Origin of the sequence: Blastococcus litoris (assembly GCF_003075095.1) — a bacterium.
Taxonomy (GTDB): Bacteria; Actinomycetota; Actinomycetes; order Mycobacteriales; family Geodermatophilaceae; genus Blastococcus_B; species Blastococcus_B litoris.
This window is the reverse complement of record NZ_QCZF01000006.1, coordinates 1-97,592: the sequence shown is the minus strand read 5'-3', so window position 1 is coordinate 97,592 and position 97,592 is coordinate 1. Positions and strand designations below refer to the sequence as shown.

The 97,592-nt window shown below is 74.3% G+C and carries 95 protein-coding genes and 1 pseudogene; 56 read left to right on the top strand and 40 right to left on the bottom strand.

The window, feature by feature from the left end; genetic code table 11:
* The 10 genes and pseudogenes from DCS98_RS24125 to DCS98_RS14035 all read left to right on the top strand — a co-directional run.
* Positions 1–164 (top strand): annotated as a pseudogene (locus DCS98_RS24125) (methyl-accepting chemotaxis protein); the annotation flags it as partial.
* 149 nt (positions 165–313) lie between these two features.
* Positions 314–2,782 (top strand): chemotaxis protein CheA, encoded by a 2,469-nt coding sequence (locus DCS98_RS14075; RefSeq protein WP_116452013.1) that lies wholly within the window; start codon positions 314–316, stop codon positions 2,780–2,782.
* Between the two features lie 2 nt (positions 2,783–2,784).
* Complete coding sequence (locus DCS98_RS14070) at positions 2,785–3,231, top strand: chemotaxis protein CheW (protein WP_241037988.1); 447 nt, start codon at positions 2,785–2,787, stop codon at positions 3,229–3,231.
* Positions 3,232–3,376: 145 nt separating this feature from the next.
* On the top strand, positions 3,377–4,270 hold the full coding sequence (locus DCS98_RS14065; RefSeq protein WP_116452012.1) for a hypothetical protein: 894 nt from the start codon (positions 3,377–3,379) through the stop codon (positions 4,268–4,270).
* A gap of 430 nt (positions 4,271–4,700) precedes the next feature.
* Entirely contained in the window at positions 4,701–5,804 is a 1,104-nt protein-coding gene (locus DCS98_RS14060) for a protein-glutamate methylesterase/protein-glutamine glutaminase (RefSeq protein WP_116452011.1), read from the top strand.
* On the top strand, positions 5,801–6,625 hold the full coding sequence (locus DCS98_RS14055; protein WP_116452010.1) for a CheR family methyltransferase: 825 nt from the start codon (positions 5,801–5,803) through the stop codon (positions 6,623–6,625). The genes DCS98_RS14060 and DCS98_RS14055 overlap by 4 nt, the downstream gene beginning before the upstream one ends.
* 14 nt (positions 6,626–6,639) lie before the next feature.
* Positions 6,640–7,011 (top strand): response regulator, encoded by a 372-nt coding sequence (locus DCS98_RS14050; protein WP_241037985.1) that lies wholly within the window; start codon positions 6,640–6,642, stop codon positions 7,009–7,011.
* On the top strand, positions 7,008–7,562 hold the full coding sequence (locus tag DCS98_RS14045; RefSeq protein WP_116452008.1) for a chemotaxis protein CheX: 555 nt from the start codon (positions 7,008–7,010) through the stop codon (positions 7,560–7,562). The genes DCS98_RS14050 and DCS98_RS14045 overlap by 4 nt, the downstream gene beginning before the upstream one ends.
* Positions 7,559–7,921, top strand: coding sequence for a response regulator (locus DCS98_RS14040; RefSeq protein WP_116452007.1), 363 nt, complete (start codon positions 7,559–7,561; stop codon positions 7,919–7,921). Before DCS98_RS14045 ends, DCS98_RS14040 begins: the two co-directional genes overlap by 4 nt.
* Positions 7,918–8,409 carry a hypothetical protein gene (locus DCS98_RS14035; protein ID WP_164704571.1) on the top strand — a complete coding sequence of 164 codons (492 nt, stop codon included), beginning with the start codon at positions 7,918–7,920 and terminating at the stop codon, positions 8,407–8,409. The genes DCS98_RS14040 and DCS98_RS14035 overlap by 4 nt, the downstream gene beginning before the upstream one ends.
* Positions 8,410–8,475: 66 nt before the next feature.
* Here DCS98_RS14035 and DCS98_RS14030 read toward each other — a convergent pair whose 3' ends face one another.
* Both DCS98_RS14030 and DCS98_RS14025 read right to left on the bottom strand, forming a co-directional pair.
* Positions 8,476–8,937, bottom strand: coding sequence for an ATP-binding protein (locus DCS98_RS14030; RefSeq protein WP_116452006.1), 462 nt, complete (start codon positions 8,935–8,937; stop codon positions 8,476–8,478).
* Between the two features lie 57 nt (positions 8,938–8,994).
* Positions 8,995–10,677: a SpoIIE family protein phosphatase gene (locus tag DCS98_RS14025; protein WP_116452005.1), complete on the bottom strand. Its 1,683-nt coding sequence runs from the start codon at positions 10,675–10,677 to the stop codon at positions 8,995–8,997.
* A 213-nt stretch (positions 10,678–10,890) separates the two neighbouring features.
* Between DCS98_RS14025 and DCS98_RS14020 the strand changes: the two genes are divergently transcribed.
* Positions 10,891–12,663 carry a SpoIIE family protein phosphatase gene (locus DCS98_RS14020; RefSeq protein ID WP_164704570.1) on the top strand — a complete coding sequence of 591 codons (1,773 nt, stop codon included), beginning with the start codon at positions 10,891–10,893 and terminating at the stop codon, positions 12,661–12,663.
* Here the strand turns inward: DCS98_RS14020 and DCS98_RS14015 are convergent, their stop codons facing one another.
* The 4 genes from DCS98_RS14015 to DCS98_RS14000 all read right to left on the bottom strand — a co-directional run bounded on the left by DCS98_RS14015 (position 12,664) and on the right by DCS98_RS14000 (position 15,612).
* Complete coding sequence (locus DCS98_RS14015; protein ID WP_241037983.1) at positions 12,664–13,407, bottom strand: ZIP family metal transporter; 744 nt, start codon at positions 13,405–13,407, stop codon at positions 12,664–12,666.
* A 53-nt stretch (positions 13,408–13,460) separates the two neighbouring features.
* The gene (locus DCS98_RS14010) at positions 13,461–14,654 is read right to left on the bottom strand and encodes an ATP-binding protein (protein ID WP_116452250.1); all 1,194 of its coding nucleotides are present in this window, start codon (positions 14,652–14,654) and stop codon (positions 13,461–13,463) included.
* Between the two features lie 74 nt (positions 14,655–14,728).
* Entirely contained in the window at positions 14,729–15,178 is a 450-nt protein-coding gene (locus DCS98_RS14005) for a hypothetical protein (protein WP_116452002.1), read from the bottom strand.
* A 14-nt stretch (positions 15,179–15,192) separates the two neighbouring features.
* Entirely contained in the window at positions 15,193–15,612 is a 420-nt protein-coding gene (locus DCS98_RS14000; protein WP_116452001.1) for a hypothetical protein, read from the bottom strand.
* A gap of 136 nt (positions 15,613–15,748) precedes the next feature.
* On the opposite strand from DCS98_RS14000, the gene DCS98_RS13995 reads away from it, so the two are divergent.
* From DCS98_RS13995 to DCS98_RS13980, 4 genes are all read left to right on the top strand, one after another.
* Complete coding sequence (locus DCS98_RS13995; RefSeq protein WP_116452000.1) at positions 15,749–16,120, top strand: phage holin family protein; 372 nt, start codon at positions 15,749–15,751, stop codon at positions 16,118–16,120.
* Positions 16,121–16,199: 79 nt separating this feature from the next.
* Positions 16,200–21,164, top strand: a complete 4,965-nt coding sequence (locus DCS98_RS13990) for an NAD-glutamate dehydrogenase (protein ID WP_116451999.1) — start codon at positions 16,200–16,202, stop codon at positions 21,162–21,164.
* An 88-nt stretch (positions 21,165–21,252) separates the two neighbouring features.
* Entirely contained in the window at positions 21,253–23,100 is a 1,848-nt protein-coding gene (locus DCS98_RS13985; protein WP_116451998.1) for a glycoside hydrolase family 15 protein, read from the top strand.
* Entirely contained in the window at positions 23,097–24,461 is a 1,365-nt protein-coding gene (locus DCS98_RS13980) for a glucose-6-phosphate dehydrogenase (protein WP_116451997.1), read from the top strand. The genes DCS98_RS13985 and DCS98_RS13980 overlap by 4 nt, the downstream gene beginning before the upstream one ends.
* Positions 24,462–24,519: 58 nt before the next feature.
* Here DCS98_RS13980 and DCS98_RS13975 read toward each other — a convergent pair whose 3' ends face one another.
* Positions 24,520–25,932, bottom strand: coding sequence for an amidase (locus DCS98_RS13975; RefSeq protein WP_116451996.1), 1,413 nt, complete (start codon positions 25,930–25,932; stop codon positions 24,520–24,522).
* 64 nt (positions 25,933–25,996) lie between these two features.
* Here DCS98_RS13975 and DCS98_RS13970 point away from each other — a divergent pair, with 64 nt between their 5' ends.
* A complete protein-coding gene (locus DCS98_RS13970; RefSeq protein WP_116452249.1) occupies positions 25,997–27,673 on the top strand; it encodes a DEAD/DEAH box helicase in 1,677 nt (558 codons plus the stop codon).
* Between the two features lie 13 nt (positions 27,674–27,686).
* On the opposite strand, the gene DCS98_RS13965 is transcribed toward DCS98_RS13970, so the two are convergent.
* From DCS98_RS13965 to DCS98_RS13950, 4 genes are all read right to left on the bottom strand, one after another.
* A complete protein-coding gene (locus tag DCS98_RS13965) occupies positions 27,687–30,236 on the bottom strand; it encodes a SpoIIE family protein phosphatase (protein ID WP_241037981.1) in 2,550 nt (849 codons plus the stop codon).
* 187 nt (positions 30,237–30,423) lie between these two features.
* Positions 30,424–31,173 carry a peroxide stress protein YaaA gene (yaaA, locus tag DCS98_RS13960; RefSeq protein WP_116451994.1) on the bottom strand — a complete coding sequence of 250 codons (750 nt, stop codon included), beginning with the start codon at positions 31,171–31,173 and terminating at the stop codon, positions 30,424–30,426.
* Between the two features lie 2 nt (positions 31,174–31,175).
* The gene (locus DCS98_RS13955) at positions 31,176–31,979 is read right to left on the bottom strand and encodes an exodeoxyribonuclease III (protein WP_116451993.1); all 804 of its coding nucleotides are present in this window, start codon (positions 31,977–31,979) and stop codon (positions 31,176–31,178) included.
* A 28-nt stretch (positions 31,980–32,007) separates the two neighbouring features.
* Positions 32,008–32,958, bottom strand: coding sequence for an acyl-ACP desaturase (locus DCS98_RS13950; protein ID WP_116451992.1), 951 nt, complete (start codon positions 32,956–32,958; stop codon positions 32,008–32,010).
* Positions 32,959–33,164: 206 nt separating this feature from the next.
* On the opposite strand from DCS98_RS13950, the gene DCS98_RS13945 reads away from it, so the two are divergent.
* On the top strand, positions 33,165–34,730 hold the full coding sequence (locus DCS98_RS13945) for an LCP family protein (RefSeq protein WP_116451991.1): 1,566 nt from the start codon (positions 33,165–33,167) through the stop codon (positions 34,728–34,730).
* A gap of 68 nt (positions 34,731–34,798) precedes the next feature.
* Here DCS98_RS13945 and DCS98_RS13940 read toward each other — a convergent pair whose 3' ends face one another.
* From DCS98_RS13940 to DCS98_RS13930, 3 genes are read right to left on the bottom strand one after another with little or no spacing between them, the layout of a single operon-like run.
* Positions 34,799–35,197 (bottom strand): VOC family protein, encoded by a 399-nt coding sequence (locus DCS98_RS13940; RefSeq protein ID WP_116451990.1) that lies wholly within the window; start codon positions 35,195–35,197, stop codon positions 34,799–34,801.
* Position 35,198: 1 nt separating this feature from the next.
* Positions 35,199–35,486 (bottom strand): ArsR/SmtB family transcription factor, encoded by a 288-nt coding sequence (locus tag DCS98_RS13935; protein WP_116451989.1) that lies wholly within the window; start codon positions 35,484–35,486, stop codon positions 35,199–35,201.
* Positions 35,487–35,526: 40 nt separating this feature from the next.
* Positions 35,527–36,420: a DNA/RNA non-specific endonuclease gene (locus tag DCS98_RS13930; protein WP_116451988.1), complete on the bottom strand. Its 894-nt coding sequence runs from the start codon at positions 36,418–36,420 to the stop codon at positions 35,527–35,529.
* Positions 36,421–36,492: 72 nt separating this feature from the next.
* Between DCS98_RS13930 and DCS98_RS13925 the strand changes: the two genes are divergently transcribed.
* Positions 36,493–37,035: a GNAT family N-acetyltransferase gene (locus DCS98_RS13925; RefSeq protein ID WP_206340267.1), complete on the top strand. Its 543-nt coding sequence runs from the start codon at positions 36,493–36,495 to the stop codon at positions 37,033–37,035.
* A 29-nt stretch (positions 37,036–37,064) separates the two neighbouring features.
* A complete protein-coding gene (locus tag DCS98_RS13920; protein WP_116452247.1) occupies positions 37,065–37,274 on the top strand; it encodes a hypothetical protein in 210 nt (69 codons plus the stop codon).
* A gap of 4 nt (positions 37,275–37,278) precedes the next feature.
* Here the strand turns inward: DCS98_RS13920 and DCS98_RS23050 are convergent, their stop codons facing one another.
* The gene (locus tag DCS98_RS23050; protein WP_164704569.1) at positions 37,279–38,673 is read right to left on the bottom strand and encodes a hypothetical protein; all 1,395 of its coding nucleotides are present in this window, start codon (positions 38,671–38,673) and stop codon (positions 37,279–37,281) included.
* Complete coding sequence (locus tag DCS98_RS13910) at positions 38,670–39,182, bottom strand: SigE family RNA polymerase sigma factor (protein ID WP_116451987.1); 513 nt, start codon at positions 39,180–39,182, stop codon at positions 38,670–38,672. The genes DCS98_RS23050 and DCS98_RS13910 overlap by 4 nt, the downstream gene beginning before the upstream one ends.
* Before the next feature lie 165 nt (positions 39,183–39,347).
* On the opposite strand from DCS98_RS13910, the gene DCS98_RS13905 reads away from it, so the two are divergent.
* Positions 39,348–39,548, top strand: a complete 201-nt coding sequence (locus tag DCS98_RS13905) for a hypothetical protein (protein WP_116451986.1) — start codon at positions 39,348–39,350, stop codon at positions 39,546–39,548.
* A gap of 10 nt (positions 39,549–39,558) precedes the next feature.
* Here DCS98_RS13905 and DCS98_RS13900 read toward each other — a convergent pair whose 3' ends face one another.
* The 8 genes from DCS98_RS13900 to DCS98_RS13865 form a co-directional block, all read right to left on the bottom strand.
* On the bottom strand, positions 39,559–39,933 hold the full coding sequence (locus tag DCS98_RS13900; protein ID WP_164704568.1) for a DUF1801 domain-containing protein: 375 nt from the start codon (positions 39,931–39,933) through the stop codon (positions 39,559–39,561).
* 40 nt (positions 39,934–39,973) lie between these two features.
* Positions 39,974–41,185, bottom strand: coding sequence for an acyl-CoA dehydrogenase family protein (locus tag DCS98_RS13895; RefSeq protein ID WP_116451984.1), 1,212 nt, complete (start codon positions 41,183–41,185; stop codon positions 39,974–39,976).
* A gap of 43 nt (positions 41,186–41,228) precedes the next feature.
* A complete protein-coding gene (locus DCS98_RS13890; protein WP_116451983.1) occupies positions 41,229–41,537 on the bottom strand; it encodes a DUF3040 domain-containing protein in 309 nt (102 codons plus the stop codon).
* A 136-nt stretch (positions 41,538–41,673) separates the two neighbouring features.
* Positions 41,674–42,105, bottom strand: a complete 432-nt coding sequence (locus DCS98_RS13885) for a DUF4383 domain-containing protein (protein WP_116451982.1) — start codon at positions 42,103–42,105, stop codon at positions 41,674–41,676.
* Positions 42,106–42,275: 170 nt separating this feature from the next.
* Positions 42,276–43,919, bottom strand: a complete 1,644-nt coding sequence (locus DCS98_RS13880; RefSeq protein WP_116451981.1) for a carbamoyltransferase family protein — start codon at positions 43,917–43,919, stop codon at positions 42,276–42,278.
* An 82-nt stretch (positions 43,920–44,001) separates the two neighbouring features.
* Positions 44,002–45,723, bottom strand: coding sequence for a RecQ family ATP-dependent DNA helicase (locus tag DCS98_RS13875; protein ID WP_116451980.1), 1,722 nt, complete (start codon positions 45,721–45,723; stop codon positions 44,002–44,004).
* Between the two features lie 75 nt (positions 45,724–45,798).
* Positions 45,799–47,415, bottom strand: a complete 1,617-nt coding sequence (locus tag DCS98_RS13870) for an HNH endonuclease signature motif containing protein (RefSeq protein ID WP_116451979.1) — start codon at positions 47,413–47,415, stop codon at positions 45,799–45,801.
* A gap of 80 nt (positions 47,416–47,495) precedes the next feature.
* Complete coding sequence (locus tag DCS98_RS13865; RefSeq protein ID WP_164704567.1) at positions 47,496–48,710, bottom strand: DUF2786 domain-containing protein; 1,215 nt, start codon at positions 48,708–48,710, stop codon at positions 47,496–47,498.
* Positions 48,711–48,798: 88 nt separating this feature from the next.
* Here DCS98_RS13865 and DCS98_RS13860 point away from each other — a divergent pair, with 88 nt between their 5' ends.
* The 6 genes from DCS98_RS13860 to DCS98_RS13835 all read left to right on the top strand — a co-directional run bounded on the left by DCS98_RS13860 (position 48,799) and on the right by DCS98_RS13835 (position 52,915).
* Positions 48,799–49,191, top strand: coding sequence for a TOBE domain-containing protein (locus DCS98_RS13860; protein WP_116451977.1), 393 nt, complete (start codon positions 48,799–48,801; stop codon positions 49,189–49,191).
* Positions 49,192–49,255: 64 nt separating this feature from the next.
* Positions 49,256–50,056, top strand: coding sequence for a molybdate ABC transporter substrate-binding protein (gene modA, locus DCS98_RS13855; protein ID WP_116452246.1), 801 nt, complete (start codon positions 49,256–49,258; stop codon positions 50,054–50,056).
* Positions 50,053–50,859 carry an ABC transporter permease gene (locus tag DCS98_RS13850; protein ID WP_164704566.1) on the top strand — a complete coding sequence of 269 codons (807 nt, stop codon included), beginning with the start codon at positions 50,053–50,055 and terminating at the stop codon, positions 50,857–50,859. Before modA ends, DCS98_RS13850 begins: the two co-directional genes overlap by 4 nt.
* Complete coding sequence (locus DCS98_RS13845) at positions 50,856–51,902, top strand: ABC transporter ATP-binding protein (RefSeq protein ID WP_116451975.1); 1,047 nt, start codon at positions 50,856–50,858, stop codon at positions 51,900–51,902. Before DCS98_RS13850 ends, DCS98_RS13845 begins: the two co-directional genes overlap by 4 nt.
* A gap of 12 nt (positions 51,903–51,914) precedes the next feature.
* Positions 51,915–52,493 carry a nucleotidyltransferase family protein gene (locus tag DCS98_RS13840; RefSeq protein ID WP_116451974.1) on the top strand — a complete coding sequence of 193 codons (579 nt, stop codon included), beginning with the start codon at positions 51,915–51,917 and terminating at the stop codon, positions 52,491–52,493.
* Positions 52,490–52,915: a molybdenum cofactor biosynthesis protein MoaE gene (locus DCS98_RS13835; RefSeq protein ID WP_241037977.1), complete on the top strand. Its 426-nt coding sequence runs from the start codon at positions 52,490–52,492 to the stop codon at positions 52,913–52,915. The genes DCS98_RS13840 and DCS98_RS13835 overlap by 4 nt, the downstream gene beginning before the upstream one ends.
* Positions 52,916–52,921: 6 nt before the next feature.
* Here the strand turns inward: DCS98_RS13835 and DCS98_RS13830 are convergent, their stop codons facing one another.
* From DCS98_RS13830 to moaA, 5 genes are read right to left on the bottom strand one after another with little or no spacing between them, the layout of a single operon-like run.
* Complete coding sequence (locus DCS98_RS13830) at positions 52,922–53,767, bottom strand: SMP-30/gluconolactonase/LRE family protein (RefSeq protein ID WP_116451973.1); 846 nt, start codon at positions 53,765–53,767, stop codon at positions 52,922–52,924.
* A 42-nt stretch (positions 53,768–53,809) separates the two neighbouring features.
* On the bottom strand, positions 53,810–54,298 hold the full coding sequence (locus DCS98_RS13825) for a GAF domain-containing protein (RefSeq protein ID WP_116451972.1): 489 nt from the start codon (positions 54,296–54,298) through the stop codon (positions 53,810–53,812).
* A gap of 41 nt (positions 54,299–54,339) precedes the next feature.
* Positions 54,340–54,549, bottom strand: a complete 210-nt coding sequence (locus tag DCS98_RS13820) for a hypothetical protein (RefSeq protein WP_116451971.1) — start codon at positions 54,547–54,549, stop codon at positions 54,340–54,342.
* 18 nt (positions 54,550–54,567) lie between these two features.
* Complete coding sequence (locus DCS98_RS13815; protein ID WP_116451970.1) at positions 54,568–54,807, bottom strand: MoaD/ThiS family protein; 240 nt, start codon at positions 54,805–54,807, stop codon at positions 54,568–54,570.
* Between the two features lie 2 nt (positions 54,808–54,809).
* Positions 54,810–55,862, bottom strand: coding sequence for a GTP 3',8-cyclase MoaA (gene moaA, locus DCS98_RS13810; protein WP_206340265.1), 1,053 nt, complete (start codon positions 55,860–55,862; stop codon positions 54,810–54,812).
* A gap of 137 nt (positions 55,863–55,999) precedes the next feature.
* Between moaA and DCS98_RS13805 the strand changes: the two genes are divergently transcribed.
* Together DCS98_RS13805 and DCS98_RS13800 are read left to right on the top strand one after the other, a co-directional pair.
* A complete protein-coding gene (locus DCS98_RS13805; RefSeq protein ID WP_116451969.1) occupies positions 56,000–57,256 on the top strand; it encodes an MFS transporter in 1,257 nt (418 codons plus the stop codon).
* A gap of 66 nt (positions 57,257–57,322) precedes the next feature.
* Entirely contained in the window at positions 57,323–58,162 is an 840-nt protein-coding gene (locus DCS98_RS13800) for an aldo/keto reductase (protein WP_116451968.1), read from the top strand.
* On the opposite strand, the gene DCS98_RS13795 is transcribed toward DCS98_RS13800, so the two are convergent.
* The 4 genes from DCS98_RS13795 to DCS98_RS13785 form a co-directional block, all read right to left on the bottom strand.
* Complete coding sequence (locus DCS98_RS13795) at positions 58,163–58,540, bottom strand: GntR family transcriptional regulator (protein WP_116451967.1); 378 nt, start codon at positions 58,538–58,540, stop codon at positions 58,163–58,165.
* A gap of 4 nt (positions 58,541–58,544) precedes the next feature.
* Positions 58,545–59,426: a hypothetical protein gene (locus tag DCS98_RS13790; protein ID WP_164704565.1), complete on the bottom strand. Its 882-nt coding sequence runs from the start codon at positions 59,424–59,426 to the stop codon at positions 58,545–58,547.
* Positions 59,427–59,498: 72 nt separating this feature from the next.
* Positions 59,499–59,663: a hypothetical protein gene (locus DCS98_RS23045; protein WP_164704564.1), complete on the bottom strand. Its 165-nt coding sequence runs from the start codon at positions 59,661–59,663 to the stop codon at positions 59,499–59,501.
* 68 nt (positions 59,664–59,731) lie between these two features.
* Positions 59,732–60,541: a DUF3097 domain-containing protein gene (locus DCS98_RS13785; RefSeq protein ID WP_116451965.1), complete on the bottom strand. Its 810-nt coding sequence runs from the start codon at positions 60,539–60,541 to the stop codon at positions 59,732–59,734.
* Between the two features lie 343 nt (positions 60,542–60,884).
* Between DCS98_RS13785 and DCS98_RS13780 the strand changes: the two genes are divergently transcribed.
* From DCS98_RS13780 to DCS98_RS13755, 6 genes are all read left to right on the top strand, one after another.
* Complete coding sequence (locus DCS98_RS13780; protein WP_116451964.1) at positions 60,885–61,733, top strand: DUF2382 domain-containing protein; 849 nt, start codon at positions 60,885–60,887, stop codon at positions 61,731–61,733.
* A gap of 100 nt (positions 61,734–61,833) precedes the next feature.
* Positions 61,834–62,748 (top strand): AAA family ATPase, encoded by a 915-nt coding sequence (locus DCS98_RS13775; RefSeq protein ID WP_241037975.1) that lies wholly within the window; start codon positions 61,834–61,836, stop codon positions 62,746–62,748.
* The gene (locus tag DCS98_RS13770; protein ID WP_116451963.1) at positions 62,741–63,862 is read left to right on the top strand and encodes a vWA domain-containing protein; all 1,122 of its coding nucleotides are present in this window, start codon (positions 62,741–62,743) and stop codon (positions 63,860–63,862) included. The genes DCS98_RS13775 and DCS98_RS13770 overlap by 8 nt, the downstream gene beginning before the upstream one ends.
* The gene (locus DCS98_RS13765; RefSeq protein ID WP_116451962.1) at positions 63,855–64,976 is read left to right on the top strand and encodes an XdhC family protein; all 1,122 of its coding nucleotides are present in this window, start codon (positions 63,855–63,857) and stop codon (positions 64,974–64,976) included. The genes DCS98_RS13770 and DCS98_RS13765 overlap by 8 nt, the downstream gene beginning before the upstream one ends.
* Before the next feature lie 206 nt (positions 64,977–65,182).
* Positions 65,183–65,572, top strand: a complete 390-nt coding sequence (locus DCS98_RS13760) for an MOSC domain-containing protein (RefSeq protein WP_241037973.1) — start codon at positions 65,183–65,185, stop codon at positions 65,570–65,572.
* Positions 65,569–67,419, top strand: coding sequence for an AAA family ATPase (locus DCS98_RS13755; RefSeq protein ID WP_116451960.1), 1,851 nt, complete (start codon positions 65,569–65,571; stop codon positions 67,417–67,419). The genes DCS98_RS13760 and DCS98_RS13755 overlap by 4 nt, the downstream gene beginning before the upstream one ends.
* Positions 67,420–67,434: 15 nt before the next feature.
* Here DCS98_RS13755 and DCS98_RS13750 read toward each other — a convergent pair whose 3' ends face one another.
* Positions 67,435–68,565: an NDMA-dependent alcohol dehydrogenase gene (locus DCS98_RS13750; protein WP_116451959.1), complete on the bottom strand. Its 1,131-nt coding sequence runs from the start codon at positions 68,563–68,565 to the stop codon at positions 67,435–67,437.
* A gap of 172 nt (positions 68,566–68,737) precedes the next feature.
* Between DCS98_RS13750 and DCS98_RS13745 the strand changes: the two genes are divergently transcribed.
* Positions 68,738–70,150 (top strand): bifunctional 3-(3-hydroxy-phenyl)propionate/3-hydroxycinnamic acid hydroxylase, encoded by a 1,413-nt coding sequence (locus tag DCS98_RS13745; protein WP_116451958.1) that lies wholly within the window; start codon positions 68,738–68,740, stop codon positions 70,148–70,150.
* Positions 70,151–70,343: 193 nt separating this feature from the next.
* On the opposite strand, the gene mftD is transcribed toward DCS98_RS13745, so the two are convergent.
* A complete protein-coding gene (gene mftD / locus DCS98_RS13740; protein ID WP_116451957.1) occupies positions 70,344–71,576 on the bottom strand; it encodes a pre-mycofactocin synthase MftD in 1,233 nt (410 codons plus the stop codon).
* 120 nt (positions 71,577–71,696) lie between these two features.
* On the opposite strand from mftD, the gene DCS98_RS13735 reads away from it, so the two are divergent.
* Positions 71,697–72,515: a mycofactocin-coupled SDR family oxidoreductase gene (locus DCS98_RS13735; RefSeq protein WP_116451956.1), complete on the top strand. Its 819-nt coding sequence runs from the start codon at positions 71,697–71,699 to the stop codon at positions 72,513–72,515.
* A 22-nt stretch (positions 72,516–72,537) separates the two neighbouring features.
* On the opposite strand, the gene mftR is transcribed toward DCS98_RS13735, so the two are convergent.
* On the bottom strand, positions 72,538–73,122 hold the full coding sequence (gene mftR / locus DCS98_RS13730) for a mycofactocin system transcriptional regulator (RefSeq protein ID WP_116451955.1): 585 nt from the start codon (positions 73,120–73,122) through the stop codon (positions 72,538–72,540).
* A gap of 129 nt (positions 73,123–73,251) precedes the next feature.
* Between mftR and mftA the strand changes: the two genes are divergently transcribed.
* The 4 genes from mftA (at position 73,252) to DCS98_RS13710 (ending at position 76,828) form a co-directional block, all read left to right on the top strand.
* Positions 73,252–73,371, top strand: coding sequence for a mycofactocin precursor MftA (mftA, locus tag DCS98_RS13725; protein ID WP_116451954.1), 120 nt, complete (start codon positions 73,252–73,254; stop codon positions 73,369–73,371).
* Positions 73,372–73,376: 5 nt separating this feature from the next.
* Positions 73,377–73,661, top strand: a complete 285-nt coding sequence (gene mftB, locus DCS98_RS13720) for a mycofactocin biosynthesis chaperone MftB (protein WP_241037971.1) — start codon at positions 73,377–73,379, stop codon at positions 73,659–73,661.
* The gene (mftC, locus tag DCS98_RS13715; RefSeq protein ID WP_116451953.1) at positions 73,658–74,872 is read left to right on the top strand and encodes a mycofactocin radical SAM maturase; all 1,215 of its coding nucleotides are present in this window, start codon (positions 73,658–73,660) and stop codon (positions 74,870–74,872) included. Before mftB ends, mftC begins: the two co-directional genes overlap by 4 nt.
* A 69-nt stretch (positions 74,873–74,941) precedes the next feature.
* Positions 74,942–76,828: a putative bifunctional diguanylate cyclase/phosphodiesterase gene (locus DCS98_RS13710; RefSeq protein WP_241037969.1), complete on the top strand. Its 1,887-nt coding sequence runs from the start codon at positions 74,942–74,944 to the stop codon at positions 76,826–76,828.
* Here the strand turns inward: DCS98_RS13710 and DCS98_RS13705 are convergent.
* Positions 76,825–77,304 carry a pyridoxamine 5'-phosphate oxidase family protein gene (locus DCS98_RS13705; protein WP_116451952.1) on the bottom strand — a complete coding sequence of 160 codons (480 nt, stop codon included), beginning with the start codon at positions 77,302–77,304 and terminating at the stop codon, positions 76,825–76,827. The two genes, DCS98_RS13710 and DCS98_RS13705, sit on opposite strands and share 4 nt — an antisense overlap.
* Before the next feature lie 41 nt (positions 77,305–77,345).
* Complete coding sequence (locus DCS98_RS13700) at positions 77,346–78,020, bottom strand: TetR/AcrR family transcriptional regulator C-terminal domain-containing protein (protein WP_116451951.1); 675 nt, start codon at positions 78,018–78,020, stop codon at positions 77,346–77,348.
* Positions 78,021–78,058: 38 nt separating this feature from the next.
* Here DCS98_RS13700 and DCS98_RS13695 point away from each other — a divergent pair, with 38 nt between their 5' ends.
* The 4 genes from DCS98_RS13695 (at position 78,059) to mftE (ending at position 81,512) form a co-directional block, all read left to right on the top strand.
* A complete protein-coding gene (locus DCS98_RS13695; RefSeq protein ID WP_116451950.1) occupies positions 78,059–79,051 on the top strand; it encodes an ATP-binding cassette domain-containing protein in 993 nt (330 codons plus the stop codon).
* 2 nt (positions 79,052–79,053) lie between these two features.
* Positions 79,054–79,938 (top strand): ABC transporter permease, encoded by an 885-nt coding sequence (locus tag DCS98_RS13690; protein ID WP_206340264.1) that lies wholly within the window; start codon positions 79,054–79,056, stop codon positions 79,936–79,938.
* 79 nt (positions 79,939–80,017) lie between these two features.
* Positions 80,018–80,788, top strand: coding sequence for a response regulator (locus DCS98_RS13685; protein ID WP_116451949.1), 771 nt, complete (start codon positions 80,018–80,020; stop codon positions 80,786–80,788).
* A 31-nt stretch (positions 80,789–80,819) separates the two neighbouring features.
* The gene (mftE, locus tag DCS98_RS13680) at positions 80,820–81,512 is read left to right on the top strand and encodes a mycofactocin biosynthesis peptidyl-dipeptidase MftE (RefSeq protein ID WP_116451948.1); all 693 of its coding nucleotides are present in this window, start codon (positions 80,820–80,822) and stop codon (positions 81,510–81,512) included.
* 7 nt (positions 81,513–81,519) lie between these two features.
* Here the strand turns inward: mftE and DCS98_RS13675 are convergent, their stop codons facing one another.
* Positions 81,520–82,530 (bottom strand): iron-siderophore ABC transporter substrate-binding protein, encoded by a 1,011-nt coding sequence (locus DCS98_RS13675; RefSeq protein WP_116451947.1) that lies wholly within the window; start codon positions 82,528–82,530, stop codon positions 81,520–81,522.
* A gap of 59 nt (positions 82,531–82,589) precedes the next feature.
* Entirely contained in the window at positions 82,590–83,330 is a 741-nt protein-coding gene (locus DCS98_RS13670; protein ID WP_206340263.1) for a TetR/AcrR family transcriptional regulator C-terminal domain-containing protein, read from the bottom strand.
* A 110-nt stretch (positions 83,331–83,440) separates the two neighbouring features.
* Between DCS98_RS13670 and DCS98_RS13665 the strand changes: the two genes are divergently transcribed.
* The 12 genes from DCS98_RS13665 to DCS98_RS13610 all read left to right on the top strand — a co-directional run.
* Positions 83,441–84,121, top strand: a complete 681-nt coding sequence (locus tag DCS98_RS13665; RefSeq protein WP_206340262.1) for a DUF4386 domain-containing protein — start codon at positions 83,441–83,443, stop codon at positions 84,119–84,121.
* 111 nt (positions 84,122–84,232) lie between these two features.
* Positions 84,233–85,711 (top strand): purine-cytosine permease family protein, encoded by a 1,479-nt coding sequence (locus DCS98_RS13660; protein WP_116451945.1) that lies wholly within the window; start codon positions 84,233–84,235, stop codon positions 85,709–85,711.
* Positions 85,708–86,256 (top strand): cysteine hydrolase family protein, encoded by a 549-nt coding sequence (locus tag DCS98_RS13655; protein ID WP_116451944.1) that lies wholly within the window; start codon positions 85,708–85,710, stop codon positions 86,254–86,256. The genes DCS98_RS13660 and DCS98_RS13655 overlap by 4 nt, the downstream gene beginning before the upstream one ends.
* Positions 86,253–87,626: a mycofactocin biosynthesis glycosyltransferase MftF gene (gene mftF, locus DCS98_RS13650; protein ID WP_206340261.1), complete on the top strand. Its 1,374-nt coding sequence runs from the start codon at positions 86,253–86,255 to the stop codon at positions 87,624–87,626. The genes DCS98_RS13655 and mftF overlap by 4 nt, the downstream gene beginning before the upstream one ends.
* 86 nt (positions 87,627–87,712) lie before the next feature.
* The gene (locus DCS98_RS13645; RefSeq protein WP_116451943.1) at positions 87,713–88,987 is read left to right on the top strand and encodes a multidrug effflux MFS transporter; all 1,275 of its coding nucleotides are present in this window, start codon (positions 87,713–87,715) and stop codon (positions 88,985–88,987) included.
* A gap of 83 nt (positions 88,988–89,070) precedes the next feature.
* Positions 89,071–90,387 carry a sigma-54-dependent transcriptional regulator family protein gene (locus DCS98_RS13640; RefSeq protein ID WP_241037966.1) on the top strand — a complete coding sequence of 439 codons (1,317 nt, stop codon included), beginning with the start codon at positions 89,071–89,073 and terminating at the stop codon, positions 90,385–90,387.
* Between the two features lie 42 nt (positions 90,388–90,429).
* Entirely contained in the window at positions 90,430–91,671 is a 1,242-nt protein-coding gene (locus DCS98_RS13635) for an MFS transporter (RefSeq protein WP_116451942.1), read from the top strand.
* 182 nt (positions 91,672–91,853) lie between these two features.
* A complete protein-coding gene (locus DCS98_RS13630) occupies positions 91,854–92,387 on the top strand; it encodes a (2Fe-2S)-binding protein (protein WP_241037964.1) in 534 nt (177 codons plus the stop codon).
* Positions 92,384–94,876 (top strand): xanthine dehydrogenase family protein molybdopterin-binding subunit, encoded by a 2,493-nt coding sequence (locus tag DCS98_RS13625; RefSeq protein ID WP_116451940.1) that lies wholly within the window; start codon positions 92,384–92,386, stop codon positions 94,874–94,876. Before DCS98_RS13630 ends, DCS98_RS13625 begins: the two co-directional genes overlap by 4 nt.
* Positions 94,873–95,727: an FAD binding domain-containing protein gene (locus tag DCS98_RS13620; RefSeq protein WP_116451939.1), complete on the top strand. Its 855-nt coding sequence runs from the start codon at positions 94,873–94,875 to the stop codon at positions 95,725–95,727. Before DCS98_RS13625 ends, DCS98_RS13620 begins: the two co-directional genes overlap by 4 nt.
* A 79-nt stretch (positions 95,728–95,806) precedes the next feature.
* Positions 95,807–96,910 (top strand): SRPBCC family protein, encoded by a 1,104-nt coding sequence (locus DCS98_RS13615; protein ID WP_116451938.1) that lies wholly within the window; start codon positions 95,807–95,809, stop codon positions 96,908–96,910.
* Between the two features lie 224 nt (positions 96,911–97,134).
* The coding region (locus DCS98_RS13610; protein WP_164704563.1) for a DUF222 domain-containing protein at positions 97,135–97,592 on the top strand (458 nt) is incomplete at its 3' end.

Here is a 97,592-nt window from a genome sequence, read left to right as displayed (position 1 = left end):
AGGAGGCCGCCGGCGGCACGACGGAGATCGCCAGCAACATCACCGGCGTCTCGACGGCGGCCGAGTCCACCACCCAGGCCCTCACCCAGACCCGCACGGCGGTCGACGAGCTCTCCCGCATGGCCGCCGACCTGCGCACCACCGTCGGCAGCTTCACCTACTGACGCCCCGTCACCCGGCGCCCGGCGGGTGCCGATAACAGGCAGGACGGCCGGGCCGCCGGCGGATTCACCTTGACTCCGCCGGCGGCCCGCCGATGAACCGACGGACGGGCTCCCAGCCGGTCCGCGACGTGAGAGAGAAGGCAGCAACGGTGGACGGTCTGGACGACATCGTCGAAGAGTTCCTGGTGGAGAGCCACGAGAACCTCGACCAGCTGGACTCGGACCTGGTGGCGCTGGAGCAGGACCCGAACTCCCGCGAGCGGCTGTCCAGCATCTTCCGGACGATCCACACGATCAAGGGCACCAGCGGCTTCCTCGCCTTCAACCGGCTGGAGGAGGTCACCCACGTCGGGGAGAACATGCTGTCCCGGCTGCGCGACGGCGAGCTCGAGCTGACCCCCGCCCGCACCAGCGTGCTGCTGCAGATGGTCGACACCGTCCGCTCGCTGCTGACCTCCATCGAGGCCAGCGGAGGCGAGGGCTCGGTCGAGGTCGCCGGCGTCGTCGCCGCGATCACGGCGGCCATGGACGACGCCCCGGCCGCCGCCGCGCCGGCGATCCCCACGCCCCGGGCCGCCGCCAAGGCCCCGGCCAAGGCCCCCGCCAAGAAGGCTCCGGCCAAGGCCGCTGCAGCCAAGACCCCGGCCAAGGCCGCCGCCAAGACCCCGGCCAAGGCCGCCGCCAGCAAGACGACCGCGCGCAAGGCCCCGGCCGCCCGCGTGGCCACCCCGGCGGCGCCCGCCGCCGGACCGCAGGACGACGCCCCGGTCGCCGTCCTGGCCGATGAGCTGCCCGAGGGAGCGAACGCCGCCATGCCCCAGCCCACCGTCGAGGAGCCGGCGGCGCCGGCACCCGCCGCCGAGCAGACCGAGGGCGAGGCCCCGGCCGCCGCCGGCGGCGAGCAGAACCGTCGTGGCGTGGCCGACAGCACCATCCGCGTGGACGTCGACCTGCTCGACGAGCTGATGCTGCTCGTGGGGGAGCTGGTGCTCACCCGCAACCAGATCGTGCAGAACGTCGCGCGGCAGACCGACACCGACCTGATCCGCGCCTCCCAGCGGCTCAACCTGATCGCCAGCGAGCTGCAGGAGGGCGTCATGAAGACGCGCATGCAGCCGATCGACCACATCTGGTCCAAGCTGCCGCGCGTCGTCCGCGACCTCGGTCTCCAGTTGAAGAAGAACATCCGCCTGGAGATGGAGGGCCGGGAGACCGAGCTCGACAAGACCCTGCTCGAGGCGGTCAAGGACCCGTTGACCCACCTCGTCCGCAACTCGGTGGACCACGGGATCGAGGCCGCCGACGTCCGCAAGGCGGCCGGCAAGCCGGCCGAGGGCGTCCTGACCCTGCGGGCCCGCCACGAGAGCGGCCAGGTCGTGGTCGAGGTGGCCGACGACGGCGCGGGCATCGACCCGGTCAAGCTCGGCAAGAAGGCCGTCGAGCGCGGCCTCATCACCGTCGCCCAGCTCGACAAGATGAGCCCCGCCGACATCCTGCAGCTGATCTTCCTGCCCGGCTTCTCCACCGCCGCGGCGGTCACCAACGTCTCCGGCCGCGGTGTCGGCATGGACGTCGTCAAGACCAACATCGAGGCCATCGGCGGCACCATCGAGGTCGAGTCGGACGCCGGCGTCGGCACCGTCTGCCGGCTGCGCATCCCGCTGACGCTGGCGATCGTCCCGGCGCTGACCGTCGAGTGCGCCTCCGACCGCTACGCGATCCCGCAGATCAGCCTGCAGGAGCTCGTCTCCCTGGACGCCGAGAAGGCCGCCAATGCCGTCGAGGAGGTCGGCGGCGCGCAGGTCTACCGCCTGCGCGGCGAGCTGCTCCCGCTCGTCCGGCTCACCGACGTCCTCGGTCTCGCGTCGGAGCGGCACGACGGCCACGTGGTCATCGCCGTCCTGCGCTCCGAGGGCCGGCGCTTCGGGCTGGTCGTCGACCGCGTCATCAACACCGAGGAGATCGTCGTCAAGGCCGTCGGCGGCCAGCTCAAGGCGATCGGCCTCTACTCGGGCGCCACGGTGCTCGGCGACGGCACCGTCGCCCTGATCCTCGACGTCCAGGCACTCGCCCGCCGCGCCCTGCGCACCGAGTCCAGCGAGCGCGGCCAGGAGGCCGCCCGCGAGGCCGCCGCGTCGGCGTCGTCCACCGACACCGACCGGCAGCGGATGCTCCTGGCCGCCATCGGCGGGGGCCGCCGGGTGGCCATCCCGCTCGACACCGTCACCCGTCTCGAGCAGGTCCGCACGGAGTCGGTCGAGAAGGTCGGCAACCGCGAGGTCGTGCAGTACCGCGGCGCGATCCTGCCGATGGTCCGCCTCGACCGGCACCTGGGCGCCTACGGCGAGACCGAGCGCGAGGTCCTCGAGGTGATCGTCTACAGCGACCACGGGCGCAGCGTCGCCATCGTCGTGGAGGAGATCCTCGACATCGTCGACGGCGAGGCCGCGGTGCGCAGCGACATCGACGACCTGGGCCTGCTCGGCTCCGCCGTCCTCGGCGACAAGGTGACCGAGCTGCTCGACGTCCGGGCCGCGATCCTCGCCGCGGACCCGCAGTTCTACTCGCACCCCTCGTCGGCCCCGGCCGGCGTTCCCGACTCCCTGCTGGAGGTCTGACCGTGACCGCCCCCACCACCGCCCCCGCGACCAGCGGGCAGCTGGCCACCTTCCGGCTGGACGGCGACCTCTACGGCATCGAGGTCGAGCACGTGCAGGAGGTGCTGCGCAGCCAGCAGCTCACCCGCGTGCCGCTGGCCCCGACCGCCGTCGCCGGGCTGATCAACCTGCGCGGGCAGGTGGTGACCGCGATCGAGCTGCGCGAGCGGCTCGGCCGGCCACCGCGCCCCGAGGGCACCGACCCGGTGGTCATCGTCGTCCGGCTGCACGGCGAGGCCGTCAGCATGCTGGTCGACTCCATCGCCGATGTCGTGGACGTCGACGCCAGCGACTTCGAGGCTCCGCCGGACACGCTGGAGGGCCAGGGCCGCGACCTCATCCGCGGCGCCTACAAGCTGCGCGGGCAGCTCCTGCTCGCCCTCGACGTGCAGAAGGCAGTCAGCGCCTGACGCTTACCGAGCGTCACCGCGCCTACACGTAGACGCATCGAACACGCGACCATCACCTCCTCGCTCTCCCGCGAAGGGGTGATGGTCGCGTGGCATTTCACGGCCCGAGCCGCCAGCATGGTCTGACCCACCTCTGGAGGCGACCGTGCCCTACTCCCTGGTCAGCGCAGCGACGCTGGGCTTCGACCTGGTCCGGCTCCCCGCCGGCCACGCGGTCGCCGGCGTGCTGCTGACCGGCCTCGGGGCCGACGAGAGCGCCCTGGCCCGGCTGGCCGAGTCCAACCCCGGTCGCGGCCTGACCCGCGAGGAGCGGGGAGTGCGCGCGGTCCGCGGCCGACGTGCCCGCGAGATGGCCGCCTCCGTCCCGCACGTGCGCAACGCGGCAGCCGCGGGCGACCGCGCCGCCGTCCTCGTCACCCAGCTCGAGCAGGGCACCATCGGCGACGCCCCCACGCTGGAACGGCTGCTGCGTGACGACGTCCTCGGCCCGGAGCACCCGGCGGCGGCCGCGCTGCGCGCCGAGGACCGCCACGAGGCGGTCGACGTCCTCGCCGACGCCGCGCTGGGGTACTGGGCCGCCGGCGTCCTCCCCCCGCTGGTGCGGCGCGAGCTCACCGGTCCCTACGACCGGGCCGTCGAGCGCGGCCTGGTCGCCGTCCCCGCCGTGGGTGCCGACCTCGGCCCCGCCTCCGATGAGCTGGCGGAGCTGCTCGCCGGGATCCGCGACCTCGACGGGGCCGGTCGCGCCGCCTGGCGCACCGCCGTCGACGAGGGACGCCCCGAGCACCGCCCGTGGGCGTCGGCCATGCACGAGGCCTCCTGGGCCGCCCACGTGTCCGGCCGCACCCGGACGCTGGCGACCGCCCAGCTGCACGCCGTCCAGGCCTTCCTCGACGGCGGTTTCGACCTGCACGACGGCGCCGCGGGCGTCTGGAACGCCGTGGCCGGCTGCGTCCAGGGCCTGGCGATGAGCGACCTGCTGGACGAGGGGTCCCAGGCGGTCCTCCAGGCGCCCGTGCGGCGCCTCTCCGCCGGCTGAGCGGGTCCCTCCCCCTCGCCTGCGGTTCCCCCGCGGTCACCGGACCGGCGCCACGCCGCCGGGTGACCTGACCGACCGTCGTCGGTCACCGGTCCCGTGCGCCCCCGCCCCTGCGCGCGGCGCGGAGCGGCCGGTCCCGTGACCAGCGGGTTCGTCCGCCCACCGGTGACCGGCCCGCCATTGTCGACACATGCACAAATGCCCGATTCGACCATTTCGAGACGGTCGTCGAGGAATTGCGTAACGAGTTCGGCGCTTCTCTTCTCTTTTGATTGCGCACAGCCGAAGCTCTTTTCTGTCGGCACGCCGGCCCCCTCGAGCAGCCCGTGGAAACGATCACGGCCGGCCCGCTCAAGGGCTGCTCGCTGGTGCCGATACAGAAATGAACAGCCTGCCGGGCTGAGCCCGACAGGGAAGCTGGAGGACACGCGTGAACCCGATCCGGGTGATGGTGGTCGACGACTCGGTCGTCGTCCGCAAGATCGTCACCGACGTCCTCTCGGCCGACCCCGACATCGAGGTCGTCGGCACCGCCGTCAACGGCAGGATCGCCGTGGGCAAGCTCGAGCAGCTGAAGCCCGATCTCGTGACGATGGACATCGAGATGCCGGAGATGAACGGCATCGAGGCGGTCCGCGCCATCCGGGCGGCGCGCAGCCGCGTGCCCATCATCATGTTCAGCACGCTCACCGAGCGCGGCGCCTCCGCCACCATGGACGCCCTCTCCGCCGGCGCCAGCGACTACGTCACGAAGCCCGCCAACGTCGGCAGCGTGGGTCAGTCGATGGAGAGCGTGCGCGAGCAGCTGATCCCCAAGATCAAGGCGCTCACCGGCCGTCCCGTCTCGATGGGGCCTGTGCGCACGGCTGCCGCACCCCCGCCCCCTCCCCCGGCCCGGCCGCGCAGCGGCCCCGGCAAGAAGCCCGCCGTCCTGGTCATCGGCTCGTCGACCGGCGGTCCCGAGGCCCTCGCCAAGGTCCTCCCCCAGCTCCCGGCGTCCCTGCCGGTGCCCGTGCTGCTGGTGCAGCACATGCCCCCGGTCTTCACCCGTCAGTTCGCCCAGCGTCTGGACCGGCTCTGCCCGCTGCGGGTGGTCGAGGCGTCCGACGGCACTCCCCTGGTCCCCGGGACGGTGCACCTGGCGCCCGGTGACCACCACCTGGTCGTCCGCGGTGGTGCGCGCGGCCTGCACACGGGCCTCAACCAGGGCCCGCCCGAGAACTTCTGCCGCCCCGCCGTCGACCCGCTGTTCCGCTCCGCGGTGACCGCGTTCGACGGTGCCGTCCTGGCCGTCGTCCTGACCGGCATGGGCTCGGACGGCCGCAACGGCGCCGGGGAGATCCGCGCCGCCGGGGGCACCGTCCTCGTGCAGGACCAGCACACCTCGGTGGTCTGGGGGATGCCCGGCGCGATCAGCCAGGCGGGCTACGCCGACGAGGTGCTGTCCCTGGACCGCATCCCCGAGGCCATCTCCCGCCACCTCTCCGGCGTGGCCGGCAACCGGACCGCCGCGATCGCTGGGAGCACCCGATGACCCTCACCACGACCAGCTTCGACTGGGTGCGGCAGCTCGTGCACAAGGAGAGCGCGATCGTCCTCCAGCCGGGCAAGGAGTACCTGGTCGAGGCGCGTCTGCTGCCCATCGCCCGGGAGAAGGGCCTGCCCGACGTCTCCCAGTTCGTGGAGACGGTTCGAAGCCGTCCCGACCCCGACAGCACCCGCCGGATCGTCGAGGCGCTGACGACGAACGAGACGTCGTGGTTCCGTGACGGTGACCCGTTCACGGCGCTCACCTCGACCGTGATGCCGGCGCTGCTGGCCGCCCGCGGCCCGAACGAGCGCCTGCAGATCTGGTCGGCCGCGTGCTCCAGCGGTCAGGAGCCGTACACGATCGCGATGCTGCTCGAGGACGCCATCCCGAACGCCGCCACCCGCGTCTCCATCACCGCGACCGACCTGTCGCGCGAGATGGTCACCCGCACCCGGGCCGGCCGGTTCAGCCAGCTCGAGGTCAACCGCGGTCTGCCCGCTCCGATGCTGGTCCGGCACTTCGTCCGGGCGGGCAACGAGTGGGAGGTCGCCCCGCAGCTGAAGCGGATGGTGACCGCCTCGGAGTGCAACCTGGCAGCGCCGCTGCCGCGGATGGGCCCGTTCGACGTGGTCTACCTGCGCAACGTGCTCATCTACTTCGACCTGCCCACGAAGCAGGCGATCCTCCGCCGCGTGCGCGACCTCATGCGCCCCGACGGATGGCTGTTCCTCGGTGCGGCAGAGACGACGCTCGGGGTGGACGACTCCTGGGAGCGGGTCGTCGTCGGCCGCAGCTCCGCCTACCGCCCGCTGAAGGGAAGCTGAACGTGCGTGCTCTGGTGATCGACGATTCGAAGGTCATGCGCCGGATCGTCGCCGGGATCCTCGAGGATCTCGGCTACGAGGTGCAGCAGGCCGGCCACGGCCGCGAGGGACTCGACGTGCTCGAGGGCGGCTACGTCCCCGACCTGGTCTGCGTCGACTGGAACATGCCGGTGATGGACGGGCTCCAGTTCGTCTCCGCCGTCCGGTCCAACCCGTCCTGGCGGCAGGTGACGATCATGATGGTCACCTCCGAGAGCGAGCACGGCCAGATCGTGAAGGCGCTGGCGGCCGGCGCCCACGAGTACGTCATCAAGCCGTTCACCGCCGACGCGATCCGCGACAAGCTCGCGCTGCTCGGCCTGCTCCCCCAGGAGGCTGTCCTGTGAGCACCTACTCCGGGCCGGGCGCGGACACCGGCGAACGCCGCCGGGCCGCCGACGCGCCGCTGCTCATCACCGACCTCGTCGACGAGGACACCGTCCAGAGCATCGCGCAGGAGGCGTGGTCGGCCCTCGTCGGCGACGACGAGTTCCTCGTCCCCCTGCCGGGCGGGCTCCCCGACGACGCCGTCAGCTCCTGGGTCGAGGTCGTGGGGCCGTGGACCGGCGCCGTCGTCCTCACCTGCGGGCGCGCCACGGCCGAGGAGCTCTCCCGCTGCCTGCTCGCCGAGCACGCCCCGCCGGTCCTCGACGAGGAGGACGTCGCCGACGGCATGGGCGAGCTCGCCAACGTCGTGGGCGGCAACGTCAAGGCCGTCCTCCCCGGACCCTCGGTGCTCGGCCTGCCCGAGGTCGGCTCGGCACCCGAGGCCGGCGCCGACGTGCTCCGCGTCGACCTCCTCTGGCGCGGCCAGGCACTGACCATCACCGTCCAGGGCGCCGCCGGCGCCCTGCCCGACCAGCAGAAGAACGACCAGAAGAACGAGGTGCCCCTGTGAAGATCCTTGTCGCCGACGACAGCCGCGTCATGCGGCAGATCGTCATCCGCACCCTGCGGCAGGCCGGTTACGACGACCACGACATCGTCGAGGCCGAGGACGGCGCGGACGCGCTGGCCAAGGTCGGCTCCGAGAAGCCGGACCTGGTGCTGTCGGACTGGAACATGCCGAACATGAGCGGCATCGAGTGCCTGGAGGCCATGCGCGCCTCCGGCTCGGCCGTGCCGTTCGGGTTCGTGACCTCGGAGGGCTCGCCCGAGATGCGGGAGAAGGCGGCCAACGCCGGCGCGCTCTTCCTCATCGCCAAGCCCTTCACCGAGGACACGTTCAAGGAGCACCTGGACGGGGTGATCGCGTGACCGCCGTGGGCACCGTCCCCCTCCCGGAGGCCAAGGAGGTCCGCGACATGCTGTCGGGCCTCGTCGGCAAGCCGGTCAGCGTGCTGCCGGGTGCGCCGGTCACCCCGACCCCCGACAAGCCGGTCTCCGTCGCCATCTACGTCGACCCGCAGAAGGCCGTCACCGCCCTGTGCGTCATGGACCTCGCCGCCTCCGCCTACACCGGCTCGGCGCTGGCCCTGCTCCCACCCGGGGGCGCCCAGGACGCCGTCGAGGAGGACGGCGAGCTGAGCGGCATGCAGGTCGAGGCGCTGTACGAGGTGGTGAACGTGCTGTCGGCCCTGTTCAACAAGGAGGGCGCGCGGCACTCGAAGCTGGACGCCCTCGTGGCTCCCGGTGACGACATCCCCGGGGACGTCGCGGGCATGCTGGCGGCGTTCAACCGGATCGACCTCGCCATCGAGGTGCCGACCTACGGGAAGGGTGCGCTCTCCCTCGTCATCCCGTGACCCCGTGACACCGCCCGCGACCTCCGCCACCGACCCGGTGCCGGAGGTCGCGGCGCGTTCAGGCCGTCACGTTCGAGCCATCGCGGGCTGGCGGTCCACCGTCGCGGGCAGGCACGCCCACACGTGCTTGCACCCGTCGTCGACGTACCAGCCGTGGGCGACGGACAGGCGGGCCACCAGGTGCAGTCCCATCCCACCCTTGGCGGGATCGCGGTCCAGGGCCGGTGAGGGCAGGGTCTCCGGCGCGCGGTCGCTGACGTCGAGCAGCCATCCGCCGCTTCCGGCCACGACCGTCGCGACGACCGGTGCCTCGCCGTGCCGCAGCGCGTTGGACGCGAGCTCGTCGAAGGCCAGCACGAGCCGCTCGCCCGCCGTGTCCTCGTCGGGCGGCGGGAAGCCGACCACTCCGAGCCGGCTGCGCAGGCCCGCACGGGCAGCCGACAGCTCGGACAGGCCGCCCAGGTCCCACCGCCAGACCTCGCCGCGCCCGTCCGGTAGCGGCCTCAGCGGCCACGCCAGTCGACCCATCACCGTCTCCCCCGGTTTCGGAGTGTGCAGGACCGGGGTGCCCAGCGGGGGGCGGGGTCAACCGCACCCGGGTGTGGTTCGTGCCTCGTCCGGGTCCGGATCTCCCAGCCGGACGGCCACCAGCGCGACGTCGTCCTGGGGGATACCGCGCAGCATCCGGCGCAGGACGCCGTCGCACAGGTCCTCCAGGTGGCTGCCCGCGAGGTCGGCGAGGTGACCGGCCAGGGCCGCCGTGCCCACGTCGATCGTGCTGTCGCGCCGCTCCACCAGCCCGTCGCTGTGCAGGAGCACGGTCGACCCCGGCGGCACCGGGACGACCGACTCCTGCCGGACCGCCGCGGGGTCGACGCCGAGCATCAGGTCGCCGATCACCTCGCCCAGCACGGTGACGCCGCCGTCGGCGGCCAGCAGCAGGGGCGGGGGGTGACCGGCGTTGGCCCAGCGGAGCTGCCACCCGCCCGCGCCGTCGCACTCGAACCGGGCGACGGCGGCGGTGGCCAGGGTCTCGTCGTGCATGCCTGCGATCGCCTCGTCGAGCCCGCGCAGCACCTCCGCGGGACCGGCGCCGCTGTAGTGGGCGATGCCGCGGAGCAGGCCGCGGACCTGGCCCATCGCGGCCGCCGCCGCCGTGTCGTGGCCCACGACGTCGCCGATCACGACCACGAGCGAGCCGTCGCGCTGGAGGAAGGCGTCGTACCAGTCCCCGCCCACCCGGGCTGCCTCGGCCGCGGGCACGTAGCGGACCACCACCGCCGCGCGGTCGAGTACCGGCGGGTCGGTGAGCAGGCTGCGCTGCAGCGCCTCCGCGAGCTGGGCCTGCTGGCTCTGCCGGTGCACACGGGTGACCGCACGGGCCGCCTCGGCCGCGACCTGCCTGGCGGTCTCGATGTCCTCGTCGGCCGTCACCCGCCCGGCGTCGAGGTACAGGGTCAGCACGCCGACGGTGCGCGCCTCGGCGGTGAGGGGGAGCACGACCGCCGTCGCCGGGGCGAGCTCGACGAGCAGCTCGCGGGCCGGGCCGTCGGGCATCAGGTGCAGCACGGCGTCGACGGACTCGGTGACCGGGGTACCGGCCACCAGGGCCTGCGCGACGGGGGAGGTGCCCGGCAGCGTATCGAGCCGGAGCTGGGCGTACCTGTCCATCAGCGGCCGGCGCACCGGGTCCCCGTGCCACGAACCGACGTCGCGGGCCCGGCCCTCGCGGTCGACCAGCGTGACGATGCAACCGTCGGCGAGGACCGGGACGACGAGTTCCGCGAGGCGGCCCAGTGCCGACAGCACGTCCAGCTGCCCCGCCAGCTCCGCGCTCACCTGGGCCAGCAGCGCGGTGCGGGCGGTCGCCCGGCGGGCGGCCTCCTCGGCGTCGCGCCGGTCGGTGACGTCGAGGACGTACACGGCCAGGCCGTCCGAGCCCGGCCACACCCGGACCTCGAACCAGCCGTCGGGGGCGCCCGGGAAGGATGCCTCGAAGGTCAGCGGGTGACCCGAGCCGGCTGCCGTGCGGAAGCTGCTCTCGAACGCGCCGCCGGTGAGGCCGGGGAAGACCTCCCACAGCGATCGACCCAGCACCTCGGCGCGGGACACGCCCATGAGCCGCTCTGCCTCGGCGTTGACGTACCGGAAGCGCCCACCGGCGTCCAGCGAGCAGAAGGCCGCCGGCATGCTGTCGAGGAACCGGACGAGGTCGGCGTCGGTGCCGGGCAGCTGCCGGGCCTCGTGCTCGTCCACCGCGGTGCCCACGTCCCTCGATCGGGTCCCAGGACCCACTGCTGGAGCGTCCCTACCGGACCAGGCGGTGGAGGACGACGCGATTGTGTCCACCCGGTGTGCTCCTGCCAAGGAGGCCGGGAGCGGCAGGGGACGGATCGTGACCGACCCGCAGGGGTGAGCTTCGGGTCACTGCGCGGCCCGGGGTTTACAGCGTAGGGACCGGGATGAGGCAGAGTGACCCGCATGACCCGGGACCAGGCGGCGCCGCCGCCCGGCGACCTGCTGCTGCAGGCCGTCGAGGGCATGGAGCGCCCGTTGTTCGTCCTGGACGACGACTGGCGGTTCCGCTACATCAACCCGGTCGGCGCGAGGGTGCTCGGCCGGACGGTGGAGGGCCTGGTCGGCCGGCACGTGTGGACGGAGTTCCCCGAGGCGGTCGGCGGCCCGTTCGAGGAGCTGTACTCCCGGGTGCGCCGGACCGGCGTGAGCGACGGCGTCGAGGACTGGTTCGGCCCGCTCGGCACGTGGTTCCGCGCGGACGCCTTCCTCACCGACGCGGGGCTGGTCGTCACCTACGACGACGTCACGGAGCGGCGCCGCGCCGACGACGAGCGGGCCGCCGCCATCAGCGAGCGGGAGGCGTCGGCGGCGGAGGCCGCGCGCGCCGCCATGGAGGCCGAGGTCGCCGGCCGCCACCTCATGCTCCTCGGCGACATCAACCTGGCCATGACGTCGACCACGGACATGGACGAGGCGGTCCAGCGGTTCGCCGACCTCGTCGTCCCGCTGCTGGCCGACTGGTGCCTGGTCAGCGTGATCGACCCCGACGGCACCCGGCGCGACGTCGGCCGCGCGCACCGGGACCCTGCGCTGGTCGGCGCCATGAACCGCTACGCCGACCTGCGCGTGGCCACGAACAACGCCTCGGCCCCGGTGCCGCGCATGATGCGCGACCCGCGGCCGGTCGTCGTCCCCGAGCTGACCCCCGAGATCGTCGAGTCGATGGTCGCCGACGGCGAGGCGCGGGAGGCTCTCCTCCCGTTGCGGCCGGCGGCCGCCGCCGGCTTCCCGCTCCTCGCTCGGGGGGAGCTGATCGGCGGTTTCACGCTCATCAACGGCCCGGAGCGCGGGCCGCACACGGAGCTGGAGCTGCGCACGGCCGAGATCGCCTCGCGCCGGGCGGCCCTCGCCCTGGACAACGCCCGTCTCGCCCTGGCGAACCAGCAGGTGGCCGAGCGCCTCCAGCTCAGCCTCCTCTCGCCACCGGTGCAGCCGGACTCGCTCGAGCTGTCGGTGCGGTACCGCCCCGCCACCCAGGGCGTGTCCATCGGCGGCGACTGGTACGACGCGTTCCTGCAGCCCGACGGCGACACCGTCGTGGTGATCGGCGACGTGATGGGGCACGACATCGAGGCCGCCGCGGCGATGGGCCAGGTCAAGACGCTGGTGCGGGGCATCGCGTTCGACCGGCTCGAGGAGCCGGCCGGCGTCCTGCGCCGGGTGGACCACGCCCTGGTCGGGCTGGCGGTGCCCGCGATGGCCACCGCGCTGGTCTGCCGGATCGAGCAGACCCCGGCCGATGCGGTGATCGGCATGCGCCGGCTGCGCTGGTCGACCGCCGGGCACCCCGACCCGATGCTGCTGCACGCCGACGGCACGGTGGAGGACCTGGTGGCGCCGGTCGGGCCGCCGGTGGGCATCGGCTGGCTGGGCCCCCGCTCCGACGGCACCGTCGCGATGCCCGAGGACAGCACGCTCGTGCTGTTCACCGACGGCCTGTTCGAGCGGCGCGGCGTCCTCCTCGACGAGGGCCGCGAACGGGTGCGCGAGGTCCTCGGCCGGTCGACCGGCCTCACGCTGGACGAGCTGTGCGACCGGCTGCTCGCCGAGATGCTCGGTGCGGACGTCGAGGACGACGTCGCCGTGCTGGCAGTCCGGGCCCACCCGGTGCACGCCGCGCGCCCGGCCGAGGCAGGTCCGGAGATCCTGCCGCCGGCGGTCCCCCACCCGGCCTGATCAGCCGCCCGCGACCTCGATGGCGAAGGCCGTGAGGAAGCCCAGTGTCGTGATCACACCCGTCCACGACCGGGTGTTCTCGAACGCCTCGGGGATCATCGTGTCGGCGATCATCGTCAGGATGGCGCCGGCGGCCACGGCGGTGATGACCGCGATGGTCTCCGGCCGCGCGCCGCCCAGCGCCAGGTAGCCGACCAGCGCGGCGGCCCCGCTGGCGAGCGCGATGCCGCCCCACACGCCGAAGACGTAGCCGGCCGACCGGCCGCTGCGCTTCATCCCGGCCGCGCTGGACAGCCCCTCGGGCACGTTGGAGATGAAGACGGCGGCCAGGACGGGGAGGCTCACCGCGCCCCCGCCCAGCAGGCCCAGACCCAGCACGACCGACTCCGGGATGCCGTCGAGCAGCGCGCCGACGGCGATGGCCGCTCCGCTGCCGGACTGCTCCTGCTCCGACGGCTGCTGACCCTGGGAGCGCTTGCGGTGCCGCGCGCCGTGACGGGCCAGCGCGAAGTTGGCGGCCACGTAGGCGAGCGCGCCGCCGACGAAGCCCACCGCGGTGGGCAGCAGTCCACCGGTGTCGGCGGCCTCCTCCATGAGGTCGAACGCGACGGCCGAGATCAGGACGCCGGACCCGAACGCCATGACCGCCGCGACCACCCCCTGCGGCACGCGCACGAACCACGCGACGATCGCCCCGAGCACGAGGGCCGCCCCGCCGAGCAGACCGAACAGCCCCGCTTCCACCGCTCCTGGCACGGGCCGACAGGTGCCCGCTGCAACCGTTCCCGAACCGCGGGTCAGTCCGGGTGGCGGAGGAGGTACCGGCCGAAGTGGGGGACGGTGAAGGCGATCTGCCCGCGCTCGGCGGAGTAGACGAGGCCCTTCTTGATCAGCGAGTCGCGGGCGGGGGAGAGGGACGCCGGTTTGCGGCCGAGCGACACCGCCACCTCCGACGTCGCCACGGCGGCCCCGCCCGGACCTCCCAGCTCGGCCATCGCGTGCATGTACTCGCGCTCGGCCGGCGTCGCCCGGTCGTAGCGCGAGCCGAAGAAGCCGACTGCGAGCTCGGCCTCGGCGACGGGTGCGGCCATGGCGACGTCGGCGGCGGTGATGGGGGAGGAGGCGGCGACGTCCCAGGTGACCTTGCCGTAGGCCTGCACGAAGTAGGGGTAGCCGTCGGCGGCCTCGTAGAGCGCGTCGAGCGCCCCCTGCTCGAACTCCACCTCCTCGCGCTCGGCGGGCGCGATGAGCGCGCGGTCGGCGGCCTCCCGCTCCAGCCGGTCGATGCGCAGGTAGCGGAAGAGGCGCTCGGAGTAGCTCTTGGACGCCGAGAGGACGGCGGGGAGGTGCGGCAGCCCGGCGCCGACGACGATCAGCGGCGCCCCCTGCTGGCTGAGCTCGTGGCAGGCGGCGCAGATCGCCGAGACGTCGTCGGGCTGCACGTCCTGCATCTCGTCGATGAACAGCGCGATCCCGCTGCCGATGTCGGCCGCGACCCCCGCCGCGTCGCTGAGCAGCTCGACGAGGTCGATCTCCATGTCACCGGAGTCGGCGCGCCCGGTGGCGGCGGGTGCGTCGATGCCGGGGGACCAGCGGTCCCGGACCTTCGCGTCGGCAGGCTGCACCCGCTGGGCGAACGCCTTCAGGACGCCGAGCACCTCCGCGATCGACTCCGGGTCGGGGTGACGTGGGCCGAGCTCCCGCAGCGCCATGTGCAGGGCCGAGGACACCGGGCGGCGCAGCGACTGGTCGGGCCGCGCCTCGATCTTGCCGGTGCCCCAGCCGCGGGAGATCGCCGCCGACCGCAGCTGGTTGAGCAGCACGGTCTTGCCCACGCCGCGCAGCCCGGTGAGCACCAGCGAGCGCTCGGGGCGGCCGTGCGCGATCCGCTCCAGGACGACGTCGAAGGCCGAGAGCTCGGTGTCGCGCCCGGCCAGCTCGGGCGGTCGCTGGCCGGCGCCGGGCGCGTACGGGTTCCGCACGGGATCCATGTCGAGCACCGTATGGCGTTCTCTAGCCGGAGCCGTAGAGATCGGTAGAACCGCCTAGCGCGTGTCGCGTGGGGTCAGAGGTGCGCGTGCGGCCGGCCGTCGAGCCAGGCGAGGACCTCGGCGGCCTGCCGGTCGAGCGTCGCCTGGAACGGCCCCAGGAACGGCGCCTCCGTCACGTCGAGGCGGTGCCGCTCCCCCTCGGCCAGCCGCAGCGAGACCGCCCAGCCGCGGCCGCGCACCCGGTCCACCTCCACGCCCTCGATCTCCGCGCGGGTGAACGTGCGGGTCGACCAGACGTTGCGCACCGTCAGCCGGCCGTCCGCCGTCCCGATCGCACTGGACAGGAACAACCGGCCGATCACGGCGACGGCGAGCACCGCGACGACCAGGCCCAGCGCTCGGAACTGCCCGTCGACCCGCTCGTCCACGAGGAACAGGGCCACCCAGACGACCAGCAGCACCGGCCCGAGCACCCGCGCCCAGGCCGGCGGCCGGATGACCAGCGGGTCGGGCAGCCCCGTCATGACGGGATCATCCGTCACGCGAACGGCTCGGGACGACCGTCCCGCCAGGTGCGCAGTTCCCGGGCGGTCCGGTCGAGGGCCGTCGGGAACGGCCACAGCGTCGCGTCGAGCCGGAGGCGGAGGTCCTCGTGGGTGCGGACGAAGAGGGCGAACAGCTGGGAGGAGGGGCCGGCGTCGTCGATCTCGATCGAGCCGACGTGGTCGCGTGGGACGGTCAGCGTGCCCGTGAGGTTCCGGACGACCAGCCGGCCGTCGGCGGTCGCCACCGCGCTCACCCGCGCCGACCAGAGCAGGACGAGGGTGGCGGCTGCGAGGAGTGCGCAGAGGAAGAGGAGGAGCTCGTCCGGGGGGTCGCCCAGCACGAGCGTGCCGACGCAGCCCGCCACGACCGCTGCCGCCAGGGCGCGGGCCCACCCGGCCGTGCGGATCACCATGGGGCATCGGTCGTGGTCACGGGACGCATGCTGCCGGTGTCGACCGGCGTCTGCCAATCTCTAGCGCGGACGCTAGACGGCCGAAGACGCCGCCAGATCCCCCACTGCGCGGCGGCGCACCGCTAGCGTCGCCGCCGTGATCAAGTTCCTGCTCAAGGTCGTCATCCTCGGGGCGGTCTTCTACGGGCTGACCTACTTCGACGTGCTGCCCGGGCTGGACGTCGTCCCGAACCCGGACGGGCCGCTGGGGGAGTACGGCACCTACCTGTGGATCGGCCTGGTCTTCGGCGTGGTCAACGCGATCGTGGGGCCGGTGCTGCGGCTGCTCTCGCTGCCGTTCGTCGTCCTCACCCTGGGCCTGTTCCTGCTGCTCATCAACGCGGCGCTGCTGGCGATCACCGCCGGGATCACCGACCGGCTGACCGTCGACGGCTTCGGGACGGCGCTCATCGGCGGCCTCATCCTCGCCGTCGCCGGGTGGGTGGCCGACCAGCTCCTCGACCGCTGACGCGGCGCCCGGGCACGGGTCGGTAACGCCGGACGCGTCGCCATGAGAAGTGGTGCGGATCGCAGTAGCGTGGCCTGACATGGCCAGCACCACCGTCGTACCGGAGACCCCGGTGCGCGGACAGGACGGCGCCGCCCCGGCCGGGTCTCTCACCGAGCTCGCCGCGCTCGAGGCCGCCCGCGACGAGAAGCGTCAACTGCTCGAGCGCGCCGCCGCGGCGGCGCGCGAGGCGAAGCGCGATCTGCCCTCCGGCTGCGCGCCCGACGACCTCCCGGCGCTGCTCCAGCGCTACTACTGGAGCGAGCCCGCGGCCGAGGTGCTGGGGCACGAGCCGGGCGAGCTCGCCGACCTCGCCCTGGGCCACCTGCGCCTCGCCGAGGTCCGCCCGCCCGGCTCCGCGACGGTCGACGCCCAGCGCCTCCCCGACGGCAGGGCGGTCGTCCGGCTGGTCACCGACGACATGCCGTTCCTGGTCGACTCCGTCACCGCCGAGGTCGTCCGGCAGGGCTTCGCGCTGGCCCACATCGTGCACCCGGTCGTCGTCGTCCGGCGCGACCTGCGCGGGGCGATCAAGGCCTTCTGCGACAGCGACCTGGCGGTCGGCTGCGGCTCCGACGCGCTCACCGAGTCGTGGATGGCCGTCGTGCTCGACGGGCCGCTGGACGGCGAGGCGAGCGCCGACCTGGTCGCCGGGCTGCGCACGGTCCTCGACGACGTGCGTGCGGTGGACGAGGACGCCGAACGCCTGCGGGTGCGCGTGCTGGAGCTGGCCGACCGGCTCGACGAGCTCGTCCGACCCGAGGCCGACGCCGACCCGGCCGACGACCCCGCGGAGGCGGCCGCGCTGCTGCGCTGGCTGGCCGACGGCAATTTCGTCTTCCTCGGCGCCCGCGACCTGGAGCAGGGGACGGGGCGGGGCAAGCCGTCCGCCGCCGTCGTGCCGGGCAGCGGCCTGGGCGTGCTGCGCAGCGACACCGACGCCAGCGAGCCGGCCGCGCGGATGCCCGCGGCGGTGCGGACCCCGGACCAGCACCTGGTCACGGTGACCAAGGCCGACACCCGGTCGCCGGTGTACCGGCGGGCCTGGCTGGACCTGATCGCGGTGAACCTGCCCACCGACCGCGACGGCCGGGCGCGGCAGTTCCGCTTCGTGGGCCTGTTCCCGTCCACCGCGTACACGAGCAGCGTCGTCGACGTCCCGCTCGTGCGCCGCCGGGTCGCCGACGTGGTGGCTCGCTCCGGGGTCCCGTCCGACAGCCACACCGGCAAGGAGCTGCTGGAGGTCCTCGAGACCTACCCGCGCGACGAGCTGCTGCAGGTCGGGTCCGACGAGCTCCTGCCGGTCGCGATGGCGGTCCTGCACCTGCAGGAGCGCCGGCAGACCCGGCTGTTCCTCCGCCAGGACCAGACCGGGCGGTTCTGGTCGGCCCTCGTGTACCTGCCGCGCGACCGCTACACGACCGAGGTGCGGCTGGCGATGCAGCAGGTGCTGCTCGAGCGGCTCGGCGGCACCAGCATCGAGTACACCGCCCGTTCCACCGAATCGGTGCTGGCACGGCTGCACTTCGTCGTCCGGGTACCCCAGGGCCGGCGCGGGGCGACCAAGCCGGTGTCGGTCGACGTCGAGGCGCTGCAGGCCGAGCTGGCCGCGGCCGCGCGGAGCTGGACCGACGAGCTGTCCGACGCCCTGCACGCGCGGTACGGCGCAGAGGCGGAGAAGATGCTCGCCCGGGTCGCCGACGCCTTCCCGGCCTCGTACCAGCAGGACTTCTCGGCCCAGCAGGCGGTCGAGGACCTCGACCGGCTCGAGGGGCTGACCGAGGGCCGCCTGGCCATGCGGCTCTGGACGCCGCGCGGTGCCGCGGCGGGGGAGCGGCGCCTGACGATCTACCGGGTGGGGCAGCGCCTGCTCCTCTCGGAGGTGCTGCCGGTCCTGCAGAACATGGGCGTCGACGTCGTCGACGAGCGGCCCTACGAGATCGACCGGATCGGGGCGCCGCCCACCTGGATCTACGACTTCGGCGTCGCGGTGCCGCCGGCCGAGCTGCCGCTGCTGCGCTCGCTCCCCGAGCGGTTCACCGAGGCCGTGGGCGCCGTCTGGCGCGGCGAGGCCGAGGACGACGGGCTCGGTTCCCTGGTGCTGCTCGCCGGGCTCAACTGGCGGCAGGTCACCGTCGTCCGGGCGTACGTGCAGTGGCTGCGCCAGGCGGGCCTGCCGTTCGGGCAGACCTACGTCGAGCAGACGCTGGCCGCGCACCCCGACGTCGTCGCCCGCCTGGTGCTGCTGTTCGAGACCCGCTTCTCCCCGGGACGGGTGAACGGGCGGGCGAAGCGGCAGGAGGAGCTGGTCGAGGCGCTGCGCGGCTCGATCGGCGAGGTCGAGTCGCTCGACGCCGACCGCGTGCTGAGCTCGCTGCTCGCCGCGGTCACCGCCACCCAGCGGACGACGTACTACGCGGGCGGGCCGCTCGCGCTGAAGCTGGACCCGAAGGCCGTCCCCGACCTGCCCGAGCCCCGGCCGGCCCGCGAGGTGTGGGTCAGCTCGCCGCGCGTCATGGGCATCCACCTGCGCTTCGGCGCCGTCGCCCGCGGTGGCCTCCGCTGGTCCGACCGTCGCGAGGACCTGCGCACCGAGGTGCTCGGCCTGGTCAAGGCGCAGATGGTCAAGAACACGGTCATCGTGCCCACCGGGGCCAAGGGCGGGTTCGTCGTCAAGCAGCCGCTCCCCGACGGTGCCCCGCGCGACGCCGTCGTCGCCCAGGGGCAGGAGTGCTACCGGGAGTTCATCGGAGCGCTGCTCTCGCTCACCGACAACCTCGTCGAGGGCAAGGTCGTCCCGCCGGAGAAGGTCGTCCGCCACGACGGCGACGACACCTACCTCGTCGTCGCCGCCGACAAGGGGACGGCGACCTTCTCCGACCTGGCCAACTCGGTCGCGGTCGAGCGCGGGTTCTGGCTGGGCGACGCGTTCGCCTCGGGCGGCTCGGTCGGCTACGACCACAAGGCCATGGGCATCACGGCCCGCGGTGCCTGGGAGTCGGTCACCCGGCACTTCCGCGAACTGGGCATCGACGTCCAGCAGCAGGACTTCACGGTCGTCGGCGTCGGCGACATGTCCGGCGACGTCTTCGGCAACGGCATGCTGCTCTCGGAGCACATCCGGCTGGTCGCCGCCTTCGACCACCGGCACGTCTTCGTCGACCCGACTCCCGACGCCGCCGCGTCGTTCGCCGAGCGCGCGCGGCTCTTCGGCCTGCAGCGGTCCTCGTGGGCCGACTACAACCGCTCGCGGATCAGCGCCGGAGGGGGTGTCTGGCCCCGGACGGCGAAGGCCGTCCCGATCTCGGCGCCGATGCGGGCCGCGCTCGGCCTGGCCGACGGCGTGGAGTCGATGACGCCGGTCGAGCTGATCCGGGCGATCCTCCTGGCCCCGGTCGACCTCCTCTTCAACGGCGGCATCGGCACCTACGTGAAGGCGTCCACCGAGAGCGCGCTGGACGTGGGGGACAAGGCCAACGACGCCGTCCGCGTGGACGGCGAGCAGCTGCGCGTCCGGGTGGTGGGGGAGGGCGGCAACCTCGGCCTCACCCAGCGCGGCAGGGTCGAGTACGCGCTCACCGGCGGACGGGTGAACACCGACGCCATCGACAACTCCGCCGGGGTGGACACCTCCGACCACGAGGTCAACATCAAGATCGCCCTGAACCGGGTGGTCGACGACGGCGAGCTGGACGCCGCGGGACGCGCCGCGCTGCTGGGGGAGATGACCGACGAGGTCGCCACCGCCGTCCTGGCCGACAACCACGACCAGAACGCGACGCTGGCCGTCGAGGTGGCCTCCTCCCGGAGCCTGCTCGACGCCCACGAGCGCTTCCTCCGCTCCCTGGAGCGGTCGGGCCGGCTCGTGCGCAGCGTCGAGGCGCTGCCCGACGACCGGGGGCTCGCCGAGCGGCGCCGGGACGGGCAGGCGCTGACCTCACCCGAGCTCTCCGTGCTGCTGGCCTACGCGAAGCTGGAGGCCGGCGAGGTCGTGCTCGGCACCGACCTGCCCGACGACCCGGCGCTCGAGGACCTGCTGACCTGCTACTTCCCCACCCGGCTGCGCGAGCGGTTCCCGGCCGCGATCGCCGACCACCCGCTGCGGCGGGAGATCGTCGCGACGGCGCTGACCAACCGGGCGGTCAACATCGCCGGGGTCACCGGCCTGTTCCGGCTCTCGCAGGAGACCGGCGTGCCGCTGGACCGGGTGGTGCGGGCGCACGTGGTCGCCCGCGCCGTGTTCGGGGTCGACCGGATGTGGGACGCCGTCGGGGCGCTGGACAACGTGGTGCCCGCGACCACCCAGGTGGAGCTCCGCACGGAGGCGACCCGGCTGGCGGAGCGCACGGCGCGCTGGCTGCTGCGCCAGCCCGACCTCCTCGCCGAGCCGGCGCCCCCGGTGTCGGCCGTGCGGGACCGTTTCGCGGAGTCCGTGGCGGCGGTCCGCGACGGACTGCCGACCTGGCTGCTGGGGCTGGAGGCGGAGGAGTACGCCGCACGCGTGGGCCGGCTCCGCGAGGCCGGGGTGCCGCCGGAGCTGGCCGTCGAGGTCGCCGCGGCGCCGCTGCTCCCGGCCGCCCTCGACCTGGCCGTCGTCACCGAGCGGACGGGGGCGCCGGTCGCGCTGGCCGGGCAGGTCATGCAGTGCCTGTCCGAGCGGCTGGGCCTGGTGCCCCTGCGGGAGCTCGTCCTGGAGCTGCCGCGGGACCGGCGCTGGCCGTCGATGGCCCGGGCCTCGCTGCGCGACGACCTGGCCGCCGAGACGTCGTCGCTGACCGAGGACGTCCTCAGCGCCCGCGGCTCGGACGACGACGACCCGCAGCAGCTGGTCGGTACGTGGGTGGAGAACTGGGACGCCGCCCAGGCCCGCTCCGCCGCGCAGCTGGCCGACATCGCGGCCGGCGACCGGCACGAGCTCGCCGAGCTGCTGGTCGCCGTCCGGACCCTGCGCGGCCTCCGCAAGCGCCGCCAGGCCCGCCGCCTCCCCCGCCCCGCGGAGTCGTGAGCCCGCCGGTCACGCAACCGTCATGCGGGGCAGGGTTCCCCGGCGCCCTCCGGGGAACGCCCCAGGGGTCCTGCCGCCCAGCCGAGGGATGCCCGTGCCCCTTCGACCGCTCACCCGCACCGACGGATACCTGCCCATCGAGGACCACGGCCTGATCGGTGACGGCGTCACGTGCGCGCTGGTGGCGCGGGACGGCGCGATCCCCTGGCTGTGCCTGCCGACCTTCGACGGCGAGCCGTTCGTCGCCGGGCTGCTGGACGCCGAGCGCGGCGGCACCTTCGCGGTCACGCCGGCCGGTCTCCGCGAGGCCGCCCAGCGCTACCTGCCCGGCACCGGGGTCCTGGTCACCGAGCTGCGCACCGCCGACGGCGTCCTGGAGCTCACCGACTGCCTGCCGCTGCGCTCGGGTGCCGATCTGGCCGAGCCGGTGCCGGCCGGTCGCGGCGAGATCCTGCGCACCGCGCGCGTCGTGGAGGGCACGGTCGAGGTCGACGTGCGCCTCGCGCCGAAGGACGGCGTCCGCGTGCGGTCGGAGCTGGGCGCGTGGCGGATCCGGTGGCCCGCCCGGGACGAGCTGGACCTGCTGCTCTGGTGCTCGCACCCGCTCACCCTCCCCGGGGACGGCTCGATCGCCGGCCGGGTGCGGTTGTCGCAGGGGGAGCGGCTCACCGTGACGCTGCAGTGGTCGGGCCAGACCCACACCCGGATCCGCAGCGAGCCCCAGCGGCTGGTCGACCAGACGGTCGCGGCCTGGCGGGACTGGTCGGACCGGCTGACCTACGACGGGCCGCAGGCGGACCTGGTCCGGCGGTCGGCGATCACGCTCAAGCTGCTCGACCACGTGCCGACCGGAGCGGTCATGGCTGCCGCCACGTCGTCGCTGCCCGAGGGCATCGGCGGGGAGCGCAACTGGGACTACCGCTACACCTGGGTGCGCGACGCGGCGTTCACCGGCTACGCCCTCCGCCGGATCGGGATGGACGAGGAGGCGCACGCCTTCCTCGCCTGGACGCTGCGCAACGTCGAGCGGCGCGGCGGCGTCGACATCATGTACGCCCTGGACGGCGAACCGCCCCCGACCGAGTGGCTGGACGCCTCGCTGTCGGGCTACCGCGGGTCCTCGCCGGTCCGCTGGGGCAACGGCGCCGCCCGGCAGGTGCAGAACGACGTCTACGGCGAGCTCGTCGACGTCGCCTACCAGTGGGTTCGCGGCGGGGCGACGATCAGCGAGGCGCTGTGGGTCTCCCTGCAGAAGCTCACCGAGCAGGCGATCGCGCACTGGGGGACACCGGACAACGGGATCTGGGAGATCCGCGACGCCGGGCGGCCCTTCACCTACTCGGTGGCCATGTGCCACGTCGCCGTCGACCGGGCGCTGCGCATCGCGCGGCTCCAGGGCCTGCCGCACCCCCGCGAGCGGTGGCAGGCGGAGGCGGAGCGGATCCGGACGACGCTGCTCGACCAGGCGTGGGACCCCGCCCGGGGCACCTTCACCGAGCACCTCACCCCGCCGGGCACCGGCCACCACGGCGGGCTGGACGGTTCGCTGCTCAGCCTGCCGCTGCGCCGGCTGATCGCGGCGGACGACCCCCGGATGGTGGCGACCACCGAGGCGGTGCGGCGCCACCTGGACGCCGGTGACGGCCTGCTCTACCGCTACCTGCACACCGAGTCCCCCGACGGGCTGCAGGGAACGGAGGGGGCTTTCCTGCTCTGCAGCTTCTGGCTGGTGGACAACCTGGCCGGACAGGGGCGGCTCGACGAGGCGCACGCGCTCTACGACTCGCTGTGCGGGCGGGCGAACCAGGTGGGCCTGCTCGCGGAGGAGATCGACCCGTCGACCGGCGCCTTCCTGGGCAACTTCCCCCAGGCGTTCAGCCACGTGGGGGTCATCACGAGCGGGTGGAACCTGGCGCGAGCGGAGGAGCGGGCATGAGCCGGACGTTCGTCGTCCTCGGCGGCAGCGGTGACCTGACCGGGCGGCTGCTGCTCCCGGGGCTGGCCGAACTCGAAGCGGCGGGGGAGCTCGGCGACGATTTCGCCGTCCTGGTGGTCAGCCGGCCGGACTGGGACGACGACCGGTACCGGCGGTGGGCGCGGGACCGGCTGGCCGAGCACGCCGACCGGGTGCCGGAGGAGAGCCGCGAGCGCCTGCTGCGCCGGGTGCGGTACCTGCGCGGCGACGTGACCGACGCCGGGGACCTGGGGCGGGCGCTCGACCAGGCGAGCGGGACACCGGTGGTGTATCTCGCGCTGCCCAACACGGTGTTCCTCCCGACCCTGGAGGCGCTCACCGAGGTCGGCCTGCCCGAGGGGGCCGTGGTCGCCGTCGAGAAGCCGTTCGGACGGAACCTGGCCGACGCGCAGCGGCTCGACGCCGTCCTCCACCGCCTGCTGCCCGAGGAGCAGGTCTTCCGCACCGACCACTTCCTCGGCATGCAGACGGTGCTCAACATCCTCGGTCTGCGTTTCGCGAACCGGATGTTCGAACCGCTGTGGAACGGGTTGCACGTGGAACGGGTCGACATCGTCTTCGACGAGACCCTCGGGCTCGAGGGCCGCGCGGGCTACTACGACACCGCGGGTGCGCTCAAGGACATGCTGCAGAACCACCTGCTCCAGATGCTGGCCGTCGTCGCCATGGAGCCACCGGCGGCGGTCGACGCCCGCAGCCTGGCCGCGCGGAAGGCCGACGTGCTGCGGGCGGTGCGGCCGCCCGAGGACATGGCCCGCGACACCGTCCGGGGCCGGTACACCGCGGGATCGGTCGAGGGCCGGTCGCTGCCCGACTACACGGCGGAGGAGGGCGTCCAGCCTGACCGCGGCACCGAGACCTACGCCGAGTACGTGGTCACCGTCGACAACTGGCGCTGGTCGGGCGTGCCCTTCCGGCTGCGTTCGGGCAAGGCGCTGGGCGCCGACCGGCACGAGATCGTGCTGCGGTTCCGCCCCGTCCCGCACATGGCGTTCGGTGGCGGCGCCCCGGAGCCGGACGTGCTCCGGCTCCGGTTGGATCCCGACGGGATCTCGCTGGAGATCAACCTCAACGGAGCGGGTGACCCGTTCGACGTGGAACGCCGCTCCCTGGACATCGAGCTGCCTCCCGCCCGGCTGTCGGCCTACGGGCTCCTGCTGGCGGAGATGCTCGCCGGCAACGCCGCCCTGTCGATCAGCGACGTCGAGGCCGAGGAGTCCTGGCGGATCGTCGAGCCGATCCTCGCCGCCTGGAAGGCGGGCGAGGTGCCGCTCCAGGAGTACCAGGCCGGCTCCGACGGACCGCGCTCCCCGGCCGCCTGACCGCGTCTCGGCGCGTCTCGAGCCCTCTAGCGCGATGGCTAGAGAGGCCTAGATCAGGTCAGAGGACGGGGGGGCGGTCGCCGAAGCGGGTCGCCTGCTCGAAGGCGTGGCCCACCTCGAGCACCTGGCGGTCGGCCCGCGGCGCCCCGATGACCTGCAGCCCCACCGGCAGCCCGTCCCCGGTGAACCCACCCGGCACGGACAGCGCCGGGCAACCGGTCGCCGAGATGACCGTGCAGGAGCGCATCCACTCCAGGTAGTTGTCCTGGTCGACGCCGGCGATCTCCGTCGGGTACTCGATCTCGACCGGGAAGGGCAGCACCTGCGTCGTCGGCGCGAGCAGGACGTCGTACTGCCCGAAGAACGCCACCATCCGCTCGTACAGCCGGGTGTGCAGCTGCTCCGCGCGCGCCAGGTCGGAACCGCTCAGCCTGGCGCCCATCTCGGCGTTCCAGCGGATCGACTCCTTGAGCTTCTCGGGCGAGCGGCGCGCGATCTCGGAGAAGTTCGCGTCGAACAGCCACGCCCGCAGCGTCCCGAACACCTCGTCGGCACCGGAGAGGTCGGGGCAGGCCTCCTCCACGGTGGCGCCGAGCTGCTCGAACACCGCCGCGGATCCCGCCAGCACGCCGGTGATGGCCGGGTCGACGGTCACCTGGCCGCCGAGATCGGGCGCCCAGGCGATCCGGAGCCCGTCGAGCCGCTCGGGCAGCGGCGCCGCGAAGCCCTCCCCCGGCTCGTCCAGCGCTATCGGCACCCGCGCGTCGGGCCCGGCCAGCACCGACAGCTGGAGCGCCACGTCGGCCACCGTCCGCCCCATCGGCCCCTGGACCGACAGCTGCGACCACGCCATCGGCGCCGGCCACGTGGGCACCCGCCCCGGCGTCGGCCGCAGGCCGACGACGTTGCAGAAGCCCGCAGGGTTGCGCAGCGAGCCCCCCATGTCGCTGCCCTCGGCGAGCGGCACGAAGCCCGCGGCGAGCGCCGCCGCGGCCCCACCCGAGGAGCCGCCGGCCGACAAGCCGTGCCGGTACGGGTTGTGGGTGGCCCCGAACAGCGGGTTGAAGGTGTGCGAACCGGCCGCGAACTCGGGCACGTTGGTCTTGCCCACGCGGATCGCCCCGGCCGCGGCCAGCCGGGACACGACGAGCTCGTCCCGCAGCGGCACCGTGTCGGCGTGGAGCGGCGATCCCCAGGTCGTCCGCATGCCGCCGGTGGCATGGGTGTCCTTGTGCGCGACGGGCAGGCCGTGCAGCGGCCCGACCGGGTCACCGGCCGCCAGCGCGGCGTCGGCGGCGTCGGCCGCCGCCCGCGCGCCCTCGGCGTCGAGGGTGACGACGGCGTTCACCGACGGGTTCAGCCGCTCGATCCGGTCCAGGTGCGCGTCGAGCAGCTCCCGGGCGGAGATCTCCCGGTCCCGGAGCAGCGCGGCGAGCTCGGTGGCGGGCCGGAAGCACAGGTCGTCACTCACGCCAGGGAGCTTGTCACGCCCCCGCGCGCGTGGGGGCCCGGCGCCCAGGGAACGATGGTCGGTGATGACCGACGACCAGGACGGCGTGACGTTCGAACGACTGGGCCTGCGGCCCGAGCTGCTGGGCGCCCTGGGCGCCCTCGGCTACGAGGAGCCGACGCCGATCCAGCAGGAGGCGATCCCCCCGCTGGTCGAGGGCCGCGACCTGCTGGGTCAGGCCGCCACCGGCACCGGCAAGACGGCCGCGTTCGCGCTGCCCGTGCTCGAGCGGCTGACCGCCCACCGGCGCGAGAAGGCCCCCGTGGCGCTGGTCCTCCTGCCCACCCGCGAGCTCGCCGTCCAGGTGTCGGAGGCCTTCCACCGCTACGGCAAGGACCTCGGTGCCCGGGTGCTGCCGGTGTACGGCGGTGCGCCGATCGTGCGCCAGCTGCGCAGCCTCGAGTCGGGAGTGGACGTCGTCGTCGCGACGCCGGGCCGTGCCCTGGACCTGCTCAACCGCGGCAGCCTGGACCTCGGCGACGTCGCCACCGTCGTGCTCGACGAGGCGGACGAGATGCTCGACATGGGGTTCGCCGAGGACCTCGAGGCGATCCTCGACGAGACGCCGGAGACCCGGCAGACCGTGCTGTTCTCCGCGACGATGCCGCGGCGGCTGGACTCCCTGGCCCGCCGCCACCTCCGCGACCCCGTGCGCATCACGATCGCCAAGGAGCAGGCGGCCGCGGGGGAGGCCCCGCGGGTGCGCCAGACCGCCTACGTCGTCCCCCGCGCGGCCAAGCCCGCGGCGCTGGGCCGGGTGCTCGACATCGAGGCGCCGACGGCGGCCATCGTGTTCTGCCGGACGCGCGAGGAGGTCGACTCGCTCACCGAGACCCTCAACGGCCGCGGCTACCGGGCCGAGGCGCTGCACGGCGGCATGAGCCAGGAGCAGCGCGACCGGGTCATGGGCCGGCTGCGCGGCGGGACGGCGGACCTGCTGGTCGCCACCGACGTGGCCGCGCGCGGGCTGGACATCGAGCAGCTGACGCACGTGGTCAACTACGACGTCCCGTCGGCGCCGGAGTCCTACGTGCACCGCATCGGCCGCGTGGGCCGGGCCGGCCGCGAGGGCGTGGCCATCACGCTGGCCGAGCCGCGCGAGCACCGGATGCTCAAGACGATCGAGCGCGTCGCCGGGGCGCCCATCTCGGTGCAGACGGTGCCCACGGTCGCCGACCTGCGGGCCCGCCGGCTGGACCTCACGCGGGCGTCGCTGCGGGAGACCCTGCTCGACGGCGACCTCGACGGGTTCCGGGTGGTGGTCGAGTCCCTCGCCGACGAGTTCGACCTCGTGGAGGTGGCGCTGGCCGCGGTGAAGCTCGCGCACGAGGCCGGGGGAGCGGTGGAGGACGACGAGGAGATCCCGCAGGTCTCCTTCCGCCCGGACTCCGGCAAGGCCCCGCGGGCGGGCAACGGCGGCCGGGACGCCGGTGCGCGGCCCCGGCGGTCGGCGGGCGGCCCGGCGGCGCGGCTGTTCGTGGGCCTGGGCCGGGAGGCGGGCATCCGCCCCGGCGACCTGGTGGGCGCCATCACCGGCGAGACGGGGCTGACCGGCCGGGACATCGGCGCGATCGAGATCCACCAGCGGTTCGCGCTCGTGGAGGTGCCGGCGCCCGCCGCCGACGAGGTCATCCGGGCGCTCAAGGCCACCATGATCAAGGGCCGCAAGGCGACGGTCCGCCGCGACAAGGGCCCGGCCTAGCCGGCCTAGCCGGTCAGGCGGGGTCGGCGGGGACGTCCGGCGGCACCACGTTCGGACCCGCCTCGGCCGGCCGCGGCCGGTCCTGCCGGTGCAGCCGGACGGCGACCAGCGCGACGTCGTCCTCCGGGTGGCCGTCGACCATCCGCTCGAGCACCTCGTCGAGCATCTCCTCCAGCGGCCGGTCCGCCAGCTCGATGAGCGCCTCGCGCAGCCGCACCAAGCCGGCGTCGAGGTCGGCGTCGCGCCGCTCGATCAGGCCGTCGGTGTAGAGCAGCACCGTCGCGCCGCGGTCGAGCACGACGACGGATTCCTGCCGGCGCGCGTCGGCGTCCACGCCGAGCAGCAGGTCGCCGCGCCAGGAGGCCAGCTCGGCCACGCTGCCGTCGGGGTTCACGACGAGCGGCGGCAGGTGCCCGGCGTTGGCCCAGCGCATCCGGGTGACCCCGCGCTCGAGCTCGTCGGGCGTCTGCTCGAACCGCGCGACGGCGGCGGTGGCCAGCGTGCCGGTGCGCAGCGTGGTCATCGACGCGTCCAGGCCCCGGAGCACCTCCACCGGTCCGGCGTCGCTGTAGGTGGCGATGCCGCGGAGCAGCCCGCGCAGCTGGCCCATGGCCGCGGCGGCTTCGGTGTCGTGGCCCACGACGTCGCCGATCACGAGCATGGTGGTGCCGCCGGGCTGCAGGAAGGCGTCGTACCAGTCCCCGCCCACCCGCGCCGCCTCGGCCGCCGGCACGTACCGGACGGCGATCTCCGCGTGGTCCGGCTCCGGCGGCTCCGTGAGAAGGCTGCGCTGCAGCCCTTCCGCCAGCTGCTGCTGCGCCGCGTAGAGGCGGTAGTTGTCGAGGGCCAGGCCGGTTCGGTCGGCCACGTCCTGCGCCGTCACGATGTCGGCCTCGCGGTGCGTGGAGCGGTGGCGGAAGTAGAGGGTCAGCAGCCCGAGCGTGCGACCGCGACCGCGCATCGGGAGGACGATGGCGCCCTCCGGGTGCAACACCTCGAGCAGGTCGCGGGCCTCGCCGGGCAGGAGCATGGCCCGCACGGCGGCGCCCGCCTCGCGCACCTGCTCGCCGGTGATCAGCGCACGGGCCAGCGGGGAACCGACCGGCATGGCGTCGACGCGCACTTCCGTGTAGCGCTGCAGCACCGCCCGGGAGGACGAGTCCACGTGCCACGACCCCACGTCGCGCGGTCGGCCGTCGGGGTCCACCAGCGTGACGATCGCGAAGTCGGCGAGGGACGGGACGACCAGCTGGGGGAGCCGCGCGGCCACCGTGCGGGCGTCGAGGTGCCCGGCGAGGTCGGCGCTGATCTGCGCGAGCAGCGCGAGCCGCGCGGCGGAGTCCGCCGCCTGTTCCTGGACGCGTCGGCGCTCGGTGACCTCGAGGAAGTAGACCGACAGGCCGTCCGGGGTGGGCCAGGCCCGCAGCTCGTACCAGCCGTCGAGGGGCGCCGGGTAGTGGGCGTCGAAGGAGACCGGCAGACCGGTCCGGACCGCGGTCCGGTAGCTCTCCTCGAAGATCGTGTTCACCGCGGCAGGGAACGCCTCCCAGATCACCCGGCCCAGCAGCTCGTCGCGGGCCGCGCCGAGCAACCGTTCGCCCTCGGCGTTGACGTACGTGAAACGCCAGTCCCGGTCGAGGCTGTAGAAGCCCGCCGGCATCGCCTCCAGGACGCGGATCACCAGCCCGGCCGACTCGCGCTCCCCCGTCGTGTCGTAGGCGGCGCCGAGGACGCGGACGGCGACGTCGTCGGTCCCGGCCAGCGCCCGGCCGCGGGCGTGCACCCAGCGGGTCTCCCCATCGGGGCGGACCACCCGGTACTCGGCGTCGTACTCACCGCAGGTGTCGACGGCGTGCTGCAGGGCCTCCTCGACCCGGTCCCGGTCGTCGGGGTGCAGCCGGGCGCTGAAGGCGTCGATGTGCTGCCCGAACGTGGCGACGTCGTAACCGAACATGCGGATCAGCTGGTCGTCCCAGGCGAGCCGTCCCGTGACGAGGTCCCAGTCGAAGGTGCCGATCCCGGCGGCGTCGATGGCCAGCCCCCACCGCAGGCGGTCGCTCTCGTACTGCCGGACCAGGTGCGACAGCTCCAGCTCGGTCACCGTCGACGCGCTCAGCTGGCGCAGGGTGGCGACGTCGCTCTCGGACCACTCCCGCGGCGTCGCGTCGAACACGCAGAGGGCGCCGATCGTGCGGCCGTCGCTGGTGGTGAGGGGCGTGCCGAGGTAGGCGCCGACCCGGCCGGAGGCCACCGGAGGGAGCCCGCGGAACCGGTCGTCGGCCCGTGCGTCGGGCACGAGCAGGGGAGCCCGGCCGGCTGCGGTCACCGTGCAGAGGGAGTCCTCGAGCGGTTCCCGGCTCCCGACGCTGGCCGCCGGCAGACCGGTGGCGGCCGCGACGAGCTGGACGTCGGTCAGCAGGGAGATCTGGCTGCCGTCGGTGTCGAGCAGCCGCGCGGCCAGCTCGGCCAGGCGGTCCAGCGCCGGGCTGGCGCCCGACGGCGGCACGAGCCGGCGCGCCTCGTCGAGCCGCTGCGGCTCGCTGCGCAGCTCCCTGGCTGCCACGGAGGCAGTCGCCGCGGGGGCCGCGCCCGTGCTCTGGTCCACGCCAGCCCTTCCGCCCAGCCTCAGGCTGGAGATGCACCACGGGACGCCAGGCGGTTCGACGTCCGGTACCCGTTATGTCACGGAGCCTTGGTTGCGCGCAACCAACCTGACGAAGATCACGGGGTCGCCGGCGCTCCGGGCGGCCTCACGGAGCTGGGACGACGAGCGTCAGCGCGGTTCCGCCGTCATGTTCCACGTGCAACCCCGCACGCCTCAGCAGGCTCCTGAGTCGCACGACGTCGGCCGGCTCGGCGGTCGTCAGCGCCAGCAGACGGGCGACCCGGCCCTTGTGCGCCTTGTTGAAGTGGCTCACGACCGAGCGGGAGCCGTCGGGGCGCTCGCTCAGCACGTCGAGGGTCACCGCACCCGGCACCGGGGCGAGGGCCGCGTAGGAACCGCTGCGGAGGTCGACCACGAACTCGTCCAGGCCGACGAGGACGGGGGAGAGGACGGGCTTCCACAGCGCCCGCAGGGTGGGCAGCCCCGGCAGCGCCGAGCCGGCCGACAGCCGGTAGGCCGGGATCGGGTCCTCCGCGCGGACGAGCCCGAAGAGCGCGGAGCCCACGGCCAGCCGCCGCCCGGCCCGCGCACGCTGGGCCCGGCCCATCGAGGCGATGTCCAGCGCGTCGTAGAGGACGCCGGTGTAGCGCTCGACCGCCGGGCGGGTGGCACTGGTCCAGAGCTCGGCGTTGCGGGCGATCTCGGTGTCCTGCTTCGCCGACAGGCCGAGGGCCTGACGGGCAGCGGGGACGTCGTCGGCCAGTTTCACCAGCGCCTCGGCGAGCTCGGTGCGCACCCCGGTCAGCGCGGGAGCGGCGGTGAGGGCCGCGAGGTCGAGCGGGGCGCCGTCCCCGCCGGGGGCCTTCGTCTCCGACGGCGGCAGCAGGACGAGCACCGCTACTCCGCCAGCTCGACGATCACCGGGGCGTGGTCGCTGGCGCCCTTGCCCTTGCGCTCCTCGCGGTCGATGCGGGCGCCGGTCACCCGCTCCTCGAGCGCCGGGTTGCCCAGCACGAAGTCGATGCGCATGCCCTCCCGCCGGGGGAAGCGCAGCTGCGTGTAGTCCCAGTACGTGTAGACGCCGGGGCCAGGGGCGTACGGGCGGACGACGTCGGCGTACCCCGCGTCGACGATCGCCCGGAACGCGGCCCGCTCGGGCGGCGAGACGTGCGTGGAGTGCGCGAACACGGCCATGTCCCAGACGTCGTCGTTCTCCGGGGCGATGTTCCAGTCCCCGACGAGGGCGGTGGGCAGCTCGGGCCGCTCGGCGAGCCAGCCGGCGGCGGTCGTGCGCAGCGCGGCGAGCCACTCGAGCTTGTACTGCAGGTGCGGGTCGGCCAGCGTGCGCCCGTTCGGCACGTACAGGCTCCACACGCGGACGCCGCCGCAGGTGGCACCCAGCGCCCGGGCCTCGGGGGCCGGGTCGAGCCCCTCCTTGGCGGCCCAGGAGGGCATGCCGGGGAAGCCGATCTCGACGTCCTCGATGCCGACGCGGGACAGGATCGCCACGCCGTTCCACTGCGAGTGGCCCACGTGCGAGACCTCGTAGCCGATGGCGCTGAACACCATCTCCGGGAACTGGTCGTCCCGGCACTTGGTCTCCTGCAGCGCCACGACGTCGACGTCGCTGCGCTCCAGCCAGGCCGCCACCCGGTCGGCCCGCGTGCGGATCGAGTTCACGTTCCAGGTGGCGATCCGCATGGTGTCCGACCCTACGGAACGGCGCCGCTCACACCTGGACGGGCACCTCGCCCCTCGCGGCCATGCGGGCGCGCAGCCGCTCCCGGCTCTCCACGAACCGCGTCGCCTGCTCGTCGAGGCCCGCCAGGAACGCGGCGAGCTCCTCGCGCGCCTTCTCCCCCTCGGGGCCGAGGTCGTCGCGCTCGAACACCTGCCACTTGCGCAGGATCGGGCTGACCACCTCGTCGTGGTGCAGCCGCAGGTCGTAGATGCCGGCCTTGGCGATGATCGTCGAGTTCTTCCGGAAGTTCGCCATGTTGGCCCCGGGCATCTCGAAGTGCATGACCTCGTGCGCGACGGCCTTCATCGTCTCGTCGGGGTCGATGTCGAACGCGGCCGTGACGAGGTTGCGGTAGAAGATCATGTGCAGGTTCTCGTCCGTGGCGATGCGGGCGAGCAGCTTGTCGGCGACCGGGTCGCCGGTGGCCTTCCCGGTGTTGCGGTGCGAGACGCGGGTCGCCAGCTCCTGGAACGACACGTAGGCGACCGCCTCGAGCGGCGACTTGTCCCCCGAGTCGTAGCCGAGCGTCATGTAGTCCATCCGGGCCCGCTCCAGCGCGACCGGGTCGACGCCGCGGGTGACGACGAGGTAGTCGCGGATGGCGATGCCGTGCCGGCCCTCCTCCGCCGTCCAGCGGCCGACCCACTCACCCCACGCGCCGTCGCGGCCGAAGCGCGTGGCGATCTCGCGGTGGTAGCTGGGCAGGTTGTCCTCGGTGAGCAGGTTGACGAACATGGCGGCCTTCGCCGTCTCGTCGAGCTTCGACTGCTCCGGCGACCAGTCCTCGCCGCCCAGGAAGGCGAAGTTCCGCCCCTCGTCCCACGGCACGTAGTCGTGGGGATGCCACTCCTTCGCCAGCGTGATGTGCCGGTCCAGGTTCTCGGCGACCACCGGCTCCAGCTCGATCAGGACCGCGGACTGCGGGGATGTCTGGGCCATGCGGACCTCCGGGGTGCCGATGCCGACGCGCGACCCGCGCCGTCTGGAGCAACGGTCGCGGTCCTCCGGTGGTTCCCCGGCTGCGCGCCGGCAACCCCTCCGCGCGCCTCCGTCGTACGGGTGGTCCGGCCGCCGCCCGACCCCCTCCCGGCGCAACGGTGCGATCATGAACCCATGACCCGGCAGCGCGGAACGACGGCAGGCGCGTGAGCGCCGGTCCCTCCTCCCCTGCCGACGGTCCCGCGGGCGGGGCGAGCGCGCTCCGGCCCACCGCCCCCCGGCACGCCCGCCGGCGGCGGTTCCGCTCCGCCGTCGGGCTGGCCGTCCTCAACGCCCTCGTGCCCGGGACGGCGTTCCTCGCGGCCGGGCGCCGCGTGCTCGGCGCGGTCACGCTCGCGCTGTTCGTGCTCCTCGTGGGCGCCGGCATCTGGCTGGCCACGGGCGGCCGGCGCACCGTCCTGCTCACCGCGGTCGACACCGACCAGCTGCTCTGGGTGGTCGGCGGCATCGCCGTGATCGCGCTGCTCTGGGTGGCGGTCGTCGTCGTCGGCTACCTGCTGCTGCGGCCCCGCCCGCTGCCCGGCGGGAAGCACGCCCTCGGCGCGTTCGTCGTCCTCCTGCTCGTGGCGGCGATCGCCGTGCCGGCCGTGTGGGCCTCCCGGCTGGCCCTGGCCCAGCGCGACCTGATCGCCGGGGTGTTCGACGAGGACGGGGAGTCTGCCACCGTCGAGGACACCCCCGATCCGTTCGGCGACCAGGAGCGGGTGAACGTGCTGCTCCTGGGCGGCGACGGGGGCGAGGGCCGCGAGGGCGTGCGCACCGACACCGTGATCGTGGCCAGCATCGACACCGACACCGGCGACACCACGCTGTTCAGCCTGCCGCGCAACCTCGAGGACCTGCCGTTCCCGGCCGGCAGCCCGCTCGCCGCGCTCTACCCGGACGGCTTCGACTCCGGCAGCGAGAGCGAGAGCCTGCTCAACGCCGTCTACCGGAACGGCCCGGCCGACCACCCCGATGTCCTCGGTCCGACCGACGACCCGGGTGCCGACTTCCTCAAGCTGGGCGTCGGCGAGGCGCTGGGGCTCGACATCGACTACTTCGTGCTGGTCAACCTCGACGGGTTCAGCCGGCTGGTCGATGCCCTCGGCGGCATCACCGTCAACGTCAACTACTACGTGCCGGTCGGGGGCGACCCGGGCACCGGGTCGCTGCCGGACGCCTACATCGCGCCGGGTCCCGACCAGGAGATGGACGGCGCCACCGCTCTCGCCTTCGCCCGCGGACGGTTCGGCCTGACCGACTACGACCGGATGGACCGCCAGCGCTGCACGATCGACGCGATCATCGATGCTGCCGATCCCGTGACGCTGCTCCGGCAGTACCAGCGCCTGGCAGCGACGACGCAGGACATCGTCAGCACCGACATCCCGCGGTCAGCGCTCGACGACTTCGTCGACCTCGGGCTGCTCGTCAAGGACGCCGACGTGCGCAGCGTCGTCTTCGACCCAAGCCTGATCGACCCCGCGTACCCCGACTACGACCTCATGCGCGAGATCGTCGCGGTGTCCCTCGGTGAGGAGCCCGCAGGGGCGGAGGAGCCGCAGGACACCACCTCCTCGGCTCCCGCGTCCACGTCGGCCGCGCCGTCCACGGGATCGGCGCCCCCGACCCAGGACGCCGCGGCGGACGTCGCGGACGCGTGCGCCTACGACCCGGTCAAGGCGCAGGAGGCGCGGGCCGCCGGCGAGCCGCCCACCCGCGGCCGCTGAGCCCGCTCCTCGGATGCGCGCCCCAGGCCGGGGGCCTTGCGCCTCGGGCGGGACGTCGAGCGGTCGGGTCAGGCCGCGGGCTCGTTCATCGCCGCGATCTGGATCAGGTTGCCGCAGGTGTCGTCGAGGACGGCCGTCGTCACCGGACCCATCGAGGCCGGCTCCTGGGTGAAGGTGACGCCCAGCCCCTTCAGCCGGTCGAACTCGGCGTGCACGTCGGTCACGGCGAACGACGTGAAGGGGATGCCGTCGGCGACGAGGGCCTCCTTGTACGGGCGGACGGCGGGGTGGTCGCTCGGCTCGAGCACCAGCTCGACGCCGTCGGGGTCCTCGGGCGCGACGACGGTGAGCCAGCTGTGCTCGCCCAGGGGCACGTCGTTCTTCTTCACGAAGCCCAGCACCTCGGTGTAGAAGCGCAGGGCCTTCTGCTGGTCGTCGACGTGGATGCTGGCCAGGTTGATCCGCATGTCAGGGGTCCCTTCGGTCGCCGGGCAGGTGCCAGCGTTCGGTGATCGTCCGGAGGGGCGAGGTGTCCAGGTCGTGGAACTTGTAGCGACCCTCCCGGCGGGTCCGGACCAGGCCCGCGGCCTCGAGCACGTCCAGGTGCTGCGAGACCGCCTGCCGCGACGAGCTGAGCCCGTGCCTGCTGATCAGGCGGGTGCACAGCTCGAACAGGGTCTGGCCGTTCCGCTCCTGGAGCTCGTCGAGGATCGCGCGCCGGGTCGGGTCCGCGAGGGCCCTGAACACGTCACCCACGGAGGGACAATAGGCAAGTAGCCACTTGCCTGACAAGACCTCAGAGCCGGACGTCCCCGAGCGAGGAGAGCTGCAGCCAGCCGGTGTTCGCCTGCCCGGGCGGCGGCGCCTCCCCGGTGGCGGCGGCGCCCATGCGGTCGACGGGCACCAGCTGGTCGAGCACGACGCCGGCCACGGCCGCGATGTCGGCGATCGGCACCTGGAACGTGCGGAAGGGGCCGAGCGGCGGCGCCTCCCCGGCGGCCGCGGCACCCGCGAGCGCGGCGTCCAGGTCGTCGACCAGCGGGGTCTGGTCCAGCAGGTAGCCGGTCGCGGCGAGGGCGCCGTCCTGCACGAACGCGGCCACCTTCCAGAAGCGCAACGGGATCCGGATGCCCCGGTAGGGCGGGTCGCCGTCCTCCAGGACCGGTCCGGCCAGGACGACGAGCTTCCGGTCGAACGTCGCGGCGTGCTCGTGCAGGTAGTCCTCCAGGCCGAGCCACAGGTCCTTGCCCTGGTTGAACCTCGCCGCCTGCGGCGCGGCGTTCGTGTAGTAGAAGGAGTCGACGTTCGCGCGCTGGGCCTCGGCCCGGTCGCGCCCCCACGAGACCGAGGCGCGGCGCACGAGATGACCGCGGTCGAGGTCGTTGCGGACGTAGACCGCCGGACCCGCCTGCAACTCCGCGGCCAGCCGCGGGTCGAGGTTCCAGTCGTCGTCGCGGTCCAGGGAGAACAGCCTCGCGCCGTCCAGAGCGTGCGCCGTGACGGCGGCGAAGCGCCGGTCGGGGCGGAACAGCAGGCTGTAGTGCGTGTAGTGCAGCAGCACGGTCGGCACCGGCGAGCCGGTCGCCGGCATGGGCACGGCGGGGCCGAGGAAGGCGGGGTCGTAACCGGCCCGGTCGTCCAGGTCCTGCGCCGTCGGGAGGGCCTCGGCGGAGGTGGACAGATCTGTCATGGCGGAACGCTAGGACCGCCGGGGCGCCGACGGCAGTAGGTCCTGCGCGGTCCGTCGGGAGCGGCGCGGAAGATGGACGCCGTGCCCAGCGACGACAGCCCCGTGTCCGAGGTCCGTGCCGTCACCGAGGTGGACGGCACCCTGCGCCAGGAGCTGCTCACCTGCTGGACCGACGTGACCAACGCCGGCGGGGCGGTCGGGTTCGTGCCACCGGTGACCGAGGACGACGTCGTGCCGCTGCTGGACAAGCTGCTGGAGGGCGTCGCCTCGGGCCGGGACGTGCTCGCCCTGCTGACCGTCGACGGCAGGACGGCGGGGTTCGCCAGCGTCGTCGGCTCGCTGAGCCCGTTGCGGCGGCACTGGGGCACGGTGCTGCGCGTGCAGGTGCACCCGTCCCGCCAGGGGCAGGGGCTGGGCCGGGTGCTCATGGACGGTGTGCACCGCATCGCCCGGGACCGGGGGTGGGAGTTCCTGCACCTGACCGCGCGCGGCGGCACGGGCGTGGACGCGTTCTACCGCGGCCTCGGGTACGAGGAGGTCGGCCGTCTCCCGGGTGCCATCCGGGTCGCCCCCGGCGACGACCGCGACGAGATCGTCATGGCGTGCCGCCTCTGAGCGCCGGCCCGCCTGGCAGGGTGGGCGGCATGTCGGCTCCCGTGCCTCCCGGTTCGCGCGACGCCCGGCGCGAGCGCCTCGTCGGTCTGCTCGTCCTGGGCGTGGCCCTGGTCCTGCTGGTCTCGTCGGTGACCTGGTTCGCCAGCGACCAGGCCCTGGTCGGCGTCGGGCAGCTGGTGCTCGGGGTCGTCCTCGCTGCGGTGGGCGGCTTCCTGGTCCGACGGTCGGGGCGGGCCTGACCGCTCACTGCCCCTCGAGAGGTGCCTCCGCCAGCACGTCGCCGTCGGCGTCCAGGATGCGGACCGTCACGCCGACCCCGGGACCGGCGTAGGGCGCCGCACCGGCCCCGCGCTCCAGCGGCATCGTGGCGAGGACGGTCCCCGAGCCGTCGACCACCTCCGCCGCCACCCCGGAGGGCGCGCTGATGAGGATCCCCGCCATGGCCTGGACGGCGATCACCCGGTCGAGCAGGGCCGTGCCGGCGGGGGCGGGCTCGAAGTGCATCGTCGTCACGCCTGCGTCGGGGCGGTCGGGCGCGTAGGTGATCAACCAGGTGCTCGTCGCGCCCGAGGGGTGGGTCATCCCGTAGAGCTCGCCGTACTGGTTCACCCGCGACCCCAGCGGCCCCGCCGCCAGGAGGGTTGGGCGGGCGTCCTCGAACACGAGGCCGTAGGCGGACAGCTCCGAGCCGGTCGACCACAGCGACGCCTGGGCCCAGGTCCGGTCCGCCAGGCCGCGCGGGTCCAGGGCGGCCACCTCGTCGTGGCGGCTCCCGGGTGCGCCGGGGGAGAGGCGCTCGGAGTCGGCCAGCTGCAACGGCCGGTCCGTGCCCGCCCCGGTCCGGACGCGCACGTCGCCGCCGAGGCTCATCAGGTAGGCGTGCACGTCCAGGTCGACCTCCGCGACGCCGTCCTCGACGTCGACGGGGAGGCTGTCGGACCGCACGGTCCCGTCGGCCTCGACCACGGGGGTGAGCCCGACCTCGACGCTGTCCCCCTCCTCGGCGACGACGACGAGGGTCACCGTCGGAGCCGAGAGGTCGGCGGCGTCCCGCAGGGCCAGCACCGTGTCCGGGCCGGCCTGCGACGGGAAGGTGGCCAGCACCATCTCGTCCGCGTCGGCCCCGGCCGGGCCGGTGAACCAGGCGTAGGCGTAGGTGTTGCCGGCCATGCCGAGCACCAGCGCGACCCGGCCGCTCGTGACGTCACCGGCGTAGGCGACGCGGTGCGTGTCCACCGGCGGGTCGGGCACCTCCAGGTCCGCCGGGTAGCCGTCGGGGATCACGGGGTCCCAGTCCACGGCGGCCAGCTCGCCGAGCCACTCGTCGTCGTCGGCCAGGCTGCCCCGCGTGGGGAGTGCGTAGAGGCCGGTCGGCGGGGACGGGACGACGGTGCGGCCGGCCGGGCCGGCGACCTCGCCCCGGGGAGCGTCGGCGAGGGTCGAGGCGACCACGGGGACGCCGACGAACACGACCAGTGCCACGAGGCCGCCGGCTGCCAGGGCCGTCCGGGACCGGCGCTGTGCGCGGTAGCGCTCGCGGGTCCGCCGGGCGAGGTCCGCGGGCGGGGGTGCGATGACGTCGGCACGGCTCCGGAGGTCGCGCAGCCCCGCCTCCAGTTCGCTGTCGGAGATGGTCACGTCAGCTCCTCCAGGATGGGTGCGGGCGCGGGAGCGCCGAGGACGGTGCGCAGACGGGCCAGCCCGCGGACGGTCTGGCTCCGGACCGTGTGGACGGAGCACCCGAGCAGGTCCGCGGTGGCGGCCTCGCCGAGGTCCTCGGTGTAGCGGAGGACGAGGACGGCGCGCATGCGTGGCGGGAGGGTGGCCAGGGCGGCGGCCATCCGCTCCCGCTCGTCGACGGCGTCGGTGCCGTCCGGCTCGGCCGGGTCGTGGGCCGGCAGGGACACGATCTCCTGCGTGCTGCGCAGGCGCCACCAGCTCGCGGCGCTGGTCACGAGCACCCGGCGGACGTAGGGGTAGGGGTCGCCCTCGATCCGTCCCCAGCGGCGGTAGGCCTTGACCAGCGCTGTCTGCAGCAGGTCCTCCGCATGACCGCGGTCGCGGGTCAGCAGGGTCGCCGTCCGCAGCAGGTCCGCCGAGCGCTCGGCGACGAACGCCTCGAAGGCGCTCTCCTCCTGTGGTCCCACCGGGCCTCCCCCCGTCGTCACCCTCTATGACGTCCGCACGGGCCGGGGACGAACGCCGTCGTGACCGGATCGTGATCGCGGCGGTTCCGTTCGTCTCGCGTTGCCGCGGGGGTGGAGGCGTCCCACACTCGCGGGAACGCGAGAGGGCGACGGACGGAGGCACGGGTGAAGCTCGACAAGCAGGAGCTGGTGCGGGTGCTGCGCACCGAGGGCGACAACGACACCGCGGACGAGGCGGAGCGGAGCCTCCCCGACGAGATCGACACCGACCGGGACGGCGACGCCCTGGACTCCATCGGGCTCGACCGGACCCAGCTCCTCGCGAAGCTGGCAGGTGGGGGCCTGGGCGGCACCGTCGCCCCCTGATCGCGGGGGGTCAGCGGGCACGCAGCGCGGCGCCCAGCTCGACCGCCAGGTCGAGGAAGTGCACCAGTGCGTCGGCGTCGGGCCCGTCGCCGACGGAGAAGTCCAGCATGCGCACCCGGCGCCCGTTCCCCGACAGCCGTCCTGCGGGGTCCGGGAGGCGGGCGCCGTGCTCGAACACCAGCTGCACCCGGTCGGCGCCGGGGAAGAGGGCGCAGACGAAGCCCGCGACCGGGTCCCGGTAGTTCACCGAGTGCCAGCCCGGTCGTGCGCGCTCGGTCAGCTGTGGGTGGGCCGCCAGGACGACCCCGCGCAGCTGCTGGGTGAGCGCGACGACGGCGTCGGAGTGGTCGGCGAGGAGCTCGTCGACGGCCGGGTCCCGGGGCACCCCCGCACCGTGGCAGGGGGGTACGACGGGAAGCCTCCCGTCAGCCGCGGTAGGGGCGCTCCCGGGCCAGCTCCTCCTTGGCGACACCGCGGATGTGCACGGCGTCGGGCCCGTCGACGATCCGCAGCGTGCGGGCGCTCGCGTAGAACCGCGCCAGCACGGTGTCGTTGCTGACGCCGGCCCCGCCGTGCACCTGGATGGCGCGGTCGATGACGTCGAGGGCCACCTTCGGCGCGGCCACCTTGATCGCGGAGATCTCGGTCTTGGCGCCCTTCGCCCCGTACTTGTCGATGAGGTCCGCCGTCTTCAGGACGTAGAGGCGGGCCTGGTCGATCTCGATGCGCGAGAGCGCGATCGCCTCGCGCACGGTGCCCTGGTCGGCGAGCGGGCGGCCGAAGGCGACTCGGTTCTGGGTGCGCTCGACCATGAGGGCCAGTGCCCGCTCGGCCATGCCGATGGCCCGCATGCAGTGGTGGATCCGGCCAGGGCCGAGCCGCGCCTGGGCGATCATGAACCCGTCGCCCTCGCCGGCCAGGATGTTCGACACCGGCACCCGCACGTCGGTGAACCGCAGCTCCGAGTGGCCGTGCTGGTCCTGGTAACCGAACACCGGCAGGTGGCGGATGATCTCCAGTCCGGGGGTGTCGCGGGGGACGAGGACCATCGACTGCTGGCGGTGCGGGGCGCCCTCGGGGTCGGTCTTCCCCATGACGATGAAGATCTGGCACCGCTCGTCCGCGGCCCCGGACGTCCACCACTTGCGGCCGTTGATCACGTACTCGTCGCCGTCGCGGACGATCGACGTCTGGATGTTGCGGGCGTCCGACGAGGCGACGTCGGGCTCGGTCATCGCGAAGCCCGACCGGATCTCGCCCTCGAGCAGCGGCTCCAGCCAGCGCTGCTTCTGCTCGTCGGTGCCGAAGAGCATCAGCGTCTCCATGTTGCCCGTGTCGGGCGCGCCGACGTTCATCGCCTCGGGGGCGATGGTGGGCGACCAGCCGGTGATCTCGGCGACGGAGGCGTACTCGAGGTTGGACAGCCCCCCGAGCTCGTGGTGGAACAGGTTCCAGAGGCCGCGCTTGCGGGCCTCGGCCTTCAGCTCCTCGAGGACCGGCGGGTGCTCGTGGTTGTTGTGGCCGCGCTCGGCCCGCCACGCGTCGTAGACCGGCTCGGCGGGGAACACGTGCTCGCGCATGAAGTCCCACGCGCGGGCGCAGACGTCCTCGGCCTTGGGGGAGAGAGCGAAGTCCATGCCCGCAACGTAACCGCGGACGTGACCGCCGTCGCATCGGGGGTCAGCGGGCGTGCGGTGCGGATCCTCCGTCGGAGACGAACCAGCAGGCGATCAGCGGGGAGGCGACGGCGAGGAGCATCGCCGTCGCACCCAGGGCGACGGTCGGCGGGACGAGCAGGGCCACGGCCAGCACGACCGGCAGGACCGCGACGACGAGCAGCCGGCCGCGGTGCCGGCCGTGGTTCCGGCCGTGGTGCCGGCGCGGCCGGGTCGTCGCCGGGAGTGCCGCCGTCCCCAGGAGCGCGGCCAGGCGCGGGTCGTCGCGGGCGAGCTCCTCGCCCAGTTCGCGCAGGACCGGGTCGTCGTCCATCGCGGACCCCCTCCCCCTGCTGCGGGAAGTGTCCTCCGCGGGCGGCTCCGCGGGAAGACGACGAGAGCCGGGCCGCGCCCCCTCGGGAGGCGCGACCCGGCTCTCGGGTGTCCGGCCGGGTGGCCGGGCGGTGGGGTCAGCGGCGGCTGTCGACCGCGTTGCGCACCGGCAGCAGGGCGATCACCAGGCCGACGAGGGCGGTGGCGATGTGCAGGACGTTGTCAGCACCGTTGATGCTGAGGAAGTCCCAGTCCTTGCCGATGGCGATGAGGCCGTAGATGAACGCGGCGCCGTAGCCGACGGCCAGGAGCCAGCCGTAGGTGCGGGCACCGGCCAGCGTGCGGCTCAGGGCGAGACCGGCGAGGCCGATCAGGATGTGCACGACGTTGTGCATGCCGTTGATCTCGAAGAACAGCAGGTTCTTGCCCGTGTCGTGGGCGAAGAAGTCGGAGAAGCCGGTGACGAAGAAACCGACGATCCCGACTAGCAGGTAGACGGCGCCGAACGCGAGCCCGAGGATCTCGGGGACGGTCCTGCCCGTAGCGGTGTTGCCCGGAGTTGCGGCCATGGTGTCCTCCCGAACATGAGCCCGCCGGGGTCCCGGCGGGGGTTGCTGTTCCGGTACCCGCAGAAAGATCGCGCGTAACGGATCTCCCCCGTACGGGCGACAGCCGTCGCCGAGACGTCACCGTCCGCCGGGGTTGTCCGGAAGGCGTTCGCGCGCCGGCCCCGGGCGGTTCAGCCCAGGGTCGAGCGGGTGCGCCGGACGACGAACGGGCCGATCGCCAGCAGGTCCACCGGGGCGGAGCCGAAGCACTCCAACGCGTCCCGGGGGTCGTCCACCATCGGCCGCCCGGCGGTGTTCAGGCTGGTGTTCACCACGACGGGCAGGCCGGTCCGCCGCTCGAAGCACTCGAGCATCCGCGCGACCAGGGGCTCATCCGCCCTGTCGACGGTCTGGATGCGCGCCGTCCCGTCGACGTGGGTGACGGTGGGGATGCGCTCCTTCCACTCCTGGGCGACGTCGTGGACGAAGAGCATGTACCGCGAGGGGATCGGGCCGCGGCTGAAGATCTCCGCCGCCCGCTCGGCCAGCACCATGGGTGCCACCGGGCGGAACTGCTCGCGGCCCTTCACGTCGTTCATTCGCTCGAGGTTGGCCTCGTAGCCGGGGTGCGCGAGCAGGGAGCGGTGCCCGAGCGCGCGGGGGCCGTACTCGCTGCGGCCCTGGAACCAGGCGACGATGCCGTTGCCGGCCAGCACCTCGGCGACGGCGTCGGCGACGTCGCGCGGGCGCTCGTACTCGATCGCCGCCGTCCGCAGCACCTGCTCGATCTCCTCGTCCGACCACCCTCGGCCGAGGTCGGCACCGGGCATGGGCTCGGTCCGCTCGCCGAGGTCGCGGGCCACGTGCAGCGCGCCGCCCAGCGCGGTGCCCGAGTCGCCGGCGGCCGGCTGCACCCACACCTGCTCGAACGGGGTCTCGGCGAAGATGCGGGTGTTCGCCACGCAGTTGAGCGCCACGCCGCCGGCGAGGGTGAGGGTCCTGTCGCCGGTGCGCTCGTGCAGCCAGCGGGCGAGGTCGAGCAGCACCTCCTCGACGCGCTGCTGCACGCTGGCGGCGAGGTCGGCGTGGTCGGAGGTCCAGTCGTCGCCCTTGGTCAGCCGCGGCGCGTACTCCGAGAAGTCGATCTTCGGCGTCCGGAAGCCGCCGTCCTCGGTGGCGACGATGCGCTCGGAGAGCTCTCCGAGGAATCGCGGCTTGCCGTAGGAGGCCATCGCCATGACCTTGAACTCGTCGCTGCTGCGCAGGAAGCCGAGGTGGTCGGTGAGGTCCTCGTACAGCAGGCCGATGGAGTGGGGGAGCGCCTGGCCGGCCAGGATCTCCAGCCGGCCGTCGACGTAGCGGCCGGCGAGGTGGCTGTGCGCCTCGCCGCGGCCGTCGAGCACCAGGACGGAGTTGTCGGCGGTCGGGGCTCCCAGGCCGGCCGAGGCGGCGTGGGCGACGTGGTGCTTGACGAAGCGGACCTTCGCCGGGTCCAGGCCGGGCAGCACGTCGGCGAGGAACTGCGGCGCCTTCTCCGCGTACATCTTGCGCATGACGTCGCCGTCGTCGAAGAGCCCGGACTCCTCGGGCGTGCCCATCAGGGCGGGGTCGAAGGAGTAGGCGACGGCGTCGAGGTCCTCGGGGGAGATCCCGGCCTCGGCCAGGCACCAGGCGGCCGAGAGCTCGGGCAGCTCCCACGCGCTCCACGGCACCGGGCGCTTGCCGTGCTTGCGGCGGCTGAAGCGCTCCTCCTCCGCGGCGGCGACGATCTTCCCGTCGACGACGAGGGCCGCCGCCGGGTCGTGGTAGATCGCGTTGATGCCCAGGACCTTCACGGTGCTGCTCCTCCCGGCCGGACGGGGTGTCCTGGCGCTGTGGTGATCATCAGTGGGTTGTGCGGGCCGCGCAGGTCGAGGCTCAGCCCCGGGGGCGCAGCAGGTCGTGCTCGAGGACGGCGGCCAGGCCGAGCGTCTTGTAGCCCACCTCGTCGAACAGCACGGTGATCCGGTCGTCCTCGACGCGCATGACCACGCCGGCACCCCACTCGGTGTGCTCGACCGGCGTCTCGACCGGGAAGGGGGTGTGTGCCCGCGCCTCCACGGCCGCGGCGCGTTCCTCGGCCGTGCCGCTGCAGGTGTCGCTGTCGCAGTTGCCGCAGGGTTCGTCGAGCTGCTCGCCGAAGTAGCCCAGCAGGAACTGGCGTCGGCAGTCGGTCGTCTCGGCGTAGCCGCGCATCATCTCCACGCGGCTCTGGTCGACGCGTTCGTGGTGCTCCGCGAGCTCGCGGGCCGCCGCGGCGGCCTCACCGGGGGCCGGGGCGCCCGCGGCCGGGTGGGCGGCGCCGTCCTCGTCCAGGACGACGGCCGACACCTGCTCGAGCAGGTTGAGGTCGCGCGCCAGCGGCGTCGCGGCCCGGCCGGTCTCCTCGCGCAGGTCCTTGACGTCGACGCCGTCCTCGATGCCCGCGGCGGCCGCGGCCTGGACCAGGCCGGCGACCTGCTGCAGCTCCTCCTCCGCCGGGGCACCGGCGGCGAAGAAGCGCCGGATGCCGAGGTCCTCCTGCCGGTACACGAGGACGGCGAGGGCGGGCCGGCCGTCCCGCCCGGCACGGCCGATCTCCTGGTAGTAGCTGTCGACGGAGTCGGCGGGCTCGGCGTGGATGACGAAGCGGGTGTCGGGCTTGTCGATGCCCATGCCGAACGCGGTCGTGGCGACGACGACGTCCAGCTCGTCGTCCATCCAGGCCCGCTGGGTGTCCTCGCGGTCCCCCTTGTTCAGTCCGGCGTGGTAGTGGCGGGCCCGGAGCCCGCGCTCGACCAGCTCGCCGGCGATCTCCTCGGTGCCGCGCCGCGTCGCGCTGTAGACGATCCCGGGGCCACGGCCCTCGCCGATCTCGGTCAGGACGCGGTCGAGCACGCCCAGCTCCTTGCCCCGTGCGTCGGCGTGGTGGTCGACCTCCAGCCGGATCTCGGGTCGGTCGAAGCCGGCCACCACGACCTGCGCGTCCCGCATCTCCAGCCGCTCGACGATCTCCGCGCGCACCGGCGGCGCGGCGGTGGCGGTGAGCGCGAGCACCGTCGGGTGCCCGAGCTGCTCGATCACGCCCCCGAGGCGCAGGTAGTCGGGCCGGAAGTCGTGGCCCCAGGCGGAGACGCAGTGCGCCTCGTCGACGACGAACAGCGCCGGCTTCGCCTCCCCGATCGCCTCGACGACGTCGGGCCTGGCCAGCTGCTCCGGGGCGAGGAACACGAAGCGGACCGTTCCGTCCTGCAGCGACCGGAGCACCTCGCGGTGGTCGCCGGCGGACAGGGTGGAGTTCAGCTGGGCGGCGCGGCCGGCGCGGTCCTCGATCTCGGCCAGCCGGTCGACCTGGTCGCGCTGCAGGGCGATCAGCGGCGAGACGACGACGACCGGGCCGTCGAGCAGCTGCCCCGCGACCTGGTAGACCGCCGTCTTGCCGGCGCCGGACGGGAGCACGGCGAGGGTGTCGCGGCCCGAGACGACCGACTGCATGGCCGCCTCCTGGCCCGGCCGGAACTCCTCGAAGCCCAGGACGTCGCGGGCGAACTCGCGGATCCGGCGGGTGCGGACGGAAGCGGAGTTACCGGCGGGGTTGTCCGCGGGGGCAGCGGGAGGCACCGGCTCCCACTCCCCGTGCGGCGACCGCGGCAAACGGTGCCGGAACTCACCCGGCGTTCCCGCGGGAACGCGGGGTCAGCCCGGGGCCTGCTCACCCGCGGCCAGGCGCCGCACCAGATCGCGGTTGGCCATCAGGACGCCGATCGCGTACGCCATGTCCAGCCGGTCGTTGCGGGCCGGCCCCACCGGAGGACTCGTGGGCGCCCCCGCGGCCGAGAGGATCCGGTCCAGGCGCCGGCTCTCCCGGGCAGGGTCCACCGCTCGCGCGCGCCTGGCTCGGCCGGGACGCCGGGAGGACCGGCGTGGGCCATGGGGTGGACGTCTGCCGTGCACGGCGTCGCGTCCGGTCCCCCGGGTCGGCCGCCTGCCGATCGTCGTGTCGATCGGCTCGACGCCGGCGTAGGCGTCCTCCCCGCTCGTCGGATCGGGCGGAGGGCCGTCCAGGCCGACCGCGAAGGCCGCGTCGGCCCCACCCCACACCCGCCGTCCGTCGGGAGCGGTGACGACGAGCCGTCCGTCGCTCCGGCTCATCACGAGCTCGTGCTCGTGGACGAGGCCGTGGTCGACGTCGCAGAGGAGCACCATGCCCGCCACGTCGGTGCGCCCGCCGAAGATCCAGTGCCGCAGGTGGTGGGCGTGCAGGCGTTCGATGCGCGTCTCGGGGCAGCCGGGCCGGGCGCACCCGCCGTCCCGTCGCAGCAGGGCTCGCCGCTGGGCCTTCGTCGCGCGTCGGCGTCGTCGACCCATCGCCAGCGGTTCGCCGTCGCGCTCGAGCATCGCGACGACGGTCGCCTCGCACAGCAGCCGGCGTGCCTGCGCCCCGGTGATCGCGGGACCACCCTCGTAGTGCGCGCGGCCGGCGGCTGCGTCGTCGGCGAGGACGGCGGCGTCGACGTGGACCACGACCTCGCGCCGGGGCGGGTCGCCGGGGCGTCGCCCCTGCCCGGCGCCGGCCACCGTCAGTTCCGCGAGGGCGGTGATGCGGCGGGCGGCGGTGCGCTCGCGGACCCTCCGGACGGCGGTGTCGTCGGCGCAGCGCTCGGCCACCTCGGCGTCGACGGTGCCGCCCGCTGCCCTGATCGCCGCGTGCGTGCGCAGCGCCCGCTTCGCCTGGGCCCGTTCGCGGCGGGCGTCGCGCTCGGCACGGGCGTCGATCGCCGTCATCAACGCGGCTCCGGCGTCCGCGGGCATGCGAACCTTGAGAGTGAGGAAGCCGTCGTCGTCGTACCAGTGCTCGAAGGACTGGCCGTCGCCCTCGCGCCTGACGGTGCCGGTGTTCGCATCGTCGGCCCGCCGCCACTCGCGGCAGAAGCGCTCCGTCTGGGAGGCCGTGGCGTGCAGCGCGAACTCCACCAGGGCCTCCTCGCAGTCCGGAGCGGCGATCCGGGTCAGCGCGCGCACCTTCGAGTAGGACAGCCGACCGGCGGCGAAGGCGGCCTCGATGCGCGGCAGGCCGGCCAGCGACCGGGCCACGCGCACGTGCTCCCGGGCAGCTCCTGGGCCCATGGCGCACTGCCACGCGAGCCAGTGCGCGCACGACAGGATGCCCACGCCGTGCCACCCGCAGCGGGCGTCGAACTCCCTGACCAGCCGGAGCCAGGACGCCGTCGCCGCCGCCAGCCGGACCGCGCCGGAGGTGATCGCGAGTGCCAGTTCCTCGAGCGGGATGCCGCCGTCGTCATTCGAACCCATGTCCGGACGCTAGGCCGTGGCACTGACATTTCTGCAGGTCAACGGGCTGGGACGTTCCCGCGGAAACGTCCCAGCCGGCCTCAGCCGAGGTGCGTTCGCCGCGGTGCTACGTCCGCCCGCTCGGCGGCGGACCTGCCCGCGTACCAGCCACCGGCGTCGACCGACGAACGGCTCCGGCCGGAGCGGACCTTCGGGAACAGCTCGGCGACGGCCTTCTCGACCGCCTCCCGGCGTGACCGGAGCACCGGCCGGAGGTCGGGCCCGCGCTCGGCGACGACATCGGCCGTCGCCCGCTGGCGGGCGGCCTGCAGCCGTTCCCCGATCCGGTGCGCGTAGCCGAGCAGGAACGCGCGCCGGAACGCGCGCGACGCCGGGCGGCCGACGACCGCCCCCTCTGCGCCGGCGAGCCCCTGGGCCACCTGCAGCAGCAGGGAGGTGAACAGCAGCTCCACGGCGTCGAGGTCGGCGCCGCCCCCGACCAGGTTGGCGATGCCCAGCCCCTGGTACCAGACCAGACGGACGTCGTTGGCCTCGGAGACGGCGGCCAGCAACTGCATCTTCGCGCGCACGTAGGGCTCGGCGACGTGCACGCGCCGGGTGCCGACGGCGGCGCCTGCCGGGCGGCCGGGGGAGAGCAGCGCCGCATCCACCGCGTACCGCGTCATCAGCTCCTGGGCCTTCGCGGTCAGCGTCTCCGCCTCCTCCGCGAACTCGGACGACTCCGCCTTCGCCAGCAGACCGCGGATGCGCCGCAGCGCACGGTCGTCCTCCGCCTGGGCGGCAGTGCCGGACGGTGCCGGACGCGCAGCACCCCAGCGGGACGGCGGCGGTACCAGGACCTCCAGCCGCGCGGCGGTGCGCAGCAGCCCTGCGAGGAGCAGCACGATCCGCCACGACTCGATCGGCGGGCGCCGCCCCGTGCGCGTCCACGTGGCCACCACCTCGGCGTCGCCGTGCGCGAGGGCGTCGAGGTCCTGGAGCTGGTCGAGCCACGCCTGCGGAGCGCGCCGTGCCGCCCCCGACCGGCGGGCGTGCTCGGCGATCAGTGCCACGACCAGGGGCACCGAGGCGGCGGTCGCGTCCTTGCGGGCCGCGTGCGCGAGGTCGGCCGGCTGCCAGCCCCGTTCCCAGACCTCGTCGAGCGCCTCGAGCAGCATCCGCGTCACCAGCCCTCCGGGATCGGGCGGGACGCGGCGCGCAGCCAACGTCGCCGCCACCTCCTGGGCGACCCCGGCGTCGGCGAGCAGGCCGCCCCGGTCGTGCAGGAGCTCCGCCAGCCACGCGTCGTCGGTCACGGGGGGCATGCTGCCCGTCCCTGCCGACCGCGACCGGCGTGCCTGTGGACGGCGAGGGTTCGTCCACAGGCGCGGCTAGGGTTGGGCCGTGGCCGCCACCTACCGCATCGCCGAGGCGGCGGCGCTGCTCGGCGTCAGCGACGACACGGTGCGGCGCTGGATCGAGGGCGGCCGGCTGCCCGCGCACCGCGACGGGGGCGGCCCTGCCGTGGTGGACGGCGCGGACCTCGCCCGGGTCGCCACCCAGCTGCGCGAGGCGCCCGAGCCCGGCACCACGCCGTCGTCGGCGCGCAACCGGCTCGCCGGCATCGTCACCCGCGTGGTCCGCGACACCGTCATGGCGCAGGTGGAGATCCAGGCCGGCCCGTTCCGGCTGGTCTCGCTGATGTCCCGCGAGGCGGCGGACGAGCTGGGCCTCGAGGTCGGCGTGCGGGCAGTCGCGACCGTGAAGGCCACGCAGGTCAGCGTCGACGTCCCCTAGGGCGCTTGCGCAGAAGCGGGTTGATGTGCCCTACTTCCTCCGCACCTGCGGATCGGAGGACGGGATGAGGCTGCGTGCCCTGCTCGGGCTGCCGCTCGCGGTGGCCCTCCTCGTCGCCGGGTGCGGGAGCTCGGCCGACGCCCCTGCCGAGGGCGGCGGCCCGTCGTCGGGCGAGAGCGGCCTGACGGGGACCCTCACCGTCTTCGCCGCCGCCTCCCTGACCGACGTGTTCACGGGCCTGGGCGACCAGCTGATGCGGGAGAACCCGCAGCTGGAGGTGCGGTTCAACTTCGCCGGCAGCTCGGCGCTGGCCACGCAGCTCACGCAGGGCGCTCCGGCGGACGTCTTCGCCAGCGCCAACGAGTCGCAGATGGCGGTCGTCACCGACGCGGGGCTGGCGGCGGACGACCCGACCACGTTCACGGAGAACGTCCTCGAGATCGCCGTCCCGGCCGGCAACCCGGGGGGCGTCACGGGGCTCGACGACTTCGCCGACCCGGACCTCGCGCTGGCGGTGTGCGCGGCCGCGGTGCCCTGCGGTGCTGCCGCGGCGCAGGTGTTCGAGGCGGCCGGCATCACGCCGGTCCCCGACACCGAGGAGGAGGACGTCCGGGCGGCGCTCACCAAGGTGCAGCTCGGCGAGGTGGACGCCGCCCTGGTCTACGCCTCCGACGTGCGCAGCGCCGGCGACGACGTCGAGGGGATCCCCTTCCCCGAGGCGGAGGAGGCCGTGAACGAGTACCCGGTGTGCGTCCTCGCCGACGCCCCGAACCCCGCGGCCGCCCGGGCCTTCGCCGACCTCGTCCTCTCCGCGGACGGGCAGGCGGCACTCGAGGCAGCCGGGTTCCGGGCACCTCCCGCGTGAGGCGCCGTTCGGGAACGGGCATCCCGGCGCCCCTGCTGGTCCCCGCCGCGCTGGCGGTCGCGTTCCTGGTCCTCCCGCTGGTCGGCCTGCTGGTCCGCGCGCCGTGGTCGGCGATCGGCCCCGCGCTGGCCCGCCCCGAGGTCGGCCAGGCCCTCCGGCTCTCGCTGGTCTCCGCGACGCTCGCCACGCTGGTGTCGCTGGTGCTCGGCGTCCCGCTCGCCTGGGTGCTGGCCCGGTCCCGCATCCGCGGCCGCAGCGTGCTGCGTGCGCTGGTCACCGTGCCGCTGGTGCTCCCCCCGGTGGTGGGCGGGGTCGCGCTGTTCCTCGTGCTCGGCCGGCAGGGCATCGTCGGCAGCTGGCTCGACGACGCCTTCGGCATCACGATCCCGTTCACGACCGCCGCCGTCGTCATCGCCGAGACCTTCGTGGCGATGCCGTTCCTCGTGGTCAGCGTCGAGGGCGCGCTCAGGGCGGCGGACGCCCGCTTCGAGGACGTCGCCGCCACCCTCGGTGCCGGCCGGTGGACGACGTTCCGCCGGGTCACCCTGCCGATGGTGGCCCCCGGGGTCGCCGCCGGGGCGGTGCTCTGCTGGGCGCGGGCACTGGGGGAGTTCGGGGCCACGATCACCTTCGCCGGCAACTTCCCCGGGACGACGCAGACGATGCCGCTGGCGGTCTACCTCGCGCTGCAGAGCGAGCCCGAGGCGGCGATCGTGCTCTCCCTCGTCCTCCTCGCGGTCTCGCTGGCCACGCTGCTGCTCCTGCGGGACCGCTGGCTCGGCCGGGCGGGCAGGGCGCTGTGACCCTGGAGGCGGAGGTCGTGGTGCAGCGCGGGACGCTCGCGGTGGCGGCCGGCTTCGCCGTCGGCAGCGGAGAGGTCCTGGCGCTGCTCGGCCCCAACGGTGCCGGGAAGTCCACGCTCGTGCGCGTGCTGGCCGGTCTGCTCCGGCCCGACGCCGGCAGGGTCGCCGTCGACGGGGTCGTGTGGGACGACGGGGCCACCCACGTGCCGGCGCACCAGCGGTCGCTGGGGATGGTCTTCCAGGACGCCCTCCTGTTCCCGCACCTGTCGGTCGGCGACAACGTCTCCTTCGGGCTGCGCACCCGCGGGGTCGGCCGGCAGGCCAGGCGATCGACCGCGGAGGAGTGGCTGGCACGGGTCGGGCTGGACGGCCTGGGGGAGACCCGGCCGGCAGAGCTGTCCGGCGGTCAGGCGCAGCGGGCCGCGCTCGCCCGGGCGCTGGCCGTCGACCCCGCCGTCCTGCTGCTGGACGAGCCGCTGTCCGCCCTCGACGCCCGCACCCGGCTCGTGGTGCGGGCCGAGCTGCGGCGGCACCTCGCCGAGTTCGCCGGCAGCACCGTGCTGGTCACGCACGACCCGGTCGACGCGATGGCGCTGGCCGACCGCGTCGTCGTCGTCGAGGAGGGCCGGATCGCCCAGGCCGGCACTCCGGACGAGGTCAGCCGCCGGCCGCGCACCGACTACGTGGCGCGCCTCGTCGGGCTCTCCCTGCTGGCCGGGACGGCGGAGGGGCGCACGGTCCGGCTCGACGGCGGCGGAGCGGTCGCCGTCGCGGACGAGGCATCGGGCCCGGTGTTCGCCGCCGTGCGGCCGGAGTCGGTGGCGCTGTACCCGGCCCGGCCCGAGGGCAGCCCGCGCAACGTCTGGCGGGTCCGGCTGGTGGGGGCCACACCGCACGGGGCCACGGTGCGCTGCGAGCTGGCGGGCGAGGTCTCCCTGGTCGCCGACGTCACCGCCACCTCCTTCGCCGAGCTGGGGCTCGCCCCCGGCGCCGAGGTCTGGGCGACGGTGAAGGCCTCCGAGGTCGCCGTCTACCAGCGCTGAGAGGGTGGGGGCATGACCACTGCCGCCGTCGTCCTGGCCGCCGGGGGCGGCCGTCGCTACGGGATGCCCAAGGCGCTGGTCGAGTACGACGGCAGCCTGCTGGTCGAACGCGCGGTGCGGACGGCGCGGGCGGCCTGCGACGTCGTCCTCGTCGTGCTCGGCGCGCAGGCGGTCGACGTCTGGCGGGCCGCCGACCTCGGCGGCGCCACCGTCCTGGCGAACGCGGACTGGGAGACCGGCATGGCGTCCTCGCTCCGGACCGGGCTGGACGGGCTGCGCGGCTTCCCGGGAACGGTGGACGCCGCGCTGATCACCCTCGTCGACATGCCCGGCATGACGCCCGAGGCATTGCGCGCGGTCGCCGCCCACGCCGCGCCGGACGCGCTGGCGGTGGCCACGTACGACGGCGTCCGCAGCCACCCGGTGCTGATCGGCCGCGACCACTGGGCGGGCGTTATCCGGACGGCCACCGGCGACGAGGGCGCCCGCCGGTACCTGGCCGCCCACGACGTCACCGAGGTCGACTGCACCGGCCTCGCCGATCCGACCGACCTCGACGTGCCGCCGCCCGGGGTACCTTCGGCGCCGTGACCGCCGGGCACCAGATCGCCAGAGTCGTCGACGAGCCGCTGTCCGTCGCCGAGCACGAGGACGCCGTCGCCGACAAGGCCGCCGGCGCCGTCGTCTCGTTCGCGGGCGTGGTCCGCGACCACGACGGGGGCCGGTCGGTGACCGAGCTCGAGTACGTCGGCCACCCCACGGCGGCCGAGGTCATCGCGCAGCTGGCGCACGAGTTCGCCGCGCGCCCCGACGTGCACGCCGTCGCCGTCTCCCACCGGATCGGCCTGCTCGGCATCGGCGACATCGCGCTGGCCTGCGCCGTCAGCGCCTCCCACCGCGGTGAGGCCTTCGCCGCCTGCGCCGAGCTCGTCGACGAGGTGAAGAAGCGGCTGCCGATCTGGAAGCGGCAGGTCTTCACCGACGGCGAGGAGGAATGGGTCGCCTGCCCCTAGGGCCGGTCAGCCGGCGAAGGCCCGCACCGGCCGTCCCCGCACACCGACGTCGGCCCTGAACACCGCACCGGCGAGCGGGTCGTCGCCCGGCGACATCCCCTGGCGCGAGGTCGTGACGTACAGCTGGTCCAGGCCGGGGCCGCCCAGCGTGCACGCAGTCGTCTGCGGCGTGGGGACCTCGACGACGGCGTCCAGCCGGCCCGAGCTGTCGTACCGGTGCACCGCGCCGGCGCCGTGGAGCGCCACCCAGACCCCGCCGTCGGCGTCCACGGTGAGCCCGTCGGGGTTGCCGTCGTCGCCGAAGGTCACGAACGGCCGGCGACCGGTCAGCCCGGCGTCCCGGTCGTAGTCCAGGACGTCGATGCGGTGGGTGGCGGTGTCGGCGAAGTACGCCAGGGAGCCGTCGGGGCTCCACTCCAGCCCGTTCGACACGGTGAGGTCGCCGAACACCCGGCGCACGGTGCCGTCGGGGTCCAGCCGGTGCATCGCCGCCGCGCCGGGCGTCTGGTCGTAGGCCATCGAGCCGCACCAGAGGCGGCCGTCGGGGTCGCAGCCGCCCTCGTTCATGCGGACGCCCGGGTCGGTCCACACCGGGTCGAGGGTCGTCACCGCTCCGTCGGCGTCCTGCAGCGCGAACCCGCGCTCGACCGCGATCACCGCACCGCCGCCCGCGCGGGGGCGGACCACCGCCGCGACGTCGCCGACGTGGACCCGGCGGACGGTGCCGTCCGCCGCCAGGGTGAGGACGTCCCCGGCCAGCATGTCGACGCAGCGCAGCCCGCTGCCGTCGGGCCACCAGACGGGTCCTTCGCCGTGGAACGCGACCGCGTCGGTCACCTGCTCAGCGCGCACCCGTCGATCTGACCGCACCGGCGCGCCGGGCGCCAGGCGCCGTCAACCCTCCGGCAGCGCGGGCGGTTCGAGGCCGGCGGCCATGAGCGTGCTCAGCAGCCGGGCGGCCGCCTCGACCACCCGCAGGTCGCGCGCCGCGCTGCGCGGCTTGGCGCGAAACGCCACTCCGCAGAGCGTGCCGAACAGGGTGCCGTCGGCCCGGACCAGCGGGACGCCCACGTACGCGGCGACGTCGCGCAGCGCGCCGGTGGTCTGCGACGCGTAGGCGGGCACGGCGGCGGTGACCGTCGCCAGCCGGGGCGCGTTGCCCTCGATCATCTGGCGGCAGAAGCTCTTCTCCCAGGGCAGCTCGATGCCCGAGCGGACCGCGCCCGGGGGATGGGCGAGGAGCACCACCTGCCGGTCCTCGACGACCTGGGTGACCATCCAGACGTCCCAGCCCACGTGCTGGGCGAGGAAGCGCAGCGATCCCTCGGCGGCCGCGCACCAGTCCGGCCACGGCGCGACATCCGCGAACGGCTCCGGAACCATGTCGGCACGTTATTCCGGTCGGGAGCGGGAGACAATGCAGGTCAGCGCGCTCCGGCCAGCCCGTCGTCGTCCCGGCGGTGCCCGGCCTCGTGCTCGGCGCGCTCGAGCTCCTCCTCCTCGGCCTCGGCCTCGAGGACGTGCGCCTCGCCGGCGACCGTGGCGGCGGCGTCGCCGTGCGACTCCCCGTAGACCTGCTCCGCCCGGCCCAGCAGTTCCTCTGCCTTGGCCTTGGCCTTGTCGAAGATGCTCATGAGCCCATCCTCCCGCACTCAGCCACCCGCGAACGGGGGCAGCACGTCCACCACCGCTCCGGGTGACAGCACCAACGACCGGTCACGGGCGCTGGTTCCGTCGACGAGGAACGAGCAGGCGGTGAGCACCCGCTCCAGCCGCTCCCCGTGGTCGCCGACGATCTGGCCCACCAGCTCGTCGAGGCTGGCCGCCTCGCGGGTCTCGGTGTCGACGCCGGCGGCGGCCCGCGCCCCGGCGAAGTAGCGGACGGTGACCACGCCTACCCCCCGATGGCCGACATCGGCCGGGCCGGCTGCAGGAAGCTCGGGTCGTCGATGCCGTGGCCCGGCAGCTTGCCGAGGGTGGCGATCCGCCAGCGGTCGGCGATCTCCTCGTCGGTCGCGCCGTCGCGCATCGGCGTGCGCAGGTCGGACTCCTCGCGGGCGAACAGGCAGTTGCGCACCTGGCCGTCGGCGGTCAGCCGGGTGCGGTCGCAGCTGCCGCAGAACGACCGGGTCACCGAGGCGATGACGCCGACGGTCGCCGGGCCCCCGTCGACCAGCCAGCGCTCGGCCGGGGCCGACCCGCGCGCCTCGGTGTCCGGCGTGAGCGCGTGCGCGGCCGAGAGCCGCTCGAGGATGTCCTCGGCCGTGACCATCTCGCCCCGTGTCCAGGCGTGGTGGGCGTCCAGCGGCATCTGCTCGATGAACCGCAGCTGGTAGCCGCGCTCCAGGCAGAAGTCCAGCAGCGGGACGGCGTCCTCCTCGTTCATCCCGCGCAGCAGGACGGCGTTGACCTTCACCGGCGTCAGCCCCGCGGCCTGCGCGGCGGCGAGCCCGGCGACCACGTCCTCGAATCGGTCGCGGTGGGTCAGCTGCTTGAAGCGGGCGCGGTCGACGGTGTCGAGGCTGACGTTGATCCGGTCCAGCCCCGCCTCGGCCAGCGCCGGGGCGACCCGCGCCAGGCCGATGGCGTTGGTCGTCAGGCTGACCTCGGGCCGGGGCTCGAGCGCCGTGGCGCCGGCCACGATGCCGACCAGGCCGGGCCGCAGCAGCGGCTCGCCGCCGGTGAACCGGACCTCGGTGATGCCGAGCTGCTCCACGCCGATGCGCACCAGCCGGACGACCTCGTCGTCGGTGAGCACCTCGACCTTGGGCAGCCAGTCGAGCCCCTCCGGTGGCATGCAGTAGGTGCAGCGGAGGTTGCAGCGGTCGGTCAGCGAGACGCGGAGGTCGGTGGCGACGCGGCCGTGCCGGTCGACCAGGCCGCCGCTCCCCAGGGCGGGTGCGTCCGCGGGGCGCACCCAGGGGTCGGGCAGCGAGCTGCTGGTCATGAGCCGAATGTAGTAGCGGCGGCCGACAAATGGGGCGGGGAAGTCCGAGGTCCGCGGCTAGGCTCACGCCGCCACCCGAGAGACCGGCGGACGAATCACCCGCACTCGCCCGTGGCCAGGAAGCGCGAGAAGAACCCGTGTCACCCCGAACCCTCCTGGGTCCCTACACCCGCCTGTTCGCCGTCCCCGGCTCCGCCCGCTTCTCCTTCGCCGGCTGGGTCGGCCGCTTCCCGGCACCGATGCTGGGCCTGGGCGCCGTCCTGCTCGTCGAGGGGGAGACCGGCAGCTACGGCCTGGCCGGCGCCGTCTCGGGCACGCTGGCCCTGTCCTTCGCGGTGGCCGGCCCGGTGTGGGCGCGCGCGATGGACCGGCGTGGCCAGGCCACGGTCCTGCGCATCGCCATGGCGGCGTTCCTGCTGACCGGGACCGCGTTCGTCGCCACCGTCGTGGCCGGCGGCCCGCGGTGGAGCTGGTTCCTGCTCGCCGCGGCCACGGGGTTCAGCAGCCCGAACATCGGCTCGCTGGTGCGGGCGCGGTGGTCGGCGCTGCTCGACCCGCAGGGCCGGCAGACGGCGTTCGCCTTCGAGGCGGTGGCCGACGAGGTGGTGTTCGTCCTCGGGCCGCCGCTGGTCACCCTGCTCGCCACCCTGATCGCGCCTCCGGTGGGCTTCCTGACCGGCATCGTGCTCGGCGTCGTCGGCGGGCTCTGGCTCGCGGGGCAGCGGGCCACCGAGCCACCGCTGCACGTCGCGGCCCCCGACGCCCCGAAGCGCCGCCGGTCGGTGCTCACCCCGACGCTGCTGGTCGTCGTCGTCACCTACCTCGCGGTGGGCACCGTGTTCGGCGCCATCGACGTGGTGGTGGTCGGGTTCGCCGAGGAGGAGGGGGCGCAGGCCCTCTCCGGCCTGGCGCTGGCCGTCTTCGCCTTCGGCAGCCTGGTGGCGGGGCTGGTCTACGGCCTGGCGAAGCTGCCGGGGACGCTGGCCGCGCGGTTCGTGGCGACCGGCCTCGCGTTCGGCCTGGCCGCGCAGGTCCTGTGGGGCGTGGGGTCGCTGCCGGTGCTCGTCGGCTGCGGGTTCCTCGCCGGCCTCACGATCGCGCCGGTGCTCGTCTCCGGCACCTCGCTGGTCGAGTCGCGCGCGACGCCGGGCGGGCTGACCGAGTCGCTGGCCTGGACGATCACCGGCCTCACCGTCGGCGTCACCGCGGGTTCCGCGCTGGCCGGCGCCGCGGTGGACGCCTGGGGCGCGGAGGCCGCCTTCGCCGTCCCCGCCCTGGCCGGTGGCCTCGCCGGGCTGCTCGCGATGGCCGGCTCCCCGCTGCTGCGCCGCCCCGTGAGGACGGCGGTTCCGCAGGACGGAAGCCCGCGGGTGGATGTGCCCGCGGCCGGGTAGCGCGCCTCCTCGGTAGGTCGCGCGCCATCCGGTGCCGCGACACCTCCCCGACCGGAAGGACCACTTGTGGCTGGCGTTCCCACGATCACCCTGAACAACGGCGTCGAGATCCCGCAGCTGGGCTTCGGCGTCTACCAGGTGCCGCCCGAGGACACCGCCGACGTCGTCAGCGTGGCGCTCGAGATCGGCTACCGGCACATCGACACCGCCGAGATGTACGGCAACGAGAAGGGCGTCGGCGAGGCCGTCGCGCGCTCGGGCATCGACCGCGCCGAGATCTTCGTGACCAGCAAGCTGAACAACGGCTTCCACCGCCGGGACGACGCCCTGCGCGCGTTCGACCAGACGCTGGCCGACCTGAAGTTCGACCAGCTGGACCTCTTCCTCATCCACTGGCCGCTGCCGACCATCGACGTCGACTACGTCGAGACGTGGAAGGCGATGGAGGAGATCTACGCCAGCGGCCGCGTCCGGGCCATCGGCGTCTCCAACTTCAACCCGCACCACCTGCGGCGGCTGTTCGCCGAGACGGAGATCCGGCCCGCGGTGAACCAGATCGAGGTGCACCCCTACCTCGCGCAGGACGACGTCCGGGCCTTCGACGCCGACCACGAGATCGTGACCGAGGCTTGGTCCCCGATCGCGCAGGGCAAGGTGCTCGACGACCCGGCGATCACCGCGATCGCCGAGCGGCTGGGCCGCACGCCGGCCCAGGTCGTGCTGCGCTGGCACGTGCAGCGCGGCGACGTCGTCTTCCCGAAGTCGGTGACCCGGGAGCGCATCGAGCAGAACTTCGCGCTGTTCGACTTCGAGCTCGGCACCGAGGACATGGCGTCGCTGACCGGGCTCGACCGCGGTGAGCGGACCGGCCCCGACCCGGACACCTTCGACTACATCCCGCGCTGATCAGGCCGCGCCGGCCCGCAGCAGGGCCGCGCGCACGATGGCCAGCACCGCCTCGCCGTCCAGGCCCGCGTCCCGGGCCTGGACGGCGAGCTGCGTCGCGGTCCGGCGCACCTCGTCCTCGGCCGGCCGGTGCTCGGGCCGGGTGACGACGGTGCCGGTGCGCCGGCGGCTGGCGACGAGGCCGGCCGCCTCGAGCTCGGCGTAGGCCCGGGCGACGGTGCCCGTGGCGACGCCGAGGTCGGCGGCCAGCGCCCGCATGGTGGGCAGCCGCGCGCCGTCGTCGAGCAGGCCACCGTCGACGTAGGCGGCGATCTGGCGGCGGATCTGCTCGTAGGGCGGCGTCGCCGCCTGCACGTCGACGGTGATCTCCAGCGCCACCGGATCAGCCGGCCCGGACGGGTGGGGCGTCGGCGGGCACGCCAGGTGCGCGGATGCACGCGACGACGACGCCCGCGACCAGTGCCGCCCCACCGATGACGGACGTGGCCGTGCCGACGGCCCCGAGCAGCCCGGAGTCGACGCTGCTGGTGGCCACCGAGTGCCAGGCCCGTCCGGCGACGAACAGCAGCCCACCCGCGACGACGAGGGGGACCGCCACCGCCACGCGCAGCACCCGGTGCACCGAGGCGCGGCGCAGCGCGGCCTCGACGGCGTCGTCGGCGGTGGCCACGGCCGGGCGGTCGGCGACGATCCACAGCGCGGCCGCCGTGAGCGCGCCCAGCACGAGGAGGCCGATGCCGGCCGGGGCGCCGTAGAAGACCCCCGGGAACGGGCTCGCGGTCGCGCGGACCAGGTCGCTCCCGGCACTGACGCTGCGGCCGTCCTCCTCGGCCAGGAGACCTCCGCCGAGCAGCACGACGACGACGAGCCCCGCGGCCAGACCGCCGACGCGGACCAGCCACGGAGCCGCCTGGTCGACCAGACCCCGGCGGACGAGCCGCGCCCGCCGGACCTCCCCCTGCGGGCGCGGCCAGGTCAGCTCGCCGAGGGCCAGGACAGCCGTGTGCACGACGCCGAACGCGATGGGCACCAGGAGCGCGGTGACGCCCAGGCCACCGGGCGAGCTGTCCCCGAGCCGGGTGGTGCCGACGTAGAGGGCCGCCATCGAGCCGAGGAGCAGGGCCGCTCCGGACGCGTGGGTGGCGTGCGCCCGGGCTGCCGCGACGGCCGTCTCGCGGCTGGGCGGTGAGCGCCGGGCGACCGCCGTCCCGCCGGCGAGGGTGATGGCGGCGGCGAGGAGCACCCCCAGCGAGAGCAACCCCATGACGACCTCCACTGCTCCATTGACCCAAGAGATTGAGACAATGACAGCAGCGAGGTCGGTGCGCAAGCCCCGTCAGCGACCGGGGGTGTGCCGTTCCTGCCCTGCTCCGCCGGTCCGTCGCTCCTGCCTGGACGCGGCGCGCCGCTCACCGCCGTGCGGGTCGGGGATCTCCACCCAGGGCACCTCGGTGCCGTTGCGGGGGATGGCCTTCGGGTCGTCGTGCGTCGGGGGTCTCATGGGTCTCGCCCTTCTCGTGCCCCCGTGCGCCGGTTTCCGTCCGGTCCCGTTCCCCGGACGCCGGTGGGCTAATCCGTCGTCACGAAGTCGATGAGCTCCTCGACCCGGCCGAGCAGCGCCGGCTCCAGGTCGGTGAAGCTGCTGACGCGGGCCAGGATCCGCTGGGCCCAGACGTAGCCCGCGTCGTCCTCCCAGCCCAGCCGCCGGCAGACACCGGTCTTCCAGTCCTCGCCCTTGGGCACGACCGGCCAGGCCGTGATGCCGACGACGGACGGCTTGACCGCCTGCCAGATGTCGATGAACGGGTGCCCGACCACCAGTGCGTGCTCTCCGGTGATCTGCTCGGCGATGCGTGACTCCTTGGAGCCCGTGACCAGGTGGTCGACGAGCACGCCGAGGCGGCGGCCCCGCATGGGCCGGAAGTCCCGGACGATCGCCGGCAGGTCGTCGACCCCGTGCAGCGGCTCGACGACGACGCCCTCGATGCGCAGGTCGTGGCCCCAGACCTTCTCGACGAGCTCGGCGTCGTGCTTGCCCTCGACGTAGATGCGCCCGGCCCTCGCCACCCGCGCGCGGGCGTTCTCCACGTACAGGGAGCCCGACGCGCTGCGCAGCGGTCCGGACGGCGCCGCGTGCTTCGGCCGGACGAGCACGACCGGCCGGCCGTCGACCCAGAAGCCGGGCCCGAGCGGGTAGCCCTTCACCCTGCCGAAGCGGTCCTCGAGGTGGACGACGTCCTTCTCGCACCGCACCACTGCGCCCACGAAGCCGGAGCTCGGGTCCTCGACGACGAGGTCCTTCTCCGCCTCCACCTGGGGCGCCGGCTTCTTCACGGTGCGCGGGTGGACCAGGTCGTCGTACGGCGAGCGGGGTGGCATCCCTCCATGCTGAGCACGCGACCGGCCGGGGCCGCGGAGGACGCGCCGGTGCGACTCCGGCTGACACGCCCGGCGAACCCGGATGTCGCTCTGCGTGACCGGGTTGCTGCGCCGTCCTGCCGGAGCCGGTCGAGCTCGTGGCCCACAACCGGATGGCGCGCCCGACCTGCACGGACACGACCCGGGACCCGGGTAGCCGTGCCGCGCGGTCACGTCAAACGGTGCCCCGATGTCCCCCGAGGTCGCGCGTGTCGGACCGGACGAGATCGTTTCGCCCTCGTGGCGCCGGTCACCCATTCGAGGGACCGCGCCACCCCGAGCTATGGATGGGAGCACCACGACGATGATCGGCACCGACACCATCAGCCGCGTGATCGGCCAGGACGTCTACGACGAGTCCGGCGAGAAGATCGGCTCGGCCGCGGAGGTCTACCTCGACGACGAGACCGGTCAGCCCGAGTGGGTCACCGTGCGCACCGGCATGTTCGGCACGAAGGAGTCCTTCGTGCCGATCCGCGACGCCGACCTGACCGACGACGGCGTCCGCGTACCGGTGAGCAAGGAGCGCGTGAAGGACGCCCCGAAGATCGACACCGACGGGCACCTCTCCCCGCAGGAGGAGCAGGAGCTCTACCGCTACTACGGCATGGGCGCCGGCACCGACACCGCCCGCACCACGACCACCACCGAGTCGACCACCGGCATGGCCGGCACCGGCATGGCCGGCACCGGGATGGCCGGTGGCATGACCGGCACCGACACCCGCGGGACCGTCGGCCACGACACCTCCGGCCCCACCACGGACGACGCCATGACGCTGTCCGAGGAGCGGCTCAACGTCGGCACCCGCTCGCAGGAGGTCGGCCGCGCCCGGCTGCGCAAGTACGTCGTCACCGAGAACGTCACCGAGACGGTCCCGGTATCGCGCGAGGAGGTCCGCCTCGAGCGCGAGCCGATCACCGACGCCAACGCGGGCAAGGCCATGGACGGGCCGGCCATCTCCGAGGAGGAGCACGAGGTCGTCCTGCACGCCGAGACCCCGGTCGTCGAGAAGGAGGCCGTCCCGGTCGAGCGCGTGCGCCTGGACAAGGAGACGGTCACCGAGCAGACCCAGGTGAGCGAGGGCCTGCGCAAGGAAGAGGTCGAGCTCGACGCCGACGGCACGGCGCGGGACCGCGGCGACCGCATGTGACCCACCCCGGCCCTGCGACGGGCCGCACGGACGGCGGCGGCCGGTCGAGGACCAGACTCGGCCGGCCGCCGTCGTCGGTGCAGGTGGGATGCTCACAGCTGTGAGCGAGCCCACCGTCGTGCCCGACGCCGTCGAGCCCCCCGGCTTCGCCGGCCCGCAGGACCTCGCGGCCGCGCTGGAGGCCACCGGCTACCTCCCCGACGAGGGTCTGGCGACCGCGGCCTACCTGGCACTGGTCATGCACCGCCCGCTGTTCCTCGAGGGCGAGGCCGGTGTCGGCAAGACCGCGCTGGCCCAGGCGCTCGCCCAGGTCACCGGCCGGCCGGTCTACCGCCTGCAGTGCTACGAGGGGCTGGAGGCCAGCCAGGCGCTCTACGACTGGGACTTCGGCCGGCAGCTGCTGCACCTGCGGGCCGCCGAGGCCGCGCACGCCACGCAGGACACCGCGTCCCTGGAGGCATCCCTCTACGACCGCCGCTTCCTGCTCGCCCGGCCGCTGCTGCAGGCCCTCGAGGACTCGCCGAGCGTGCTGCTGGTGGACGAGGTCGACCGCGCCGACGACGAGTTCGAGGCGTTCCTGCTGGAGGTCCTGTCCGACTTCACGATCTCCATCCCGGAGCTCGGCACCGTGAGGGCGCAGACCCCGCCGCTGGTCGTCCTCACCTCCAACCGGACCCGCGAGGTGCACGACGCGCTCAAGCGGCGCTGCCTCTACCACTGGCTGCAGCACCCCGAGTTCGACCGCGAGGTGGCGATCCTCCGCCGGCGGCTGCCGCAGGTGACCGAGCAGCTGGCCCGCGAGGTCGCCCGCGCTACGGCGAAGCTGCGCACCCTGGACCTGCTCAAGCCGCCGGGCATCGCCGAGTCGATGGACTGGGCGACCGCGCTGCACACCCTCGGCGCCCGCGATCTCGACCCCGACCTGGCCGCCCGCACGCTCGGCGCGGTGCTCAAGTACCGGGAGGACACCGAGCGCGTGCAGGCGATGGCGAGGGGAGCGCTCTTCGGTGGCTGAGGAGGTCGCGGTCCGGGACGTCGTCGACACGGTCCTCGGCTTCGCGCGGACGCTGCGGCACGCCGGGGTGGCGGCCTCGCCCGACCGCGTCGAGTCGATGCTCGTGGCGCTGGGCTCGCTCGACGTGCTCGACCCGGGCGCCGTCTACTGGGCGGGCCGGCTGACGCTGTGCGCCGGTCCCGACGACCTCGACCGCTACGACGCCGCCTTCTCCGCGTACTTCGCCGGCGAGCGGCCGCGCGTTCCCCGGCCGAACGCCCGCCCCGAGCTGCACCTGACGGCCGCGGCGCCGCTGGAGCCGGGCAGCTCCGACGGCGCGGACGACCCCGAGGCACCGGATCTCGCCGTCCAGGCCAGCGCGGAGGAGGTGCTGCGGCACCGCGACGTCGCGGAGCTGACCCCGGCCGAGCGCGAGCACCTGCGGCGGTTGTTCGCCCTCCTGGCGCCGGCGACGCCGATGCGCCCGTCGCGCCGGCGGCGGCCCAGCGCCCAGGGGCCGGTGCACCCGGGGCGGACTGTCCGCCGGGCGCTGCGCAGCGGCGGCGAGGTCACCCGGCTGGCCCACCACCGGCGGCAGGCCCGCCCGCGCCGCGTCGTCCTGCTCGTCGACGTGTCCGGCTCGATGGCGCCCTACGCGGACGCGCTCCTGCGGTTCGCGCACGCCGCCGTCCGCGCCCGTCCGGCGACCACCGAGGTATTCACCATCGGCACCCGGCTGACCCGCGTCACCCGCGAGATGCGGCTGCGCGACCCCGACCGCGCGCTGGCCGCCAGCGGCTCGGCGATCCCCGACTGGTCGGGCGGCACCCGGCTCGGCGAGGTGCTCAAGGCGTTCCTGGACCGGTGGGGGCAGCGCGGCACGGCCCGCGGCGCGGTCGTCGTCGTGTGCAGCGACGGGTGGGAGCGCGGTGGCACCGACCTGCTCGCCGCGCAGATGGTGCGGCTTCGGCGGCTGGCGCACGCCGTCGTCTGGGTGAACCCGCACAAGGGGCGTACCGGGTACGAGCCGCTGACGGGTGGGATGCAGGCGGCGCTGCCGTCGGTCGACCACTTCGTGTCCGGCCACAGCATGGCCGCGTTCGAGGAGCTGACGGGAGTGATCCAGCGTGCGTGACGTCCTGGACGAATTGGTCGGCTGGTGGCAGGCGGGGGAGACCGTCGGCATGGGCACCGTCGTGGCCACCTGGCGGTCGGCACCCCGCCCGGCCGGTGCCTCGATGCTCGTCGGCCCCGACGGCACCGCCGTGGGCAGCGTCTCCGGGGGCTGCGTCGAGGGCGCGGTCTACGAGGAGGCCAAGGACGCCGTCGAGACCGGCGTGCCCACCCTGGAGCGCTACGGCGTCAGCGACGACGACGCGTTCGCCGTCGGCCTGACCTGCGGCGGGATCCTCGACGTCTTCGTGGAGTCGATCTCCCGCGAGTCCTTCCCCGAGCTCGGCGAGGTCGCCGAGTCCGTCGACCGGCACGAGCCGGTCGCCGTCGTCACCGTGGTGAAGGGGCCCGACGACCGCCTGGGACGGCGGCTCGTGCTCTGGCCCGACCGCGCCTCCGGCACGCTGGGGCTCCAGCGCCTGGACGACGCGGTCGCCGCCGACGCCCGAGGGATGCTGGCCGCCGGACGCACCGCCCTGCTGCACGTCGGGCACGACGGCGAGCGCCGGGGCGACGACCTGACGCTGTTCGTGAACTCGTTCGCGCCGCCGGCCCGGATGGTCGTCTTCGGCGCCATCGACTTCGCCGCCGCCGTCGCGCGGGTGGGTGCCTTCCTCGGCTACCGGGTGACCGTCTGCGACGCCCGGCCGGTGTTCGCGACGGCGAAGCGGTTCCCCGACGCGCACGAGGTCGTCGTCGAGTGGCCGCACCGCTACCTGCAGGCCGAGGTGGACGCGGGGCGGATCGACGAGCGGACCGTCCTGTGCGTGCTCACCCATGACCCGAAGTTCGACGTCCCGCTGCTCGAGGTGGCGCTGCGGATCCCGGTGGCCTACGTCGGGGCGATGGGCTCGCGACGCACGCACGACGAGCGGCTGGAGCGGCTGGCCGAGGCAGGGCTGTCGGAGGCGGAGATCGCCCGGCTGTCCTCGCCCATCGGCCTGGACCTGGGGGCGCGCACGCCCGAGGAGACGGCGATCTCCATCGCGGCCGAGATCATCGCCGGGCGCTGGGGCGGCACGGGCGAGCGGCTGGCCGGTACCGACGGCCCCATCCACCGGACGGCCGAGCGCTGACCCCGCAGCTGCCGTACCGGCACGACGTCGAGGTCGTCGGGCTGCTCGCCGCGCCGGAGCACCGGTACGGCGGGCGCCCGGGTACCGGCACCCGGAACTGGGCCACCGAGCAGTCCGCGGACCGGCGCGACAGCATCGAGGTCCGCGGGGGCTTCGGCATCGTCGGGGACCGCTACGCGGGCAGGCCCGCCCACCGCGACGCCTCCGTGACGGTGCTGGCCGCCGAGTCGGTGGAGGCGCTGGCCGCCGAGCTGGGCTCCGGCCCGCTCGACCCGCTGCTGACGCGTCGCAACGTGGTGCTGCGCGGCGCCGAGGTGGAGGCCCTGCGCGGGCAGCTGTTCTCGCTCGACTCCGGTGCGGGCGAGGTGCTGCTCCAGGGCGGTCGGCCGGCGAATCCCTGCGCCTGGCTGGACACCGTGCTGACCGTCGGCGCCCACCGGGGGATGCGCGGGCGCGCCGGCATCCGCTGCGCGCCGCTCTCGGACGGCGTCCTGCGGCTCGGGCCGGCCGTCCTGCGCAGCGCCGTCCCGCTCGATCCGACCCGCGCCGGTGCGGTCCGCCGGCCGGCCCCGCACCGAGCAGGGAGGACCGCATGACGACCGCCCCCACCCCCGTCGTGGGGCTGCGCCGCGAACGCGAGGTGCTGACCGTCGCGCTGGCCACGCACCGGCACGTCGTCCTGGAGGGGCCGCCGGGCACGGGCAAGTCGACGCTGCTGCGCGCGGTCGCGGGCGACACGGGCCACGACGTCGTCTTCGTCGAGGGCAACGCGGAGCTCACGCCCGCCCGCCTGGTCGGCCAGTACGACCCGTCCGCGGTGCTCGCCGGGGGCTACCTGCCGGAGAACTTCACCGACGGCCCGCTCCTCACGGCGATGCGGGGCTCGGGCCTGCTGTACCTGGAGGAGCTCAACCGGATCCCCGAGGAGACGCTGAACGTCCTCATCACGGTGCTCACCGAGGGGGAGATCGCCGTGCCGCGGCTCGGCACGGTGCGGGCGGCGTCCGGCTTCCGGCTGATCGCGGCGATGAACCCCTTCGACGCGATCGGCACCGCCCGTGTGGGCCAGGCCATCGCCGACCGCATGTGCCGGGTGGTGCTGGGCTACCAGCCGGAGGAGGCCGAGCGGGAGATCGTCACGGGGGTGACCGGGGCCGCGGCGGGGACCGTCACCCTGGCCGTCCGGCTGGTCCGGGCCACGCGGGAGCACCGCGACCTCCGGACCGGCTCGTCCGTGCGCGGCGCCATCGACCTGGTGCTGCTGCTGGACGGGCTGCTCGGGCTGCGCGGGCTGGATCTCCCCGGCGGGCGGGAGAGCGCCCGCGACGCGGCGCACGCCGCTCTCTCGGGGCGGATCCGGGTCACCGAGGGCGTCGACCGGACCCCGGAGGCGGTGCTCGACGAGATCCTGGACGAGGTCTGGCCCGTCGACGCCGGACCTCCGGAGCCGCCGCCCGCGGGCGACGGTCCACCGCCGGGAGGTGGCCAGGGAAAAGCGCCGGGCCCGCCGGCTGAGGCGGGCCCGGACGCGAGCACGTCCCGCCGCGACCGCGCGTCGCGGCGGTCACCCCGGACGACCGGACGCCGGGAGATGCGGCTGCGGCACGACGCCTTCGCCGCGGTGAGCCCCGACGTGGGGGAGCTGGACGAGGACGCCTTCACCGGCCTCATGGGCGAGGACCCGGACGCCGCCGCCGCTCTCCTCGCCGACCTGGCGACCGCCACCGACCGGGAGCTGCGCGCCGCCGCCCGCCGGCTGGCCGCCCGGGTCTTCGTGCGGGTGGGGCGGACCGGGGCGGCCAGGGCCCGGGGCACGCGGCGGCTGGTGCCGTCGCGGCGTCCCGAGGGCGACCTCGACCTGGACCGCACCCTCGACCGCTGGACCGGCGTCTGGCCGCCCGCCCCCGAGGACCTGGTCACCCGACGCTGGGCGGGATCGCGGCGGGCCGTCTGCCTGCTGGTCGACCGATCCGGGTCGATGCAGGGCCTGGGCGTGGCGATCGCGGCGGTCGCCGCGGCGGGGGTCGTGCTGGCGGCCGACGAGCGGCTCACCACGAGCGTGCTGACCTTCGCCGACGACGTCACCGTGCTGCAGCCGCACGGCCGGCACCGGGCGGCGGAGGACGTCGTCCTGGACCTGGTCGGGCTGCGGGGGCACGGGCGGACCGACCTCGGGGCGGCGCTGCGCGGCGCCCGGCAGGAGCTGGCGCCGGCGACGGCCGACGAACGGGTCGTCGTCCTCCTGTCGGACTGCCTGTCCACGGCCGGGGAGCCCCCGGAGACGGCGCTGACCGGGATCGACCGCCTGCACGTGCTGTGCCCGCTGCCGACCGTGGAGGCCCTCGACGCGGCCCGCCTGCTGGCGGCCCGCGGCGGCGGCACCGTGGAGCCCGTCCGCTCCCTGACCGACCTGGGGCCCGCCCTCACCCGCGTGCTGGGCTGAGGACGGGCCGCCCGGTCACCTCCGGTCGGCGTCGGTGTAGACGATCATCCCGCGGATGTTCTTGCCGTCCCGCATGTCCTGGTAGCCCTGGTTGACCTCTTCCAGGGAGTACTTCGTGGTGACCAGCTCGTCGAGCTTGAGCTGCCCCTCCTGGTAGAGGGAGAGCAGTTCCGGGATGGCGTTGCGCGGGGCGAGCCCGCCGAAGATCGCGCCCTGCAGGTCCTTCTGCAGCAGCGTGAGCTCGAAGAGGCTGAGCTTCACGTCCATGTTGGCGTAGTTGCCCATGCCGGTGACGACGACGCGGCCGCCCTTGCCGGTGAGGCTCAGCGCCGTGGCGACGTCCTCCCCCTGGATGTCGCCGACGGTGATGATCGTCTTCTCCGCCATGCGGCCCCAGGTCAGCTCGTTGACCTTTCCGGCGGCCTCCTCGGCGTTCTCGTAGACGTGGGTGGCGCCCATGTCCATGGCCCACTCGCGCTTCTTGGCCACCGGGTCGATGACCATGACCCGCTTGGCCCCGGCCGCGGCGGCGCCCTGGACGGCGTTCATGCCGACGCCGCCGGCGCCCATGATCACGACGTTCTCGCCGGGCCGGACGTCGGCCACCTTGGTCGCCGAGCCCCAGCCGGTGGTGACGCCGCAGCCGACCAGCGCGGCGACCTCGAGCGGGATGTCCGGCTCGATCTTGACCACCGACGCCTGGTGCACGGTCATGTACGGGGAGAAGGTGCCGAGCAGGCACATCGGGATGACGTCCTTGCCCTGGGCCTGGACGCGGTAGCTGCCGTCGGAGATGGAGGTGCCGGCGAGCAGGTTGGCACCGAGGTCGCACAGGTTCTGCATGCCGCGCGAGCACGGCGGGCACTGGCCGCACGCCGGGATGAACGCGGTGACGACGTGGTCGCCCTCCTTGAGCCCGGTGACGCCCGGGCCCACCTTGGTGACGACGCCGGCGCCCTCGTGGCCGCCGATCACCGGGTAGAACGCGACGGGGGTGCCGCCGGTGACCAGGTGCTCGTCCGAGTGGCAGAGGCCCGAGGCGGCGAGCTCGACGGTGACCTCGCCCTCGCGCGGATCACCGATCTCGATCTCCTCGACCGACCATTCCTCGCCCACGCCCCACAGGATCGCGCCCTTGGTCTTCACGCTGGTTCCCTTCCGTCGACACGCCGCCGTTGGCAAGACAGAGCGGCGCGGTACCCCTGGGTACCGTGCCGTGGCTCACACTCTGCTGACGCCGGAGACGACCCGTCAACCCTGACTGCCGGGTATCGGTGGCGGGCTGCAACGTCGTGCAGCGGTCGGCGAGACTGGGCCGGTGTCCGGCGCTCCCGTGGTCGTGGTCGGCGCCGGGCCCGTCGGGCTGACGGCGGCACTGCTGCTCGCCCGCCGGGGGCTGGACGTCGTCGTCCTCGAGCGGCACCGCGAGCCCTATCCGCTGCCCCGGGCGGTGCACCTCGACGACGAGGTCTTCCGGGTCCTCCAGGCGGCCGGGGTGGCCGACGACGTCCTCGCCCGCAGCCGGCCCATGGCCGGGCTCCGCCTGCTGGACGGCGCCCACCGCGTGCTCGCGGAGTTCGCACGGGACCCCGACGCCGGGGTGCACGGTTGGCCGCAGGGGTCGCTGGTGCACCAGCCGGACCTGGAGGCGGTGCTGGCGGGGGCGGTCGCCGCGGCCGGCATCACCGTGCAGCGCGGGGTCGAGGTCACGGGGCTGACCCGGGACGACGACGGCGTCACCGTGGCCGCGCGGGCCCGCGGCGACGGGGTGGACCGTTCCGTCCGGGCGTCGGCGGTGCTCGGCTGCGACGGCGCCGGCAGCACGGTCCGGGAGCTCATCGGCGCCGCCATGCGCGACCTCGGCCGCCCCGACCGCTGGCTGGTGCTGGACGTGGTCTCGTCCGCCGAGCTCCCGGTGTGGCCGGGGGCGCACCAGGTGTGCGACTCGCGGCACCCCGCCACGTTCATGCCGGTGACGGGGGACCGGTATCGATGGGAGAGCCGGCTGGCGGCGGGGGAGACGGTCGCCGACGCGACGACGCCGGCCCGCCTGGCCGAGCTGCTGCGCCCGGTCGACCCCGGCGCCGTCGAGATCGTGCGGGCGGTCGAGTACACGTTCCGGGCGCAGGTCGCCGACCGCTGGCGGGCCGGGCGGGTGCTGCTCGCGGGGGACGCCGCCCACCTCTCGCCGCCGTTCGTCGGCCAGGGTCTGGGCCTCGGGCTGCGCGACGTCCACCAGCTCGTCTGGAAGCTGGCCGCCGTCCTCGCGGGTGAGGCGGACGACGACCTCCTCGACACCTACCAGGCCGAGCGCGAGCCGCACGCGCGCGCGCTGATCCGGGTCGCCCAGCTGCTCGGGGCGCTCATGACCGGCGGCGGGCGCGGCGGAGACGTCGTCCGGCGCGGGGTGCTGGCCGTGCTGCGCCGCATCCCTGCCGTGGCCGCCCTGGCGACCGACAGCCGGACGCCGCCGCTGCGACTGGGCGGACGCCGGCGCGGGGGGCCGGTCGGCAGCCTCGTGCCGCAGCCCGAGGTCGTCGTCGACGGGCGGCCCTGCCGGCTGGACGACGTCCTCGGCGACGGCTGGGCGGAGCTGACGGCCGACCTCGTCGTCCGCCGCAACGACGGGACGACGGTCCCGGTGCAGGACCCCAGCGGCCGGCTGGCCGCGTGGCTGGGCGGCTCGACGGTCCGGATCCGTCCCGACCGCATCGTCGCCGCGGTCCGCTGACCACGACCGGGTGATCCCGTGGCCGGTCCCGTCGGTGACCTGCACGCTCACCGCGTGCCCAACCGCCTGCTGACCACCCCCGCCCGGTCAGGTGGACACCGACCGTGATCCGGGTCCGCTCGCCACGTTCGGCCTCGACCCCGGCGAGCTGGTGGTGAAGCTGGGCGGTGGGGGCCTGGGCGGCCTGCTCGGCTCAGGCCTCGCGGCGGCGGCGGGCGGGGTTGACCGGCTGCAGCGCGGTGTCGACGGCGGCCTGGCCGAGCTGGCGCTCGAAGCCCGGGGGGATCACGAGGTCGTCGCGGCCGAGCTCACCGACGGACGGCCGGCCCAGGCCCACCATCGCCGAGCCGAGCCCGTCGCGCAGCAGGTCGAGCACGTTCTCGACGCCCGCCTGCCCGTTGGCCGCGAGGCCCCACAGGTACGCGCGGCCGATCATGACCGCCTTGGCGCCGAGGGCCAGCGCCTTGGCGACGTCGCCGCCGCGGCGGATGCCGCCGTCCAGGAGCACCTCGATCTGGTCGCCCACCGCGTCGACGACCGACGGCAGGGCGCGGACCGAGGCCGGCGTCCCGTCGAGGTTGTTGCCGCCGTGGTTGGACACCGAGATCGCCGTGACGCCGGCGTCGACGGCGCGCCTGGCGTCGTCCACCCGCATGACGCCCTTGAGCATGAACGGGCCGTCCCACTGCTCGCGCAGCCAGGCGACGTCCTCCCAGCTCGGCATGGGCGAGTTCATCCACATGCCGTAGGCGCCGAAGAACGTGGGCGCCGGCTCGCCGGGGGTGGCCACCATGTTGGGCACGCTGAGGTCGGGGATCTTCCCCGTCCTCGCGAAGTCCCAGAGCCAGCGCGGGCGCACCAGCACCTGCGGGGCGTAGCGGCGGGCGGCCTCGAAGTCGATCTTCTCCGGGATGAAGGGGCTGCCCCAGTCGCGGCCGTAGGCGAACGACCAGTCGAGGGTGGCGATCATCCCGACCGCGCCGGCCTTCTTCGCCCGGTCCATGCGGGCGAGCATCTCGTCGCGCGTGCCGACCCAGTACATCTGGAAGAAGGTCTGCGGGTTGGCCGCGACGACCTCCTCGATGGGCTTGCTCGCGAACGACGAGAGGCCCATGGCCACGCCGCGGGCCGCCGAGGCGCGGGCGACCGCCACCTCGCCGTCGGGGTGGACCGCCTGCACGCCGGTCGGGCTGATCAGGACCGGCATCGAGACCGGCTGCCCCATCACGGTGACGCCCATGTTCCGCTCGTTGGCCAGGCCGGCGGTGTGCGGCGCGAACCCGAGCTCGGCGAACGCGGCGAGGTTGTCCTCGAGCGTCAGCCCTCGCTCCGAGCCCGCGACCAGCGCGCCGTAGACGCCCTTGGGCAGCCGCTTCTTCGCCCGCCGCTGCGCCTCGGCCACGCTCTCGAACCAGGGGTTCGCCATCGTCGCTCTCCTCGAATCGGGGATCCCGGCCGACCCTTGACGAGCCGGTGGCACTGAGTGCCATGCTAGCGCCAGGCGGTGAGACGGCCGCCACATCGGGCATCGACGGAGGAGTCGGACGTGGGCGGACGGCTTGACGGCAAGGTCGCATTCATCACCGGTGCGGCGCGGGGCCAGGGGCGGGCGCACGCCGTGCGGTTGGCCCGGGAGGGCGCCGACATCCTGGCCCTCGACCTCGCCGGCCCGCTGCCCGGCGTCCCCTACGACTCGGCGACGCCGGACGAGCTGCAGGAGACGGCGGCCCTCGTGGAGGCGCAGGGCCGCAAGGTCCTGACCCAGCAGGGCGACGTCCGCGACCTCGACGGCCTGAGGGAGTTCGTGGCCCGGGGCGTCGAGGCCTTCGGCCGGCTCGACGTCGTCGTCGCCAACGCCGGCATCTGCATCCCGGCCACCTGGGACGAGACGACGCCGCAGGTCTTCCAGGACACGATCGACATCAACGTCACCGGCGTCTGGAACACGATCATGGCCGCCGCGCCGCACATGGTCGCCGCGGGCAACGGCGGGTCGATCGTGCTGACCAGCTCCTACGCGGGCAAGAAGATGCAGCCGTTCATGATCCACTACACGACGAGCAAGCACGCCCTCGTCGGGATGACCCGCGGCTTCGCCGCCGAGCTGGGCCCGCACCGCATCCGCGTGAACTCGGTGCACCCCGGCGGTGTGGCCACCCCGATGGGCAGCGGCGACATGATCACCGCGATCGAGCACACCAACGCGAGCAACCCGAAGCTCGCGGCCATGGGTACGCCGTTCATCGACCCGGGCTACGCCGAGGCCGACCAGATCGCCGACGCCGTGGCGTTCCTCGTCTCGGACGAGGCGTCGTTCATCACCGCCGAGCACCTGTCGATCGACGGCGGCGCCCAGTACTTCTGACGTCGTCGCGGGGGGTGGGCCCTCAGCCGCTCAGGCTGGGGAATCCGCCCGTCAGCTCGTCGAAGGCCCGGGTCAGGTGTCCCCGCAGCGGGTCGTGGTCGTCGGTGAGCCAGACGGCGAAGGCCGTCATCGCCGCCGCACGCGTGCTGGCCCCGACCAGCCGCGGCAGGAGGTCGGTGGGGGAGCGTCCGGTGCGGCGGGCCACGTGCTCGGCCACCACCCGGTCGATCTCGGCGTAGCGCAGCTGCGAGTGGGCCTGCAGCGCGGGCTCGGTGAGGATCAGCCGCATCCGCTGCCGGAGCACCGGCAGGTCCTCCGGCCCGTAGTCGTTGACGTCGACGTAGGCGCTGCAGATCGTGGCCAGCACCGGCGCGGAGTCGTCGGCGCCGCGCAGGAGCTCGTCGAGCCGGGCCACGTGCCGCGCGAAGTCGCCCCAGACCGCGTCGGCCTTCGTGGGGTGGTGGCGGAAGAACGTGCGCCGGCTGATCCCGGCGGCGTCCGCGACCTCGTCGGCGGTGACGGCGTCGAAGCCGCGCAGGGTGAACAGGTCCAGCGCCGCCCGCTCCACCCGGGCGCGGACCGCCTCGCCCTGCTCCGTCGAGGTCACGCGCCGATCATGCCGGTCGGCGGGCCCGGGAGGATGCTGGTCGGGACGCCCCGCCCGCTGTTGTCGGTGGCACCGGGTGCCACTAGCCTCGCCCCATCCACCCGTGACCGCGATCACCTGGAGTGCCCCGTGCCCGAGACCGACACCGCCGTCGAGACCGCTCCCGCCGCCGAGGTCGAGCAGGAGGAGCTGGTCGAGGAGTCCCTCGTCGAGGAGGTCTCCATCGACGGCATGTGCGGCGTCTACTGATCCCGGTGACGACCGCGGTCGGCTTCGACGTCGACCAGCCCTGGCAGAAGGCGCGGTCGGTCGCGCTGCGGCCCGAGCCGTTCGGTGCGCTGGTCTACCACTTCGGCAACCGGAAGCTCTCCTTCCTGAAGTCGAAGCAGCTGGTCGCCGTCGTCGAGGCGCTGGCCGGCCACCCCACCGCAGCTGCGGCCCTCGCCGCCTGCGGCGTCACCGACGCGCAGCGCGGCGCGTACGTGAAGGCGCTCGCCGACCTCGCCCGCTCCCAGATGATCGAGAGGCGCCAGCCGTGACCGCAGTCCTCCCCTCGCGCCCGACGGGCGGCCGCCTGGTCGACCAGTTCGAGTACGGGCTCGACGCCCCCATCTGCCTCACGTGGGAGCTCACCTACGCCTGCAACCTGGCGTGCGTGCACTGCCTGTCCTCCTCCGGACGGCGGGACCCGCGCGAGCTGTCCACCGCGGAGGCCGAGGCGGTCATCGACGAGCTGCAACGGATGCAGGTCTTCTACGTCAACGTCGGCGGTGGTGAGCCGACCGTCCGGCCGGACTTCTGGCACCTCCTCGACTACGCCATCGGCCACGACGTCGGCGTCAAGTTCTCCACCAACGGCATCAAGCTGGACCGGGCTCGCGCCGAGCAGCTCGCCCGCACCGACTACGTCGACGTCCAGATCTCCCTGGACGGCGCCACGGCGGAGGTGAACGACGCCGTCCGCGGCACGGGCTCCTTCGCCACCGCGACCCGGGCGCTGGAGAACCTGGCCGAGGCCGGGATGAAGGACGTCAAGGTGTCCGTGGTCGTCACCCGCGAGAACGCCGGCCAGCTCGACCAGTTCACGGCCCTCACCGACCGCTACGGCGCCCAGCTGCGGATCACCCGCTTCCGGCCGTCGGGCCGCGGCGCCGACGTCTGGGACCGGCTCCACCCGACCCAGCAGCAGCAGCGCGAGCTCTACGCCTGGCTGCTCGCCAACGGCGAGAAGGTGCTCACCGGCGACTCGTTCTTCCACCTGTCGGCGCTGGGGGAGTCCCTGCCCGGGCTGAACCTGTGCGGGGCCGGGCGGGTGGTCTGCCTGATCGACCCGGTCGGCGACGTCTACGCCTGCCCGTTCGCCATCCACGAGAACTTCCTGGCCGGCAACGTGCGCGACGAGGGCGGCTTCCAGCGCGTGTGGCAGTCCTCGGAGCTGTTCGCCGACCTGCGCAACCCGCAGACCGGTGGCGCCTGCACGAAGTGCGCGCACTTCGACGCCTGCCGCGGCGGCTGCATGGCGGCCAAGTTCTTCACCGGTCTGCCGCTCGACGGACCGGACCCCGAGTGCGTCCAGGGCTACGGGGAGACGGCGCTGGCCGCCCGCGACGCCGGGCTGGCCACCCCGCGCAGCCACGTCGACCACTCGCACACCGGGCCGGTCCGGGGGCAGCCGACGCTGCTGGGCCTCCCCTCGATCCCGAGCAAGATCTGCGACGAGTCGCCGCTGGCCGGGCTCGACCTGCGCTGACCCCACCCGGAAGGGGCACGCCCAGGAGGACCACTCCAGTCGGGGGGAGCAACGGCCGATGCCGGGGAGGTGATCCTCCTCCGTCTGCGGGACCGCGCTGCCCGCTTGCTGCCCGAGGGTCGCCTGCTGCCCGAGGCCGTCTGGGAACGGCGCCACCGGGCGATCGTGCGCCTGTGCCTGGTGTCGGCCGGGCTGCTGGTCCTCTTCGCCTGGTTCCGGGGCGCCGGTCAGCCGGCCGCGGTCGCGGTGCTCGCCGCCGTCGCCGGCCCGGTCCTGCCGGCCGTCCTGCCGCGGCTCGGACGCAAGCTGCGGGCCGCTGCGACCACCGCCAGCCTCATGGCGGCCTCCGTCGCGCTGGTCCACCTGTGGAGCGGCGTCACCGAGTCGCACTTCGTCTTCTTCGTGATGATCGGCGTCGTCTCGCTGTACCAGGACTGGGTCCCGTACGGCATCGCGCTGGTGGTCGTCGTGGTCCACCACGGCGTGTTCGGCACGCTCTACCCGCACGCGGTCTTCAGCCACGACGCGCAGCACAACCCCTGGGCCTGGGCCGGCATCCACGCGACCTTCGTCCTGGCCGCGAGCATCGCGCACCTGGCCTCCTGGCGGCTCAACGAGGACCAGGTCCTCAGCGACCCGCTCACCGGCCTGGCCAACCGCACGCTGCTCGAGGAGATCACCCACCGGCTGCTCGACCGGGGCGGCGCCGTCAGCCTCCTGTTCATCGACCTCGACGACTTCAAGGACGTCAACGACAGCCGCGGCCATGCCGCCGGCGACGAGCTGCTGCTCGTCCTCGCCGAGCGGCTGCGGGGCTGCGTCCGGCCGGGCGACGTGGTCGCCCGCATCGGTGGCGACGAGTTCGCCGTGGTCGTCAGCGGCGGTCCGGACGTCGCCCGGTCCGTCGGCGAGCGTGCGCTCGTCGCGCTGTCGGTCCCCGTGCCGCTCGCCGGGGGCACCGTCACCGTCCACGCCAGCGTGGGCGTCGCCGCCTCCGCGGACTCGACCGACCGGACCGCCGACGCGCTGCTGCGCAACGCCGACCTCGCCATGTACCTGGCCAAGGCGCAGGGCAAGAACCGGCTGGTCGTGTACGCCGACGGCATGGCCGAGGCCGCCCGCCGCCGTGCGGGCCTGGCCCAGGACCTCGCGGTCGCCGCCGACGCCGGTCAGCTGGAGGTCCACTACCAGCCCACGGTCCGCCTGGCCGACGGTCGCACCACCGGGTTCGAGGCCCTCGTCCGCTGGAACCACCCCGAGCGCGGGCTCATCCCGCCGTTCGAGTTCATCCCCCTCGCCGAGGAGACCGGCGCGATCACCGGCATCGGCCGCTGGGTGCTGCACGAGGCCCTCCGCCAGGGCGCCGCCTGGATCGCCGGGACCGGTGCGCCGCTGCGCATGGCGGTGAACCTCTCGCCCCGCCAGTTCCAGGACGGCGACGTGACGGCCGACGTGGTCGCGGCACTCGAGGACACCGGCTTCCCCGCGGAGCAGCTCACGCTCGAGGTCACCGAGGGCGTCCTGGTCCGGGACGTCGACACCGTGGTGGCCCAGCTGGAGTCGCTGCGCGCCCTGGGCATCCGCATCGCCATCGACGACTTCGGGACGGGCTTCTCCGGTCTGTCCTACCTGCGGCACCTGCCCGCGGACATCATCAAGATCGACCGCAGCTTCGTCATGGACCTGCCGCGCGGCCGGTCGGCGGTCACCCTGATCACCTCGATCGTCGAGCTGGCCCGCACCCTGGGCCTCGACGTCGTCGCCGAGGGCGTGGAGACCGAGGGGCAGCGGCGCGCGCTGGCCGACCTGGACTGCGGCTCGGCGCAGGGCTACCTGTTCGCCAGGCCGGAGCCGGCCGCACGCGCCGGTGCCCACCTGGGCGCGGACCCCGTCCGCATCCCGGCGCAGCCGGGCGCCCCCGCCGTCGAGCGGCTGCGGGGCACCCCGACGGCCTAGAGGTCGACCTTCTCGTTCTCGCCGCCCTCGATCCGCTCACCGGTGACCTTGGCCTTCACGAAGCTGAAGGCGGTGGCCAGCCGGCCGCCCGGGCTGTCCCAGTACTCCGCGGAGTCGGCCTGCACCTTGATCAGGACGACGCTGCCGTCGTCGGGGCCCTGGGGGAACCACGCCTCGACGGCGGAGTTCCACAGCTCCCGCTTCTTCGCCGCGTCCTCCACGACGACGGCGTCGCCGGTCAGCGAGACCCAGGTGCCGCCCGAGCCGACGCCCACGTTCACCTCCGGGGAGGCGGTGATGTGCTGCACCGGGTTGGAGTCGCGCTCGGCGAAGAACCACAGGTCGCCGTCGAACTCCACCTCCTGGAGCGTCATGGGCCGGCTGGTGAGCTTGCCCTCCATCGTGATCGTGGTGAGGAAGCCGAAGCGCTCACCCTTCAGCAGTTCGGCCACCTTGCGCGTCTGGTCGTCGCTCATGGGAGGTCCATTGCCCACGACCGGTCGGGCGACACCCGCGGTCACGAGGCGAATCGCGCGCGCAGACCGTCGATCAACAGGTCGAGGCCGAACTCGAAGGCCGCGGCGTGGGGCTGCTCGAGCAGCTCGGAGATCGCGGCCAGCAGGACGGGCTGGTGGGACAGCGCGCGCGCCCGCAGGGCGTTGAGCTGCTCGTCGGCCGGATCGGGCAGGGGCTGGGCGCTCTCCCGCTCGGCCTCGGCCTGCCACTCGGTGGCGCTGCCGATGACGTACGCGCCGATCGCGAACAGCGTCTTCTGCGCCTGGCCCGGCGTGAGCCCGGCGGCGACGAGCGCGGCGAGGACCCGCTCGATCCCCTCGAAGCTCTCCGGGCTCGGGCGGTTGCCGGCCAGTACCCGGGGGGCGTCACGGGTGGCGGTCAGGGCGCCGAACATGCGGCGGGCGTCGTCGCGGAGCCACTCCCACCACGGCTGCCCGGGTTCGGGGCCCGCGTAGCTCCGCCCGGTGCGGCGCACGAGCTCCTCCGCCATGAGGTCCATGAGCTGGCGCTTGTTCTCGACGTGCCAGTAGAGCGTGGGACCCGCGACGCCCAGCGCCTTGGCGATCCGCCGGAAGGACACCGCCTCCAGGCCGCCCTCGGCCAGCAGGGCGAGCGCGGCGTCGACGATGGCGGCACGCGTGAGGGGCGCGCGTTCGACGACCGGCTCTGGAATCACCTTGACACTCTAACGGTGTTAGGGGGACGCTGTCGCCCGTGTCTAACGCCGTTAGAGAGCCCGCGATCGAGGTCGTCGGGCTGACGAAGACCTACACGTCGAAGGACCGCCAGGTCGACGCGGTCCGGGGCATCGACCTGCGCGTCGAGGCCGGGCAGACCTACGGCTTCCTCGGGCCCAACGGCGCCGGGAAGTCCACCACCATCGAGATGCTGTGCACCATCCGGAACCCGACGTCCGGGGCCGCCCGGGTCGCCGGGTTCGACGTCGTGCGCGAGCGCGACCAGGTGCGCCGCCGGATCGGGCTCGTCTTCCAGCAGCAGACCCTGGACCTGCAGCTGACCGCCGAGCAGAACCTGAGGTTCCACGCCGACCTCTACGGGCTGAGCCGGCCCGACGCGGAGCGCCGGATCGACGAGGTCCTGGAGATGGTCGCGCTGGCCGACCGCAGGTCCGACACCGTGATGAAGTTCTCCGGCGGGATGAAGCGCCGGCTCGAGATCGCCCGCGGCCTGGTCCACGCGCCGCAGGTGCTCTTCCTCGACGAGCCCACGATCGGGCTGGACCCGCAGACGAGGGCCGCGATCTGGGACTACCTGCACGACCTCCGGCAGCGCACCGAGATCACCGTCTTCGTGACCACGCACTACATGGACGAGGCCGAGCACTGCGACCGGATCGCGATCATGGATCACGGCGAGATCGTCGTCGAGGACACCCCCGAGGCGCTGAAGTCGAGCATCGGCACCGACCGGATCGCCCTGCGCACCGACGACGACGAGCTGGCCATCGCCCGGATCCGCGAGCGGCTCGGCGTCGAGCCCGGCGTGCACGAGGGGCAGGTGACGATCGCCGTTCCCGAGGGCGCGGAGGTCGTCCCCCGGTTGTTCACCGAGCTCGGCGTGCACATCCGGTCGGTGACCGTCACCCGCCCGAGCCTGGACGACGTCTTCATGACCTACACCGGTCGCACCATCCGTGACTCCGAGGGGCCGCAGGGCTCCGGGTTCCCCTTCGCCGGGAGGCGATGACCATGACGTCCCGCGACACCACCGCACGTCCGGCCGAGCGCGGGCCGGTCGACCTGCTGCCCGAGGTCCGCAGCGACATGACCCACCAGCTGCGGGCCACCTGGGTGGTCACCCGCCGCGAGCTGCTGCGCCTCAAGCAGGACAAGGCCCGCATGGTGACGATGCTGCTCCAGCCGGTGCTCTTCATCTTCGTGATGGGGACGGGCCTGGGCAGCATCGTCGACACCGGCGGTGCCACCGACTTCCGCACGTTCCTCTACCCCGGCGTCCTGGCGACGTCGGTGCTGTTCACCGCCGCGTTCGCGGGGATCTCGCTGGTCTGGGACCGGGAGTTCGGGTTCCTGCGGGAGATGATGGTGGCGCCGATCTCCCGTGCCTCGATCATCTGGGGCAAGTGCCTCGGCGGCGCGATCGTGGCGACCCTGCAGAGCCTGGTGCTGCTGGCGCTCCTCGGCACGGTCGGCATCCCGTACTCGCCGGTGCTGATCGCCGAGCTGATCGGCTGCCTGTTCCTCGGTGCCCTGCTGCTGACCGCGCTCGGCGTCCTGCTGTCGACCCGGATCAAGACCATCCAGGCGGCCATGCCGATCAGCCAGCTGCTGATCATGCCGATGATGTTCCTGTCGGGGTCCCTCTTCCCCATCGGGGGCCTGCCCGACTGGCTGGCCGTGCTCACCCGGCTGAACCCGCTCACCTACGTGGTCCAGCCGATGCGCCACTTCTCGCTGGAGCACCTGTCCCTGACCGCGGCGGAGCAGGAGCGGCTGGTGCCGGTGCTCACCTGGTTCGGGTGGGAGGTGCCGGTCGGCGTCCAGCTCCTCACCGTCGCCGCCATCACCCTCGGCCTCATCACGCTGGCGGCCCGGGTGTTCAAGACGACCGAGTGACCGATGGCGCTGTGCGCCTCCTGCGCCTGCCGATAACACCTGGGACGACGGGCGCGGCGCCCGGGAACGGGAGGACGGCATGGCGAAGGTGCTCGTGGTGGAGGACGAGGACGCCACCCGCGTGATGCTGGAGCGGCAGCTGACCTGGGCGGGCTACCGCGTCCGCGCGGCGTCCTCGGCCGAAGAGGCCACGGCGGTGCTCGACGGCGTCTTCACCCCCGACGTCGTCGTGACCGACATGTTCATGCCCGGTGGCAGCGGTCTGGGCCTGGCCGGCACGCTGCGGGCCCACTCGTCGTTCGCCGACCTGCCGGTGGTCTTCCTGAGCGGCCGGGCCCTGCCCGGTGACGTCGACGCCGGCCGGTCCCTCGGCGCCACCTTCCTGGCCAAGCCGTGCACCCTCGCCGACCTGGCCCGGGCGATCGACGCCGCGACGGGGGTGGACGGGATCGAGCTGGAGGACGTCGTCCGCCGCCGGCTCGGCGACGTCGCGGGCGTGGGGGAGGAGGCGGAACGAGCGCTGACGGCGCGGCTGCTGCGCACCTTCATCCTGACCGCACCGGCCGTCCTCACCACCCTCGAGGGGGCGGCCCGGCGCGCGGACGCCGCGGGTCTCGAGGCCGCCGCCCACCGCCTCGCCGGTGCCGCCGCGACCCTCGGTGCCGACGCGCTCGCCGCGGCCTGCCGAGCGCTCGAGGAGCGCGGCCGGGAGGGCGACGTCGCGGACGTCGCGGAGCAGGTGCGGGCGCTCGCCGAGCAGGTGGCGCGGATCCTCGAGGTCTTCACCGGGCTCGCCGAGGAGCTGGAGGAGGACGCGCTCGTCGAGGACGAGGACTCGCCCGCTCCCTGACCGCCCCCCCCGCGCCGCCTAGGGTGCTGCGGTGACCTCGCTGGCCGGTGCCGTCTGGCCGGAGATCCCCGAGCGGCCGCTGGTCGTCGTCCCCCTCGGCTCGGTGGAGCAGCACGGCCACCACCTGCCGCTCGGCACCGACACCGCGGTGGCCTGCGCCGTCGCGGGAGCGGCCGCCCCGTCGCTGGACGGCGCCCTGCTGGCGCCCGCCCTCGCCTACGGCGCCAGCGGGGAGCACGAGGGCTTCCCCGGCACGATCTCCCTCGGCACCGAGGCGCTGACCGGCCTGCTCGTCGAGTACGGCCGGTCGGCGTGCCGGTGGGCCGGCCGGGTGCTGGTGGTCAACGGGCACGGCGGCAACCTCGACGCCCTGCGGGTCGCCGTCCCGCAGCTGCGCGCCGAGGGCCGGGACGTCGCCTGGTTCGCCTGCGGGGTGCGCGGCGGCGACGCCCACGCGGGCCGCACCGAGACGTCGCTGATGTTGCACGTGGAACCGGGTGGGGTGCGTGAGGACCGCGCGGTCGCCGGCGAGACGTCACCGGTCCGCGACCTGCTGCCCCGCCTCCGGGCCGAGGGTGTCCGCAGGGTCAGCCCGACCGGTGTCCTCGGGGACCCCGCCGGGGCGTCGCCCGAGGAGGGCCTGGAGCTGCTCGACCGGCTGGTCGCGGCGCTGGTGGCGTCGGCGACCGCCTGGCAGGTGGCCGCCGACGGCCGGATCAGCTGAGACCGGATCAGCTGAGAGCGCCGGCGAACTCTGGCACCACGGTGTCCAGGGCGTAGAGCAGCCCCGGCGCCGAGGCGCTCGAGAAGGCGTTGAGCGTGGTGGTGTCGTCGAGGACGACGGCGCGCCCGTCCTGCACCGAGGGCAGGGCCTGCCACAGCGGGTTGCCGGTGAACTCCGAGGACTCCACGAAGATCGGGAAGACGACGGTCAGCTCGGCGTCGAGCAGGTTCAGCTGCTCCTCGCTCACCGGGATGAAGAAGTTCTCGGTCGCCTGGTCCTCGATGGCCTGCTTGTTCCGGAAGCCGAGCTGCTCCATGAACGCGACCCGGGCGTCGCCGCTCACGTAGGCGCCGAAGCCTTCCGACGTGTAGGCCCCCACGGCGACCTCGGTGCCGTCGAACTCGGGGTGCGCCTCGGCCGCGTCGGCGAACGCCTGCTCGACCTGGTCCTGCAGGTCGGCGGCCTCGTCGGTCTTGCCCAGTGCCTGGCCGACCAGCTCCAGCTGCTGCTGCCAGGTGGTCTGGTAGGGGCCCACGCCCTCGGGCTGCCCGATGGTCGGGGCGATCTGGCTGAGCAGGTCGTAGCGCTCCTGCGTGCCCGACGAGCGGGTGTCGAGGATCAGGTCGGGCTCCAGCGCCGCGATCTGCTCGAAGCTCGGCTCGAGGGTCTCGATCATCTCGGGCTCCTCGGTGTACCCCTGCTCCACCCAGTCGCCGAGGCCGTCCCCGCCCACCGCCAGCCAGTCGCTGGCGCCGACGGGCTCGACGCCCAGCGCCAGCGCCGTCTCCGCGTCGGACCAGCCGAGGGCCACGACCCGCGTCGGCTCCTCCTCCACGGTCACGTCGCCGAAGGCGGTGCCGACGGTGACCGGGAAGGCGTCGGACGAACCGGACGCCGCGCCGCCCGCCTCGGAACCGGAGCCGGAGTCCGAGCCGGAGTCGCTGCCCGAGCCGCAGCTGGTGACGACGAGGGCGGCGGCCAGCAGGGCGGCACCGCGGAGGGCGGGACGGGCAGACATGCGTGCTCCTTCAGAAGGTCAGGTAAGGCTGACCTAAGCACACCGGGCGGCCCGTCGGATCATCGGTCCCCCTGCTGGTCCCGGTCCCGCGAGCTCCACCCGTCCCGGCGCAGCCTCTCGAAGCCGTCGAGGAGCACGTCGAGGGCGAACTCGTACTCGAACTGCTCGTCGCACCCCCCACCCACGCCGGAGAGGTCGTCCCCGGCCGTCGCCGTGGCGATCGCCAGAATGCTGGGGAAGCGCTCGCCGAGCTCGCGGGCCATCGCCGCCCGCGCCTCGGGCGGAGGTGGCGCCGCGCCGGGATCCCCCGTCTCGTCGAACAGCTCCGGGCTGAAGCCCCAGATCCGGTTGCCGAGCGCGTGCATGACGTGGTGGGTGAGGTCCGCGGAGAAGCCACCGCCCAGGAAGGTGCCGGCGACGGCGTCCATGTAGCCGAGGACGGCGAGGCTCCGTTTGCGGCGCGACTCGATGGCCTGGCGGGCCCACCGGTGGCGGACGACGACGGCTCGCGCGGACAGGAGCCGCTGCCGGAGGGCGGCCTGCCAGTCCTGTCCGGGATCCGGCGGCGCGAACTCGCCGATGACGACGTCGACCATCCCGTCGAGCAGCTCGTCCTTGCCGGCGACGTGCTTGTAGAGAGCCATCGGGACGACGCCGAGCTCCTGCGCGAGCCGGCGCATGCTCACCGCCTCGATGCCGGCCTCGTCGGCGAGGCCCACGGCGCGGCGGAGTACGCGGTCACGGCTCAGTGGCACGCGCCGTGCGGCTTCCTCGGCCACCTCCACCTCCGGCTCGGTCAACGACGGTGCTTGACAGGTGTACAGCGTACACCTACTGTCTCGCTTCAGCGGTGTACGCCGTACACCACACCAGAGCAGGAGGACGAATGGACGGGTCGAGGAGGACGGCGGTGGTCACGGGGGTGTTCTTCCTGGTGGCCGCCTTCCCCGCGATGGCGGCGCTGGCGCTGTACCAGCCGCTGCTCGGGGACGAGGGGTGGGTGCTGGGCGCCGGGTCGGGCGCGGGGATCCGCGTCGGCGCGTTCCTGGAGGTCCTGGTGGCGATCTCCGTGGCCGGGACGGCGATCACGCTCTACCCCGTCCTGCGCCGGCGGCACCACGGGTTCGCGCTGGGGTACGTCTGCGGGCGGCTGCTGGAGGCCACGCTCATCGTCGTCGGCATCCTCGCCCTGCTTGCCGTCCTCACCCTGCGGCAGGAGCCGGCCGGGTCGGACGACGGCCTGGTCGCGGTCGCGCGCGGGCTCGTGGCCTTCCACGACTGGACGTTCCTCTTCGGGCCGAACATCGCCCTCGGGGTGAACACGACGCTGCTGGCCTGGATGGTGCTCCGCTCCGGCCTGGTGGCCCGGTGGATCCCGCTGCTGGGGCTGGTCGCCGGCCCGCTCATCTTCGTCTCCGCGGTCGCCGTCCTCGCCGGGCGCTACGAGCAGGTCTCCGTCGCGGGCACCGTCGCCGCGCTGCCGGTGTTCGCCTGGGAGATGAGCCTGGCTGCGTACCTGCTGGCGAAGGGGTTCCGGCCGGCGGGTGCCGCCCCCGCGCCGGCCGCGAGGCCGGTACCGGTCCCGGCCTGATCACGACGCGGGCTCGTTCCCGGGCGGCCCGGCGGGACGCGGCTACTGTCCCGCACCGGGAACGGGCCCCCGGGACGCCGGACGGACCCCCGGACGGAGGGTGGACCAGCGATGACCCAGCAGACGACGCCGGTGGCGGGCGTCCCCGAGGCGCCCGGCCCTCGCGTGGCGGTCGAGACCAACGGCATCAACGTCATCGACGAGAGCGAGCGCAAGGGCACGCCCCGCCAGCTGTTCTGGCCGTGGTTCGGGGCGAACGTCAGCGTCCTCGGCCTGGCCTACGGCTCGTTCCTGCTCGGCTTCGGCATCTCGTTCTGGCAGGCCGTCGTCGCCGGGGTCGTCGGCATCGTCGTGTCCTTCCTGCTCTGCGGCCTGGTCGCCATCGCCGGCAAGCGGGGCTCGGCCCCGACGCTGGTCCTGAGCCGCGCCGCGTTCGGCGTCGACGGCAACAAGGTGCCCTCGATCCTGTCCTGGGTGCTGACCGTGGGCTGGGAGACCGTCCTCGTCTCCCTGGCCACCCTGGCGACGTCGACGGTGTTCACCCAGCTCGGCTGGAGCGGCGGCACGGCGACCCAGGTCGTCGCCCTGCTCGTGGTCGCGGCCCTCGTCGTCGCCGGCGGGGTGCTGGGCTTCGACCTGATCATGCGCATGCAGACGGTCATCACCGTCGTCACCGGCGTCCTGACCGTGGTCTACATCGCCCTGGTCGCGAAGGAGATCGACTGGTCCGCCGTCACGTCGGCGCCGTCGGGCTCGACCGCCGTCTTCATCGGGGCGCTGGTCTTCGTGATGACCGGCTACGGCTTCGGGTGGGTGAACGCGGCGGCCGACTACTCGCGCTACCTGCCGCGCCGGGCCTCGACCCGCGGCGTCGTCGCCTGGACGACGTTCGGTGGGGCGCTGGCGCCGGTGGTGCTGCTGCTCGTGGGCCTGCTGCTCGCCGGGTCGGACCCGGAGCTCTCGGCCGCCATCGGCGCGGACCCGATCGGCGCCCTCGGCACGATCCTGCCGACCTGGTTCCTGGTGCCGTTCGTCCTCGTCGTGGTCCTCGGCCTCATCGGCGGGGCCCTGCTGGACATCTACTCGTCGGGGCTGTCCCTGCTCGCCGCCGGCGTCCGGGTGCCCCGCCCGGTGGCGGCGCTCATCGACGGCGTGCTGATGGTCCTGGGCACGGTCTTCGTCGTCTTCGTCGCCGACGAGTTCTTCTTCCAGTTCCAGGGCTTCCTCATCACCCTCGGCGTCCCGATCGCCGCGTGGTGCGGGATCGTGCTGGCCGACCTCGCGCTGCGCCGGCGCGACTACGCCGAGCCGGAGCTCTACGACCCGCGGGGCCGCTACGGCAGCGTGCAGCCCGTCCCGCTCGCCCTCCTGCTGCTCGGCACGGTCGTCGGCTGGGGCCTGGTCACCAACACCTACGCCGGCTGGCTCGACTGGCAGGGCTACCTGCTGGGAGCCGTCGGGCTGGGTGGACGCGAGGGCGACTGGGCCTACGCCAACCTCGGCGTCCTGGCCGCCTTCCTGATCGGTCTGCTCGGCACCCTCGCCCTCCGGCGGAACGCCGTCCGGGCGCAGGAGATGATCGCCGGGTGAGCGCACCGCAGCTCGAGGGCTGGCTCGTCGTCGTCGACCTCCAGCACGTCTTCGGCGACCCGGACTCGCCCTGGACCGCGCCCCGGTTCGAGGAGATCCGGCCGCGGATCCGCCGGCTGGTCGAGGCCTTCGGCGACCGCGTGGTCTGGACCCGCTTCGTCGCGCCGGCCCAGCCGGTCGGTGCGTGGAAGGAGTACTACCAGCAGTTCGGGTTCGCGCTGGTGCCGCCGGAGCACCACCTCTACGGGCTGGTCGAGGACATCGGGTCGCACCCCGTCGTCGACGCCACCACGTTCGGCAAGTGGGGGCCGGACCTCGCCGAGGTCGTCGGCGAGGGGCCGCTGACGGTGGTCGGCGTGGCCACCGACTGCTGCGTCATCTCCACCGTCCTGCCGGCGGCCGACGCCGGCGTGCCGGTGCGCGTGGTGGGCGACGCGTGCGCCGGCTCCTGCGACGACGACCACGACCGGGCGCTCCGCATCATGGGGCTGTACGCGCCGCTGGTGGAGGTCATGACCACCGACGAGGTGCTGGCCGGCCGGTGATCCCGGCCCCCGAGGACCCGCTCCCGCGCGGGTTCGCCGTCCGCCTCGACCCCCGGACCCGCCGGCGCCCCGGCGGCGCCCTGCTCGGCGGGTCGCCGCTGCGGCTCCTGCGGCTCTCGCCCCGGGCCCGCGGGCTGCTGGCCGGCGACCGGCTGGTCGTCGGCGACGCGACGTCGGCGACGCTGGCGGCACGGCTGCTCGACGCCGGGCTGGCGCACCCGGAGCTGCCACCGCGGGCCGCCGCCGACGTCACCGTCGTCGTCCCGGTGAAGGACCGGGCCGTGGACCGGCTGCTCGCCGGGTTGCGCGCCGACCCGGGGACGGCGGACCTGCCCGTGGTCGTGGTGGACGACGGCTCCGCGGTCCCGGTGTGCGCTCCCGGGGCCCTGGTGCTCCGCCACGAGAGCCCGCGGGGCCCCGCGGCCGCGCGGAACGCCGGGCTGCGGGCGGCGACCACGCCGTTCGTCGCGTTCGTCGACTCCGACTGCGTCCCGCGCCCGGGCTGGCTCGACCGGCTGCGGCCGCACCTCGACGACCCGCGGCTGGCCGTCGTCGCCCCGCGGATCACCGCGCTGGGGTCGGCCGGCTGGTTCGCCGCCTACGAGGCGGCGGTCAGCGCGCTGGACATGGGGCCGCACCCGGCCCCGGTCCGCCCCGGCTCCGCGGTCTCCTACGTGCCCAGCGCGGCGCTGCTCGCCCGCCGGTCGGCCGTCGGCGCGGGTTTCGACGAGGCGATGCGGGTGGCCGAGGACGTCGACCTGGTGTGGCGGCTGGCCGCGGCCGGGTGGCGGGTGCGCTACGAGCCGGCGGCCGAGGTTGCCCACGCCCATCCCGGGACGACGGGGGAGTGGCTGCGCCGCCGCGCCTTCTACGGCACCGGCGCCGCGCTGCTGGCCGCCCGGCACGGCAGGGCGGTGGCGCCCCTGGTGATCGCCCCGGAGACGGCGGCCGCGTGGGCGCTGGCGCTGGCCGGCCGTCGCGGGGCAGCCGCGGGCCTGCTCGCGCTCACGACCGCCCGCCTGGCGCGGAAGCTGGGCCGGTCGGGGGAGCGGCCACCCGTCGGCTTCGCGGCGCTCCTCGTCGCCCGGGGGACCGCCGCCTCCGGCCGCGCGCTGGCCCGGTCGGTCACCCGTCACCACTGGCCGGTGGCCCTGCTCGGGGCCCTGGTCTCCCGGCGCGTCCGTCGCGCCGTGCTCGCCGTCGCCACCGCCGACGCCGTCCTCGGCTGGTGGCCGCACCGCGGCCGGGTGGGACCGGTCCGTTTCGCCGCCGCGCGGCGGCTGGAGGACCTCGCGTACGGCGCCGGGGTGTGGGCAGGGGCCGCCCGCACACGCGACGTCCGGGCACTGCTCCCGGCGCGCCCGGAATGATCCGGCCCCGCCGGGTCTTGTCGACCTGACGTAGTGCGGTTCGGCCAGCGTCGGTCCCCGCGACGACGCGACCCGAGAGAGAAGACGTGACAGCCCTCCAGGACCGGCCGACCGCCACCGTCCCCGCCCCGCCCGCCGTCGAGCGCCCGGGGGTGGCCAGGACGGCGCTCGTCCTCGGCGGCTTCGTCGCCATCGGGCCGCTGACCATCGACATGTACCTGCCGGCGCTGCCCACGATCACGCGGGAGCTGGAGACGACGGCCAGCGCCGTGCAGCTGACGCTCACCGGCACCCTGATCGGCCTCGCGCTCGGCCAGCTCGTGCTGGGGCCGGTCTCCGACGCGCTGGGCCGCAAGCGGCCGTTGCTCGCGGGCACCGCGCTGCACGTCCTCGCCTCGCTGCTGGTGCTCGTCGCCCCGAACCTGGCCGTGCTCGGCGCGCTGCGGGTCCTGCAGGGCGTCGGGACGGCGGCCGGCGCGGTCATCGCGATCGCGATCGTGCGCGACCTGTACGACGGGCGGGCCGCCGCCACGATGCTCTCCCGCCTGTTCCTCGTGCTCGGCGCGGCCCCGGTCCTGGCGCCCACCATCGGCGGCGAGCTGCTGCGGTTCACTTCCTGGCGCGGGATCTTCGCCTTCCTCGCCGTCTACGGCGTGCTGATGATCACGGTCGGCATCCGGTCGCTGCCGGAGACGCTCCCGCCCGAGCGGCGGCAGAGCAGCGGCGTCCGGGGCACCCTGCGCGGGTACCGCGGCCTCTTCCGCGACCGCGCCTACGTGGGCCTGGTGCTGGTCGCCGGCCTGACGATGGCGGGTCTGTTCAGCTACGTCTCGGGTTCGGCGTTCGTCTACCAGGGCGAGTTCGGGCTCGACGAGCAGCAGTTCGGCCTGCTCTTCGGTGCGGGCGCCTTCTGGCTGATCGCCGCCACGCAGCTCAACCCGGTGCTCCTGCGCCGCTGGTCGCCGCAGCAGCTGCTGGTCACCGGCACGGTGGTCGGCGCCGCCGCCGGCGGTGCGCTGGTCGTCCTCGCGGCGACCGGGACGGGCGGGCTGTGGGCGGTCGCCGGCAGCCTGTGGGCGGTGCTCGCCGCCTGCGGCCTGGCGCTGCCCAACGCGCCGGCGCTGGCCCTCTCCCGCCACGGCGACGCGGCCGGCACGGCGGCGGCGCTGCTGGGCGCCATCCAGTTCGGCGTCGGGGCCGTCGTCTCGCCGGTGGTCGGGCTCCTCGGCAACGACGCGGTCGCCATCGGCACCGTCGTCGTCTCGGCGCTGGTGCTCGCCCTCGTCGTCCTCGTGGCCGTCGTCCGGCCGTGGGAGCTCCCCGTGCCCGACGACGACGCGCTCCCGGCCGCCGCGCACTGACCTGCGGGCGGCCCCGCTCTGGTGGAACGGGCCGCGAACGGCCACGATGGCCGTGACATGAGCCACCGCTGGCGGAGCGTCCCGTGCCGTCGGCCGTGAACCCCTGGCTGGCGCTCCCCGCGGGGCGCCCCGGCCCGGACCACGACCGACGGCTGCGCGCTGCCCACGAACGCCTCGTCACCGGCACCGCGCCGGCCGACGACTCGGTACGCCGGGTGGTCCGCGAATCCTGGGACCGCTCCCTGGGCAGCGGCGTGGACCCCGACGGCGCCCAGCCCCCGCCGGTCGACCTGGTCGACGACGAGCTGATCGCCTACCGCGAGGCGCACCCGCTCGCCCCGGTGATGCCGGTGATCCGGCGGCTGCTGGTCGAGGACGCCGAGGACGACCGGATGATCGTCGCGGTCACCGACGCCGGCGGCCGGATGCTGTGGGTGGAGGGCGACTCGGCCCTGCGGTCGCGGGCGGCCGGCATGCACTTCGTCGAGGGGGCGAGCTGGGCGGAGGCGGTCGCGGGCACGAACGCCCCGGGGACGGCGCTGGCCGTCGACCACGCCGTCCAGATCTACGGCAGCGAGCACTACCGGCGGCCGGTGCAGCCGTGGAGCTGCTCCGCCGCTCCGGTGCACCACCCGCTGACCGGCGTCCTGCTCGGCGCGATCGACGTGACCGGCGGGGACCACGTGGCCAGCCCGCACGTGCTCACCCTGGTGCGGGCGACCGTGGCCGCCGTCGAGTCCGAGCTGCGCTGGCAGCACCGCGAGCAGCTGCAGCGGGGGAGTCGTCCCGCGCCGCTGCAGCGGCTGGGCCCGCGGCTCGAGGTGCTCGGCCGGGAACGGGCGCGGCTGGCCCTGCCCTCCGGGCCGGTCGAGCTCTCGCTGCGCCATTCCGAGCTGCTGCTCCTGCTCGCGGAGGCCGCCGTCGCCGGGGAGGGCAGGACGGCGTCCCAGCTGGCCGCCGAGTGCCACCCCGGTGAGGCGGCGGAGGTCACGGTGAGGGCGGAGCTGTCGCGGCTGCGCCGGCTCGTCGGACCCGAGCTGGTCGGCTCCCGGCCCTACCGGCTGACCGGCCGCCTCGACACCGACCTCGACCGGGTCCGGCGGCTGCTCGCGCGGGGAGCGGTCGGGGAGGCGCTCGAGCGCTACCCGGGGGCCGTGCTGCCCGGGTCACGCGCCCCGGGCGTGGCCACCGCCAGGGAGCGGGTGGCCGCGCTGCTGCGGCAGGCGGTGCTGCGCAGCCGGCGTCCCGAGCTGCTGCTCCGCTACGCGCAGCTGCCCGAGGCCCGGGACGACGTCGCCGTCTGGCAGACCTGCCTGGAGTGGCTGCCGGCCAGCTCGCCGCGCCGGGCCGCGGCGGCGACGCACCTGTTGCGCCTGAGACGGACGACGCGGACGCGCTGACCCCCGGGAATGCGCCGAGGGGTGGTGGTCTTGGCTGGTGGAGTGAGTGCCGCTCCTCCCGCCGACAGCCCGCCCACGAGCACCGTCCGCGTGGTGGTCGCCATCGTCGCGCTGGCGCTGGGCGGGTTCGCGATCGGCACCACCGAGTTCGTGACCATGGGCCTGCTGCCCGACATCGGCGACGGCGTGGGCGTCGACATCCCCACGGCCGGTCACGTGATCTCCGCGTACGCGGTCGGCGTGGTGGTGGGCGCCCCGGTCATCGCGGCGGTGAGCGCCCGGCTCCCGCGGCGCGCGCTGCTGGTCGGCCTCATGGGCTTCCTGCTCCTCGGCAACGCCCTGACCGCGCTGGCGCCCGGCTACCGCACGCTGCTGGTCGCCCGCTTCGTGGCCGGGCTGCCGCACGGCGCCTACTTCGGGGTCGCCTCCCTCGTCGCCGCCGCCCTCGTGGCGCCGCGGCTGCGCGGACGCGCGGTGAGCTCGGTGATGCTCGGGCTGTCGGTCGCGCTGGTCGCCGGCGTGCCGGCCGCGACGTGGCTGGGCCAGGGGCTCGGCTGGCGCTCGGCCTACTGGCTGGTGGTCGTCCTGGCCCTGGCCACGATGGGGGCCGTGCTCGCGGTCGTCCCGTCCATGCCCGGGCGCCCCGACGCCACGGTCCGCGGCGAGCTGGGTGCCCTCCGCCGCCCGCAGGTGCTGCTCACCCTGGCGGTCGGCATCGTCGGGTTCGGCGGCATGTTCGCGCTGTACAGCTACATCGCGCCGCTGGTCACCGACGTCGCGGACCTCTCCCGCGGCACCCTGCCCGTGGTGCTCTTCGTCTACGGGATCGGCGGGGTCGTCGGGACGGCGCTGGCCGGCCGGCTCGGCGACTGGGCGCTGTTCCCCTCGCTGGCCGGCTCGCTGGTCACCCTGATGGCCGTCCTCGCCGTCACCGCGCTCGTCGCACCGTGGGCGCCCGCGCTCGTGGTCGGCGTGCTGCTCGTGTCGATCAGCGGCTCGACCCTCGCCATCCTCCTGCAGCTGCGCCTGATGGAGACGGCGGGCGAGGCCCAGATGCTCGGGGCCGCGCTCAACCACTCGGCGCTCAACCTGGCCAACGCCCTGGGCGCCTGGGTCGGCGGCCTGGTGATCGCCGCCGGACTGGGCTACCGCGCACCCAGCGCCGTCGGGGCCGGCCTCGCCGCTGCGGGCCTGGTCCCGCTGGTGATGTCCGCCGTCCTGCGCCGCCGGGAGCGGCGGGCCACTGTCCCGGCCCCGACGGCGGAGCGCGTCCCCGTCGCCTGACGTGCAACCCGGATGCAACGTTTCCGATCGTCGTCCGAGGGGCGAGAAGCCCGGATTTCCGGGCCTTTCGCCCGCGGAACGGCCGCCGGGACTCCCGAGCCTGGACTGACCCTCGCTCGGCGATGCAGACTCCGCCTGTACCCCGGGACGTGACCGGGGCCACACCTGTGAGCGGAGGATCGGTGACGCAGATCAACGTGCGGGTCGACGGGGCGTCCTACAGCGACGACGTCGAACCACGAACACTCCTCGTGCACTACCTGCGTGAGCAGCTGGGCAAGGTCGGGACGGTCGTCGGCTGCGACACCAGCAACTGCGGCGCCTGCACCGTCCACCTCGACGGCGAGGCCGTGAAGAGCTGCACCGTCTTCGCCGTCCAGGCCGACGGCAGCGAGGTCACGACGATCGAGGGCATCTCGCAGAACGGGACCCTGCACCCGATGCAGAAGGCCTTCCACGAGATGCACGGCCTGCAGTGCGGGTTCTGCACGCCCGGCATGATCATGGCCTCGATCGACCTGGTGAACGACAACCCGAGCCCGAGCGAGGACGAGGTCCGCGAGGGCATCGAGGGCAACCTCTGCCGCTGCACCGGCTACCAGAACATCGTCCGCGCGGTGCAGCAGGCCGCCGCGGAGATGAACGGCGGCGCGTCGGCGACCTCGCCGGCCGCCGTCGACACCGCGGCCGCTCCCCACGTGGCGGTGCAGTCATGACCATGGTCGAGGAACCCACCACCACCGCGCCGGAGCGCGAGGTCGGCAAGGCGCGCAAGCGCAAGGAGGACGCCCGCCTCATCACCGGGAAGACCACGTGGACCGACAACATGGTCCTGCCGGGGATGCTCCACCTCGCCGTCGTCCGCAGCCCCGTCGCGCACGCCAAGATCACCGGCGTCGACGTGACCGCCGCCCAGCAGGCGCCGGGCGTCATCGCCGTCTTCACCGGCCAGGACTTCAAGGAGGAGCAGGGGTCGATCCCCTGCGCCTGGCCGGTGACGCCGGACATGGTCAACCCCGGGCACCCCTCGATCGCCGTCGACGAGGTCAACCACGTGGGCGAGGCGGTCGCCGTCATCGCCGCCCGCAGCAAGGCCGCGGCCCAGGACGCCGTCGAGCTCGTCGACGTCGACTACGACCTGCTGCCCGTCGTCCTCGACATGGAGGTGGCGACCGGGGAGAACCCGGCCCTGTGCCACGACCACATCGAGTCGAACGAGTCGTTCAGGTTCGTGTTCGACGCCGGTGACGCCGGCACGGGCGCGGACACCGAGCAGGCGTTCGCCGACGCCGACGTCGTCGTCAGCCGGCGCTTCGTCCAGCAGCGGCTGATCCCGGCGTTCATGGAGCCGCGGGCCGTCGTCGTCCAGCCGCAGGGCGACAACTACACGATGTGGTCCTCCACCCAGGTCCCGCACATCCTGCGGCTGATGCTGGCGATGGTGACCGGGACGCCGGAGCACAAGCTGCGGGTCATCGCCCCCGACGTGGGAGGCGGGTTCGGCGGCAAGCTGCAGGTCACGCCGGAGGAGGTGATCAGCCTCCTGGTGGCCAAGCGGCTCGGGAAGCCGGTCAAGTGGGCCGAGACCCGCAGCGAGTCGCTGATGAGCGCCCACCACGGGCGCGACCAGATCCAGTACATCGACATCGCCGCCGACCGCGAGGGCAACGTCAAGGGCCTGAAGGTCCACATCCTCTCCGACATGGGCGCCTACCTGCGCCTGGTCAGCCCGGGGGTGCCGGTCCTGGGCGCGTTCATGTACGTCGGCATCTACAAGTTCCCGGCCTACCGCTTCGACTGCCAGGGAGTCTTCACCAACAAGACGCCGACCGACGCCTACCGCGGCGCCGGCCGGCCGGAGGCCACGTTCGCGATCGAGCGGATCATGGACGAGCTCGCCGTCGAGCTGGACATGGACCCGCTGGAACTGCGCCGCAAGAACTGGATCGGCGCCGACGAGTTCCCCTTCACCACCGCCGCCGGTCTCGAGTACGACAGCGGCGACTACGAGCAGGCCACCCAGCAGGCGCTCCAGCTGCTCGGCTACGACGAGCTCCGCGAGGAGCAGCGTCGCCGGCGCGAGTCGAACGACCCGGTGCAACTCGGCATCGGCTTCTCCACCTTCACCGAGATGTGCGGGCTGGCGCCGTCCCGGGTGCTCGGCTCGCTGTCCTACGGGGCGGGTGGCTGGGAGCACGCCTCGATCCGCATGCTGCCCACCGGCAAGGTCGAGGTGGTCACCGGTTCGACGCCGCACGGGCAGGGGCACGAGACGGCGTGGAGCCAGCTCGTCGCCGACGAGCTGGGCGTGCCGTTCGAGGACGTCGAGGTGCTGCACGGCGACACGTCGGTGTCGCCGCGCGGCCTGGACACCTACGGCTCCCGCTCGCTGGTGGTCGGCGGGGCGGCGGTGGTCAACGCCTCCCAGAAGGTGATCGCGAAGGCCCGCAAGGTCGCCGCCCACCTGATGGAGGCCAGCGAGGAGGACCTCGAGTTCGCGGGTGGGTCCTTCTCGGTCCGCGGGACGCCGGGCACGTCGCTGTCGATCCAGGAGATCGCGCTGGCCACGTTCGCGGCGCACAACTTCCCCGAGGGCGTCGAGCCCTCGATCGACGCCGACGCCACCTTCGACCCGGTGAACTTCTCCTTCCCGCACGGGACGCACATCTGCGCCATGGAGGTCGACACCGAGACCGGCATGGTGAAGATCCGCAAGTACGCGTGCGTCGACGACGTCGGGAAGATCGTCAACCCGCTCATCGTCGAGGGGCAGGTCCACGGCGGGCTGGCCCAGGGGATCGCGCAGGCCCTGTACGAGGAGGCCGTGTACGACGCCGACGGCAACCTCACCACCGGCACCTTCGTCGACTACCTGGTGCCCTCGGCGGCCGACCTGCCGCACTTCGACACCGGCAACACGGTGCACGAGGCGCCCGGCAACCCCATCGGCGCCAAGGGCGTCGGTGAGGCGGGCTGCATCGCGTCGACCCCGGCGGTCGTCAACGCCGCGCTCGACGCCGTCCGGCACCTGGGCGTGTCCGACATCCGGATGCCGCTGACCCCGGAACGGGTCTGGCGGGCCCTCCACGAGGGAGGGGACGGCGGAGGACGCGCGACCGCCGGCACGAACGCCTACGGCGGGGCGCAGACCGAGACCACCGCCGGTGTCGCGACCGACGCTTCCTCGCTGGGAGGGGACCGATGATTCCCGCACCGTTCGCCTACGCCCGCCCGTCGACCGTGGACGAGGCGCTGCAGGCCGTGGCGTCCGGCGGCGAGGACGTGAAGATCCTCGCCGGCGGGCAGTCGCTCATCCCGGTCATGCGCCTGCGGCTGGCCGCCCCGGAGACGGTGGTGGACCTGACGAAGGTCGCCGAGCTCCGCGGCGTGCGCGAGGAGGGGGACGCGATCGTCGTCGGCGCGATGACGACGCACTCCGACGTCATCTCCGACCCGCTGGTCGCGCGGTACGCGCCCCTGGTGGCGCAGGCGACCGAGACGGTGGCCGACCGGCAGGTGCGCCACCGGGGGACCTTCGGCGGGGCGCTGGCCCACGCCGACCCCGCCGGCGACCTGCCGGCCGTGGCGCTGGCCCTCGACGCGGAGTTCGTGATCGCGGGGCTCTCGGGGCGTCGCACGGTGCCCGCCGCGGACTTCTTCGTGGACTACCTGACCACCGCGCTCGAGGAAGGGGAGCTGCTCGTCGAGATCCGCCTGCCCAAGCGCGAGGGCTGGGGCATGCACTACGAGAAGTTCAACCGCGTGGCGCAGGCCTGGTCCATCGTCGCGGTGGCCGCGGCGGTGCGGATGGAGGGCGGCCGGATCGCCGAGGCGCGGGTCGGGCTGACCAACATGGGGCCGACGCCGCTGCGGGCGACCGCGGTCGAGTCGGCGCTGGCCGGGGCCGAGGCGACGGCGGAGGCGATCGCCACCGCGGCCGAGCACGCGGCGGAGGGCACCAGCCCGAGCAGCGACCTCAACGCCCAGGCCGACTACCGCCAGCACCTGGTCACGGTGCTCACTCGCCGTGCGGTCACCGCGGCCGCCGGGCTGTAGCGTCCAGAAGAACTCGTCCGTTCCGGCCGGTCCGCCCTAGGGTGGTCCGGCCGGAACGCACCGTCCAGGAGGTCCAGCCGTGCAGTTGGAGAACTCGTTCACCGTGCCCGTGCCGATCGACGAGGCATGGCGGGTGCTCCTCGACATCGAGCGGATCGCGCCCTGCATGCCCGGCGCGGCGCTCGACTCCGTGAACGGTGACGAGTTCACCGGCCGCGTGAAGGTCAAGCTCGGCCCCATCAACCTGACCTACCAGGGCAAGGCGTCGTTCATCGAGAAGGACGAGGCCGCCCACCGCGCCGTCATCGACGCGCGGGGCAAGGACCAGCGGGGCAACGGGACGGCGGCGGCGGTGGTCACCGCGAAGCTCGCCGCCGAGGGGTCGACCACCCGCGTCGACGTGCTGACCGACCTCAACATCACCGGGCGGCCCGCCCAGTTCGGGCGCGGCGTGATGACCGACGTCGGCAACAAGCTGCTGGGGCAGTTCGCGGACAAGCTCGCCGCCCAGCTCGGTGAGGGCGACGCCCAGGGCGATGCCGCACGGGCCGAGACGGCCGCGCAGAAGGCGGCCGCCACGGTGACCGGCGCCGTCGAGGAGGTCGCCGCCTCGGTCGAGCAGACCGCCGGGAACGGAGCTGCCGGGCAGGCGGTGAAGAAGGCGGCGGCCGGGACGAAGAAGGCCGCTGCGGCCGCGACCGACGAGGTGAGCGCGACGAGCGCGGTGGATCCAGCGAAGGCTCCGGCGAAGAAGGCGCCCGCGAAGAAGGCGGCGGCGGCCAAGAGCGCGCCCGCCAAGACCGCTCCGGTGAAGGCCGTGCCACCGCTGCCCGACGCCGGGCCCGCCGCGACCGACACCGCGCCGGCGAGCACGGACGCGGCTCCGGCGTCGGCCGACACCGCGCCGGCCGCGGCGTCTCCGGCGAAGGCACCCAGCGGCCCGCCGTCCGGGCCCACCGCGCCCCCGACCCGCCCCGCCACCGGCGCGCCGGTGCGGAGCGTGCCGTCGGCCGGCCCGAGGACCGTGACCCCGCCGCAGCATGAGCCCGAGCCGATCGACCTGCTCGAGGTCGCGGGCGGTGCCGCCATGGCGCGCTACGCCGCGCCCGCGGCGGGCATCGCCGGGGTGCTGCTGCTCCTCACCCTGCTGCTCCGCCGGCGCCGCCGGCGTTCCCGCCGCTGACGGTTCCGTCGTGCCGGCGGCCGCTCGCCGGCCTGAGCACGGCGTGACGTCGGGGCTGCACGCCGGCCACGGAGTTCGACGGCTTCCCCTGCGAGGTCGTGATGATCGCCGACCAGAGGTGATCTCCACCCGGATTCGCAGGTCACCCCCCTGACCAGCCAGAACTGTCGTACCCCGGGCGTACGTTCGCTCATGTGTTCGAGGGTGGTGGGTTCGGGGTCGGCGTGACGGTCACGTCCGTCGACGTGGGCCCGCCGGAGCCGGAGTTCCTGCCGGCGGGGGTGACCGCGCGGGATACGCGGCTGGGTGAGCTGCTGCCGGTCTCCTCGCGCACCGACGCCGAGCTGGCCGTCGAGCTGCAGCGGATCGAGCAGGTGGAGGGGCAGCTGGCCGCCTACAAGCTGGAGGTGGTCGCCGAGCTGGCCGACCGCCGCCCCGACACCCACGACCGGCAGCTGGGCGAGCCGGGTGCGGCGTCGCCGGACTGGCTGCCCGGGCCGGGCCGGGAGCCGGCGGCGGGGGTGAGCGAGTTCTTCGCCGACGAGCTGGCGATGGTCCTGGGCTGCTCCCGGACGGCGGCGACGAAGCTGGCCGACTGCGCGCTGCTGCTGCGCGACCGGCTGCCCGCGACGTGGGCGGCGCTGGCCGACGGGGAGGTGGACTGGCCGCGGGCCCGGGCGCT

Bases quoted from the DNA above. Each gene is read 5' to 3' on its own strand.
- DCS98_RS13895 (WP_116451984.1), bottom strand. From the start codon at position 41,185: ATGGACTTCGCTCTCTCCCCCAAGGCCGAGGACGTCTGCGCCCGCGCG.
- DCS98_RS13705 (WP_116451952.1), bottom strand. From the start codon at position 77,304: ATGAGCGACGACCAGACGCGCAAGGTGGCCGAACTGCTGAAGGGTGAG.
- DCS98_RS14030 (WP_116452006.1), bottom strand. From the start codon at position 8,937: ATGGGTCGACTGGCGTGGCCGCTGAGGCCGCTACCGGACGGGCGCGGC.
- DCS98_RS13940 (WP_116451990.1), bottom strand. From the start codon at position 35,197: ATGCGGATCAACCTGGCCAGCATCCACGTCGACGACCAGCAGAAGGCC.
- DCS98_RS13930 (WP_116451988.1), bottom strand. From the start codon at position 36,420: ATGACAGATCTGTCCACCTCCGCCGAGGCCCTCCCGACGGCGCAGGAC.
- DCS98_RS14000 (WP_116452001.1), bottom strand. From the start codon at position 15,612: ATGGTGATCCGCACGGCCGGGTGGGCCCGCGCCCTGGCGGCAGCGGTC.
- DCS98_RS13840 (WP_116451974.1), top strand. From the start codon at position 51,915: ATGACCACTGCCGCCGTCGTCCTGGCCGCCGGGGGCGGCCGTCGCTAC.
- DCS98_RS13920 (WP_116452247.1), top strand. From the start codon at position 37,065: ATGTCGGCTCCCGTGCCTCCCGGTTCGCGCGACGCCCGGCGCGAGCGC.
- DCS98_RS13780 (WP_116451964.1), top strand. From the start codon at position 60,885: ATGATCGGCACCGACACCATCAGCCGCGTGATCGGCCAGGACGTCTAC.
- DCS98_RS13625 (WP_116451940.1), top strand. From the start codon at position 92,384: ATGACCATGGTCGAGGAACCCACCACCACCGCGCCGGAGCGCGAGGTC.
- DCS98_RS23045 (WP_164704564.1), bottom strand. From the start codon at position 59,663: ATGAGACCCCCGACGCACGACGACCCGAAGGCCATCCCCCGCAACGGC.
- DCS98_RS13870 (WP_116451979.1), bottom strand. From the start codon at position 47,415: ATGGGTTCGAATGACGACGGCGGCATCCCGCTCGAGGAACTGGCACTC.
- DCS98_RS13890 (WP_116451983.1), bottom strand. From the start codon at position 41,537: ATGGACGACGACCCGGTCCTGCGCGAACTGGGCGAGGAGCTCGCCCGC.
- DCS98_RS13955 (WP_116451993.1), bottom strand. From the start codon at position 31,979: ATGCGGATCGCCACCTGGAACGTGAACTCGATCCGCACGCGGGCCGAC.
- DCS98_RS13755 (WP_116451960.1), top strand. From the start codon at position 65,569: ATGACGACCGCCCCCACCCCCGTCGTGGGGCTGCGCCGCGAACGCGAG.
- DCS98_RS13925 (WP_206340267.1), top strand. From the start codon at position 36,493: ATGGACGCCGTGCCCAGCGACGACAGCCCCGTGTCCGAGGTCCGTGCC.
- DCS98_RS13675 (WP_116451947.1), bottom strand. From the start codon at position 82,530: ATGTCTGCCCGTCCCGCCCTCCGCGGTGCCGCCCTGCTGGCCGCCGCC.
- moaA (WP_206340265.1), bottom strand. From the start codon at position 55,862: ATGACCAGCAGCTCGCTGCCCGACCCCTGGGTGCGCCCCGCGGACGCA.
- DCS98_RS13980 (WP_116451997.1), top strand. From the start codon at position 23,097: ATGAGCCGGACGTTCGTCGTCCTCGGCGGCAGCGGTGACCTGACCGGG.
- DCS98_RS13985 (WP_116451998.1), top strand. From the start codon at position 21,253: ATGCCCGTGCCCCTTCGACCGCTCACCCGCACCGACGGATACCTGCCC.
- DCS98_RS13620 (WP_116451939.1), top strand. From the start codon at position 94,873: ATGATTCCCGCACCGTTCGCCTACGCCCGCCCGTCGACCGTGGACGAG.
- DCS98_RS13820 (WP_116451971.1), bottom strand. From the start codon at position 54,549: ATGAGCATCTTCGACAAGGCCAAGGCCAAGGCAGAGGAACTGCTGGGC.
- DCS98_RS14010 (WP_116452250.1), bottom strand. From the start codon at position 14,654: ATGGATCCCGTGCGGAACCCGTACGCGCCCGGCGCCGGCCAGCGACCG.
- DCS98_RS13950 (WP_116451992.1), bottom strand. From the start codon at position 32,958: ATGGCCCAGACATCCCCGCAGTCCGCGGTCCTGATCGAGCTGGAGCCG.
- DCS98_RS13825 (WP_116451972.1), bottom strand. From the start codon at position 54,298: ATGGTTCCGGAGCCGTTCGCGGATGTCGCGCCGTGGCCGGACTGGTGC.
- mftD (WP_116451957.1), bottom strand. From the start codon at position 71,576: ATGGCGAACCCCTGGTTCGAGAGCGTGGCCGAGGCGCAGCGGCGGGCG.
- DCS98_RS13690 (WP_206340264.1), top strand. From the start codon at position 79,054: ATGACGTCCCGCGACACCACCGCACGTCCGGCCGAGCGCGGGCCGGTC.
- DCS98_RS13970 (WP_116452249.1), top strand. From the start codon at position 25,997: ATGACCGACGACCAGGACGGCGTGACGTTCGAACGACTGGGCCTGCGG.
- modA (WP_116452246.1), top strand. From the start codon at position 49,256: ATGAGGCTGCGTGCCCTGCTCGGGCTGCCGCTCGCGGTGGCCCTCCTC.
- DCS98_RS13685 (WP_116451949.1), top strand. From the start codon at position 80,018: ATGGCGAAGGTGCTCGTGGTGGAGGACGAGGACGCCACCCGCGTGATG.
- DCS98_RS13785 (WP_116451965.1), bottom strand. From the start codon at position 60,541: ATGCCACCCCGCTCGCCGTACGACGACCTGGTCCACCCGCGCACCGTG.
- DCS98_RS13660 (WP_116451945.1), top strand. From the start codon at position 84,233: ATGACCCAGCAGACGACGCCGGTGGCGGGCGTCCCCGAGGCGCCCGGC.
- DCS98_RS13990 (WP_116451999.1), top strand. From the start codon at position 16,200: ATGGCCAGCACCACCGTCGTACCGGAGACCCCGGTGCGCGGACAGGAC.
- DCS98_RS14020 (WP_164704570.1), top strand. From the start codon at position 10,891: ATGACCCGGGACCAGGCGGCGCCGCCGCCCGGCGACCTGCTGCTGCAG.
- DCS98_RS14005 (WP_116452002.1), bottom strand. From the start codon at position 15,178: ATGACGGGGCTGCCCGACCCGCTGGTCATCCGGCCGCCGGCCTGGGCG.
- DCS98_RS14055 (WP_116452010.1), top strand. From the start codon at position 5,801: ATGACCCTCACCACGACCAGCTTCGACTGGGTGCGGCAGCTCGTGCAC.
- DCS98_RS13790 (WP_164704565.1), bottom strand. From the start codon at position 59,426: ATGGGGTTGCTCTCGCTGGGGGTGCTCCTCGCCGCCGCCATCACCCTC.
- DCS98_RS13885 (WP_116451982.1), bottom strand. From the start codon at position 42,105: ATGGCCGCAACTCCGGGCAACACCGCTACGGGCAGGACCGTCCCCGAG.